Consider the following 115,343-nt stretch of genomic DNA (forward strand, 5'->3'; position numbering starts at 1 on the left):
TAAAATTATTTCTGAAAGGGCGTTTTCGTATAAAGATTTTACTTTTACGGAAGCGTCCTTTTTTATTTTATTGGTTACGTGTATAATTTTTATGATTGTCTTCACATCCTCATGACCAGCAGTTTCCATAATGGTCGCTAAATCGATCCCTGCTTCTGCCATCATACCAATATGAGAGTGTCTAAAATGTGAGGAGTCGCTTTTTTGTGATCTTGGTATATTGGAGCAACCGACTCATTCTATTGAAAATGGTTTTCTGGATAAACGGATAACCTTTCTCCCTACAAAACATGAAAGTCGAATCATGCGCAGTCCTTGATTTTGTGACGGTGTTCATTTTAATTTTGATATGCCCTTAACGATGGGATTTAGGAGTTGTATGATTTCATCTTCCATATTAATCGTATGAATGGATCCTGTCTTATGTAGGCGTCAATTCATAATATTTCGTGATTATTACTTCCTTTTTACTAAATGTAATATCCGACCATTTGAGAGCGCGCGACTCCCTTGACCGCATCCTGGAAAAGGCTAACAAAAAAACGTTCCAGGTTTAAATCTAAGCCATTTTCACGGACTACCTTTAAAAATTCTTCTAATTCTCACCGCTCCAAATACCTTTTCTTTCCTCAATCGGAGTTGTTTCAATCTCTTCAACCTTTTGACGTTTTTTGAGCATCACCACTTTTCCGAAGCTACGTTCCAAATTCAATAAAGGTGATTTAGATTTATAAATAATTGCTTTCAAATGATAATGGTTCCCTTTTGTTATAGGTGGCTCAAAAAATGGCAATATTCACCCTCTAACTCATCTATTATTCTTATTTAATAGTAGATGAATTGAGGTGATTTTGGAGAAAAAGTGTTCAATCTTATCTAGCGGAAACTGTTAACTTAATCTAGCAGTTACAGATAAAGTTTCTGAGGAATCGTTTTATTTTTGTCACTATTTTTTTAATATTAACACTTATAATAACTTTATTAAAATTCTATTTACAACTAAATATTTTTTGCTAGAATGGCAAATACTAGAAATCAATTTTAGTAATTCTTACAATAGGGGAGGAACTAAAATGAAAAAAACTTTAACAATTTTAGGAGCTTTAGTAATGGTGATGTCATTATTTACGACTACCAGCTTTGCACAAACCTCGTCTGGAATTAAACCATTTGCTTATGAAGATCCAGGCTTTGGTACCGGGTTTGATTGGAAGCATTTGGAAACTACTAAAAGGGATAATGTTGCAGTAAATAACATAACGAAAGTTGCCACAGATACAGCAATTATTTACGCTGGGGGAAAAGTAGGAAAATTAATCAAGAAAGGATTACTTGGACAGGCTGCTGGATTTGCTATCGGGAAACAAGTTTCAAAACTAGTGCCCAAAGATCAAAACACATGGTGGACAACTGAAAAATATTATGATATTGATAAGACTGATACTGTATACGTAAAATACGAAGTTTATGTTTATTCAGATTCAGGTAGAAACAATTTAATCACTCAATATTCCGTTGTTGAACATACTTAAAATATAGTATAATCTAAATGAAGGGAAATTATGGCAAGTAGCACGTAAATCAGTGTTCTTTTGCTGTTAGGGTGTATTCTCATGAAAGCTGATAAAAAACAATCTATTTATATATTCATTGTAATCTTAATTTCTGTGACTCTTAATCAAATTTTTCCGTCAAGGGCTTGGTACTACCTTATGATGTATTTAATGATTACATCGGAGTTTTTGTTTAAGAATCCTTCTCGAAAAGAATCAGCCCTTTTAATCTTTGGTACGCCTGTTGTTATTGTTATTATTAATTTGCTCTTTTATGGAACATTCTACTAAAGATGAGAAAACCGCCTTGAAAAACTTAATTTTCAAGAGAAATATCTATACTGATATGCTCCCTTCTAAGTAGACAGGTTAAAAATTAAACTGCTACTTAGAGGGAGTTATTTTTATGTAGTATTATAGAATTGAAAAATGAAAATTACGTAAAGAGAAGTGGGCAATACATATATAATTCAGGTGGGTTTGTTTGTGAAAGCTGTATGTCAAGTAGTGATACTAGTCCCGATTGTGGTATAGTATTTGAACGCGAAACATTACACGGAGCCTTTTGTCAAAAGTGTGAATCTAAACACTAAAATTTATCAATGTGTTCTCGAAGAACTTGATCGAGCTTGTTTTAACTAAATGAACTTGCTAAATCTCCCAAAACGCTCTTGACAGGGGAGGGGACGCTATATATTTTTGCTTTATTGCCATATGCCTAAGAACTACTCAATTTGTCAATTCATTTACTTGTTTTAATTTTGATAGCGATGAAATCAAATAAAACTGATAAAAGGAGTTAACAAAATGCTAACATTTTGTTAACGCAATCCCATAAAAAACGGTAAACCAACGTTAAAGATGTTACAGCCAAAAATATCCAAAACGTTGATTCACCGCACATTTTGCACCTCTCGTTAACGATATTACACTCTCAAAGCTTACGGGCGGCATGATGTAATATAACTTATAAAACTTTATTATAACAGGGTTTTTAAAGTTTCAAATTCATGATTGCTCATGTTTTTGCTCATGTATTAAGATGCTTTGTTAAAAAAGGCTTCCAGTACTTTTTGGAAGCCTTTTTCCTTAGCAGATTAAAAAAACATATCATGTTTAATCTATCATTTAATATTCTTATTTATGTTTTTTCGATCAGTTAGTCCTGAATAAGGAATTTTGTTATAACCATATAGGCTTTCTATAGACCCACCCCGAAATAGTTGAGGATCGATGTCATGGTGGTTTCTCAATATTAAATCGATACATGCTCTTATTTTAATTTGGTTTTGTATATTTTCATTGAAAAATTCTTTAAATAAATCAATTGATGGGATTAAGTTATATAAATAACGACATTGGTCAAATACAAATATGTCTGAGTACATCCAGGTTTCCTTTGCTTTAGTTGTATAATATGGTAAATAGTAACTTTTGAATAGATGTATTATTTTTCAATTCTACTGTTTTATAATCACTAATAGGTTCACATAATATTATTCTAAGGAGACTATTATGAGTAATAAAAATCTTAATAACAAAATTTTTAATGTAATCATTGCTGTTTCAAGTATTTTAATAATATGTATGCTTATAACTTCTGTTATTGCATGGAAAAAAACAGCTGATTTGATTTTTATTATATCTGGATTTATTAGTATTCTAGGTATCTTGTTCAATATACACTTATATTCAAAAGAAAAATCAAAAAATAAGGAGCTGTAATTTATGAAGAAAAGTATTGCAAAATCTTTATCTCTTATTATGGTCATTTGTATTTTAGCAACTTCTTTACCAGTCCAAGCTGTACAAGCTGCTACTGAGACTCCCCAAAATCAAATTGAACAATTTAATATTAAGAAGAATGGTGTCTTATATGAAGATGATACTTTTAAAGTAACTCAAACTGATAATTCAAGAACTACACTTAATAAAAAAACTAATAATAAGGTTGAGCTAACATTTACAAATTCTAACCAAACAAAAGGTATTTATACGGATATTAACGGAAATGAAAAAAAATATTCCACAGATGCTGATGGAAATATATATTTAGATGGTGAACGTTTTATAGAAGTAAATCATTCTAAAAAAATATCACCAAATGGTTATACTAATCCAAAGTATTTTAAAGGAAAAGATGGCTTTACATATTACTATGTTAATACAACTTCCTATAATACTAAACTACAAGGTGATGTTGAGAGTATTGCACTTGGTATTTTATCATTTGTTCCATATGTAGGTACAATATTTGCAGTATCTGCTATTATTGCAGATAGTAAAGGGGGAACCTTTGAGAGGTTATGGAATGAACCAACTGAGTAAAGACGGTATCGTGTGTGTTGAATTCCGCAAATGGGCCATTTTTGCGGAATAAATAAAAATTTGAAATATAAGTGAACCTTTTCATCAGTTCAACTGTATAAGTTAGTAAAAGGATGAAAAGGAGTCGATTACTTATGGCTTTGGGATGGTTAATTGGTTTGATTGTAGCAGCAATTCTCGGAACAACTCTTGCAATCCTAATTGGGACAATGAATAAAAAGGTTGTACCTGACAAAAGGGAGACATTGATTTTAGGAAGTCCGATATTTATTTTTACTGGACGAGATGGGATTATGTCATCATTATAGCCTCTCTTTATACATTTTTGTGTATAACAGGTTTAATGTTATTCCTGCTTAGGGGCGAAAATATTGACAGTCCTTGGATACAGTTTTTTATTCATCAAACGTTTGTGTTTTCATTAATCACTTTTATTTGGTTCATCACCAGAATCGCATTTGTGTTTAAAGGGATAAAAGAGCGGTGGTCCGATGAGTTCAAATAATGATGCTGCATCCTACGAAAGTAAAAAGCGAGTTGAGCATACGATTGAGGAATTATTTGTTATTTATAAGGCGCCAATTTATCGGTTTGTTTTCCGATACTGCCAGGATGAACAACTGTGCCTTGATCTTGTTCAGGATACATTTGTCAAATTTCATAAATATCAGGCATACTTCGACGAAAAAAAGTCCAATATCAAAACCTATTTGTTTCGCATAGCCTACCAACTTATGATCAACCGCCTTAAAAAACGCAGTCGAATGAAAAAGATACTGCCTTTTTTATATGTGAATAGTCAGCAACAGAACTTATCATACGAAGATAAATTTACAATTCAAGCAGCAATTCAACAACTCCCCGATAAACAACGAGCAGTTATTCTTTTAACTTACTATCACGATCTTACACAGAAGGATATTTCTGGAATTCTTGAAATTCCGATAGGGACCGTAAAATCACGACTGGATGCTTCGCTAAAAAAATTAAAAGCATTATTGGAGGGTAATAAATGAGTAATAAGGAGATTCCGAATGAGATTCAAAACAAATTAGATGAATTTCACGTGGAAGTACCGGAACTTCCGATGAAAAGCAGTAAGCTGGAACGACTGCCAAACTGGATTTACGGACCAGCCCGGGATCCACTGGAGATATTGGGCATAAGCGGAAATTCCATTGGTCGCCTTGTATTCTATCCATTGGCTTTTGTACTATTATTATTCTTCACACCCATTTTCTTTATTTGAAATGAATTCCGGTAATGGGCAATAGATATAAAGCCATAGTAAATCTAATTAATAAATATTTGGAACGGAAGCAGGCTGAAGCAAAGACGGACCCTCTTTAAGAAATACATATTATGATTAGCAAAAATCTAATGGGAGTAATTTTTAATGAAAAATAGTGGGTTCCTTTTCCATGAGTTTACGAGACTTATGGGAAGCTTCAAGAGTTACGCAGAATTACCGATAACTATGATATTCCAAGTGATGGGCGCGAGACTTATGCTGCGACCTGTCAAATGCTGCAAGAAGCGGATCAGGCTTATTCATTCATAAAAAAAGGAAATAAATCTGTAAAAAGGAAAGATTGGACGTTTCTCAATCCAATCTTTCCTTTTTACATACCTATTCATCTATTATTAAGCAATTCAGGTTTGGCATTTTTGAATATTTGAGTTTTGACTGCTCTGTCCTTTCATGGAATGATGATATAGAACACCGCACATTTTCTCCACTTGTTTAACAACAGCCAAAAAAGAGGGGAATGTAAAAGTTCTTTTTGGCTAATCTAATATTATGCGGTTTAGAAATTTCATGCTCAATGAAGTAAGATGGAGATCAATCATCTTCGGATTAAAGATGACTTTTGCCATCTTTATTTGTTGACATATGACAGTGTGTCATATAAAATAAACGTATCAGAAAATGACACGCTGTCATATTTTTGGAGGAATAACATTGCCAAAAATGACGTTTTTTAATTTGCCGGATCATAAACGAAAGAAATTGATAGATGCAGCCGAAAAGGAGTTTGCAAGGGTCGCTCTATTTGAAGCCTCCATTGCAAATATTGTAAAAACAGCTGGTATTCCGCGGGGAAGCTTTTATCAATATTTTCAGGATAAAGAGGACCTTTATTTTTATTTATTAGATAAGAAATTAGATGAGAGTAAACGGTATTTTGTATCTATACTGGATCATCATAATGGCGATATTTTCGAAGCTATGGTGGATATGTATCACAAATTTCTGGTCATGATGCCTGATGAGGAGGAGCATAACTTTATAAAAAATGCACTGTTATATGCGACGAATAAAGTGGAAAACTCCTTCACCTCAATATTTGATTCGACGTATGACAATAACCATTATTATAAAGTGATTGAATCCATTAACAGAGAAAAATTGAAGGTTAAAGAGGATGAGGATTTGCTCTCCATTCTGCAAGTGATGTCTGCTGTAGCCTTCCATAATATAATTGTAAAATTATCGAATAAATTATCGGATGATGAGGCAACTGAACAATTTAAAGTTCAGATGGAATTATTAAAACATGGTGTCTACCAGGAAACCTAAGCCTTCAAAAAATGAAAGGGGGACTCCCAATGACGGTTACGATTTATGGAATAGGGTGTAAATCAACAAGGAAAGCGAGAAAGTGGCTGGAACAGAATGAAATAGCTTTTGTGGAGAGGAATATTTTACATAAACCTCTAACTGTAAGTGAAATTCATAATATTTTACGCATGTCAGAAGATGGGACCGATGGAATTATGGCCACGCGGTCTAAGGCATATAAAGATTTGAATCTTAACCTTGATGAATTATCACTTCAGGAGCTCATTGAATTGATTCACAGACAACCGAAGTTACTTAAAAGTCCTATTATTGTTGATGAAAAAAGATTGCAGGCAGGCTATAGTGATGAAGGGATCCGACAGTTCCTCCCCAGGAATTCCCGTTTAAACTGGAGGATGAGCCGTTTGAACCTGCTTAACGTTAACCCAACTAATTAACACCTACCGCACCATGGATATGTACCGAAGAAGGCCATGGTTTTTTACTCACCATTTAGAAAAAGCGATGCTTAAAAGAAGCATCGCTTTTTTACTGCTGGAAATTATTTTGAGTTAGAAATTAGGTTACGTCATTTCATTTCAAATTTGGGAGTGTTCATTTGTTTTCGTTATTAGCTGAATCTTCTTCCTCAATCGGTAAAAACTCAAAAATCTCACCGGATTCAATAGATTGGACAAGTCGCTCCAGCCAGTGACAATATTTTCTGTAGTCCTCCAGCTGTTGTATGTCCTGTTCCGCTCGCTCCTTTAAATCTTCTCCTGCTTCCTCATCATCCAGGACTTGCTGCAGCTTCTCTTCTGCGTAGTTAATCGCGTTAAGATTCAATTTCGCTTCTCTTTCCCATTTATCACCAAAAAACAGGGAGAAATATTGAAAGAAATTTTTCTCGGCCAGAAACAAGTCTTTCCGTGATCCTTTTTTCCATACCTTCTGGACAATATTGATATCCTGTAATTTACGTACGGCCGTGCTCATGCTTGGCTTACTCATGCCAAGGTCATCTTTCATATCATCAAGTGTCATCGGTTTATGTTTAAAATACATCGTTGCGTATAATCTGCCAATGGACGGAGTGACCCCGTACAGATCCATGGTCTCGGAAATTGAGTTAATGACTGCACCTTCTGCCTGGTCAACCAATTCTTCAGCTTTCTTCTGCTTACCATCCACTTCTCCCAAGGAAAATCTCACCTTTCTCCATATGTTTTACAGGTTCAATTAATTCAATATAAATTTAATTATCTACCACTATTAAAAACCTAACTGGAGCAAATGTCAAAAAATGAAAAGAGAATAGACGCAGGTTTACAAAAAAATTTTACTATGGTATATTTAAAATATTCAATATGTTAAATAAATATTTAACAAAGTTAATGAAGAAGCAATTCGGGCAGAGGTGGAATTCATATGTCTCACCCTGGGCCGTAAGTGATGCAGGTGGGGATTGGATGAATACAAAGAACCACCTGATCTTTTATTGGCATTTCGAGTCCTGATTCTAATCGGGGTGTAGAAATTTTAGATAAACATCATCGTGTACGAAGAAGTCAATGTATGGAACTAATCTTAATCCTAAAGCAAATTTTAATGAATTATGTTTATTTGGTTTTGACTCTTCGTTTTTTCAACAATTAAGGAGGTCTGGAATATGAACGAAAAATTTGACTATGTCATTATTGGAGCAGGCAGTGCAGGTTCTGTACTTGCCGATCGTTTAAGTGAAGATGGAAAGAGAAGTGTTCTTGTCCTGGAAGCTGGCCGCAGTGATTATCCATGGGACCTGTTAATTCAGATGCCGGCAGCTTTACCGTTCCCGGCAGGAAAAAGCTTCTACGACTGGAAATACGAATCTGATCCTGAACCTTATATGAATGGTCGCCGTATCAAGCACGCTCGAGGAAAGGTGCTTGGGGGTTCGAGTTCCATTAACGGTATGATTTATCAGCGGGGGAACCCACTGGACTATGAGCGCTGGGGTGCCGATCCGGGCATGGAATCGTGGAGCTTTGCCCACTGCCTTCCATATTTTAAACGCCTGGAAAATGCCTTGGGATCAGATCCGGATGATGAGCTTCGTGGCCATAATGGTCCGATTAAATTGGAACGCGGGCCTGCGACAAATCCATTGTTCCAAGCTTTTTTTGATGCAGCAGTCGAAGCTGGCTATTCCCGAACACCTGATGTAAACGGGTATCGTCAGGAAGGCTTTGGCCCATTTGATAAACATGTTTATAAAGGAAGAAGGATGTCAACGTCACGTGCTTACTTACGTCCGGCGATGCGACGCCCGAACCTTACAGTGAAAACACGTGCTTTCGTTACAGGCATCGACATTAAAGGCAAACGTGCCGGTGGTGTGACCTATCAGCGAAACGGAAAGACTCATCATGTCAATGCAGGCGAAGTGATTCTTGCTGGAGGTGCCATCAATACACCACAGCTGCTTCAGCTTTCTGGTGTAGGTGACGCTGAACATTTGCGCTCTGTTGGTATCGAGCCAAAAGTTAACCTGCCGGGTGTAGGGGAAAATCTTCAGGACCACTTGGAAGTTTACATCCAGTATTCCTGTCCATTACCGGTTTCCCAACAGCCTAGCTTAAATAAAGCTCGGATGCCTTGGATCGGCTTACAGTGGTTACTAGGACGTAAAGGCCCTGCGGCAACCAACCATTTCGAAGGTGGAGGATTTGTACGTTCAAACGAGGATGTTGACTATCCAAATCTCATGTTCCACTTCCTCCCGGTTGCTGTACGGTACGATGGACAAAAAGCGGCTACAAAACACGGATTCCAAGTCCACGTTGGACCGATGTACTCTGATGCCCGTGGATCATTAAAGATTCGTTCAAAGGATCCTAAAGAGCATCCAAGCATGGTCTACAACTATCTTTCAACCGAACAGGACCGTCGCGAATGGGTGGAAGCCGTTCGAGTGACAAGGGAAATTATGTCTCAGCCAGCGATGAAACCTTACAACTCAGGTGAAATTTCTCCTGGTCCTTCCGTTCAAACAGATGAGGAGATCCTGGACTGGGTGGCCAAGGATGCGGAAACAGCCCTTCATCCGTCCTGTACAGCAAAGTTGGGACCTGAGTCAGATCCTATGTCTGTCGTGGACCCGCAAACGATGAAAGTCCATGGGCTCGACAATGTGCGTGTGGTTGATGCATCCGCTATGCCATATGTAACAAACGGGAATATCCATGCACCTGTGTTAATGCTTGCGGAAAAAGCGTCAGATATCATCCTTGGACGTAAACCGCTTGAGCCAATTCATGCTGATTACTACCGTCATGGAGTAGATCCGGCTGATGCAGGTACAGTAACAGGTTAAACCCTTAAATATTTTCTTAGAGAAGGCCTCTTTCAAAATGTATTTGCCCATGCAAACATACATTTTTGGAAGAGGCCTTTCTTTGTTTGTTCAGTCATCCACTATCCTGAGAAAACCGAATTATATCGGAATTTCATAAATATTATTCCGGAAGCTGTAATAGGATGGAATAAAACTCAAAAGAAAGAGGGATATTTTTTTGAGTTCAAAAATGCAGGATGACTTAAAGAACATCGATGATTATGTTAATGAGCTTCATAATGCCTTTCATTCAACAAGAAGAAATAAATTAAAGCTCAGTTCCCTGGTTAAAGCAATGCTGGGAAAAATTTTTTCAATAAACCGTATGATGATGACGATTGTAAAGCTGCTCGGAATACTGGGTATTTCTTTGAGTATTACATTATTGCCGGAGCCATATGTTGTTTATCTTTTAGTCGGAACCTCAGTTGTGTTCTTCATATGGATCATTTACTTATATGCAGTGATTGACTTGTCCAGGGTTGAACAGAAAAAGATGAATCTGGAGGCTTATGAAAAGGTGAAGGAAGAGGAATATCGTTTGTTTTTACCTTTTATTGATAAACGGGATTTCTCTTTTAAGGATCTACAGAAGGATACAGAAGAAACACAGAAAAAATTAATGGATTATAGCGAACATATTCAGAGACTGATCGAAAATTTACAGGAGACTCAGGATGGTTTTTACCATTTCAAAGAGCGTTACAACAAAATGAGTCGTTTTCTCCGTCAGCTCAGAAATAATTTATCAACACTTATAAAAGATGAATTAACCTTGAGTCAATTGGACTTTGGCTGTGATTATTCTTTGTATAAAATTGACGGACAGACAATCTCATTTATTGACGGAAAGGGTTTAGAGCCTGAAAAATTAGGGAGCAGTGTCAGCCTGGATAGCTCTCCGTCGCACCTGATAAACGTTTTGAAAAATAGAACAGACAAAATGTTACCCTCAGAAGACCGGACCATCATTTCAAAAAGAATGGACTTAACAAACGGGGAGCAATGGATTGTTAATATTCACCTGGATGAAACCGATGCAGAAGAACGGGAAAAACTGAATTTAGATACAAATAATGGGAGGCTGAACCTGGAGACAAGCTTTCAATTGTTTTGGCTCTGTCTTGAAATCATTCGAAAATTTGGTCGGGGAAACAAGGAGACTGATTCAGATAACCAAAACTCGAGCCATAAATAAAGATTTAAAAAGACAATAGACAAAAAAATGGTTAGGGGATCCTAACCATTTTTAATTCCCGCTCATATCTTTTTTGGCCTCATTAATCGCTTCCTCATTCTTCTTCTTTTGTTCCTCATATATTTTGTTTGCAAGCTCTTCCGCACTGTCATTAAACATTTTTTTCTCATACCTCCTTAGTTGGAACTTACAGGCTGTATTTTGATATCCTATGTAAATGGAAAACTTTACGAAATAGTTTCTCCTCAAAGAAGCAAAATATACGTATATCCATCAAGTTTCGTTTATCATAAGAAATCGAGAGCTCTTGATGAATAGATTCATTGTTCCTTTTACAGGATAGGAGGCTGACAGCTTATCGCTAATGAATTCATGAGATGGGCCGGGCTATGAGGATGGGAAAGGAGCGGCAACAGTATGAATACGGTGGACTTATCACCTTTACATAGACGATTAATAATCGCAACTACATTATCTGCAGCCTTTTTATCGGTGCTTACGCAATTTCTGCTCATTACAGCTTTTCCAAAAATTATGGATGAGTTTGCGATTGATTCCACTGACGTTCAATGGCTGACGACCAGTTATATGATAACAGCTGCCATACTTATTCCGATAACGGCGTATTTCATTGACAGGTTTAAAACCAGAACATTAATGATGAGTGCAATGCTTCTGTTTTTTGCAGGGACATTGCTCGGATTTTTTGCGCCTTCCTTTCCATTCCTGATAGCAGGACGTATTGTGCAGGGCATTGGCTCAGGAATTATGATTCCCTTAATGCAGACCATCATGTTTCTTCTATATCCCAAAGAAAAAAGAGGGGCTGCGATGGGGCTGGCAGGACTCGTGATTAACGTGGCTCCCGCGATAGGTCCTCCCATATCAGGTCTTATGATTAACTATTTTGAATGGCGCGCATTGTTTCTCTTAATCCTTTTCGTTGCAGCCTGTATTCTGGCCTGCGTATTTTTGTTTATGCGTAATATTACAGAACAGCGGAAGACGGAAATCGATGTCTTATCTATATTATGGTCATCCATTGGCTTTGGAGGAATTCTTTACGGGTTTAACAGGGCTGAAGAGGCAGGAATAACAGATGCTGGTGCGCTTGGCAGTGTGATTGCAGGTATGCTGGCAATAGGATTATTTGCGCGCAGACAGTTGCGGTTAAAGAGTCCGATTTTGGAGCTGCGTGTACTTAAAGTACCTGTTTTTGCGCTTGTAGCGTTTATTTCAGTGCTCTCTTTCAGCTTACTCATTTCCACAGAGACCATTTTGCCAATGTATGTCCAGAACGCACAGCAATATTCAGCTTATTATAGTGGGTTGATTGTGATGCCTGGAGCTTTGACCCTTGCATCAATGTCTCTGTTTGCAGGGAAATTGTTTGATCGATACGGTGGGAAAACGATTGCCATCATCGGCTTTGTTTTACTCTGTCTAAGCACACTTGGTTTTCACTTGATTCTTGAACTTGATACACCGTTCGTCATGACCATCGTCTTATTTATGCTTTCTATGGCAGGTGTCGGCATGATTAATATGCCAATTATGACGGCAGGTATTAATGCTTTGCCTGATCACCTGATTTCGCATGGAACAGCGGTTATCAATACGGCCCGGCAATTTGGAGGATCGCTGGGGTTAACCTTTATTATTTCCTTTATCAGTCGAACAGCTGCCGGCTCTGAAGCATTGGATCCTTCCGCTTATCTGAACGGTGTAAAAACAGCCTTTCTGGTTGCTTTTATATTTGCCATTACGGGATTGATACTTTCGTTCTTTTTAAGAGAAAAGAAACGGCATGCGGGGGAATAAAGTCAGGGGAAATAAGAGAGGAGCTGAAGGGCACAGTGCCATTTTCAGCTCCTTAAAACGTTCCTTATAGAATATACGTTTAAATCAGCGAATCGAACCATGTGGATCAATAACAAATTTCCGGGCAACGCCACTATCAAACTGACTGTAGCCTTGCGGGGCTTCATCGAGATTGATAACTGTTGCGTTAACAGCTTTGGCAATTTGCGCCTTACCGGAGAAAATGGATTTCATCAAGTGACGATTATATTGCATGACAGGAGTCTGTCCGGTGACAAATGTATGTGCTTTTGCCCACCCAAGGCCGAGCCGTATTTTTAATGATCCTGTTTGTGCATCTGTGTCAGCTGCTCCGGGATCCTCCGTTACATATAAACCCGGAATGCCGAGCTGTCCACCTGCCTGTGTGATATCCATAATGGCGTTTAAAACGGTTGCCGGCTGTTCTCCTGCGTTGGCTCCATGGCCGGATGCTTCAAAACCAACGGCATCGACAGCACAGTCAACTTCCGGTACACCCAGGATTTGTTCAATCTGCTCACCTAAACGATCATGTTTACTAAGATTAACGGTTTCACATCCAAAACTTCTGGCTTGTTCCAGTCGCTCTTCTTTTAAATCGCCTACGATAACAGTGGAGGCTCCTAATAGTTGAGCCGAATGGGCCGCAGCCAAGCCGACAGGACCAGCTCCAGCTACATAGACGGTTGACCCCACTTTTACCCCGGCTGAATAGGCGCCATGGAAGCCTGTTGGAAAAATGTCGGACAACATGGTTAAGTCCAGTATTTTTTCCATGGCTTTTTCTTTATCAGGAAAGACGAGGAGCTGGAAATCCGCATATGGAACCATGACATACTCGGATTGTCCTCCAACCCATCCTCCCATATCTACATAACCGTAAGCAGCACCAGGGCGCTCGGGATTAACATTTGTACAGATATGTGTTTTTTGTTGACGGCACATATCACAACGTCCGCATGCAATATTAAATGGAACAGAAACAATATCTCCCTTTTTAATAAATTCGACGTCTCTTCCTACTTCTATGACTTCACCAGTAATTTCGTGTCCAAGAACCAGTCCTTCAGGTGCTGTTGTACGTCCGCGCACCATGTGCTGGTCACTGCCGCATATGTTCGTAGTAATAACCTTAAGAATGACACCATGTTCACATTTGCGTCCCACATTAGAAGCAGGAACACCTGGACCATCCTTTAACACTAAATCGGGAAAATCAATGTCTTTAACCGAAACCTTTCCGGGACCTTCATAAACGACACCTCGATTGCCTGCCATGATAACCCTCCTAAAAGTGATAGTACCTCTGTTATACGCTGAGAAGTACTTCATAACGGTTGAACTCCTGCTGATACTGACTGAAATACTCTTTTGATGAAGTTGCATTAAAGAGCTGTATGAATCCCCCCCTTTAATAAAGCAGGATCATTAGTCCAGGCATTGGTTGTGTGCTTGTACGATTATCTTTTTGAAGAATTCTGGAAGCCTTTCTCCATTTCTATTTCTTTCTTAATGGAAACATAGGTATATTTGAGTAGTAATTAGAAGATAACATTTACCAAAACCATTTTTGTGTCAAACTTTGTAAGCGCTTACGAAATTTATAAAAATCCTACTTTGGAACTATACGGGAATGAGCTGGCCTTGGTATGAAATATCGTTTTTACCAGGCTATTAATAATCGATGATTGAACTTATGCAAAAACTGTGATAGTTTAATAGATACAATATATTGCTAAAAAATAAAAATTATCACTATATATAGTGTTCGCGAGCTGTGGTGACAGTTATGTCTTAAAAGGGAATCCGGTGAGAATCCGGAACTGTCCCCGCAACTGTGAGTGTGGACGAACGGGATATCCACTGTATGAATGGCTTTACGGTTTTCATATGGGAAGGCCCCTAGTAGGCTGAAGCACAAGTCAGGAGACCTGCCGCAGCTCGGACGTTTCGTTTCCCCGGGGTAAGAGAGAATGAAACGACAGAACAAGGTTCATATAATCTGTCGTTTCCTTTATAACCGTTCATCCCTGGGGTGAGCGGTTTTAATTTTTTTAGGGAGGAAAAATAATGACGACTGCTTTGACAGATACCCAGACAAAATGGATCGATTGGATTATGCAAGGGTTACATGTGGATAAAGATTCCTTTATAGAAATGGTACATAGGACTGGCACCAGGAAAACGAATGATCTCATTAAACGTGCACTTGAACATATAGATGAAGGCAGCCCGGATTGGACATTTGTCGCCAGTCGAATCTATTTAGATGATCTGTACTACCAGGCTGCATCGAACAGGGATTACGCTCCAAGTGTGTGCTACGGGAATTTTTATGAATTAATTCAAATACTGACAGATAAGGGCATTTACACGGAAAAGCTTTTAAAAATATACCCTAAGGAAGAAATTGACTACTATGCAGGCCTTATTGAGCCCGAACGTGATCTGCTGTTTAATTACCTTGGCCTGTATACGCTGGCAACCCGTTATTTGGCCCGTGATCACGAAAAAAGAACCTATGAATTGCCTCAGGAGCGGTGGATGGTTATTGCTATGCATCTCATGCAGAAGGAGGACCCGGCTGATCGTCGTCGGTATGTTGCTGAGGCGTATTGGGCATTAAGCAATTTATACATGACTGTTGCCACACCTACACTTACGAATGCTGGTAAAACGCATGGTCAGTTATCCAGCTGCTTCATCGATACCGTGGATGATAGTCTTCAGTCGATTTACGACAGCAATACAGACATTGCCAAACTGTCCAAGAATGGTGGCGGGATTGGTGTCTATATGGGAAAGGTCCGTGGTCGTGGGAGCTCAATTAAAGGATTTAAGGATATGTCAAGTGGTGTCGTACCGTGGATTAAGCAGCTTAATAATACAGCGGTCAGTGTCGATCAGCTAGGTACACGTAAAGGCGCGATTGCGATTTATCTCGATGTGTGGCATACAGATATTGAAGCCTTTCTTGATTTAAAGCTGAATAACGGGGATGAACGGCTGCGTGCACATGATATTTTTACAGGTGTCTGTCTGCCGGATTACTTCATGGAGCAGGTGGAGAACCGGGGCGACTGGTACTTGTTTGACCCCCATGAAGTACGCCAGGTAATGGGCTATTCTCTTGAGGAATTCTATGATGAGGAGAGAGGTGCAGGTTCGTGGAGGGAGCGCTATATGGAGTGCGTCGAATCGGATCAGCTTACGAAACGGGTAGTTCCAGCTATCGATATTATGAAACGGATTATGAAATCACAGCTTGAGTCCGGTACCCCGTTCATGTTTTACCGGGACGAGGTGAATCGAAAAAATAATAACCCGCATCAAGGTATGATTTACTGCTCTAATTTGTGTACGGAGATAACACAGAACCAGTCGCCGACGGAGCTTTTGGAAGAGCTGACGGAACCGGATGGGACTATCGTTAAAAAGTACAAACCCGGGGACTTTGTTGTCTGCAATTTGAGCTCGATTAATCTCGGACGGGCGGTACCGGATCAAGTACTGGAGAGACTGATCCCCATCCAGGTTCGCATGCTTGATAATGTGATCGACATCAATACGCTGCCACTACCCCAGACCCAAAGGACGAATCAAAAGTATCGCGCAGTTGGACTTGGTACATTTGGATGGCACCACCTGCTGGCAAAAAAACGGATCTCGTGGGAATCACAGGAAGCTGTTGATTATGCGGACAGACTCTATGAGAAGATTGCCTTCCTGACCATTAAATCAAGCATGGAGCTGAGTCGGGTTAAAGGCACCTATCCGGCGTTTAAAGGGAGTCAGTGGCATACAGGTCAGTACTTTACTGATAAAGGTTATGCAGGAGATAGCTGGGATCAATTGAAGCAGGATGTGGCTACTTATGGTATCCGTAACGGTTACCTGATGGCAGTTGCCCCAAATTCATCCACTTCCATGATTGCAGGCTCTACGGCAAGCATTGATCCAGTATTCAAGCCCTTTTATTTTGAAGAAAAGAAGGACTTCAAAATTGCGGTAACCGCTCCGGAGCTGAATCATCATACGTATGAGACCTATCGCAGGTCAGCCTATATTCTGGATCAGCGCTGGTCAGTCAGACAGAATGCAGTCCGGCAAAAACATATTGATCAGAGCATTTCCTTCAACTTTTACGTGCCGAATACGATTCAGGCATCCTTTCTTCTTGATTTGCATTTGCAGGCTTGGAAGGAAGGACTGAAAACAACGTACTATGTAAGATCAACGGCCAATGATGTTGAAGAGTGTGAGTGGTGCCAAAGTTGAGGACATTAGTGGCTTATTTATCTTACAGTGGAAACACCAAGGAAACAGCCGAAATCATAGCTGATTATCTCGAAAATGCCGGGATTAGTGTTGACATGCACAGGATTGGTGTTGATCTGCCTGTGGATGTCTCTATATACGATCTGATTTTTATCGGGACATTCACCTGGGAAATGGGGGCAACACCTGATGAGGTTAAGGATTTCGTGCTGGAAGTTGGCTATAAGCCTGAACATGTTGCTGTATTTGGTACTGGAGATACGCAATTCGGCGGGGATGATCTGTATTGTCTTGCTGTCGATAAACTGGCAAGGTTCTATCAAAGCCGGTGGGATGGCTTGAAAATTGAACAGTCTCCACGAGGATCACAGGAAAAACGCGTGATAACATGGCTGAAGGGAGTACTTTACGATGTCAGAACTCTTTCTTGAGAAAGCAAAAACGCTGGAACCACTGAATCCCAATAAATCAACATCCCTGTTCAACGGGAAGTCAAGCGGTATTTTAAACTGGAACGATATCGCTTATCCTCATTGGTATAAAATGTATAAGCGACTCTTAGGCAACTACTGGCAGGCGGATGAAATCAATATGGCGGAGGATTTGCGGCAGTTTAAATCGCTGACGTTAGCGGAACAGGACGCATACTTAAAAATTATCGGTCTCTTATCAACGCTTGACGCACCGCAGACCCGGACTGCACTGATTCTATCTCTTTATGCAACCGATCCATCTGTTCAATCAATCATGGCCGTGATTGCTCAGCAGGAAGCCGTGCATAATGAAAGCTACTCCTATGTTTTGTCATCAGTCGTTTCGCTGGATAAACAGAACGAGGCCTTTCAGCTTGGACGCAAGGATCCGGTTCTGCTTAAACGAAATGAGGCGATAGCGGGGCAATACAATGCATTTGTTGAGGAGCCGTCCATGGAAAATATCCTGAAAACCATCGTCTATTCGGCGCTTCTTGAAGGAATGTTTTTTTATTCGGGGTTTGCTTACTTCTATCATCTGGCCCGGCAGAATAAAATGGTCGGTACGTCAACAATGATTAGCTACATTAACCGGGATGAGCTGGAGCACGGCCGCTTTATAACCGAATTGTTCCGCGCAGTATTGAACGAGAACCCGGAATGGAACACTCGGGAATTTTCTGAATGGGTGTACAGCAGCTTTCGTCAATCGGTAGAACACGAAATCGAATGGTCAGCGTATGTCCTTGCCGATATCCATGGGATTGATCTTGACGAATTGGCCGGCTATATTAAATACCGCGCGAATAAAATGCTGCGAATGATGGGGCTGAGTGAGATTTATCCGGATTATACAGAAAATCCGATGAAATGGATCCGTGCTTATGCGGATAACTTTGACGGTACCAAAACAGATTTTTTTGAGCAAAAATCGCGACAGTATACGAAAACAAGTGATTTGAACGGTTTTGATGATTTGTGATGGTGGCTAATCAGTAGCCAAATGATAGGAGAAGTTATGGGCAATGAGAAATGGGGAATACCATTGAAATTAAAAGGGCTAACACCAAAAGTTACGGACCAATAACTTCTGGGTTAGCCCTTTATTGCGGCAAATATTAATTATGTTTCTTGTTAACTAATGGAACCGTGTCGAAACGTAGGATGTAAATGATAGGTGAGGAAGCTAAATTAAAAAGAGTATTGGTATAGTAGATTAAATGTTTGCTATATGATACTGTCTTTTATATGTAAACGATTTATCATTATTTATTTTTCAAAAGAAAGTGGGTAAGGAAATAATCTTCAATCCCATGATAAAGGATGAACAAAAATGCCAAACCAATCCATGGCAGCAAAGCTACGTTTATTTACGATTACATGGCCTATTTTTATAGAAGTACTCTTGCAGACGATGATGAATTTTGCAGATGTATTTATGATTAGCTTTATTTCTGATGGAGCGGTAGCGGCTATTGGTGTGGTCAACCAGATTATGGTATTAACCTTTGTTCTATTTAACTTTACAGCCATGGGCTCCGGAGTAGTGGTCTCACAGTTTGTTGGGGCTAATAAGCCAAAAGATGTCAGCATCACCATTGCCAATGCAATTGTTGTGAATCTATTATTTGGGCTATTTATCAGTATCATAATTGCAAGTTTCCGCTACCCTTTTTTGAGTCTGTTTAATTTAGAATCAGATTTAATGGAATACGGTGCTGTTTATATGGCCATTGTAGGTGGAACTTTATTTACACAAGCGATGGTGATTACTGTATCTTCGGTTTTACAGGCTATGGGACATACAAAAGATGTTATGTTAGTTGTACTGGCGATGAATGTACTCAACATCTTCGGAAACTATCTGTTTATTTTTGGAGCTTTAGGCGTTCCTCAGCTAAATGTAACAGGGGTTGCTATTGCGACAATGATTAGTCGTACACTGGCCATGTTCGTGCTATTTTGGATTGTTAGCCAACGAGTAGAGATTAAGTTGACCTGGTGTGATTTTACTAAACTTAAATCTGAGTACTTGAAAAAAATATTGGGGATTGGTGTTCCGGCAGCAGGAGAGCATCTATCCTACAATACCAGCCAGATCACGATTACCTTCTTCATTATGCTTTTAGGGGCCAGTGCTATGGCAAAGAAAGTCTATACAGAAAATTTAATGGCTCTGATTACCGTATTATCGATGTCGATATCAAAGGGGATGCAAATTTATATCGGTCAGCTAGTTGGTGCTGGTGAAAAAGAAGCAGCCTATCATAATATGTTTCGTGGACTTAAATATGGTTTGATCTTCACAATCATACCGTCCATCATATTTGCCTTCTTTGGGGAGAACTTGATGCAAATTTTCACAAATAAAGAAGGGATTATTGCAGGTGGTGCTATGCTGCTAGTCATTGGAATTATTCTTCAGCCTGGAAAAACGTTTAATCTAGTTATTATTAGTGCCTTGCGGGCGGCGGGGGATGCAAAATTTCCCGTCATGATGGGGATTCTTTCAATGTGGGGAATTAGTGTCCCGTTGGCCTATATATTAGGTGTACACTTAGAATTTGGGCTTATTGGGGTTTGGATTGCGATGTTAGTAGATGAGTGGTTCCGTGGAATTATTATGTTATTCCGCTGGCGCAGTCGTAAGTGGGAGAAAAAGGCATTGGTCGAGGCCAAGTCAACGGCATAGCATCACTACTAGTGGATATATAAAAAACAGGCCGGAACTTACACTGGCCTGTTTACGAAAATTATTCAGGTTTATAAACAAAATAATCAAAGTCAGCTGCTATGTTTTCTCCGGATGTATCCTGGCACTGCATACCGACAAATGCTCCGGTAAAGAAGCCACCACCGCGAATATAGTCATCCGATAATTTATAGGAATAGAACTCTACAGGAATCTCTGTCCAGTTTGTCCCATCAAAGGAATAAGAATACGTATAGACATTGGTCTTTACATTAACGCGAAAGTAAACATATTCCACGTTTTCTGGAACAACAATTTCCTTTCCTTGAAGCGGCTGATCAAATGTAAAATTATCGCATGTGGTAAGATCCAGGATCCTGCCTTTTTCCTCATTCCATGTTATCTGCAGTGCAGTCCAGTTTTCTGTATTATAGTAGTTTACTAGGCCTGCCGCCTGTTGAAAGTTTTCCGGATTAAATTTCACTTTTGTTTCAGCAGTAAAAGTAAAATGCTGCCAGCGCCTTGCTACAAATGCTTGCGTAAATTTTGATGTTAATGATTCTCTTCCATGAATGCGTAAGTGACCTGGATTTTCCTTCAACGAAGCGATTTCCTCACCTAAAGGAATTCGTAATGTCTGGAAATCTATACTTATTGTTTCAGAATCAAAATCATCTTTTTTATTATCATTTTGTTCCCATTTCGCTTCTTCTATATCAGGTCCTTCAACCTCCAGAGAAGGCTGGTTACCTCCAACGACGTATGGCCAGTCGTTTTTCCACTCAAGGCGGGAAATTGCCGTTTCGCGTCCAAGCGGGCAAAATCCGCGTGGGTCAAGCAGAGGCTCTCCTTCTTTTGGAAGTGGACGCCCAACGAGATAAGTGATGAACCATTCTCCAGTATGTGTTTCGACAATTGATCCGTGTCCGGCCTTTTGCAACGGATTTCTAGGATATGGCATAGAGGTTACTAACGGATTTTCCGGATGTACTTCATATGGTCCCCAAAGGTCTTTGGATCGGGCAATGGTTGCCTGGTGATCATATTTCGTTCCGCCTTCCGCAGTCAGTAGATAATAATAGCCATTTATCTTATATAAATGCGGTGCTTCAGTTAATTTTACATCAGTTCCTTTAAAAATAACTTCTTTTTTGCCAACTAACTTTTTCTGTGCCGGATCATATTCCTGAAGTACGATACCGTAAAAGTTATGATTACCGACGCGCGGATCCCATACCATATTTACAAAATATTTTTTGCCATCGTCATCATGGAATAAAGACGGGTCAAAACCAGAACTATTCATATAACTTGGTTCAGACCATTCACCGTCAATTGTGTCGCAGGTAACCAGATAGTTATGGCTATCTTTCCATTGTCCATCCGTTACTTTTACATCAGTATAAATAAGCCAGAACTTGCCATCATGATAAGATAGGTCAGGTGCCCAAATTCCCCCGGAGTCCGGATTTCCCATCATATTTAATTGGCTTAAGCGATTAAGTGGGCGGGAAACGAGACGCCAATTTTTTAAATCCCTAGAATGATAGATTCCAACACCAGGGAACCACTCAAAGGTTGAAACCGCAATATAATAATCTTCTCCAGCTCGGCAAATACTTGGGTCCGGGTTAAAGCCAGTTAAAATCGGATTTTGTATTGTTGTCATATTTATCACCTCTCTAAAATTTTTTAATAACTAATAGAAATTGCGGGAAGGTAATTTGGAGTCAAGGAATTCTCCATCACTCCAGTATGTATTCTTATAGATCGCATTCTTTTTAAATGGTTTAAAAAGAATGCAGTCTTGTACCTTTAGAAAAACTTTATACAATACCGTCCGGAACGAGAGAAAAGTTAAAATGGTTAACTTACTGTAACTTCTTTATGGATATTATTGTATAAAAATTCTTCTGTAGAAAACGCAGCAACTCCTAAAGCAGTAGAATGAGTTAGTAAATGGGAAAAATCAATCCTTAGGTCTTTTTGGCTGAACCATAAGGTCTGATTATGGATCCAGTCGTTTAATGGTTCTTTTAGCCATTTTTCCGCACTAGCCATTCGGTTTCCAATAATGACTTGTTCCGGATTGAAAATATTAATAATATTATTAATTCCTACACCGAGGTATTGACCGATATTTTGAAATCGTTGAATAGCTTCTTTATCTCCGTTCTGGGCAAGATCTAAGATTGTTTCCAGGGTATGGTCTTTATCTGTTTGGAGATTTAAATTACCAGACTGTTCTGTATTTCCCAACAAGGATTGTTCTGAAGCATATAATTCCCAGCATCCTTTATTGCCGCACCTACATTTGGAACCATTCACTTCAACAGTCATATGCCCGAATTCGCCGGAGAAACCATTATGTCCTCGATATAGTTGTCCATTCAAAATGAGTCCAACACCTATCCCTATACCTACACTGACATAGACAATGTTTTGATTGTTTTTCCCAATGCCAAAGTTTTTCTCACCGTAAGCACCAGCATTAGCCTCATTTTCAATGGTTACGGGAACATTGAATTTTTTTTCAAGAGTTGATTTTAATTCTGCATTTCTCCAGCCAAGGTTTGGAGCAAGTAAAATCTTCTCATCTCTGTTCACAATACCTGGTACACCTATTCCAATTCCAACAATCCCATATGGACTTTCAGGGGCAGACTTAATAAGTGTATCAATGACTTGAAATAACTCTTTCAAAATTTCCTCGTAGGTTAAATTGATAAAATTGGATGTTCTTTCAGAAATGATGTTTCCACGTAAATCGGTTAGTATACCTAATATATAATTGACACCTAAATCAATTCCCACAGAGTATCCAGCTACCTGGTTAAAAAAGAGCATTACAGGCCTTCGTCCGCCCTTGGATTCTCCAGGACCTGACTCATCAATCATTTTTTCTTCAAGTAGTTCATTAACCAAAGAAGAAACCGTTCCCTTATTTAATCCAGTTGAACTCGCAATATCGGCTCTGGAAATAGGGGAGTTCTGTTCAATACTTTCCAGAACCAGTCCTTTGTTCTGTTTTTTGACTACATGCTGGTTCCATGTTTTTTTTCCTGTCATCTCGTATCAACTCTTTCTCTTATTATTGCCATAGTATAGCATGTTATAATCTTATTATAAACTTTGTTCATCCACTAGACAAACAATTAGCAGTTCTGGTAATATATAGATAAAGCTTATACCTAAGCATTTTTTTAATAATTTACAGGGGGTATGGTTATGAAAGTTAGGAAAGCGGTTTCGTTTATGTTTGTGTTGATTGTTTCCGTTTTTGTTCTTGCTGCTTGTACAGGTGATGAAGATGCATCAAATGAATCCGACTCTGGTGATACAAAAACAGTAAAATTTATGCATTTATGGCCTGAGGGGAGTTCGGCTCAGCATCACAAAGTTGTTAACGATATCATATCAAATTTTGAAAATGAAAATCCAAATATCACCATTGATCTTGAAGTTTTAAGTAATGAGCAGTATAAAGACAAAATTAAAGTACTATCCACTTCAGATGAATTACCTGATGTTGGTATGACATGGGCTGCAGGATATATGAAGCCATATGTGGAAGGTGATATGTACGCACCATTAGATGATATACTTAATAAAGATGATTTTGTTTCCGGAACGACAGAAGCGTTTTCCGTGGATGGTACAACTTATGGGTTGCCATTAGAGCTAAATACTTCATACGTTTTCTATAACAAGGCAATTTTTGATGAGTATGGATTAGAAGCCCCTCAGACATTGGAAGAGTTAAAAGAGGTTGTTGCGACGTTAAATGAAAACGGTGTCAATCCAATCGCTTTAGGTAATAAGGATGCGTGGACCGGGTCTATGTGGTACATGTATTTAGCTGATCGACTCAGTGGGAATGAAGACGTATTAACCCAAGCAATTAATCGAGAAGGTTCTTTTGAAGACCCAGCACTGGTTCAAGCGGCTGAAGAGGTACAGGGGCTAGTTGAAGAAGATGCCTTTATACAAGGGTTTAATGGTATCGGTGATCAAGAAGCCAAGAGCATGTTTATGGCAGAACAGGCAGCTATGTATTTAATCGCAACATGGGATCTTCCAAACTATACAACAAACGATGATGTTTCACAGGAGTTTCGGGATAATGTAGGTTACTTTAAGTTCCCAACTGCTGATGGAAATGGTAATAAGGACAATTATATAGGTGGAACAGGTGTTGGTTTATTCGTTTCCCAAAACTCTGATGTAAAAGAAGAAGCAAAGAAATTTGCCTCTTACCTTGTTGAACAATGGGGCGAAAGATCGGTAACAGATGTAGGTATTATCCCAGCAACTAAAGTTGATACTGATTCCATGGAACTTCCAGAAATGTATAATAATGTGTTAAATGACTTAAATTCAGCAAACAATATTACATTGTATGCAGATGTGCAAATGAATGCGGAAGATGCACAGGTACACTTAGATGCAATTCAAGCACTTTTTGGTGGTGAAATAACACCAGAGGAATTTGCAAAAAGAAATGAAGAGGCTTTGGCGGATGAAGGATAGAACTGGCTAAAATGTAAATCAGGTTTACTGGAAAAGGACATATCCTACAAACTTGGATTGTCCTTTTCTACTTAAGAGAATGGATTCCTATTAAACACATAAACTATTATAGAGTCCATCCAGCATAAGGTTACACAATAAAAATGGGGTTGAATGCTATGAACAAAATAATGTCCAATAAATGGGTTATTTTTTTATATACATTTCCAGCGCTTTTCTTAATAGGTATTCTCATTGTGGTTCCATTAATTCTCTCCGGATATTTTGGATTAATGGACTGGGATGGAATTGGAGTAATGGAATTTATTGGCCTGGAAAACTATAAGGTTGCATTACAGGATGGTAAGTTCTGGGAAAGTGCACTTCATTCCTTTTTACTTGCTCTTTTTTCTGCATTGAGTTTAATTATTTACCTGGCAGTTGCCTTAATCTTAGCTTCGAAAATTAAAGGCGCAAACCTTTTGAGAAGAATATATTTAATTCCAATGTTACTCTCTTCTGTAGCAATAGCCCAGTTATGGATTAAAATGTACAATCCAACGAACGGGATGGTAAATAGCATTTTGTCGGCAATCGGTGTGGAAAATTTGCCAAACTGGCTGGCTGATACAAGTATTGTGTTATATGCCATCTTTATTCCAGTTATTTGGCAATATGCTGGTTTCTATATATTAATCTATTATGCAGCACTGAAAAATATCCCAGATTCACTGATTGAAGCAGCTAAAATTGATGGTGCTTCACCATTACAAATTGCACTTAAAATTAAAGTTCCATTAATTCGAAATGTGTTTATGGTAACAATTGTGTTAGCTGTTGTAGGTTCACTAAAATATTTTGACTTAATTTATGTTATGACAGGTGGCGGTCCAAATGGAGCTAGTGAAGTTATGGCTTCCTACATGTATAAATTAGCTTTTGAGAGCTATAACTTTGGTTACGGTAGTGCAATAGGGTTCTTAATATTAATTATTACCTTAATTGTGACGTTTATTATCCGTAAGCTAACAGCAACCAAAGAGGAGATTCAGTATTGATAGGGGGGCATACAATGAGAAGAATCGGTTTTATTTTACTATATGTTGTTTTAGCTTTTGTTGCTATATTTCAGATTTTTCCGATTATCTGGTTGGTTTTGTTTTCACTGAAGAGTAATCAGGAAAACTTTGCCGGTAATCCTTTTGCTTTGCCAACTGATCCGAAATGGGAAAATTATTTAAAAGTATTTGAAGGTGGAATTGGAATATACTTCTGGAATAGTGTTTGGATTACGGCTCTTGCAACGGTTTTAACCATCCTGGTTGCAAGTATGGCAACTTATGCAATTACTAGAATGCATTGGAAATATAGTGGTCTTGTATTAGGTATTATCATGATTGGATTAATGATTCCAGTCCACTCTGCTTTAATACCCCTTTACAATATGTTTACAAATGTAAACTTAATTGATAATCCATTGTCGATTGTAATCACATATACAACGTATAACCTGCCGATAACTGTCATGATTTTATTTGGATTTTATACGACAATACCACGAGAAATTGAAGAAGCGGCGATTATTGATGGAAGTTCGATCCATCGTATGTTTTTCAGAATCATTTTACCGATATCGGCACCAATTATGTCAACAACAGTTATTATTAATATGATTTATAACTGGAACGAATTTGTCTTTGTTAACACATTTATCAGTTCAGATAAATTCAAAACGTTGACTGTTGGAATTCAAAACTTTATTGGACAATACATGACTGATTGGGGAGCGATTGGTGCAACGCTGGTCATTAGTGTACTCCCAATTATTATTGCTTTCTTATTTTTCAGTGAGAAGATTATGGAGGGGATTACTGCAAGTGCAGTAAAAGGATAGTAGATAATAGACAGTATCTTAGATTACTTTTAAAAAAGACCACCTTACCTGACTGTTTTTCAAAATAGACAGATAAGGTGGTCTTTTTTAAAGGCTATTTTTTATTAGCAGTTGATACATGCCGACTCCTCATAAAATGTATGCACATTTACTTGTGTGATGTAAATTACTCAAAGCTTTTCCTGTCGTTTAGAACTCAAGCCAAAATCTCTTTTTTTAAATATCTTCTTGTTTTTGTTGTACATTATCAAAAGCCTGAAGACTAAACCAGGTAGTGATAAAGGCGTAAGTAGTTCCGCCGAATATAAATAATAATGCAGGAATTTGCCACATAATGAAAAAGGAAGAAACCAGACAGATTGTCATGAGGATATTTAGAACCGGGTTAATTAACATGATAAGAAAAGCATTTTTTAATAATCCAAAACTGTTTAAATCATAATGGGCAAAGCTTGGAAAGATATAAAATAGGAATATGGCTACAAGAAGCATAAATGCAAATAATGGGATATAGGTCCAGCTCATTTGCTCGTCTATATTAAGCTGAATATAATAGACATCAATCGCAATAAGGATAAATAATAGATTTAGAAAAGTCCCCAGCAGATTACTTTTTAAAAAATCCTGCTTGTAATAGTTCCAATAGGTTTTTAGGACTGGGAAATCCGGGTTATTTCGCAGCCAATCACGGACCATAGCAAACATTGAAGTAGTCGCAGGATAGAAACCGAAAATAATCCCTCCAAGTAATGAGAAGGTAACCCACAGAAGGTTTACATAAGCAAATTTCGTAATCCATTCCATGATATTGTAAAGTGTACTGGTAATTGTATTCAAGACTGTATCCTCCCATATATGTAACGAATTTCGATTTGCGGGTCATCAGAAAACAATTAGTTATGTATAAAGAACTGCAATATGGAAGAAGATTTTTTTTATTATATATTAACTCATTGTTTATATATATCTCCGCTACTGGCTTCAGATTTTCAAAAGAAGGATCAGAGGTGAGTATACGTCCAGTAATTTTCCGTTGTTTTAACTACCAGACAGCAGGGAATAAAAGCTCTCACTAACTGAAGGTTGTGTATCATTTTACCTTTTCATATCGTAACCTCAAAAAGATATTTTGTCCAATATATTTCCCATTACTTAATGCTCAAAGAAGGAAAACTACTTAGTTTATTCAATAGACGAACTAATAAATAAATGTTACAATTAAATTGTGAAAATACTTTCATTCGGGTGGATTATAAATTAAGGAGGTTATCGACGATGGCTTATCTCAAAGAAATGAACAAAATCACTTATGAGGGTCCGAAATCAACGAATCCGTTAGCATTTAAATTTTATAATCCTGATGAAAAAGTTGGCGGGAAAACGATGGAGGAAATTTTACGTTTTGGTGTTGCTTACTGGCACACTTTCACGGAAGACTTGACGGATCCATTTGGCGCAGGTACAGCGATACGACCTTGGGATACATACAAAGGAATGGATTTAGCAAAGGCCCGTGTAGAGGCTGCATTTGAATTCTTTGAGAAATTGAATGTCCCATATTTTTGCTTCCATGATGTAGATATTGCACCAGAAGGAGACACATTAGCAGAATCAAATCGAAACCTGGACACGATTGTCGCAATGATTAAAGAGTACATGAAAGATAGTAAAACCAAATTGTTATGGAATACGGTTAATAATTTTACACATCCTCGTTTTGTTCATGGTGCAGGTTCATCTAATAATGCTGATGTATTCGCCTATGCAGCTGCAAAAGTGAAAAAAGGATTGGAGATTGGAAAGGAGCTCGGTGCAGAAAACTATGTATTCTGGGGTGGCCGAGAAGGGTATGAAACCTTGCTCAATACCGACATGAAACTGGAATTGGATAATTTAGGCCGTTTTTTCCATATGGCTGTTGATTATGCAAAGGAAATTGCCTTTGAAGCACAGTTTCTTATCGAGCCAAAACCAAAAGAGCCAACATCCCATCAATATGATTTTGATGTAGCAAGCGGCTATGCTTTCCTGCAAAACTATGATTTGCAGGATCACTTTAAATTTAACATCGAAGCAAACCATGCAACACTAGCAGGGCACACATTTGAACATGAATTGCATTATGCACGCATTCACAATATGCTCGGGTCAGTTGATGCGAACCAGGGACATCCATTACTAGGATGGGATACGGATGAATTTCCAACAGATCTTTATTCCACAACCTTGGCAATGTATGAAATTCTGAAAAATGGCGGTTTGGGCCGTGGAGGATTGAACTTTGATGCAAAAGTTCGCCGTGGTTCCTTTGTGCCGGAAGACCTGTTCCATGCCCACATTGCTGGAATGGATAGCTTTGCAGTAGGACTAAAAGTAGCACAGCGCCTTATCGATGACAAAGTGCTGGAAAATGTGGTGGAAGATCGTTACAGTTCCTATAAAGAAGGAATCGGCCGTGACATTGTAGAAGGCAAAGCAGACTTCCACAAACTGGAGGAGCATGCGCTAGGATTAAAAGAAATCCGCAATGAATCTGGTAAACTGGAACGCATTAAAGCTATAATTAATCAATATCTACTTACAGCATTTGCTGAATAAGCTATATAAATAGTGTGGACATAACATAAATCATAAAAGGTGAAAGGTGAAGACCAGACCTTTCCTTCAATGTCTTCGCCTTTTATTCAAAATGAATATCCTTTTATATAACTAGTGGATGTGACTGATTTTTAAGGGCGGGAGAGATTAAGAATGAAACATGTAATCGGAGTTGATTTAGGGACAAGTGCAGTTAAACTATTATTAGTAAATCAGCAAGGGGAAGTAACGCAGGAAGTGTCCAAGTCCTACCCATTATTTCAGGAAAAAGTCGGTTACAGTGAACAAAACCCGAATGACTGGGTGGAGCAGACAACTGCCGGAATAACCGAATTATTGGAAGGGTTCGACGGAAATCCGGAAGACATTGAGGGCCTTAGTTTCTCCGGACAAATGCACGGACTGGTGCTTCTCGATGAAAATAATGAAGTTCTGCGTAATGCTATTCTTTGGAATGACACAAGAACAACGGCGGAATGTGAAGAAATTTATGAACGTGTTGGAAAAGAACGTCTGGTTAACATCACGAAGAATATAGCGTTGGAAGGATTTACACTCCCGAAAATCCTGTGGGTGAAAAATCATGAGCCAGAGGTTTTCCGAAAGGCTCATGCGTTCGTATTACCAAAAGATTATGTACGTTTAAAGTTGACGGGTAAACTGCATATGGAATACTCAGATGCAGCAGGAACGTTACTGTTGAATGTATCGGAAAAAATGTGGAGCAAAGAAATATGTGAAATCCTGGATATTAATCCGGAAATTTGTCCTCCACTAGTCGGATCTCATGAGGAAGTGGGGACCATCACAAATCGTGTGGCAGAAGTAACTGGTTTAAGTTTTTCGACCCGTGTTTTTGCTGGTGGAGCAGACAATGCATGTGGTGCAATTGGGGCAGGTATTTTAGCGGATGGCAAAACAATGGTAAGCACTGGTACATCTGGTGTGGTATTATCCTATGAAGCAAGCGGTGACAAGGATATTGGCGGTAAAGCCCATTACTTCAATCATGCTGCTCCCGAGGCCTTTTATACTATGGGGGTAACTCTAGCAGCAGGCTACAGCTTATCCTGGTTTAAAGATACATTTGCTAAAGACATTTCCTTTAATGAGTTACTGGCAGACGTGGATACTGTCCCGGTGGGAGCTAATGGACTCTTGTTTACACCCTATATTGTGGGGGAAAGAACTCCACATGTGGATGCAAATGTTCGTGGAAGCTTCATCGGAATGGATGGATCCCATGAAATGACACACTTTGTTCGGGCTGTAATCGAAGGAATTACCTTCTCCCTTAATGAATCAGTAGAAATCTTTCGGGAAAATGGCAAAACCATTGATACGATTGTTTCCATCGGTGGAGGAGCAAAAAGTGAATCCTGGTTGCAAATGCAAGCCGATATTTTCAATGCAAAAATGGTTAAGATGCAAAGTGAACAGGGACCAGGCATGGGTGCTGCGATGCTTGCAGCGTACGGCTGTAACTGGTTTAATTCCTTGAAGGATTGCGCGGATGTATTCTTGAAAGAGGGCGAAGTTTATGAGCCCATTCCAGAAAATGTAGAAAAGTATAAGGAATTATTTGCGGTTTATCAAGAAGTATATCGTAAAACGAATCAATTGAATCAGCAATTAATGTTATTTCGTTATTAATAAACAATTTCGATACCGTTTTAATAGTTCAATTGATAGATATCAATGTAATAAAAGGGACTATATATTTGGGGCTATTTAACCGTTTTTTGACTCTTCATGAAAAAACTTTATTCATCCAATAGATAAACTATTGGGCTGTTGCTAAAATAATAGCTGCTAGCAGTATACAAAAAGCTTTTTGTCACTGAAAATGGAATCGCTTTCTTTCAGCATTGTTTAATCTGTTAACTGTGTTTCTCTAAAAATTTCTGAAAAGGGGATATTTATGCGAAAAGGGCTGCGTAAGTTAATGTTTACTGGAATGGCTCTAACTCTTCTCATTCCAACCGGAGCCAATGTTGTTTTAGCTGAAAAAAACTCTGGTTCTATTAATGCCTTGGGAGTACCATCACTTGAAGAACGCTATGAAGAATCGTTTGAAATTGGCGCTGCTGTTGAGCCATACCAATTGGAAGGGATTCAGGAAGAAATTTTAAAACATCACTACAATAGTATTGTTGCAGAGAATGTGATGAAGCCGATAAACATTCAGCCGGAAGAAGGGAAATTTGATTTTGAGCAAGCAGATAAAATTATTCAGTTTGCCAAAGAACATGATATGGAAATACGTTTTCACACATTAGTGTGGCATAGCCAAGTACCAAAGTGGTTTTTTCTGGATAAAAAAGGGGAACCGATGGTAGAGGCTACGGACCCAAAACAGAAGAGAAAGAATAAAAAGTTATTGCTAAAGCGCCTGAGAAAACATATTAAAACGATTGTGAAACGTTATAAAGATGATGTTGATTCCTGGGATGTTGTCAATGAAGTCATTGATGAAAATGCATCCAATGACAGAGGTCTTCGCGAATCACCATGGTATCAAATTACAGGAACAGATTATATCAAAGTTGCATTTGAAACCGTCAAAAAGTTTGCAGATGAAGATGCAATGCTCTATATTAATGATTATAATACCGAAGTTGAACCAAAAAAAACATTTCTTTATAACTTAGTAAACGATTTGCTGGAACAAGGTGTTCCAATTGATGGAATCGGTCATCAATCCCATATCCAGATTGGATGGCCATCCTTGAAGGAAATGGAAGATTCCATCAATATGTTTGCTGATCTTGGCTTAGATAACCAAATCACTGAGCTTGATGTAAGCCTTTATGGCTGGCCGCCGACACCTGCCTATAAAACATATAAAGACATTCCTTATAGTGAATTCGAACGGCAGGCAGAGCGTTATAACGATATATTTGAACTTTATGAAAGATTAGATGATAAAATCAGTAGTGTCACATTTTGGGGTATTGCTGACAATCACACATGGCTGGATGACCGTGCAGAACAATATAACGATGGTGTAGGGAAAGATGCACCTTTTGTCTTTGACATGGATTACAATGTGAAACCGGCATACTGGAAAATTATAGATTGAAAGATGCAGAAGGCTGTTCCGAAACAGGAACAGCCTCTTTAGGTGTGCCCGGCATGGGTGGACTCTAACGGGTGAAAGTCCCGAGTGCGACCTGGTAACGGTAAGCACATAGCTGAAGGCAAGGGTGTCCATGGTGACGTGGAATCTGAAGGAAGCCTTAGACAAAACTCTGGTTTGACGAACAGAAACCATATAAGAGGCAACGTATGAGGATAAGCCTGCTAAAGAAGTCAAAGTCCTATAGCTACCCAATATCATACGGTGTAAATATGGCAGATGGATGGAGCGAAAGAGTCCACACCTTAATCGGGGAGGTCTCATCATCTATGCCAAAGGCTTATAGCTATGTAAGCTTGGGTAAAGAGAAGTCAGCCGAAGCCGTAGTGGTGAAGACGTCTATCGAAAGTTAGAAAAAGCGAAGGGCTGAACAATTTTATCGTTATGGAAATCTGTATTGGAAGAGGAAAAAGACCACTGGCATATCGCGTTAAAGTGGATACCGACTTCACAAGAAGGAAAGGAAATAACAAGCATGTATGAAGAGAAACTTCTAGAATCGATTCTGAGAAGGGATAATCTTGAACAGGCACAAAGGCAAGTCATCAAGAACAAAGGTGTCGCAGGTGTAGATGGCATGACAACTAAGGAACTACCGTTGTACATGATAGAAAACACAAAGGATATTATTCACCAAATTAGACATAAGAGGATGGATTCACTACTTTAAAATGGGCTATATGAAGACGCTTCTAGAACGTATTGACTCTCACACGAGAGTTCGTCTAAGAACGTGCATATGGACAGAATGGAAAACACCGAAGAATCGAAGAAAGAACTTAATTAAGCTAGGTATGAACAAATATGATGCCTACAAGAATAGCTACACGAGTAAAGGAGGAGTCCGCATAGCTTACTTTTGGGTCCTTACAAGGACCATAACAAATAAGAGACTAGCCCGGTTTGGGCTAATCTCCTGTGTATAACTATAACATTACAAGAAAGTACATGCTTAATATAAAAATGAACCGCCGTATAAGGAATCGTACGTACGGTGGTGTGTAAGGTCGGAGTCTAATCACCTCCTCCTACTCGATTTACGGCCAGTAAATTCCTGATAAGTTTAACTAACCATAAGTGTGGATGGAGAAAATTCCTACTGATGGAGATTGACATTATGGGCCAAAAACATTAACTGAAGTTTCATTCTATGTAAAAAATATAAAACTTTAAAATTAGTACCTTTTAGCTACTATGTGGAACTTCGACAGGATTCTTAATGCGTTTCGACATGAATAGAATAAATCGTATGGAATACACCCGCCTTTTTTCATATCATTTTTCTATTTTTAACGAAATGACCAGGACTTTAGCCCCTTAGAATGGATAAAAAGACCCAATAATGAGCTGAATTGACTAAATATTACTATAATTTTAAAATTTAGATGTTTATACATTGTTGGCTGCAGTGAGGAGGGGTGGAGACCCTCACAGATAGACATTTCACTTTATATAAGGATTCTATAGGGAGACAATGCATATGATTGAATCAAAGAAAAGAGCCTTCATCTTTCTAGTTCTCGCTTTTATTTTGGCATTAGTCGCAGGTTACTTCGTTTATGAAAAAGTAAAGTCACTGAATGCAGAGCTTGGCGGCATGACCGAGGTTTATGTTGCTAATGACAATATCCCGGCAAGACAGGAAATAAGTGAGAAGGCTGTGACAGTGATGGAAATTCCCAATAAGTTTGTAACAGATTCACATATAACCAGTATGGAGAATTTAAAAAATCGGGTTTCCGTTGTTCAACTTGGCGAGGGGGACCTTATTACAGAAGAAATGATAAAACCAGTATCCCATCTAAGAGATGAGAACAATCGACTCGTTTCCCTGCCGGCATCAGAAACACTCACATTTGATCAATTCATTGAACCACTGGATCGTGTAGATCTTGTTGTTTCAAGAGAAATTGAGGGGGAGAAGAGGACCGAAACCTTTATGAAGGATGTTCTCGTTTACCATGCGCAATCAAAAGACAATAACATGCTGGGAATCGGTGTGGTTATTCCTGCAGAAAGGGTTGAAGAACTGATTCATGTGCAGCATTATGCTGAGCACATCCGGGTTTTAAAGGCGAATGTTGGAAATTCCAATGCCTCTGATGGATCAAATTCAGGCTGATCAGGATGGATGTAATCAGGAATGAGTCATGAAACAGGAAATTCAAGGAGACGTGGACATGGACCGTAATTTGGATATTTTACTCGTGAGTGAGGATGAGACCATTACCAATCAATTGCTGAACTCTTTTGACCGTGACGAGAATACAATCACTGTCGTACGCTTTGAGGACGTATCCCGGGAAGTGAACCGGCAGACCAGAGATATCGTGATCATGGTTCAAAGCAGCAATGACCATATTGTGGAACAAATTCAATACATAAAATCGATTAATCCCTTAACCTTTACCATTTTTTTAGCGACGGAATCCGATATTAACCTGCTTCGAAATATTACAAGAGCAGGTGCGGAAGAGTTTTTCGTTTTGCCCGAGGAATTATCGTTATTTATCAGCCGGTTTCCAACAATTCAAAAAAGCTATCAAATGAGATTGGATTCTGAAAAAGAGCAGCCGATTATGTTTGGCAAAGGAAGAGGTCAGATTTACTCCTTCTACAGTGGAAAAGGGGGCACAGGAAAATCCCTCATCTCTTCCACTTTTGCGCAAACGTTAAAGCTGGAGTCCGCAGCCGAGGTCATTTTAATCGATTTAAATCTTCAATATGGCGGTATTGAAACCTTAATGTCCATCAGCACGAACCGCTCCATTGCTGACCTGAAGCCTGTTATTCAGGAGCTGAATGAAAATCACATTCGGAATGTGTCCCAGACTGAAGAGAATTCCCAGCTCGAGGTGTTAATCAGTCCCTGCGATGCCGAGGTGGGTGAGCAGCTGGATGAAGATTTTATCAGCCGGTTACTCAGGACGTGCAGGCGGTCATTTGATTACTGTGTCATTGATTTGCCTCCTCAAATGAGTGCACTGACGGCTGCTGCGATTGAAGAGTCTGATCAAATTTACTATGTACTGCTTCCGGAAACGACCTCCCTAAAGGTTTTAAAAAATTTTGAAGAGGTCTGTGAACGCTTAGGTATTCACCTTCAATCAAGTCTATCCATGATTGTAAACCAGTTATCAAAGGATAAAGAATTGCAGATTAAGGATTTGAAGAACCTCCTGCGTTTCCCTATCAAAACGACGATTCGATATGACTACAAGGGTCTGCAGTCGTTTGTTAATAAGGGAGAAGTGATTCGTAAAAAGCCCAAAGAAAAGCTCATTCCATTTTCTAAAGACATCCGTAAATTTGTCAAATCTGTGTTAAATCCTAAATAACGAAAGGACGAATGGTTTATAGATTCTCTGTAAGGAGGGTACATCATGCCATCTTTATTTGATAAACGCAAGGAAAGGGTGGTTCAGGGGAAGTCAGCAACGAACGAAATTGAACACTTAGTGGAACACTATAAGGCAAGGCTGTTGCGAGATACAAATCTTGAAGCTTTGACCAGTCTAAGTGAAGGGGAAATGCGGTTAAAAATTGAACAGCTCATTTCTCAATTTATGTCCGAGGAAAAAGTGATTATTCCACGACAGGAAAAAACCATGTTAATTAACCGTATATTGGATGAATCCGTTGGTTATGGACCATTGGAGCCCCTGATTCATGATGATTCCATTACGGAGATTTTAATTAACGGATATGATGAGGTTTATATTGAGCGTTTTGGAAAGCTTGAAAAAAGTCAGGTGACGTTCCGGGATGATGACCATATTCGTCATGTTGTAGATCGAATCGTTGCACCCATTGGCAGAAGAATCGATGAAAGTTCACCAATGGTTGATGCAAGATTGCCGGATGGAAGTCGTGTGAATGCGGTGATTCCTCCAGTTAGCTTAAATGGAACGCTCGTATCGATCCGGAAGTTCAAGAAGGACCCCTTTAAAATGGAGGATTTATTACGTTTTGACTCGCTAAATTATGACATGGCGCTGTTCCTGGAAGCAATTGTTCAAGCTAAATTGAACATCCTCATCTCAGGAGGAACAGGCTCCGGGAAAACAACACTGTTGAATGTACTGGCTGCCTCCATTTCACATGATGAACGGGTTGTGACGATTGAGGATTCCGCAGAGCTGCGGCTGGATCGACCCAATGTTGTTGGCATGGAATCAAGATCTGCAAACGTAGAGGGTAAAGGTGAAATTACCATACGAAAGCTTGTCAAAAACTCCCTCAGAATGCGACCGGACCGTATTATTGTAGGAGAGGTCCGTGGCGGAGAGGCGTTTGATATGCTTCAGGCTATGAATACCGGCCATGAGGGTTCCATTACAACCGTTCATGCCAACTCACCAGATGATGCTCTTCGACGTGTGGAAGCCATGGTTGTTATGGCTGGGCTGGAGCTTCCTTCCAGAATTATTCGAGAGTACATTATTGGAGCAATTGATATTGTCATTCAAGTAAACCGGCTGTCAGATGGAACGAGAAAAATGGTATCTATTTCAGAGCTTAAGAAAAATGAGGATGGCACCCATGAAATGAGGGAAATCTTCACTTTCAAACGAACGGGAATCACCGAAGATGGGAAAGTGAAAGGCTTTTATAAACCGACTGGTTATGTTCCGCAATGTCTGGAAAGGATTCAAGTGTTTGGAAATCAAGTCTCTGATTCTATTTTTCAATTAAATCGAAGGGAGGTCAGGTTTTGACTGCAGCATTAATCGCTACTTTTTCTGCGTTATCGTTTCTGGTGGGAATCCTTTATTACTTGGATTTCCGTAAAGAAAAAAGGGATTGGAGGAAACAGGCAGAGCAATTTTACCATGTAGAGGAAAGAAGAAAGAGCTTTATTGTCTTATTAGGAGACCGGTTTGATCAGACAGATGCAGCCAGGCCCATGTTAAAAAAATTGAGATCTGCAAACATCCCGCTAACACCTTCCGAATTCCTCGGGGCTCAAATTGTAGCATTTATGGGACTGATTTTTGTCTTATCGAGCCTATTTCACTTAAGGTTTCTTCTTAGCTTCATCACCTCTCTGTTATTTATTGAGGCAGCAAAGAAGCTTCTGTTTATGGTAAGAAAAAACAAGATGAAGGAGCGAATGGCCGAACAGCTGCCGGAAATCTGCAGGATTCTTGCCAATGCTACACGCTCCGGTATGACTCTCAATCAAGGGATACAGATGGTTGCTCAGGAAATTAATGACCCTGCGAGAGCCGAGTTTAAGCAGCTGGCACATGAGCTTTCTTTAGGCATTGAGTTCAACAGTGCGATTCAATCGCTGGAAAAACGCATGAATAACCGGGAATTTAAGCTTTTTGTTGCCACTGTACTTATTCAAAAGAAGGCTGGGGGAAATTTATCAGCCATTTTAGAGGAAATGGGTCAGACCTTAGAAGACCGCAAAATTCTCAAACAGGAAATTAAAACGATGACCGCTGAACAACGGTATATTTCCTATTTAGTTCCTGTAATCCCCGTTTTTCTGGTGTTGATGATGAACAATATCATCGACGGTTTCATTGATCCTTTACTGTCAGGGATTGGTATCCTGCTTGCTCTCTTATTCATAGGCGGTACGGTTGCAACCTTTTTATTAGTACGAAAGGTAACAAACATTAGGATGTGATGCTATGGATGGCCTCATTGTCGTGTTTTTAATTTTATCTCTGTTATTTTTGGGACTAAGTTTACGCAGCTTCTATCAATTTATGGTTTATAAACAGGATTTAAAAGAGGATGTAAAACAACAAACCTACCTATTCCAGTTGCTTGAAAAAGGATCATCCAAAAAGGAACGTTTATTAACAAAGCTGTTTCAATATGCGGATGATTTCTCTCATATAGGTCAGCGAATTAATTTCAGCAGTGAAAATCATGATGTCAGGAAGTGGCTCATGCAGGCAGGCTATCCTTATAAATTAAATGTTGAGAGGCTTCAAGGCTTAAAAATATTTATGGCTATTATTGGTTTAATGCTAGGCGGAATCAGCCTCATGCTGCGCCTTCCTTTTTCAGAGCTCACCGTTATCATTTATCCGTTATTAGGCTATGCGGGTGTGATTTACTGGATAAAATCGAAGGCAAAAAACAGGCAGGAGGAATTGTCCTTTCAGCTTCCGGATTTCCTGGACACAATGAGTGTCACCCTGCAGGCAGGGGTCGGACTTGATCAGGCATTAAGAGATATTGTGCCTTATTTTGATGGCCCTGTTAGAGAGGAATTTGGCCGTTTTATTCAGGAGCTTGACGTCGGGGTGCCAAGAAGGGAAGCCTATCAAATGCTGTTAAGTCGTAATGAAAGTAAAGAGTTTCAAATATTAATTAAGTCACTTCTTCAGGGAGAGCGGCTGGGAATACCGATTTCACAAACGTTCAGGCAGCAGGCCGAGGAAATGAGAAAGCTGAAAAAGGAATCGATCAAAGAAAAAGCAGCTAAAGCATCGCCGAAAGTAACCCTGATTACAACGTTTATTGTGCTGCCATCATCCCTGATATTGATTGGCGGGTTGATGGTGATGAATATGTTTAGTCAAAATCAAAATATTTTTCAGTTGCTTCAAAATTAAAAAAAGGGAGAGATGAGGAATGGGAAAATTGACAAAGCTTTATGTGAAATGGACACAGCCGGTTAGAAACGAACGGGGGGCGCAGTCGCTCGAGTGGCTGGGAGTTGCAGCGCTGTTAATTCTGGTCCTTGGGATTATTTCATCCGCGCTTAATGATAACAGTGACGGAATAACCGATATTATCAAAAATATCATTAACAAAATCAGCAATATGGTAGGTTAATTTTTTATACGTATATCATTGATTTACTGAGGAGTGTATAGGTTGCTAAAGAACAAACTCATAATCATTATCTTAATAATGTTCGTTATGGTGGCAGCAGGATGTACAAAAGATGAAAAGGAACCGACTTCAGAAAATAAAGAACAGTCAACTGAAAATACGGCAGAGGATATCAAAAAGGAAAAGAAAACAGAAGAAGATCAACCAGCTTCTTCTACAGAAGGAAACACGGAGGATATCTCCTTTCCGTCTACCTATCAGGAATTAGAAGCATTGCCAGTAGGAGAGGATGCAGGTCCTGTTTACGATTATGATTCAGATAAAAGTACAGAAGAGCAGGATGAAGAACTGGCGGAACACTTTAGTGATTTGCCGTTTCCACAAGATAAGGAAAATCCGACAGATCAGGAATTAGATAAGCTGTATCGGGAAATTTTAAAACGGGTTCAGCTTGATTATCAAGGGCCGGAAAACCTTATAAAGGAATTGAAGTTTCAGTCCCTTGGGAATCCGGACATTGAAGATTCAAGGTATCAATTTAAAGAGCAATTGAATGTTGTCGTTCTTTTAGATGCATCCGGAAGCATGGCTCAGAGGGTTGATGGAAAAACCAAAATGAATGCGGCAAAGGATGCCATATCAAAATTCCTCAGTGAATTACCAGAAGAGACAAATGTGGCTTTGCGAGTCTATGGTCACGAGGGGACAGGATCAGATGCGGATAAAAAAATGTCCTGTAGCAGTACAGAAAAGATTTATGGATTTGATTCCTATGATGCTGGTTCTTTTAAGAATTCGCTCAGTCAAATAAAACCGGCAGGCTGGACACCGACAGGGTTAGCTTTACAGGAAGCGCAGAAGGATTTGTCTTCCCTTGATGGTAGTAAAAACACCAATATTGTCTACCTGGTCAGTGATGGAATTGAAACCTGTGACACCAAACCTGTCCAGACCGCCAAGGAATTATATCAATCAAATATAACACCGATTATTAATGTGCTGGGATTCGATGTAAACGGAGAGGGACAGAACCATTTAAAGAAAATTGCCGATTCTGTTGATGGAATCTATCAGACTGTATCCGATGAAAATGAGCTCACGAAGGAATTAGAAAAGGTTAATAACATTGCCGATGCATGGCAGGATTGGAAAGAACAGGGACAACAGAGCCTGGATTTACAGCACGTTTCAAATGAGCTGGACATTTTTTCCTATATTACAGATGAAGAATCGAAAGTAGTCGATGAGCGAACGAGCATTAATTTTATTGCAAATGCACTCAATGATTATGGATATATCAGTGATGAATCCAGAGTCTATTTAGAAAAGAAAAATTCAGAATATCATGACTGGATCATTTCAGAGATTGATAAGTTTGAACAAGAGCTGGAAGAGATGAATGACAAAGGCTATAAAGAGGCTATGAAAGCTTTGGAGGAAAAGTATGAGTTGAATGTGAAAGAATAGAAGAGTGGTGATTCTTTGAAAAGGTATCGTGTGCAGAGGTCCATGGCGATTATCATCATTGGATTTATCACCTTTTGGAATCTATTTCCCATCGTAAGCTATGCCACCTTTATAACACCTGGTACCCCAATTACCCCTGGAGAAGCTATTACTCCGGGGGAACCGATTGAAGGTGGAGAGTATATTATTCCAGGTGAAGTCCTGCCTTATGGAGACCCTATTCAAGAAGGAGAATTTGAAAACTCAGGCGAACCTATTATAGAAGGCGAACCAATAAATGAAGGACTATTTATGATTCCCAATGTTCCAGAATTCCCTGCATATCAACCGATAGGAGGAGATGCAGCTTCACCTGGAAGTCCTATTCAATCAGGCTCCTCATCACAGTCCGGCAACGGGATGGAAGGTGGAAAGGCTACTAGTCCCGGATCTCCCATAAATGGGGGAAACTCTGGCGCTGGGGGATCAGCAACGGAAGGTGGTAATCCCAATACTGGTGATACCCTGAATGGCGGATCTGCTATTAATGGAGGAAATCAAAGTGGGGATGGTGAAGCTCCAACAAGTGGAAATCCGGTAAATGGCGGGGATGCTTCTCAGGGCGGTAATGCTGTAGATGGCAATGCAATAAATGGAGGCGATGGACCCTCGTCAGGCAGTGGTGGTCATGGGAATGCAGGAAATTCAGGTGAAGGAGAAATAGAAACAAAGTCTTTCCTGAATATTGCACTTCAGTCAACAGACGGCAGTCAGGGTCTTTATGGACATATTACTGGTTTTTTAAAAGATATGAAAAATTATGGGCTTAAATTTGCTGATGATGTAGCTCAAGGCGCAGCTTCTTTATATGCAGGATTTCAATTCAGACAATTAGAGAGTGGAAACTATTCAGTGAAAGGAAAAAATAAACTGAATAACCGTCTGTCAAATTGGTTTTATGATCGGTATCGACAGTACACATTTAACGGAGAAAGCAAAGCGATGGGTCCGCAAGTGAGATATATTCGACAGGATCGCATGAATGCGTTTCTTAGCAGTAAATCTATTCCGAATGCAGGTACAATGGGTGGTTTATTAAAAAATTCTGCTCAGTCTGCCAAAAGTGCTGTCAGCCAATCGTGGAATGTCTTTTCTAAAGGCTTTTGGAAGCCCAGCAGTTCGGTGAAATTGGGAGGTCCTGCCGGTATTATTCTCAACTCTGCAGGATCGATTTATGATCATTCTAATGGATTCTCTGATTTAGGAGGTTTAGCAACCACTGACTTTGCGGCCTCCTTCACGACAGATGCTGCCATTGGGGTTGCATCCACAGCTGCGGGAAGTGCAGCCTCTGCAATGGCTTCAGGTGCAGTTGCAGGGTCTGTTGTACCTGGTGTTGGAACCATAATAGGAGCGGCAGCCGGTTTAGGAGTGGGAATAGCAACCTCTTACTTCTTCAATGGGACCAATGTAGGAGGAAGAATCAAAAAAGGCATTACAAAAGGCATCAAGAAAGGCTATGACGCAATTGCCGGAGGAGTTAAAAAAGGAGTTGGTGCTGCAAAAGAAGCCGCAACATGGGCGAAAGACAAGGTATCATCAGCCTTTTCAAAATTAGGCGGAATATTTGATTAAAAAGGTGCCCCATCCATCTATGGGGTACCATTCTAAATGGAGGTATAAAGCATGAATCAGGAAGTCGAATTTAAACATAGTCGAATTATTCCCACGACCTTTTTACTCATTCTTACGGGGTTTTTAATGAGCTTCATCCCTGAAGTGAATTGGGGATTACTCGGTTTTAATTTAGGATTAGCTGCGGTTTGTATGATCCTTTTTATTGTCTTGTGGCGAGTGCATCGATATCAGAGCAAGAGGTATTTTTCGTTACTATCATATGTGATGCTAAACGTCCTGACGATTCATTTTACCATTCCTGTATTTCGTATTATTTATGGCACCGCAGCTTTCTGGGCAGGAATTGTCATACTTGCTGCTCTGGTTCTTCTTCCGTACTTGTTTTCCGAAAAAATTGCTCAGGGTATCCAGAATCCGGGACAAACAGGTCTGGGTAAAATCTACAAAATCTATGCACCCTTAATTATTGTTTTTGGAACCGTACTGTTTGCCGGTACCATTGGATCTTCAAATCCGGATGCACTGGCCATATCTATTTTTCTATTTTTATGTGGAATGATCTTTTTATCAGTTGCTCCTGTTATGTTGATCACCCCTCAGCGTATGGAGGAACTAGAAAATCAATAGGAGAGTCGTCATATGTTTCAATTTACAGGACTAATTCGGGCAATGGGGGCTTCCATTTTCCTTACCATCGTTATTTCATTTCTTCTGGGCCTAATGAATGTACTGAATGTGCAGGGGACAATTATTGCAGCATTTCTCATTACGTATGTATCCATAGGGATTTTAGCTCCATTATGGAATCGTGAAACCCCTTATTTTGCCACATTTATGGGGAGCTTAACCTTAACCGTTTTAAATTTTATTTTTTCTATTGTCGTCCTTCATATTCCGGTTTTCACGTCCCCTCTTGAGGTAAATGATCAAATAACGGCGAGTATCGTAACTTCTTTCATAACAGCATTCCTTATGATAACAATTCTTAAGCGAATGGAGAGGTGGAATCATGATTAAAGAAAGTCTGGCCCTATATAACCGGCAACTGATGAAAATATTAATGCTAAGCGTTATATTGGTGATTCCACTTACGCTCTTATGCTACTTTGCGACCTTTTACTTTTATCAGCAATTAACCAATCAACAATACCCTAATTTGTATGCTCTATTTTTAATCGTCGTCAACTTTACACTTATCATTCCTGTATTTAACAGGCTGGCGATATCTGATATTGAAGATGAGGAGGACCTATCGGTTTGGAAGTTATTATATGAGTTTATCAGGCACTTCGGGACCATTCTGTTTTTGACCGTTCCACTGTATATCCTGGGGGTCCTGGGCAGCTTCCTGCTATACATTCCGACGATCCTTTGCTTTTCACTGATCCTGTTAATTCCTTTTTATGTCTCGCACAGCAAGGTGAACGATATGATAAGACATGCCGGCAGAACGATGAGAGATGAACATCTTTTACTATTAATGGATTGGCTGGTGATTTTAAGTGTTCAGGTGCTTGTATGGGGGTTGATTATGCTTACCTTTGAAAACTTTGAAAATAACGTTTATGTATATGGGATTGCAAGGGCGATTATAAACTCATTTGTATTTCCCCTTCTGATTTTTTATTTAACGTTTCGATATTCCCATGCTGAAGAGCGTTTGTGATGAGGAGGATACCCATGGATATAGCTGCGAATCAAATACCTTTTAAATATAGCCGCACGCTCGTTGTTGTTCTCCTTTCCTTTCTCACGTTAGGTATGTATATCGCTTACTGGTTTCTAACGAGAAAAGAGGCCATACAGACGATTGCGGGAAAAAATAGAGCTCTGTTTAGATGGTGGATATTTTTTATGATCTTTTTAAGCCTATCCTTTATTCTTTTCTTTGCAGACGCTTATCTTTTTACTCCCTATGGCAGGGTCGTTATGGAATCGGTGAATGTAATATTGGTTTATTATTTTTTAGGTTTACTTTATTATTCTGTTTTCCGCATAACGGAACAACTGGAAGATTATTATGAGGAACTGCGGATTAGCCGGGTACTTCTCTTTTTTTTCCACTTCTGGTATTTACAGTTTAAAATTAACCAATTACATAAAGAAGCTCCTGAAGAAAAAGTCCCGGGAGAGGGTCTCGCATGAAAAAATGGATGAAAAAACTCAGGGAAGAAGAGGGGGCCATCAGTCTGGAGTTTCTGGGGATTTTACCTTTTTTCTTTATGTTCTTTCTTATTTTGTGGCAGGTGGTTGCATCAGGATACGCCGTTTATACAATCCATACAGCCGCAAATGAAGGTGCTAAAACCTATTCCATCACCCGGAATATTGATAAGGCTGAGGATACAATAAAAGACGTGATTGGGACCAGCTCGGTCTTAAATTATGAAAGGATGAACGTGGAATATATAAATTCAGATGGACGGTTTGAGTTATTGGTAGAGGGAAAGCATTCACTTATTTTTGTTCCGGATCAATGGAAATCAGCTACTGCTATTGATTTAGAAGAAACGACGGTAAGTCAGGTGCTGGTCGAATGAATACATGTATGAGTGATGAAAAAGGGAATGCCTCTTTGTTTTTATTATGGGTACTTGGCATAGTGGTGATCTTATTCGCTATTATAATCAATATTACGAAGGTGTTTCTGGTAGGAAGTGAAGCTTCTTATACCGTTCAGCAGGCAGCTTTAGCCGGTTCCTCGGTTTATATAAAGGAATCCAAGGCTGCCATTGAGGAATTTGATAACCATCTGGCTGCTTCCATTGATTTTAAGCTTAACCATGGAGGAAAAAGTCTGGGAGAGCTTGTGCGTGAACAACAGGATGCGCATGAAGGAACAGGATTATCCTCTGACCAGGCCTATATAAAAGCATTAAATGATGTTCTCCCGTCTGAAATAGATGCACATGATCAGCTGAAAAATACATTTAGGAGTCGCTTAAATAGTTCGTCGTTTAGCACTGCTATTTCTAATGCTGTGCAGTCAGTTATACGTGATAGTGAGGAAGCCAATTCTGAGGATACCACGATTGTGTTGTCCAATTCAGAATGGCGGCTGGAGGTGGAATCTTCGGTTACCTTTGAGAGTATTACAGGGGTGAATATTCCTCTTTTCAAAGATAAAATACCGGCGAGGGGAGAGGGGCCGAAGTTCATTTATCTGGAAAATGTATATGATGAATAAAAAGGACGGTACCGAAAGCAGGTATCGTCCTTTTTATAAACTTAAGCAGCTGTTTTATCCTTTTTAAATATACCCATAAGTCCGGCAATTCCAATCAGGACTGCGGAAATAAGGTAAAATGCTGAGATACTGATTAGTCCGCCGATTGCGGATACGATGAGCAGTATACCGCCAGCCTTAGCTTTGGATCGAACCACTACCGATCCTACAATAGCTAATGCAGAGAATAAAAATGCTGCCCATCCCAAACCGGTAATCTCGCTGGAACCGTCGCTGACTGCGGCATCTACACCACCGATAAATAACGCAATAATAGCACCAAAGAATCCAAAAATACCACCAATAAGTCCTAACACAAATTCAACTGTTCTGTTCATGGTCTTTCCCCCCTTAATTACCAATTTATCTACAGCAACTATTTTACTATAAAAACATGTGTAATTGTACCTGATTTTAAATTTCAGGCAAAAAGGAAGTATACAAGGCAATGATGGAACATGCTGTATACCTCCTTTTGATATACCTGTGTGTCAAAGCATCCTGATTTTATTGTGACAGCTGGTCAGAAGGGATTTCCCAGATTGCCTTTCCAGATTTAAATGGATCTGAAAAATGCAGTTCGTATGATTCTGATTTTGGAACATCAAATGGGATCTCTCCTCTTAATGTCCCACCTGGTTCAATGGAGCCGTCAAACTGAGCTTTAATTCCTTCTGTTAATATGGTTGTACTATAACTGTAGCTTTCTGCATCTTTTAATTCTATATTCATAATAGAGGACATGGTGACTTCTTCATCGGTGGTATTTTCAGCCGATAAATTTACAACAACAAACTGATCATTCTGTGGTGTGTCAAATTCTCCTCCTGGTTCAATTCTTGCTTCGTTTAGCGTGATTTTGACACCATCAAAATTGACTGTATCCCCAATGGCAAACTTTTCTGTTGTATTTTCGTTTGTTTCTTCTTCCTTTTGATTGTCTTCCTGTTCTCCGGCATTGTCACCATTTGTGTCTTCTTGTTGATTATCTTCATTCTCTGCTTCCTCAATGTCTGCTTCTCCGCAGGCTGCAAGCCCAATGGTTAAGAATAAAGCGATGAAAAGAAATAACCACTTTTTCATAAGTATGCTTCCCCCTTTGAATTTTGTTTTCATATTTATTTTCCAGTACAAACTATATTTTATTCAAACCTGAATGAAGATTCAACTGAACGATTTTCAATATTAAAATTGAACTTCAACTTCAACCTTAGTCTTCATCAATCCCTTGCATGACTTCTTTGTAGGCATCGGTACCCTCTACATTTTCCCGCACAGCTTTGACCCGTTCGGTCTGCTTGTTTTTGCTGACAGCAATCCCCTGTTCCTGTGCTATGTAATCTTTTGACAGCATGATCATTTGAACATCCTCCTGGTCAATTAGCTGGGTACTTGTTTTATAAAGGTGTAAGGCAGGACTTTCCAAAAATATAAGCTGTAGTATCCTCTGCTGGTGCAGGATCAACAGTTTCTTCTGCAGCATTGGAGCTGCCAAACAATAAATAGCCGCCTGCAAATGCAAGCACAAAACCAATGATAAAAATCATACTATTGGCTTTCACAATTTTCCCTCCCTCAATAAACCAATATTTTTAATGCACTATTATCGTAATCTAGTTTCCAAATCCTCACATGTGATTAAAATCACGGAAATAGTTGACTTTGCTACCGATTGTTGAATACATTTTGAAGGTTTTGTTAACGCCGTCATAACAGTGTTTTTACGATTTTTACCAAGGGAATAGGAGGAATTGGGGAGACTAAATATTACCAGATAGATTATAAGAATTCTGTTTTGTGTCCATACTGGGAATATAGTATAGTTATAGTGTGGCAAATTTTCACAAAATATTTCGATTATTTATTTGGGAGGAAATAAAAGCAATGACCCAGCAGACATTTGTTTATCAAGAAAAAGCCGACCAGCTCTTGCAAAATATTCAAAGAGTAATTATTGGAAAAGATGAAGTGACAAAATTAAGTATTGTAGCCTTATTATCCGGTGGCCATGTCCTATTAGAGGATGTTCCAGGGGTAGGGAAGACGATGCTTGTTCGTGCTCTGGCGAAATCCCTGAATTGTGAGTTTAAGCGAATTCAGTTCACCCCTGATTTATTGCCCTCAGATGTAACAGGTGTTTCCATCTACAATCCAAAGGAAATGGAGTTTGAATTTCGCCCCGGGCCAATTTTGGGTAATATCGTTTTAGCCGATGAGATTAACCGTACATCACCCAAGACACAATCGGCTCTGTTAGAGGGGATGGAGGAAAATAGTATTACCGTTGATGGGATGAGTGTCCCGTTGAAACGCCCATTTTTTGTCATGGCGACTCAAAACCCGATTGAATATGAAGGAACGTATCCTCTTCCGGAAGCACAGCTTGATCGATTTTTAATGAAACTGAATATGGGATATCCAAGTCCACAGGAGGAAATGGACATGTTAAATCGTACATCCCATTCCCATCCTATCGATCAAATTGAGCCAATTATGACTCAGGAAGAGCTGATTCAGCTGCAGAATGAAATTGATAACGTATTTGTCAGCCAGTCTTTACAGCGATACATTGTCGATATTACAAGCGGTACGAGAAATCATCCACAGGTCTATTTAGGAGCCAGTCCACGCGGGTCAATCGCATTGATGAAAGCAGCCAAGGCTTATGCATTTATTCATAATCGTGATTATATTGTGCCGGATGATGTGAAGTACTTAGCTCCTTTTGTCCTGTCTCATCGAATGATTATTACTTCAGAAAGTAAGTTTGAGGATAAAGATGAAAAAATGATTGTGGAAGAAGTTTTGGCACAGACCAATGTTCCAATAGATAGGGGATAGATATGGGTACGATTATAAAATACGGTCTAAAATTGCTCGGTATCCTTTTGCCGGCAGGAGTTTTGTATGCATATGCAATGTTTCAGGGCGGTTTTGTCAGCTGGTTTCTATTTTTTAGTACTCTCCCAATATTTCTATATATGATGCTATTATTCTTTTATCCAATGGCCCGTATTAAATTGGAGCGAAACATTTCCACGGTCATTACAGAAACGGGGAGTACAATCGAGGTGGACATAACCTTTAAACGTCCCCGATTGCTTCCCTTGTATTACTGTATCATTGAAGATATTTTACCTGATTCAGTCCAGTACAGGGATACGAAGAGAAAAAAGTTTGCACATATGGCCAGTCCGGATGTGCTGAAAGAGAACCGAAAAGCCAAAAAGGTCATTTTTCCCTGGTTTAAAGGGACGTTTTCCTTTAAATATCAAATCGATGAAGTGCCAAGAGGAGAGCATCTTTTTCATCAGGTTCGGGTTGTTACCGGTGATTTTATTGGATTCATTAAAAGAGAGAAAACCTTTGAAGTTCAGGATTCTGTTATGGTTTACCCCATGGAACGAAAGCTGCTGCTTCATAAGCATGCCCAAAGCTTTGAGGAAGGAGAATCCAGCTCATACAATCGTATGGTAAAAAATACGATGGCTGTATCAGGGGTTCGTGAATATGTACCAGGTGACCGGATGTCCTGGATTGATTGGAAGGCAACAGCCAAAAACAACGCAATGATGACTAAGGAGTTTGAACAGGAAAAAAGTCAGGATATGTATATTCTATTTGATGCATCTAAGATTGACTCTTATAATTGGCTGAATTTCGAGGGGGCCGTGGAGGTTGCGGTATCTCTGATAGATACGATTAAAGAAGAATCAGCCCAGTTGTTCTTTGCGTCCTTAGGGGCTGACCGAAAAGTCATTCCTGTTCACAAGAACCCGATGAGCAAGGAACAGGTCAAACGCTACCTGACAACCGTGCAGCCTGAAAATAACCTGCCATTTGGTCAGATGATAAAACAGGAGACAGGTAATCTGCCAAAGGGCTATATGTCAATGGTTATTACCACTGATTTATCACTGGAGCTTTATGAGACTTTACTTCATTTAAACAGGAAGAGTTCCCGTATCGTGCTCTTTTTAGTCAAATCAGGCTCACTAGTTTCAGGTGAAGAACATCAGCGGTTGAAGTACTTGAAAAGTAGTGGCGTTGTCATCAATTTGCTGACAGAAGAAATATTAACGAAGGAAAAAATTGAGGTGAACGCGTAATATGCGTTTAGAGACGAACCAACAGCAACGTCAGTTTTGGTTAAATTCGATCATATATATCGGCAGTTTTTTACTGTTTTGGGAATGGCTGAGACCGTTAGATCAAATAACGGATACAGGGAATGTCAGTATTTTTGTTTTGTATACGATGTTCTGCTTTTTCCTGTCTTATATGCAGCTTCAATGGTGGATCACATCTCCTCTTAAATTATTTGGTCTGCTTTTTATACTGGATGGATTGTTCTTTTCGGAAACCTTTCTGAGCTCTGCCTGGTTCCAGCATTTATTTTCTGACATTCAGTGGAATACAGAAGCCATGCTATCACAGCAATGGTGGGAAATGACGGCTTTGTTCCGTTCGCTTCTATTCCTGGTCTTATTGTGGCTGATGAGCTACCTGCTCTACTACTGGTTTGTGATTGCAAAACGAACGTTATTTTTTGTGATTCTAACCTTCATCTTTCTTACAGTTACAGACACGTTCACTGTATATGACGCCAGGTATGCCATCGTTCGGACATTTTTTATTTCGATGATGATATTAGGTGTGACCAATCTTCAGCGTGTGCTTATGAAAGAAAAGCTGTTTAAGCTGCCAAAGGGGAATTATGTTTCCTGGGTATTGCCGCTTATAACCCTTGTCGTTGTTTCGAGTGTGATTGGATATTTGGCCCCTAAGTCCAGTCCTCAATGGCCGGACCCTGTTCCTTTTATTCAAACCACAGCCTCTGATGTGACGGGAAGCGGTGGCGGTTCAGGTTCAGCCATTAAAAAGGTTGGCTACGGGGAGAACGATGAGCGTCTGGGAGGATCCTTTGTACAGGATCATTCCGTCGTTTTTGAAGCTACGGTAGAAGATGCTCAATACTGGAAGATTGAAACGAAAGATGTTTACACAGGAAAAGGATGGGTTCGGTCGGAGCAGGCTGAACAGGAATCCTTTACCTTCAGCCCGGATGGATCTATATTTATTACCGATATATCAGGTTCAGTCGAAACGAAGGAACAGCGGGGAACCATTTCATTTAATGAAGCAGAAGTGCTGCCAAAATTGGTATATCCATATGGAATAACAGAGGTTCAGCCAGAGGGGAATTCATCCTATACCTTTTCTTATAATCAAAGAACAGGAGAAATTTACCCCCGTCAAGGCAGTGAAGAGGTATCTGTCCCTGATTATGCGGTTACCTATGATCAGCCAACATACTCCTTGAAAAATTTACGGGAGAGCAGCGAGGAGGATCCGCAGGCTATTCAGGATCAATATACACAAGTACCGGAGACATTACCCTCCAGAGTTCAGGAACTGGCACAGGAATTAACGGCTGAGGAAACGAATCGTTATGACAGAGCCAAAGCAATAGAGGACCACTTTGATTCCTCGGACTTTCAATATCGTACGACAAATGTACCTGTTCCTGGTGAAGATCAGGATTATGTGGATCAATTCCTGTTTGAATCCCAGGTAGGATACTGTGATAACTTTTCCACATCCATGGTTATGCTATTACGCTCTATTGATATTCCGGCCAGATGGGTAAAAGGATTTGCACCCGGGGAAGTCGTTGACCGGTCAGCTGAAGCTAACACTTATGAGATTACGAACTCAAATGCCCATTCCTGGGTGGAGGTTTATTTTCCGAACATTGGATGGGTCCCTTTTGAACCGACAAAGGGCTTTTATAATCCGATTGATTTGACCTCGGGACAGGATTTAGAGGAATTGATTAACCAAAATGAGGATGTACCAGTCAGTGAGATGGAAGAACAGACTCCTGAAACCAGCACAGAGGAAGAATCCAGTTCCGGTTTTAGTTGGAATATTTCGATGAACCAGATGATCATCACAGGTCTTATTCTTTTAGGAATTCTGGGTATCCTGTACTGGAAAAGGTACACAATCGCATATTGGTTCAAACGGAGGCAGTGGACGAAAAATACAGATATTGAAACGTATATGAAGTCCTATCGTTTTCTGCTCTCTCTTCTTAACCATAAAGGATACAAAAGAGACTCAGATCAGACCCTGCGTGAATATGCCAATATGGTGGATTACCGGCTTCGTACAAACGAAATGGGACGGCTGACAAACGCTTATGAACGAATTTTATATCGGGATGAGCAGGATATCAGCGACTGGACCCGCAAACAGGAACTCTGGGAAAATCTCATCAGGAAAATCATGTCTTGATTCTTGTGAAAGAGATTGATAGAATGAGAAAAACTTAATGAAAGATTCATTCCTTCATATATCCTCGATAATACGGTTCGAGAGTCTCTACCGGGATACCTTAAATATCCCGACTATGAAGGCAGGATGGACGTATAGCATGTACTGGATTTCTGCCTTCTTTTCGTTTGAGGGTGGAAATCCTTTTTTTACAGAATTTTAATGTTAGCCATCAAATTGTTCAGGGGTGAATGCGAATGGAAGGTAAACAGCAAGGAATGATTGTTGTATTGGATTTTGGAAGTCAATATAATCAGTTAATCACCAGAAGAATCCGGGAAATGGGGGTTTACAGTGAGCTTCATTCCCATCGTCTGACAGCAGAAGAGATAAAACAGATGAAACCAGCGGGCATCATTCTTTCGGGGGGACCAAACAGCGTTTATGAAGAGGACAGTTTTCGCTGTGACCCGGAAATTTTCAATATGGGTGTGCCAGTATTAGGCATTTGCTATGGAATGCAACTGATGGTTCACCATTATGGAGGAAATGTGGAACAGGCTGATGACAGGGAATATGGAAAAGCGGAAATCAGCATCAGGCATGAGGAGGGCTTGTTTGATCGTCTGCCTCATGAGCAGATAGTCTGGATGAGTCATAGTGACAAAGTGATAGAGGCGCCAGATGATTTTACGGTTGATGCGGTAAGTGCATCCTGTCCTGTTGCGGCCATCAGCCATTCGCAGCATCCTCTATATGGCGTTCAGTTTCATCCTGAGGTCAATCACACAACCTATGGCAATGATTTGCTGAAAAACTTTATTTTTCATGTTTGTCAGGCTGAAGCGAATTGGTCTATGGAAAACTTTATTGAGATGCAGTCGGAAAAAATTCGTCAGCAAGTGGGCGACAGAAATGTATTATGTGCGTTAAGCGGAGGTGTTGATTCCTCGGTTGTAGCGGCCTTGATTCACCAGGCAATCGGGGACCAGCTGACTTGTGTTTTTGTGGATCATGGATTGCTCCGAAAGCATGAAGCGGATACCGTAATGGATACGTTCCGGGATCAGTTTCACATGAATGTGATTAAAATTGATGCCAAAGACCGATTCCTTCAAAAGCTTGCCGGCGTGTCAGATCCTGAGAAAAAGCGTAAAATCATTGGTAATGAATTTATTTATGTTTTCGATGAGGAAGCATCTAAGCTCGAACACATGGATTTCCTGGCTCAGGGCACCCTTTACACCGATATTATTGAGAGTGGAACTGAAACGGCACAAACCATTAAGTCTCACCATAATGTAGGTGGACTGCCTGAGCATATGAAGTTTGACTTAATTGAGCCTCTTAACACGTTATTTAAGGATGAGGTTCGTGAGCTTGGACTGCAGCTGGGACTGCCTGAGGATATTGTCTGGAGACAGCCATTTCCTGGACCGGGGCTGGCTATAAGGGTTCTTGGAGAGGTCACAGAAGAAAAACTGGCGATCGTTCGGGAATCAGATGCGATTTTGCGTGATGAAATTGCAAAAGCAGGTCTTGAGAAGGAAATCTGGCAGTACTTTACCGTGTTGCCGAATATTAAGAGTGTCGGCGTTATGGGAGACTCCCGGACATACGATCATACCATAGCCATTCGCGCTGTTACGTCTGTGGATGGGATGACATCCGACTGGGCACGGGTTCCTTTAGAAGTTCTGGAAAAAATCTCGAACAGGATGGTCAACGAAGTCAATCAGATTAACCGTGTTGTTTATGATGTGACCAGTAAGCCACCATCCACCATTGAATGGGAATAAAACGAATAATAGTAATTAAGTTTTAGTAAAATATTCGTAATTCAGTTGACAAAAGGCAAAAGACTCCTTTACAATGAAAGTGAACTTAATAATAAGAAGAAATACCATCGTATAATTTTGGGGATATGGCCCATGAGTTTCTACCGGACCGCCGTAAATGGTCTGACTACGAGGGTGATTGCATACATTTTCCTTGCTGATTTTCTGTATTTTCAGGATGGATGAAAACCTGACACGTATGCAGTTTCCTTCCGTACGCAGACACTTCTGGCTATAGCCGGGGGTGTCTTTTTTCTTTCATTAAAACAAACCAGGGAGGAAGGGAAATGAAAAAGTTTTTTAATTTTGATCAGCTCGGAACCGACTATCGTAGAGAAACCATTGCGGGTATGACCACGTTCTTATCTATGGCTTATATTTTATTCTTAAATCCGAGCATTTTATCACTACAGGATGTACCGGATCTGGCAAACCGAATGGATGCAGGGGCCATATTTACTGCTACTGCACTGGCTGCGGCCATTGGGACATTAATCATGGGTCTGCTTGCCAAATATCCGATTGCATTAGCGCCGGGCATGGGATTGAATGCATTTTTTGCCTATACGGTAGTGTTAACATGGGAAATTCCATGGCAGACAGCTCTTGCGGGGGTGCTTGCTTCAGGACTTATTTTTATCGTGCTGACCCTGACAGGAATTCGGGAAACGATTATTAATGCCATTCCTGCCCAAATGAAAATGGCGGTTGGTGCGGGGATCGGTTTGTTTATTGCTTTTCTCGGTTTACAGAATGCAGGAATTGTTGTTGCCGAGCCAAGTACGTTAGTTGCTTTAGGTGACTTAACAAAACCTACCACTCTATTAGCTGTGTTTGGGATATTCATAACAGTCATTTTACTGGTTCTTGGCTTTAAAGGCGGTATTTTCTATGGAATGATTATCACATCCATTGCCGGGATGATCGTCGGTCTGATTGACACCCCCGATCAAATCGTTGGAAGTGTCCCAAGTCTGGCCCCAACCTTTGGCGAAGCGGTTGCCCACTTTGGAGATATCTTCACAATGGAAATGCTTGTTGTGATTCTTACCTTCCTGTTTGTTGATTTCTTTGATACAGCAGGGACGTTAGTGGCAGTCGCTACGCAGGCGGGTTTAATGAAGGATAATAAGCTGCCCCGTGCAGGAAAAGCGCTATTTTCCGACTCGGCTGCTACAGTTGCCGGAGCGGTATTGGGGACATCGACTACAACATCCTATGTAGAATCAACCTCGGGTGTAGGCGCAGGGGGACGTACCGGTTTTGCATCAGTCGTTACAGCTGGTTTATTCCTGCTCGCACTGTTCTTTTCCCCGCTGCTGGGTGTGGTAACTTCCCAGGTTACAGCTGCAGCACTGGTCATCGTCGGTGTCATGATGGCATCCAACCTGAAAAATATAGAATGGGATCAATTTGAGATTGCCGTACCTGCCTTTTTAACCGTTGTGACGATGCCTTTAACCTACAGCATTGCAACCGGAATTGCCATTGGTTTTGTATTTTATCCGCTAACCCTGATTTTAAAAGGGCGTACAAAAGAAATTCATCCGATTATGTATGGATTATTTGTCGTCTTCGTTCTGTATTTTATTTTCTTAAGTTAATCAATTGTTTATGGGAGCCCCAGTCCGGTTTGTCCGGGCTGGGGCTTTTTGGATGGAGGGCTGGTTTCCGGGGTGGGTGACTTTTCCGACCCGCTGCAGCAGGTGAAGCATCAGAAATATCAATTTGAAAGGTGGCTCGAGGACATTAAAGTTTCAGGAATTCCCGTTGAACACCTGGTTGTTATGGCCAACCCCAAGTCAATTTTAAAAACAACCAACCCTAAGTCAGAATATGTCAATAGGGTTCTGCATAGCACTCATCTGTTGGAGAAAATAAATGAAATGCAGGCAGCCTATCCGAAAGACGTGCTGACGCTAAAGCAAATTCGTTCCTTATCCAAACGGCTAATCAAGAGCAACGTACCTGAAGATCCAGATATCCTCAATCTGTTTGAAGTCGCAAAAACAGACCTCATTACAGGTGTGCAGTGCCCCAATTGTGAAAATGCTCCGATGAAAAGAAAATCGGGAAAGTGGATTTGCCCTCATTGTAAAATCTCTTCTAAGGATGCTCATGCTCAGGCCCTTCAGGATTACGCCTTATTAATGGATAAAACGATAAACAATCAGGAGGCACGGAAATTTTTGCAAGTTGAATCTCCATCTGTTGCTTATAACTTGCTTCAATCCACAGGTGCCACCCAATCAGGAAAAAACAGAACGCGTGTATATCACTTAATATCATGAGATCTTTGCTGGATGTAAATGATCACCATATTCATGGATAACCATGGGTATGGTGTTTTTTTATGGACTTGACTATGTTGCGTATGAATTTTTCCGACCGATAATCTGATCGATAAAAGGGGGTTTTTGATTGATAAATGCGGTGCAGCAACGGATAAACCCGCTGTTTTGGTTGATACTTCCTTAATTTTGACCGATTGCCGGGCGCCTGACGGATAAATAGGTAAAACTGATCGATAAATGACGGAAACAGGTGGATAAATCGGTAAAAAAGACTTGATTATCACCCAAATCAACCGATTAAACCCTGACATAGATTGATAAAATTTTCCCTGTAAAAATGAAGAGCGATAAAAATCAGAATTAGATTGATACAGCTTGAATACCCGTTGATAAAGCAGGAAAACCGATTGATTCAACCAGCACATAGATCGATACGTACGCGCCGCGCTCCCGATACCTGCTTACATCAACATAAACAAACCGATAAATAATAGAATCTGATTGATTAAATCCGAAACCCGATTGATAAATGACGGAAATTGATTGATTCCAAAATATTTAGATTGATAATGCATCGCCAAGATTGACATCTAGTCAACCACGCACCCCGATCCAGGATGAATCATCCCCAAACACATTAAAAAATGCCCAAATCCAGGCAAAGTCTCATCCATTAAACCGCACCATCACCTTCAGACCACATCAAAGCAGGTGGAAAATAAAATGCATAACAAAATCCAGAGTGCCTGACCCTGGATTTACGCTTTGGCCTCATCAAATTGAACATCTGGAAACTTTCCTCACTCCTGAGACTGCAGCCCTCAATCCCCAACCCCCAACCCCATTATCCATCCCCATTATAAAGAGAACCAACCGCCTTTAATCTTCATCCATCACCCGCACGGCGACGCGATTTTTATTGGATTCTTTCGTAATCAGTCGGTGAAGCTGAATGGTTAGCAGGCCATTTTTATAGGTGGCTTCTACTTTGTCGCCCCGAACGGGAAAGGGCAGTTCAATCGATCGGTCAAAAGCCCCTTGTGAAATTTCCTCTTGTACTAAATTCCCATGAGCGGGTAAACTAATAACACCCTGAATTTCAAGACTGGCATAGTCTACAAACAGGTCGATGTTTTTGATTTCGTTTGTACCGGGTATATTACACAGGATTGTGATTTCATGATCTGATTGATACATATTAATTTGGGGAATGGGTGGTTTCAGGATGCCTTCAAATTCACTCCAGAACTGCTCCCCGAAAAAGTTATCCATATTTTTTTTCCAGTCCTGCATATTTTTAAACGGATCCATAATTTTACCTCCAAAGTAAGTATATATGGTCAATGCGTTCATCCGACCTCTGAAGCACAATTGAGGATCGCCCCTGTCATGTGCAAACTCAGGAGGGGGGCGACTGCTGAACAGGTCGACGTTCACTAGATAATTTATGCAAAAACTGGGAAGTGGGTGATTATAATAATAAGAGCTTCAAATGATAAGATAGAGGAGGTTTTACGATGTTGGAAAATGCTCTGATTATGGTATCGATTATTTTAGTGATCAATATTGTATACGTATCACTCTCAACCGTTCGTATGATGCTTACTTTAAAGGGCCAGCGATACTTGGCAGCATTAGTCAGTATGTTTGAAACCGTCGTTTATATTGTCGGATTAGGCCTGGTATTAGATAATTTGAATGAGATCCAAAACGTTATTGCTTATGCTTTAGGTTTTGGGATTGGCGTTCTGATTGGTACGAAAATTGAAGAGAAGCTTGCTTTAGGTTATATTACCGTTAATGTGATTTCCACAAATCCTGATATTGAATTCACTAAAACGCTGAGAGATAAAGGCTATGGGGTTACAAGCTGGCATGCGCACGGAATGGATGGGGATCGTCTGGCTATGCAGATTTTGACTCCAAGGAAGTATGAGGTAAACTTGTATCAGACGATTCAGGAAATCGATCCAAAAGCCTTTATGATTGCCTATGAACCGAAGACCATTCATGGCGGTTTCTGGGTAAAGCAGGTACGAAGACTCAGAATCAGACGAAATAAACGGGTAGCTGGTGGTGACAAAAATGGCAAAGAAGAAGAAAAAATTCAAGGTGGAGGAGAATGAAACGATTCATGACTGTTTAACCCGAATGGACAAAGAAGGCTATCGGCCGGTTAAACGCTTTGAAAAGCCTGTGTTTCAGGAAACTGACGATGGGGTTGAACCAGTCAGGCAGGAAATTATATTTGATGCAGTCCCAAAGGAATAAATACATAATGAAAGTTAGAGAGCAGAGAGGGGAATAGCTATGATCGAACGCTATACACGAGAAGAAATGGGAGCCATCTGGACAGAAAAAAACAAGTGGAATGCCTGGCTTGAGGTAGAGCTTTTGGCCTGTGAAGCCTGGAGTGAGCTTGGTGTCATTCCTGCTGAAGATGTAAAAGCTCTTAGAAAAAATGCTTCCTTTGATGTAGAAAGAGTAAAGGAAATTGAACAGGAAACAAGACATGATGTGGTCGCTTTCACCCGAGCGGTTTCGGAAACTTTAGGGGAAGAACGGAAATGGGTGCATTATGGCCTTACTTCCACCGATGTGGTTGATACAGCACAATCGTATTTATTGCTGCAGGCGAATGAAGTCATCGAAAAAGACCTGAATAATTTTATTGATATCCTGGCAAATAAGGCACAGGAGCATAAATACACCGTTATGATGGGACGCACGCATGGGGTTCATGCGGAGCCGACGACTTTTGGTCTGAAAATGGCTCTTTGGTATGAAGAAATGAAGCGTAACTTGACTCGATTTGAGTCTGCAAGAGAACAGATTGAAATGGGCAAACTGTCCGGAGCTGTGGGTACATACGCGAATATTGATCCTTTTGTCGAACGGTATGTATGTGAAAAATTGGGGCTGACCCCTGCACCTGTTTCCACACAGACCCTGCAAAGAGATCGACACGCTCATTATTTATCTGTTTTAGCCCAGATCGCCACATCCATTGAAAAGTTTGCCATTGAAATACGGGGGCTGCAGAAAACGGAAACCCGTGAAGTTGAGGAATTTTTCGCCAAAGGACAAAAGGGTTCATCTGCTATGCCGCACAAACGTAATCCAATCGGTTCGGAAAATATGTCCGGCCTTTCCAGGGTGGTTCGCGGTCACATGCTGACGGCTTACGAAAATGTTCCGCTGTGGCATGAACGGGATATTTCCCATTCTTCAGCTGAACGGATCATTCTGCCTGACAGTACCATTGCTATTAATTACATGCTGAATCGGTTTGGCAGAATCGTAAAAAATTTAACCATCTTTCCGGAAAATATGAGAAAAAATATGGACAAGACATATGGACTGATCTTTTCTCAGCGTGTTCTGCTATCTCTTATTGATAACGGGATGGTTCGTGAACAAGCTTACGATCTTGTACAGCCTAAAGCTATGGAGGCATGGGAAAAAGGCGTTCCTTTCCGTTCACTTCTGGAAAAGGACAAGGAGATTACAGATGTTTTATCGAAAGAAGACTTAGATGAGTGTTTTGATTATGAGTATCATTTAAAAAATGTGGATGGAATTTTTGAAAGAATTGGGCTTCTCTAAAAGGTGTATAAAAGCTTGAGGTTTGTCCCTCAAGCTTTTTCAACTTTAAATATCATATTGACTGGTCTGATTTTGCTGGGGGATTGGCTGGTTTTGCTGCTGGGTCATTTGTGTGGGCTGCTGCTGCATGCCCTGCATAAGATTCTGTCCCATTTGGGTGTTGTCAATCATATCGGTGACAGGGCAATAACGCACGATGCCTTCTGCTACTTTCATTGCGCCCATAAGAATTAATAAACCATCTGTTCCATTTTGAGCCTTTTTGACTAAACGTGCGGTTCCATAGCTTACCGCTGTAAGTCCACATGTAATTCGAATCAATGCATTAATGGTACCTACGTTTTTCTGAACCAAATTTATCCTTCCCTTCACAGCGTTAATGTATTAAAATTTTACATAATAAAAGTTTTTCAGTGATACACATGGAATAGAAAAGCAATCCACTGTTTTGTCAATAAAAGGGGGACCAATTATGACTTTTAATAGCCGCTGGCGGAATCGGCAGCTTCGTGAACATGTAGCTGTCATTGATGATCGCTTAATCCCGACACTCGTTTTAAAAAATGCTACTTACTTGAATGTTTTTTTAAAAAAATGGATGCAGGCTCATATCTGGATTTATGAAGATCGAATTGTTTACGTGGGGGACCGATTGCCTAAACACGAAAATGTACAGATGATTGATTGTGAAAATCAATTTCTGGTTCCAGGATATATCGAGCCGCATGCTCATCCGTTTCAATTATATAATCCCCATACTTTATCACTATATGCATCCCAGCTAGGTACATCTGTTTTCATTAATGATAATCTCTTGTACCTTTATTTATTGGATAACAAGAAAGCGTTTTCTATCCTAGGAGAGCTGGATGACCTGCCAACCTCTCTTTACTGGTGGGCCCGCTTTGATTCTCAGTCCTTTCTGCAGGATGATGAACAATTTATCCGTAAAGCCAATGTTTTATCCTGGTTAAAGCATGATGCGGTCATTCAGGGCGGTGAATTAACCTCATGGACGAGTGTGTTAAAAGACGATGATCGAATGCTGCACTGGATGCAGGAGACGAAACGGTTGCGGAAGCCTGTGGAAGGGCATTTTCCGGGTGCATCACTGGAAACTCTGACAAAAATGAAGCTTCTTGGTGCTGACAGTGATCATGAGTCGATATCAGGGGAGGAAGTGTATCGCCGTCTTTTATTGGGATATCGGGTCGCCCTCCGCCAATCCTCGATTCGTCCTGATTTGCGGAAAATACTAAGAGAACTTAAGGATTATGACATCACTTCCTACGATCAAATTATGCTGACAACTGATGGATCTCCTCCTTCTTATTATGAGGACGGTATTATTAATTCGTGTATTAAAATTGCGATAGAGGAAGGAATACCAGTGGAAGATGCTTATGCCATGGGATCCTACAATGCGGCAAAGCATTTTGGAATTGATCATTTGGTCGGCAGTATTGGTCCGGGACGAATTGCGCATATCAATTTTCTGGAAGATAAAGAGAACCCTACCCCAGTCTCTGTATTGGCCAAAGGAAAATGGATTAAATATGATGGGAATGTCCAATATGAACAGCCATCTTTTGACTGGAAAAAATACGGCATTGAACCGCTGAAACTTGATTGGGAGCTGCGTGACAGTGATTTCAGATTTTTCGTTCCTGTTGGACTTGAAATGGCCAATGACGTCATTATGAATCCTTTTACCATTAATGATAAACTTCAGGGAGATGAGATAGCAGAAGATAACGAGGAGGCCTTTCTCATTTTAATGGACCGGCAGGGAGAATGGCGGATTGCCACCCTTTTACGAGGATTCACAAAATCTTTAGGAGGTCTGGTGAGCTCTTACTCAAGCGCAGGAGATATTACGCTGATTGGAAAAAGAAAATCGGATATTCATTTAGCCTTCAATCGGTTAAAAGAGATTGGGGGCGGTATTGTGTTAGCGGATAAGGGGGAAATTATTTGTGAGCTTCCGTTAAAAATGGAAGGCAGACTTTCCGATGTCAGAATGGAGGAGCTTATAAAAAGCGAAAAAGAACTTTCCAATACCATTAAGGAACATGGCTATTCCTTTAACGATCCCATTTATACACTGTTATTTTTATCGGCTGCTCATTTACCTTATATTCGAATTACACAAAGAGGAATTATAGATGTTAAAAAGAAGGAGGTACTCTTTCCTTCAATAATGCGTTAAAATATAAAAGGAGTAAAGTTTAGCAGAACTAAAGGTGGGGATAGATTGAAAAAAGGATTACAGAAATGCTCCATTCTCCTTTTCATGATTATCGCGTTATTCCTGACAGCGTGCAGCAATGAAGGAGCGGATAATCAGGAAAGTGAAGAAGAAGCAAAAGAAGAACAGCCAGTTGTCGAACCAGAACCCTCTGAGGAACCACCAGAACCCGAATATCAGAATACATATCCATTAACAGGCGTTGGAACAAATGAGCCTGTTAACAATCGGATAGTAGGCGTGATGGTTAATAATCATACAAAGGCCCGGCCTCAGTCAGGACTGTCGAAAGCAGATATCGTTTATGAACTGTTGGCTGAAGGTCCGATTACACGATTTCTTGCCTTCTTTCACAGTGAGAAACCCGAAGTTGCGGGTCCTGTAAGAAGTGCAAGAGAATATTATGCCGACCTTGCTCAAGGGATGGGTGCGATTTATATTTATCATGGAGCGGCTCACCATATTGAAGATATCATCATGAATAAAGATTTAGATTTAATCCGTGGAGCTATCCATGATGATGACCGGTATTTATTTAAACGGGAAAGCTTTCGTGCAGCACCTCATGATTCATACTTAATTTATCCCAATGTGTATGAAGCAGCAGAGCAAAAAGGAATCGACATCAACCAGGATTATGAGCCTTATCCTTTTCTTTCCAAGGATGAAGTGAGCCAAATTTCCGGAGAAGAAGCATCCCGGGTCCATATTGTATATCATGAAGGGCTAGAGGAAGTCACGTATGAATATGATGAGGTCAATGAACAGTACGTCCGTTACAGTGACGGAGAGAAAACCGTCGAATTGGAAACAGAGGAACCTGTCGTTTTAGATAATATATTTGTTGTTGAAACCGGACATCGGGTGATTGACTCTGCCCACCGCCGTGCCATTGATTTAGAATCAGGGGGCAGGGGTTACCTTGTCCAGAAAGGTAAAGTTCAGGAGGTCGAATGGAAAAACGTAGACGGAAGAATTTTACCATTTAAAAATGGGGAAAAGGTAAAGTTTGTTCCAGGTAAGACATGGGTGAATGTAGTTCCAGAGACACCAGGAATCGACCAGTCCGTTCAGTTTAACTAGAGTACGTAAAAGAGGAGGGTACCTTACACATGCAAATTGATAAACTTCGTGGAAAGGAATTGGATCAGTTATTTAAAGCCATCCTGTCCCTGGAAACGATTGAAGAATGCTATGAATTATTTGATGATTTGGCAACGATGAATGAGGTTCAATCCCTGGCTCAGCGATTGGAAGTAGCCCGTATGCTAAGAGAGGGAGACACCTATCATGCCATAGAGGATCAGACCGGTGCATCAACAGCCACTATTTCCCGAGTGAAAAGATGCCTGAACTATGGCAATGATGCTTATCAATTGGTTCTTGACCGTATATATGAAAAAGAAAAAAGTAAATAAAAAGAAGCGCATGGCCAGAATCCATGCGCTTCTTTTTGTTGTCTAGGAAATTATAAAATTTCAGATTTGTGGATAAAAAATCATGAGAGGCCACGTCCGGCTCCAGCACCCAGCGACTAGCGTGACTTCCTTCACCTCCGTCCGATAAGTCAACATCGACTCACAAGGTTCGTCGTGTTTCCTTTTCCGCGTGTTAACTGGCTGTAAGCCCCTGAAAGAAATAAGTGGGGCAACAGCCAGTAAACACCCGATTTGTTCAACTAACAATCAGTGGGGGATGAATCCCCCACTGAATGAAGTTTCACTTTATCTCCTCCGGCTCAGTCCAGTCCGTACGTCGCTAATGGAAAATCGGAGGCGACCGTTTAGGCCCGACGGCATAAGCAGAATATCCGGAGTGGCCGTATTTTGGCCATGTAGGGTATTCTGCTTATGACCGCTTGGGCTTTGGGAGCCGCAGTTGGACAAGCGGGCGCTTCCGCCTTTGTTAATAACCCATCTTACTGCTTAGGAAATCTCTTAATTCACTGATTGGCATACGGCTCTGTTCCATGGTGTCGCGGTCTCGTACCGTTACCTGCTGATCATCACGGGAATCAAAATCAAATGTGATGCAGTAAGGCGTTCCGATTTCGTCATGACGGCGGTAACGTTTCCCGATTGAACCGGATTCATCATAATCAACCATGAAATCTTTCGCCAGTTCCTGATAGACTTCCTGTGTTTCATCTGAAAGCTTTTTGGATAGCGGGAACACAGCTGCTTTAAATGGTGCTACGGCCGGGTGGAAGTGCATAACTGTCCGCTTGGATCCATCTTCCAGCTCCTCCTCATCATAGGCATCAGAAAGGAAGGATAGAACAAGGCGGTCCAGTCCCAATGCCGGTTCGATGACATAAGGAATATAACGTTCATTATTATTCTCCTGATCAATATATTGGAAATCCTCTCCCGAATGTTCCGCATGCTGGTTCAAATCATAATCTGTACGGGAAGCAACGCCCCACAGTTCACCCCATCCAAATGGGAATTTATATTCCAAGTCGGTTGTTGCATTACTGTAATGGGAAAGCTCATCCTCTGTGTGGTCACGACGGCGGACGTTTTCCTCATTCAATCCTAATGACAGCAGCCAGTTATGACAGAAATCGAGCCAATACTGGTACCATTCTTTCTCCGTACCTGGCTTACAGAAGAATTCCATTTCCATTTGTTCGAATTCACGGGTTCTGAAAATAAAGTTCCCCGGTGTAATTTCATTTCTAAAGCTTTTTCCGATCTGTCCAATACCAAATGGGAGCTTTTTGCGCATGGAACGCTGAACATTTTTGAAGTTCACAAAAATTCCCTGTGCTGTTTCAGGGCGTAAGTAAATTTCATCGGTTGAGCCTTCTGTAACCCCCTGATAAGTCTTGAACATTAAATTAAATTGACGGATATCCGTAAAGTTCTTTGCTCCGCATTCCGTACAAACAATATCATTTTCTTCAATCATTTTCTGCATTTCTTCAAATGGAAGTCCATCAACCACAACTTCCTCGCCTTTGCTTTCAAAATAGTTTTCAATGAGCTTATCTGCACGATGGCGGGCTTTGCACTCTTTACAATCCATCATAGGGTCATTAAAGTTCCCGAGGTGTCCGGATGCTTCCCAGGTTTTAGGGTTCATAAGAATGGATGCATCCAGGCCGACATTATAAGGAGACTCCTGAACAAATTTCTTCCACCAGGCATCCTTCAAATTTTTCTTCAGTTCAACGCCTAAAGGACCATAATCCCATGTGTTAGCAAGTCCTCCGTAGATCTCTGAGCCCTGAAATACAAATCCCCGGTGTTTTACGTGATTCACGACTTCTTCCATATTTTTCGCCATACTAATATCCTCCTTGTAGAAAATGTTGTTGACTTATGCGAACGTTTGTTCTATAATGTTTGTATACATTAAAAAACTCTCGTCTCCGGGCTAAATGCCCAGGGACGAGAGTAGTTCTCCCGCGGTTCCACCCTGATTGATGCAGAGGCTCTGCATCCACTTCCATCAAGACGTACTCCGAATTGCCGTTTCTCTAAATCATTCTCCAGGCTCGCACCATCCCTGAATCGCTTGTAGGAAGAGGATTTAGATACTATAAATTCATCATAGTACTTTAATCTATTCACTTGCACTGTCTTCTGATTATCTAATCATAGCATATCCTTCTTTTTGTCACAAGTTCCCTATTTTCCGGACGTTTTAATATTTTTATCACGCAATAACTTGCCGTAATACCCTCTTGAAGTCTTGAGGGAAGGGAGGATAAACGGCCAGTAAATTCCTGATAAGTTCAACTAACCATCAGTGGGGGATGGAGAATCTCCCCTTGATGGAAGTTTCACTTTATTAGATATAAACCTGAATTAATTTTTGCTATAATTATGGGGATGTAATTTATATAATAGAGGACGGTCTGAAATGTATGATATTCAAAAGTGGAATCATGTGTTTAAACTGGATCCAAACAAAGAAATATCTGATGCTGATTTAGAAAAAGTCTGTGAGTCCGGGACAGATGCGATTATCATTGGTGGAACGGATGGAGTAACGCTGGATAATGTTTTACAGCTCCTTTCACGTGTCAGACGTTATACTGTACCGTGCGTATTGGAGATTTCCAATACAGAATCGGTTACCCCTGGATTTGATTATTACTTTATCCCATCTGTATTAAATAGCCGGAATAAAAATTGGTTTATGGATTTACATCATCAGGCAGTGAAAGAATATGGAGAGATCATGAACTGGGATGAAATTTTTATGGAAGGCTATTGTATGTTAAATCCGGACTCAAAAGCTTTTCAATATACAGATTCCATACCTTTAGAGGATGAGGACGTCATGGCTTATGCCCAAATGACGGAGAAAATGTTCCGGTTTCCCTTCTTTTATTTAGAATACAGTGGTACATATGGAAACCCGGAGCTGGTGAAACGTGTGAAACAAAAGCTGGATCAGACTTTGTTAATTTATGGCGGAGGGATTCATCACGCAGAGCAGGCAGAGGAAATAGCTCCATTTGCTGATATCGTAGTCGTGGGGAATGCCCTTTATGATGACTTGAACAATGCACTTAAAACTGTAAAAGCTGTAAAAAATATAAAAACAATTAGATAGGTGGGGATACCGTGAGTATAGCAGATCAAATCGTACAAGGAATGAACAGTGAGCAGGCCAAGGCCGTTCAGCATACGGAAGGTCCCCTATTAATTATGGCGGGTGCAGGAAGTGGGAAAACCCGTGTATTAACCCATCGAATTGCCTACCTCCTTCATGAAAAAGGTGTGCCTCCGTACAACATTATTGCTATTACGTTTACGAATAAAGCGGCTCGTGAGATGAAAGAAAGGGTTCGCCGGCTTACAGGTGCAGATTCAGATGCCATATGGGTATCCACGTTCCACTCCTTATGTGTACGAATTTTACGCCGGGATATCGACCGGATTGGCTATAACCGGAATTTTTCGATTCTCGATGCAGCCGATCAATTGTCCGTAATCAAACAGGTTATTAAAGATCTGGATCTTGATCCGAAGAAGTGGGATCCCCGTTCCATGCTGAATGGAATTAGTTCGGCGAAAAACCAATTGATGAAACCTGAGCGATTTAAAAAAGAAGCGAATAATTTTTATGAAGAGACCAATGCCCGCATTTATGAGGAATATCAGAAAACATTAGGGAAAAACGATGCGCTGGATTTTGATGATCTTATCATGAAGACCATTCAATTATTTGAACAGGTTCCGGAAACCTTGCAATATTATCAGCGCCGTTTTCAATACATTCATGTGGACGAGTATCAGGATACCAACCATGCTCAATATCAGCTGGTCAAAATGCTGGCTGAACGCCATCAGAACTTATGTGTAGTAGGGGATTCGGATCAGTCGATTTATCGCTGGCGTGGAGCTGACATTGAGAATATTCTATCCTTTGAAAACGACTATCCAAATGCCAGAACAATTATGCTGGAGCAAAACTATCGTTCAACGAAAAAAATCCTGGCGGCAGCGAACCATGTCATTGAGAATAATGTTTCACGGAAGCCAAAAGAGTTATGGACGGAAAACACAGAGGGGGAGTCCATTCAGTTTCATCAGGCTTCAAGTGAGCGGGATGAAGCTCTTTATGTTGTAGAACAAATGGAAGCCTTAATGAATGAGGAAAACCTGGAATACCAGGATATGGCTGTTTTATATCGGACCAATGCCCAATCCCGTGCGATTGAGGATGCTTTTATGAAGTCGAATATTCCTTATCAGATTGTGGGAGGGACAAAATTCTACGATCGTAAGGAAATTAAAGATTTGCTCGCCTATTTACGTCTGATTGCCAACCCTAATGATGATATTAGTTTTCAGCGGGTCGTCAATGTACCGAAGCGGGGAATCGGAAATACATCTGTAGATAAAATGCTGGCCTATGCTCAGTCACAGGACCTTTCCCTTTATCAGGCTGCAGAAGAAGCAGACTTTATCGGCTTAAGCAAAAGGGCAACAAACGCTCTGATTAATTTCCAGCAGCAGATTAAAAACTGGGTTCAGATGCAGGAGTTTCTGTCCGTAACGGAAATTGTAGAAGAGGTACTTGAAAAAACAGGCTATGAAGAAATGCTGAAAAATGATAAAACCCTGGAAGCACAAAGCAGACTGGAAAACATTAATGAATTTAAAACGGTTACCAATCAGTTTGAAGCTGTCAATGAGGACAAGTCATTAATCGCGTTTTTAACCGATTTGGCCCTGGTATCTGATATTGATAAAGTGGATGATGAGGACGATGATAATAAAGTTGTGCTTATGACGCTGCATTCAGCTAAAGGATTAGAGTTTCCGGTGGTATTTTTAATCGGAATGGAAGAAAGTGTGTTTCCGCACAGTCGTTCACTTATGGATGAAGAAGAAATGGAAGAGGAAAGAAGATTAGCGTATGTAGGGATTACGAGGGCAGAAAAGAAATTGTTTTTAACCCAGGCAAAAATGCGAACCCTGTATGGGCGGACCAATATGAATCCAATCAGCCGTTTTATTAATGAAATACCAGAGGAATATATAGATAAAGGTGTAGAGGACAGCCAATTTTCATCAGGCTTTCAGATGCAGCGTACATCCATTCAGGACTCTTTTCAGCAGCGGTCACCGGAAAGACCTAAGCGTAAACCTCAGAAAATCAGAAAGCCATCTACCGGCGGGGAATCCGTCGATTGGTCTTCAGGTGATAAGGTGGAACATAAGAAATGGGGAACAGGAACCGTTGTGAAGGTACAGGGCAGTGGTGATGATATGGAATTGGATGTTGCCTTTCCTGCCCCCGTTGGAATTAAACGTTTATTAGCTAGATTTGCCCCAATTTCAAAAGGGTAAATGGAGGTGCGTGACCTTGGAAAAAGAAACCGCAAAGCAAAGAGTGGAAGCTTTAAAAAAAGAACTGAACCAATACAATTATGAGTATCATGTATTAGACAGCCCTTCTGTGCCTGACTATGAATATGATGTTAAAATGAAAGAACTAAAAGACCTGGAAGAAGAATATCCGGAATTCGTCACACCGGATTCTCCTTCCCAGCGAGTGGGCGGTGAACCTTTAGATGCCTTTCAAAAAGTTCAGCATAATATTCCCATGCTCAGCTTAGGTAATGCCTTTAATGAGCAGGATTTGCGGGACTTTGATCGCAGGGTAAGAGAAGGGGCAGATGCGAAGGAAATCAGCTATGTCTGTGAATTAAAAATTGACGGATTGGCTATCTCCCTGCGTTATATAGATGGTATTTTTGAAAGAGGTGCTACACGTGGGGATGGCCGCACAGGCGAGGATATTACCCGGAATCTGAAAACCGTCCGCAGTATTCCATTAAAAATCAGTGAAGAACAAACGATTGAGGTTCGTGGAGAAGCCTTTATGCCTGTTAAGTCCTTCAGAGCCCTTAATGAAGCAAAAGAAGCGGAAGGCAAGGACGTGTTTGCCAATCCTCGAAATGCCGCTGCAGGTTCTTTAAGACAATTAGATCCTAAAATTGCAGCCCAGCGGAACCTGGATATCTTTGTTTATAGTGTGGGGGAATGGGAAGCAGGCGCAATTGCCTCCCATAGTGAGCGGTTAGCCTATTTGAAGCAATTAGGGTTTAAAGTGAATCCGGAAACAAAAACCTGTGAAAACATTGATGAAGTCATTGAATATATTCAATACTGGACGGAGCACCGTCCTGAATTAAGCTATGAAATCGATGGAATTGTGATTAAGGTAGACCAGATTGCTGTTCAGGAGAAGCTTGGTTTTACGGCAAAAAGTCCCCGCTGGGCGATTGCCTATAAGTTTCCAGCTGAAGAAGCAACCACAACTTTAAGAGAGATTGAATTAAGTGTAGGAAGAACGGGAGCTGTCACACCTACAGCCATTCTTGATCCGGTTCAATTAGCCGGAACCACGGTACAACGGGCCTCTTTACATAATGAGGATTTAATCCGTGAAAAGGATATCCGCATTGGTGATACGGTTGTCATTAAAAAAGCAGGCGACATTATTCCGGAGGTTGTCCGTGTGGATGTGGAGCGACGTTCAGGTAGTGAAGAGCCCTTTCATATGACAACCCATTGTCCGGAATGCGGCAGTGAGCTTGTCAGACTGGAAGAGGAGGTTGCCTTACGGTGTATTAACCCTAATTGTCCAGCCCACTTAAGAGAAGGCCTGATCCATTTTGTTTCACGAAATGCAATGAACATTGACGGCCTTGGTGAAAAAGTCATTAAGCAACTCTTTGAACATGACCTCGTTCAAACCATTGCTGATTTGTATAAGCTTGAAAAAGAAGAATTGTTAAAATTAGAACGAATGGGTGAAAAGTCCGTAAGCAATTTACTGGATGCCATTGAAACGTCCAGGGAAAATTCACTGGAACGATTACTTTTTGGTTTAGGCATTCGGTATGTGGGAAGCAAGGCAGCTCAAACGTTAGCTGAACAGTTTAAACATATGGATCACTTGCTGGAGGCTGATCTGGAAGACTTAATAGCCATTCAGGACATTGGAGAGAAAGTAGCAGATTCCATTGTACGCTATTTCGAAAAACCTCAGGTGAAAAGTCTTATTCAGGAGCTGAAGGATTTAGGATTAAACATGGAGTATAAGGGCTTAACTGCGGAAGATATTGATACGGAATCACCTTTCTCAGGCAAAACTGTTGTTTTAACAGGTAAACTGGAGCAATACTCCCGTTCAGATGCTAAAAAACAGATTACAGCCTTAGGCGGAAAAGTAACGACCAGTGTAAGTAAAAACACGGATATTCTCGTGGCTGGTGAGGATGCTGGTTCGAAGTATGATAAAGCGCAGGAACTTGGTGTTACGATTTGGAATGAGCAGCAAATGATAGACGCCTTGAGCGAATAGGAGTGGAGAGGTAATGATGAAAAAATATTTTGTAATTCCTGTCTTGTTCGTTCTCCTGATTGCCGGTTGTACGCCGAACTATGATCAAGAGGAAGAGATTGTTCAGGATACAAAGGAAGAGGAATCAGAAACGGCGATTGTACCCAGCTATAACATTTCTGATGAAGAGTACAAAATGCCTGTAGAATATAAACCAGCTGCTGCAAGAGGTGTGATCGTCAATCAGGTATTCAACCGGTTTGATATCACAGAGCTTGAAGAGGGATTACGAAGACATTCAAAGGACGTGTTTAACCCGGATGATTATCTGTTTCAGGAAGGTCAGTATCTAACAGAAGATACGGTATACAGCTGGCTGGAACGGAACAGTGAAGAACATGAGAAAGGCCTTAACCCAAGTATCAATATTAAGGATGAAGATAACCCCGATCCCCAGGCGTTTCGTAATGCCCCACGTTATCTGTCTCACATTTTAGAGCAAAATTACCTTCAAAAGACGAAGGGAAATCAAGTGGGGGTAAAAGGAGTCTCGATTGGTCTGGCCTTAAAATCCGTCTATCAATTTGAAACAGAACCCGGCAGGACCTATTACGAGGATATTCCTAAAGATGAAATGCTGTCCAAGGGAAAAGATTATGCACAAACCATTTTACAGCGTGTACGGAAAATAGAGGAATTAAAAGATGTTCCAATCATGATTGCCTTATTTAGAGAAGAAGAGCAATCTTCGCTGGTGCCGGGGAATTTTGTAGCAAAAACCTTCGTTGAGGAAGGCAGCTCTTCAATCGGAGAATGGGAGAGCGTTAATGAGGACTATATCCTGTTCCCTTCTGATGAAGCTGACAGCGATTATCAGGCAGAGGCGACGGTCATGAAGGACTTTACGAATGAAGTACGCGAGTTTTTCCCTAATTTTGTAGGCGTTATTGGTAAAGGGTTTTACGTGAACGATGAATTGCAGGAATTAAAAATTAATATCCCGATTGAATTTCATGGAAAGTCAGAAGTGACAGCTTTTAGCCAGTTTGCCTATGGTTTGGTTATGGAAAACTTCAGAAATAATTACGATATTGAAATCAATGTTAAATCTCCGGATAAACAGGAAGCTCTCATCTGGAGAGAAGCTGGTGAAGAAAAGCCGGAAGTGTATATTTATCAGTAGCTAAGTTTGAGGCTGACCATCTTAAAGGTTAGCCTCATATTTTTGTTCTGCTTTATCACGCATTAACTAGCCGTAATACCCCCATTTATGGAAGTTTCACTTTATAAGCCTCCTTAACAAATTTCAGAAAAATGGTAATAGTGGGATTTGAACGCCTTGTCTGAATAGGTTAAAATAGGGATAGGCACCTTACAGAGATAAAAAGGGTGATCCACATAACGAAAGGGAGGAATGAACATGGTAGTACCGTACACTCACACACCTTTTATGGATTTTTCAGATGAGGTGAATCGTAAGCAGCAGGAAGAGGCTATTAAACAAGTAGAAGCAGAATTGGGTAAGGAATATCCGTTAATTATTGGTGGAGAACGCTATTATACAGATGATAAACTGGTTTCCCGAAATCCGGCGAATAAGGAAGAAGTAGTAGGTAAGGTTTCCAAGGCTAATCAGGAGCTGGCTGAAAAAGCGATGCAAACTGCAGATGAAACCTTTAAAACCTGGAGAAAAACGAAGCCGGAGATGCGTGCAGACATTTTGTTCCGGGCGGCAGCCATCATCCGTCGTCGCAGATTGGAATTTAATGCTTGGGTGATTAAGGAAGGAGCAAAGCCCTGGAAAGAGGCGGATGCAGGTATTGCAGAAGGGATTGACTTCTTAGAATACTATGGACGCCAAATGCTTGAATTAAAGGATGGCAAACCAGTGAACAGTCGTCCGATAGAAAATAATCGTTTTCACTATATTCCGCTTGGTGTTGGCGTAGTCATTTCCCCATGGAATTTCCTGTTTGCTATTATGACAGGTACTACAGTTTCTTCAATGGTTACAGGGAATACGGTTCTGTTAAAGCCTGCTAGTTCAACCCCTGTTATTGCCTACAAGTTTATGGAGGTTATGGAAGAGGCAGGTATGCCGGCCGGAGTTATTAACTACATTCCTGGAAGCGGTTCCGAAGTTGGGGATTACCTGGTTGATCATCCTCGTACACGTTTTGTAAGCTTTACTGGCTCCAGAGAGGTTGGAACACGTATTTATGAACGCGCTTCCAAAGTTCAGGAAGGGCAAATTTGGCTGAAGCGTGTGGTCGCAGAAATGGGCGGTAAGGACACGATCGTGGTAGATAACGAGTCAGATCTTGAACTGGCTGCAGAATCTATTGTGAACAGTGCATTCGGTTTCTCCGGTCAGAAATGTTCCGCTTGTTCACGGGTAGTCGCCCATGAACAAGTCTATGATGACCTCGTGACACGTGTGAAAGAATTAACTGAACAAAACTGCACACTGGATGATCCTGTCAAGAACACTACCTACATGGGACCGGTCATTGATCAGGCAGCATATGATAAGATTATGGGCTATATTGATATTGGAAAAGAAGAAGGTGAATTAGTAACTGGCGGAGAGGGGGATGACTCCAAAGGGTACTTTATTAAGCCGACAGTCTTTAAAGATTTATCTCCAACCGCCCGCATTATGCAGGAGGAAATTTTCGGTCCTGTTGTTGCTTTCACAAAAGCTAAAGATTTTGATGAGGCCATTGATATTGCTAACAATACGGAATATGGCTTAACAGGTGCAGTTATTTCCAACAATCGTGATCATATTGAAAAGGCGAGAGAGGATTTCCATGTCGGGAACCTTTACTTTAACCGCGGTTGTACAGCAGCCATTGTTGGTTACCATCCATTTGGCGGATTTAACATGTCCGGTACAGACTCCAAAGCTGGCGGACCTGGGTATCTAACTAACTTTATGCAAGGTAAGTCCACATCCGAAATGCTATAAAAAATAGACGGAGACGTCCTGGACGAAACAGTTCAGGACGTCTTTCTTTTTGCCCAGGATATCATTACTCTTATGTGAACAGAAAGTTGTCCTCTACCCACATCTATACCTTCGTTAGAATAAAAAGAGAATCTGGTGTCATTTCGTAGTATCTTTTTCCTAATTATTAAAAACGCACGAACAATATTTTTACTCACCTCAATATTTAATAGCCTCAACCGATATATAAAATGAAAAGGTTTTTAATTACTGGGAGGGAAAAAGTTGGATATTCAGGCACTAAACAAACAATACATTGCTGGAACATGGCGTGATGGAAAGAGCGCTCGTAAATTGACGGATATAAATCCATATAATGGTGAAGTAATTACAGAGTTTCAAATGGCAACACCTGATGATATAGATGAGGCTTATCAGGCGGCACGTAAAGCGATGGACGAATGGAATCAGATTAATCCTTATAAACAAAGGGACATTCTGGAAAGGGCAGTATCCTACATAGAAGAAAATGAAGAGGATATCACAAGTATCATTATTGATGAACTTGGAGGTACACACTTAAAGGCAGCATTTGAAATTGGCTTGGTAAAAAATATGATCAAGGAAGCAGCAACCTTCCCACTTAAAAAAGAAGGCAAAATTCTTCCATCTGTTGAAGATGGAAAGGAAAACCGTTTGTACCGTATGCCGGCGGGGGTTGTTGGAGTGATCAGTCCATTCAATTTCCCTTTCTTTTTATCTGTTAAATCAATCGCACCTGCTATTGGTGCTGGTAATGGGGTCGTTCTTAAAGCACATGAAGAAACGCCTATAGTCGGAGGAACTTTAATTGCGAAAATTTTTGAAGAGGCGGGTGTTCCTAAGGGACTATTCAACGTTGTAGCTACCGATATTCGTGAAATTGGTGATTCTTTTGTTGAGCATCCTGTTCCAAGAATCATCTCCTTTACAGGATCAACAACGGTAGGTAGACATATTGCAGAAGTAGCAGTAAGGAACTTTAAAAAGCCATTGCTCGAATTAGGCGGGAATAGTGCATTCATCGTTCTGGATGATGCTGATATCGATTATGCCGTTAACGCAGCTGCTTTTAGCCGATTTACTCATCAAGGTCAAATTTGCATGTCGGCGAACCGAATTCTCGTTCATCAGTCCGTCTATGACGAGTTTATAGAGAAATACAAGAATAAAATTGCTTCACTGAAGACCGGTGATCCACGTGATCCTGAAACGGTTATCGGTCCTGTTGTAAACGAAGGGGCTGCTAACAACCTTAACGATTTAATTGAAAAAGGAATTAAGGAGGGAGCCACACCATTACTCAGAGGGAACATCACTGGCAACATGGTCGAACCAACCATTTTGACAGATGTTACTCCGGATATGGCTGTTGCACGGGAAGAAATGTTTGGACCAGTCGTAAGTGTGATGAAATTTGAGTCAGATGAAGAAGCCATTCAATTAGCTAACGATACGAATTTTGGTCTCAGTGGCGCTGTTCATACGTCTGACGGAGAACGTGGGGTTCAACTGGCTAAACGAGTGCATACTGGTATGATTCACGTTAACGATATTTCCATTAACGATGAACCGATTGTTGCGTTTGGTGGAGAGAAGCAGTCCGGTCTGGGTCGCCTGAATGGAGAATGGAGCCTTGAAGAGTTCACAACTTTAAAATGGATATCCATTAACTATGGGCAGCGACAACTTCCATACTAATAGGAGTGAAAACAAAAATGACAGATGTTACTGAACAAATTGAAACAAATTCTGACATTCTAAATGCTTTTATTAAAGTGGCACCATATCTGAATAAATTGATACAGGATGATGTCACAGTTGGAATCTATGATACAGAAAAACTAATTATAAACATTCCTGGAGAAACCTTTGCTCTTAATGTTACTCCGGGTGATCCTCTTGCTGAGGGTGACATCATTACGAATGCCATTAAGGAAAACCAGTCAAAAGCTGAAATTGTGCCCAAGGAATTATTTGGTTTCCCTCTTATTGCACGTGCGATTCCGTTGCATGATGAGAGAGGAGCGGTTATTGGTGGCGTAGGTATGGGAACCAGTCTGGAGAAGGCTAACAAATTGTACGAAGTCGCTGAAAGCTTATCTGCAGTAGTTGAACAATCTGCTGCATCCATCCAGGAAGTAACCAGCTCCATTAATGAACTGGCCCAGCATGTAACAGATGTTTCCTCACAAGTGGAAAAAGTAAGTGAGAGTACAGAAGAAATTGGTGAGGTTTCAACCGTTGTCAGAGGAATTTCTGACCAAAGTAACCTGCTAGGGCTAAATGCATCGATTGAAGCAGCACGCGCAGGTGAGAGTGGAAGAGGATTCGGTGTTGTTGCCGAGGAAATCCGTAAACTGGCCAATAATTCAAAGGACAATGTTAAAAAAATTGACGAAGCAACACAAAAGATACAAAATTTAATTGCAGAATTCGACGAAGCATTTGCAGGAATCCACAAAATGACGGATGCTCAGGCTGCTGCCATACAGGAAATATCATCTACAGTTCAGGAAATTAGTACGAACGCCCAGGATTTAGCTAAAATGGCAGAAAACCAATTGCAGGCAGATGAATAGAAGGATTCTCAATAAAAAATAACCCGGTAAACTCCATAACAAGGAGTTAATCGGGTTATTTTTCTTTACCGTAATTTTAAAAAACTTGCATTTGATATATTCTATCTTAAACAGCAAATTGATTGCATGTCAGAGCAAAATGTCGAATAATGTCGTAATAAGCTATGCAAACCATTTATATGGTTCTTGGATATATTCATGGAAATTAAGGGAACTTATTCAGACTGAGACCGTTTTGTCAAACTTCTGTCAAAATGTGATAATAAACTCATTGTGTTTTTAGAGGAGGGGAATCATGCAGGATTATGTTTTATCCGGAGCAACATTATTTTGGCTGTTTGTTCCTATGCCAATATTGATTATTTTATCAGCAATTACACTATTCAACAGGAGTGACAAAGATTCATGAGTACGTTAATTACCTTTATTGTTTATCTGGCCGGGATGCTTTTACTCGGTATTGTCGGTTATCGGCTGACAAGTAATCTGTCAGACTATTTCTTAGGCGGAAGAAGTTTAAGTCCGGGTGTTGCCGCCCTTAGTGCCGGTGCATCGGACATGAGCGGATGGCTGCTGTTGGGGCTGCCTGGGGCTATTTATCTATCAGGTTTAGGAGAAGCATGGCTGGCTATTGGTCTGTCCGTGGGTGCTTATCTTAATTGGCAATTTGTTGCGAAGCGTCTACGCATTTATACAGAGGTTTCCAACAATTCCATTACCATTCCGGATTTTTTTGAAAACCGCTTTAAAGACCACTCTCATATCCTTCGTTTTGTATCTGCACTGGTTATTCTATTTTTCTTTACGATCTATACAGCATCAGGAATGACGGCAGGAGCGAAATTGTTCAGTTCGTCTTTTGATTTAACGTATACGCAGGGTCTCTGGATTGGTGCCATTGTCATTATTGCTTACACATTTTTAGGTGGTTTTTTAGCTGTAAGCTGGACCGACTTTATTCAGGGAATCTTAATGTTTGCTGCATTAATTATTCTGCCTATCGTGGCCATTAATGAACTTGGTGGATGGCAGGAGACTCTTAATAAGGTAGGAGAGCTTAGTACACAGATGGGCACCAATCATTTAGAGATGGTGTCAGGTGTAGCAATGATTGGAATTATTTCATCACTGGCATGGGGACTGGGCTATTTTGGACAGCCTCATATCCTTGTACGGTTTATGGGATTAAAATCTCATCGGGACGTACCTAAAGCGAGGTTTATCGGAATTTCATGGATGGTTCTTGGCCTCTTTGGTGCAATCTTTGCGGGACTGGCTGGCTTTGCTTATATAGGCTCCATGGATGCGAGTGTCCTGGCAGAGGAAAATGTAAAACTGGCATCTGTATTAGAAGACGGAACTGCCGTTGATTTTTCCCTGTTAGATGATGAGGAATCCATCTTCATTTTACTTTCACAAATGCTAACCAACCCCATCATTGCAGGAATCCTGCTGGCGGCTATTTTGTCTGCTATTATGAGTACAATCGATTCTCAGTTACTAGTGTCGTCATCTGCATTGGCAGAGGATTTCTACAAGGGAATTTTCCGTAAAAACGCAACAGACAAAGAGCTGGTTACCATAGCCCGTCTGTCCATTATCATCATTGCCATTATTGCTATAATGATTGCAAGTAATCCTGAAAGTTCAGTACTGGGACTTGTAAGCTATGCATGGGCCGGATTTGGTGCTGCGTTTGGACCTATCATTCTGTTATCACTGTTCTGGAAACGGGTTACAGCTCCCGGGACAATCGTCGGGATGATAACAGGTGCTGTTACAGTCGTTGTATGGGCTAATTTAACAGGTGGTATATTCGAATTATACGAAATTGTCCCAGGTTTCTTGTTGAATATGATTTTAACAATTGGAATCAGTCTCTTTACAAAGACCAAACCGGAGATGGACAAAGAATTTGATGAAGCACGTTCGATAGCCAGGAACTAAATCAGAAGAAAAGGATGCTCCACTATGATGTGGGGCATCCTTTTTTATTTAGGATATTGGAAATCGGTCGGGTTCGGATAAATGATGGGGTAGCTGATTAGAAATGGGGAGTTGTGGATGAATTAGAGTTTAATCGGCTTTAATAGTATTTTGTTGCGTAACCATCCCTCCAAAATCAATAAGATGAGTTATCTCCATGTTGATAACAACCTGTCGAAATCTTTTGTTAATTTTTTCTGAAAAAGGGGTTACATTTTCGAAATTACTGTTATATAATACAAAACATAATTAATAAACTGTAATATAACAAAAAGGATGGTGAGGATTTGACAGCTAAGGTTGCAGGTATTCCGAGGCCAAGGGAAGAGAGGCGCGACGAGACGGAGATCCTGACAGCTGGGGCACTTGTCTTTTTGCAGCAGCTGGAAAGGAAATTCGGTAAGCGCAGAAAAGAACTGTTACAGTACAGAGAAGAACGACAGAAGGAATTAGATGCTGGAAAGAAACCTGACTTTTTACCTGAAACAAAACATATTCGGGAGGGTGACTGGACCATTGCCCCAATCCCCGAGGAAATCCAGGATAGGAGAGTGGAAATTACAGGGCCGGTGGATCGGAAAATGGTCATCAACGCTCTCAGTTCAGATGCAAACGTCTATATGGCCTGTTTTGAAGATGCCACTTCTCCTACATGGGAAAATGTGTTTCAGGGTCAGATTAATCTGAAGGATGCTGTACGAAGATCGCTTGACATGATCACAGATAACGGGCAGACGTATGAGCTGAATGATCAAACAGCTGTCTTATTTGTCAGACCCAGGGGATGGCATTTAGACGAGAAACATTTAGTGGTTGATGGAAAACCGATGAGTGCGAGCTTGTTTGATTTTGGGCTGTATTTCTACCACAATGCTGAAAAGTTAGTAGAAGCGGGCACGAGGCCATACTTCTATCTGCCGAAAATGGAGAGTCACTTGGAAGCCCGCCTGTGGAATGATGTATTTACATTCGCCCAAAACTATTTCGGCCTATCACAGGGTACAATCAAAGCAACGGTATTAATTGAAACGATATTGGCCGCTTTTGAAATGGATGAAATTTTATACGAATTAAGAGAACACTCTGCAGGACTAAACTGTGGAAGGTGGGATTACATCTTCAGCTATTTAAAAAAGCTTAGAGGCCATGAAGAGGTTATACTGCCGGACCGTTCGCTGGTAACGATGACCGCTCCGTTTATGAGAGCCTATTCCCGGCTGACCATTCAAACGTGTCATAAACGGGGAGCGCAGGCGATTGGAGGAATGGCCGCACAAATTCCGGTCAAGGATGATGAAGCCGCAAATGAAGATGCTTTTGCCAAAGTGAAAGCCGATAAAGAACGAGAAGCCAAAGATGGTCATGATGGAACATGGGTTGCTCATCCTGGATTGGTTCCTGTAGCAAAGGAAGTGTTTGATAAGGAGATGCCAGGTGCCAGCCAGGTTGATATAAAGAAATTGGAGGACTTGGAGGTGACTGATGGGGATTTACTTGAAATTCCAACCGGTGATATTACAGAGCTTGGACTAAGACAAAATATTCGCGTTGGTCTTCTCTACATCGCGAACTGGTTACAAGGCAGAGGGGCTGTCCCTATCAATCAGTTAATGGAGGATGCGGCAACTGCTGAAATCTCACGAGCACAAATCTGGCAGTGGATCCGTCATCCTAAAGGTGTCCTTTCAGATGGAAGGAAGATAACCGTCAATCTCTATCAACAGTTCAAGCAGGAAGAGGTTGACAAAATTATGTCAGAGATAGGAGAAGAGGTGTTTGAACAGGGAAGATTTCATGAGGCTGTTGAGCTGTTTGACGAGTTAATTGAGAAAGATGAATTGGAAGAATTTTTAACATTACCAGGCTATGAAATTTTATAATATGAATTTTTCAGGGGAGGAATTTATAATGGATAATCGAGTAAAAGAATTGGAAAAAAGCTGGGAGCAGGACAATCGTTGGAAGGGTGTAGAACGTCCGTATTCAGCTGAAGAAGTGATTAACCTTAGAGGCTCTATTGATATTGAGCACACATTGGCGAAAAAGGGTGCCGAGAAGCTTTGGAATTATTTAAATACTGAGGATTATATTAATGCTCTTGGTGCTTTGACAGGAAACCAGGCTGTTCAGCAGGTAAAAGCAGGATTGAAGGCCATTTATTTGAGTGGATGGCAGGTTGCAGCAGACGCCAATCTATCCGGTCATATGTATCCCGACCAAAGCCTTTATCCGGCAAATAGTGTTCCGCACGTTGTAAAAAGGATTAACCAGGCACTACAGCGGGCTGACCAGGTTCACTATATTGAAAATGACCATTCCATCGATTGGTTTCAGCCAATTGTAGCAGATGCTGAAGCAGGATTCGGGGGTCAACTGAATGTGTTCGAATTAATGAAAGGCATGATTGAATCCGGAGCATCAGGGGTTCACTTTGAAGATCAGCTATCCTCTGAGAAAAAATGTGGTCACCTGGGTGGAAAGGTGCTGCTTCCTACACAAACGGCGGTAAGAAACCTGATTTCTGCTCGACTTGCAGCAGATGTAATGGGCACACCAACGATTGTTATTGCCCGTACCGATGCAAATGCAGCGGATATGGTAACAAGTGATGTAGACCCGTATGATCATGAATTTATTACTGGTGAACGTACTTCAGAAGGCTTTTACCGTACGAAAGCTGGTATTGATCAGGCGATTGCAAGAGGGCTGGCTTATGCTCCATATGCAGATCTGATCTGGTGTGAAACGTCTGAGCCAAACTTGGAAGAAGCACAAAAGTTTGCGGACGCTATTCATGAAAAATATCCAAATAAACTGCTTGCTTATAACTGCTCTCCATCCTTTAATTGGAAGAAAAAGCTTGATGAGGAAACCATAGCAAGCTTCCAGAAAGAGCTGGCAAAGATGGGCTATAAGTTCCAGTTCGTAACATTGGCTGGTTTCCATGCCTTGAACCACAGCATGTTTGAGCTGGCTAAAGGCTATAAAGAGCGTGGAATGGAAGCTTACTCTGAGCTGCAACAGGCCGAATTTGCCAGTGAAAAAGATGGCTACACAGCAACAAGGCACCAGAGGGAAGTTGGAACTGGTTACTTTGATCAGGTATCTACCATTGTTTCTGGAGGCGAATCTTCCACAACCGCCCTTAAAGGTTCCACAGAAGAAGAGCAGTTTACCGTTAAATCCTAAACGAATACCCATGAATGCCTGTTCTGTTGCCGCAGAGCAGGCATTCTTTTGTTTGCCCCCAGCTTTTATTGGTCGAAAACTCCCTCTGGCTTATTCAAAACATATCAATAGAATGGAAAAGAAGCAATAGGTTTCCGGGAAATCAGCTTGTTTGAATTGGGGAGCAGGGGTGTTAAACAAACGTTTGATTGAATTGGTGGAGTGCGCTCATATCAGGGGGGGTGGGAGGAATCGGTCGGAGTGAGTGGTTTATCGGTTAGTTTTGTGGAAGTATCGGTCAATTTGGAGGGAGAATCCATTAAATTGAGGGGTTTATCGATTAAAATACATCAGGTATCGATCCGGGCTGTGTGAATCGGTCTCCCCCGCGGGTTTATCAGTCAGTTACGCGGAAGTATCAGTCAATTTGGGGGAAGTATCCACCAAATTGAGCAGTTTATCAATCAATATGCCCCAGGAATCAGTCCCGGCTGTGCGTATCCGTTTCCCTCGAGGTTTTATCCACTATCCCCGCAGAAGTATCAATCAATTCAGAGGAAGAATCCACCAACATGAGCAGTTTATCAACCAAAACACAAAAGTCATCAATCCCGCCCGCGCATATCCATCTCCTACGAGTCTCCCCCATGGGTTATCCCCTAACCACATTACTCATCCTAAATTGTTCCTCTCCCCCCTCTAAAATGTTAGAATATAGATTGGTACAAGTTGCTACTTCATAGGTAATTTTGCTATTATAAATAAATATTGTAAGTGTTCGAGAAAATTTGGAGGTGAATGAGATGGATGATATTTCTAAAGATCAGGTAAAACACGTTGCAAACCTTGCTCGTCTTGCGATTACGGAAGAAGAAGCGGAAAAATTAACGGATGAGCTTGGTTCGATTATTAAATTTGCTGAGCAATTGAATGAGCTGGATACGGAAAATGTAGAGCCAACCACACACGTATTGGATTTAAAAAATGTGATGCGTAAAGATGAACCGAAGCAGTGGCTCACTCAGGAAGAAGCACTGAAGAACGCGCCAGACAAGAAAGATGGGCAATTCCGCGTTCCATCTATTTTAGAGTAAGGAGGCAGGAGACATGTCACTATTTGATTTTTCTATTAAAGAACTGCAGGAAAAAATACATAATAACGAAATCAAGGTTCAGGATTTAGTGGATGAGACTTATCAACGAATTTCCGATGTGGATGACGAGGTGAAAGCCTTTTTAACCCTGAATGAGGAAGAGGCACGTCAACAGGCAAAAGAGCTAGATGAAAGTGATGCGACAGCCGAAAAAAAGCTGTTCGGACTTCCGGCCGGGATCAAGGATAATATTGTAACGAAAGGGCTGCGCACTACATGCGGAAGTCAGTTTTTAGATAACTTTAATGATCCTTTATATAATGCCACCGTGGTGGACAAGCTGAATCAGGCAAAGTCGGTTACGATTGGAAAGCTGAATATGGACGAATTTGCGATGGGATCGTCCAATGAGAACTCCAGCTATTTTACGACACGTAATCCATGGAATACCGATTATGTCCCAGGTGGATCCAGCGGGGGTTCTGCAGCTGCTGTGGCATCCGGCGAGGTCCTTTATGCATTGGGATCTGACACTGGCGGATCGATTCGCCAACCGGCAGCTTTCTGCGGTGTTGTTGGGTTAAAACCTACATATGGAAGAGTTTCCCGTTTTGGTCTGGTTGCTTTTGCATCCTCCCTTGATCAAATTGGTCCTGTAACAAGAACGGTGGAGGACAATGCAAAAGTGCTTGAAGTGATTTCCGGACACGACAAAATGGATTCCACAAGTGCGAATGTTGAAGTCCCAAACTACAGCGAAGCCTTAACAGGTGATGTGAAGGGCTTAAAGATTGCCGTGCCTAAAGAATATTTAGGAGAAGGGGTTAATAAAGAGGTTCGCGATTCCATTCTTGAAGCACTGAAAAAATATGAAGAATTAGGTGCAGAATGGGAGGAGGTTTCCCTGCCTCATTCAAAGTATGCTGTGGCTACCTATTACCTGCTCGCATCCTCTGAAGCATCAGCGAACCTGGCACGATTTGACGGGGTTCGTTATGGAGTTCGTGCCGAAAATGCGAAGTCGATGATGGATATGTTCAAAGAGTCTCGCAGCCAGGGCTTTGGTGAAGAGGTTAAACGCCGGATTATGCTGGGAACCTTTGCCTTAAGCTCAGGCTACTATGATGCTTATTACAAAAAAGCACAGCAGGTTCGTACATTAATTAAACAGGATTTTGATAAAGTTCTTGAAGAGTATGATGTCATCATGGGACCAACAACGCCTACACCTGCTTTCAAAATCGGGGAACAAATTGAAGACCCATTGACGATGTATGCGAATGATATTTTGACCATTCCTGTTAACCTTGCTGGCGTACCGGGGATTTCCATTCCTTGTGGCTTCTCACCAGAGGGACTGCCAATCGGTCTGCAAATTATCGGTAAGCACTTTGATGAAAGTACAGTTTATCGTGCAGCCCATGCATTTGAGCAGGCGACCGATTATCATAAGCAAAAGCCAGCATTGGGAGGTGTTCAGTCATGAATTTCGAAACCATTATAGGGTTAGAGGTTCACGTGGAGCTTAAAACAGAGTCGAAAATTTTCAGTCCAAGTCCAAACGCATTTGGGGATGATACCAATACGAACGTAAACCCAATCGACTTAGGGTATCCAGGTGTATTGCCTGTTTTAAATGAAGAAGCCGTAAACTTCGGCATGCGGGCAGCACTGGCCTTGAACTGCGATATTGCTACAAATACAAAATTTGATCGTAAAAACTACTTTTATCCGGACAACCCTAAGGCATATCAGATCTCGCAATTTGATCAGCCAATCGGGGAAAATGGCTGGATTGAAATTGAAGTAGATGGTGAAACGAAAAGAATCGGGATTACCCGTCTTCACTTGGAGGAAGACGCCGGAAAGCTGACACACAGTGATGATGGCTATTCTCTGGTTGACTTTAATCGTCAGGGTACACCGCTGATTGAGATTGTTTCAGAGCCTGACATTCGCACACCAAAGGAGGCTTATGCTTACCTGGAAAAACTGAAGTCGATTATTCAGTATACCGGAGTTTCCGACTGTAAAATGGAGGAGGGCTCGCTTCGATGTGACGCCAACATCTCCCTTCGTCCTATTGGTCAGGAGGAATTCGGTGTTAAAACGGAGCTGAAAAACTTAAACTCCTTTAACTATGTGCAAAAAGGGCTGGAGTTTGAAGAAAAGCGTCAGGAAAAAGTGCTTCTGTCCGGTGGTGAGATTCTTCAGGAGACCCGTCGTTATGATGAGCAAACGAAGGAAACGATTCTCATGCGTGTAAAGGAAGGGTCCGATGATTATCGCTACTTCCCAGAGCCTGACTTAGTTCCACTTTATATTGATGAAGAATGGAAAGAGCGGGTTCGGGCAGAAATTCCTGAACTTCCTGATGCCAGAAAAGCCCGTTACATGAATGAACTGGGGCTTCCTGCCTATGATGCCATGGTTCTAACTCTTACAAAGGAAATGTCCGATTTCTTTGAAGAGACGATTAAAGCAGGTGCCGATCCAAAACTAGCCTCCAACTGGTTAATGGTGGAAGTTTCAGGTTATCTGAATAAAAATGATAAGGAACTGGAAGATATTGCTTTAACTCCTGAATCCCTTGCGAAAATGGTGAAGCTTATTGCAGATGAGACCATTTCTTCCAAGATTGCGAAAAAAGTCTTTAGCGAGCTGGTTGAAAAAGGTGGAGATCCTGAAAAAATCGTTAAAGATAAAGGGCTTGTTCAAATTTCGGATGAAGGTCAGCTTACCGAAATTATTACAGGTATTCTTGATAAAAACCAACAGTCCATTGATGACTATAAGAACGGAAAAGATCGTGCGCTCGGCTTCTTAGTCGGTCAAGTGATGAAGGCAACTAAAGGACAGGCAAATCCGAAAATGGTCAACAAAATTCTTTTAGGCGAAATGGAAAAGAGATAAAGAAAACAGGAAAAAATAAAGGTTGTCCGCATAAATATAGTGAAGAGAGCAGATACAGCTGAATCTGCTCTTTTCATTTCAAATAAAAAGGGATATGATGAGATTGGTATAGATATCCAAAATGAAGGTGAAGAAAATGAAGCGTGCCAGAATTATTTATAATCCGACATCGGGACGTGAAGCATTTCAGAAAGAGCTGCCCAGAGCTTTACGAAAGCTGGAAGAAGCAGGGTATGAAGCCTCTACACATGCCACAACCGGTGAGGGAGATGCAACAGAAGCAGCAAGAACAGCTGTCACAAGGGAATATGATGTTGTTATCGCAGCTGGTGGCGATGGAACGATTAATGAAGTCGTCAATGGATTGGCAGAGCAACCCTTTCGACCCAAGCTTGGTGTGATTCCTGTGGGGACAACCAATGATTTTGCACGATCTCTGAGAATTCCGAGAAACATTCAAAAGGCTATTGATGTCGTTATCGCCGGGAATACGAAAAAAATCGATATTGGCAAAATTGATGAGGATAGGTATTTTATTTATATAGCTGGTGGTGGAAAAATAACCGAGCTCACCTATGAGGTTCCGAGCAAATTAAAGACGATGCTAGGCCAGCTTGCTTATTATATTAAAGGAATCGAAATGCTTCCGTTTATGAAGCCAATCAATGTCCGAATTGAATATGATGATCATATTCTGGAAGAGCCCATCATGATGTTTCTGATTTCGAATTCCAATTCAATCGGCGGGTTTGAAAGAGCAAACCCTTTAGGTGAAATGGACGATGGTTATTTTGATTTATTGATCGTTCGTAAAACACATTTTGGCGATATCCCTAAAATAGCGACAAGCCTTCTTAAGGGGAACCATATTCACCACGACAAGATCATTTATACAAAGACAAAATCACTGACGGTTGATGTAGAAGAAAACGTATCGTTAAATATTGACGGGGAATATGGCGGATTATTGCCCGGGAAATTTGTCAATTTGTATCAGCATATTGAATTCTTCGTACCTGAGAATACGGATTAGACATGAGGTTGTCTGATTTCGTATTCTTTGTTTGTAAAGGTGATGCAAATGGACAAACTTTGAATCAGATGATTGTTTTAACGTTTTAATGGAAAAATAGAACTAAAGTTAAACATAAAGGAAGATTCATAATGGCAAAAGTGAAACCACCTGTGGCAAAAAATGAAACCATCGAGCTTGAATTTGTCGATTTGACCCACGAAGGCTCAGGTGTAGGAAAGATAAATGGATACCCTCTGTTCGTTCCCTATGGATTACCAGGGGAAAAAGCCAAGGTTAAAGTTGTTAAGGTCAAGAAAAATTTCGGATTCGGAAAATTACTGAAGGTCCTCGATCAAAGCCCGGAGCGTATTGAACCTCCGTGTGATGTGTTTTACCAATGTGGTGGATGTCAGATTCAGCACATGAGCTATAAGATGCAATTGGACGTGAAGCAAAAGCAGGTACAGGATGCCATGCGAAAAATTGGCCATTTAGAAGAGGTTCCTGTACATCCGACGATTGGTATGGAGGACCCATGGCGTTATCGAAATAAGGTTCAAATTCCTGTTAAGGGAGTAGAAGGCCGCCTTGAAACAGGTTTTTATAAAAAGCGGAGCCACGACATTATTAATATGGATACTTGCCCGATTACTGATGAACAGAATGATCGAATGGTTGAAGCCGTGCGCCGAATTGCCGAGGATGCAGGGATTACTCCGTATGATGAGGATAAACATCGCGGGATTCTAAGGCATATCATGGTCCGTAATGGCAAGGAAACCAACGAGATTATGGTTGTGCTTGTAACCAGGACGGACAAGCTTCCGCAACAGGAGAAGATTGTCGAGGAAATTCGTAAGGCCTATCCGAATGTAAAATCCATTATGCAGAACGTAAATCCTGAACGGACAAATGTTATTCTAGGGAAAAAGACAAAACTCCTATGGGGAGAAGAGTACATCCATGATTCCATTGGGGATACACAATTTGCGATTTCAGCCAAGTCCTTTTATCAGGTAAATCCTGAGCAGACGAAAACCCTGTATGACAAAGCATTGGAATACGCTGATTTAAGCGGTAATGAAACCGTAGTTGATGCGTACTGCGGGATTGGAACCATTTCTCTTTTCCTGGCTCAGAAAGCCAAAAAGGTGTATGGAGTAGAAATCGTTCCTGAGGCTGTTGATGATGCAAAGAAAAACGCAAAACTGAATCATATTGATAATGCAGAATTCTATGTCGGAGCCGCTGAAAAGGTGATGGACTGGTGGAAAGCGCAAGGATTAAGACCGGATGTTATCGTTGTGGATCCTCCCAGAAAAGGCTGTGATGAAACACTGCTAAAGGCCATGCTGGACATGCAGCCGAAGCGAATTGTCTATGTTTCCTGTAATCCATCCACTTTAGCAAGAGATTTGAATATCTTAGCTGAGGGTGGGTATGAAACTAAACAGGTGCAGCCAGTGGATATGTTTCCGCAGACGAGCCATGTGGAATGCGTGGCGCAAATAGAGTTGAATTTGTAATGCAAAAATAACCTTTTACTTTTTGGCATAGAGTTCTGCCAAAACCCCAATTTTATAAAGAAAAAGGCTTAAAGCGTTTGAGGGAAACGGAGAAAGTGAGAAATCTCTTTCTTTGTCTTTCAAACGCTTTTTTGCTTTCATCAAGGCTGCATACTATTTTGTTAATCCATTTAATTTTTCCCATTCACTTAAATACAGTTTTTCAGTCAAATGGTTAGGATTATTAATCTTGCAAATGAACTCTAAACTATTTCCATCCGGGTCATTAAAATGTATCTTTGCATGGCCAAACCGTTCATTTGGATTAGGCATCACAAATGGTTCAACAGGCTCAAAGCCAAAAGTTTTTCTCGGTTTATCCTCTATTTGTTAGCCAGTTAACCGAGTTTTTCAAACCATCCAAAGATACCTCAAAAGCTATATGTCTAATGGAAGGATGATACTCTGCCTCAACTTTATCGGTTTTCCATAAACCAAGCCAGCTTTGGTCTTTTATAATCCATAAAAAAGCTAATCGATCTTCCACTTTATGATCAAACTTCAGCCAAGCCCTTCAAAAATTTCAATCGACTTATTTAAATCACTTACTGGTAAATGTGCTTCGTATAGACCTTTGATCAATGAATATACCTCCAATAATTTAAGTGTGTTTTTTCAAAATGTTATAGATTGTAGTGAATAAAAATAACTACGGTTTCATTTCCACTCTGTTACTTCGTTTATTGAATTTATCAAAAATAATATCAAGGATCACTGCAGTAGTTATAAAGCTTATAAATTCCAACCAGCCATCAAATAAATAAAAGCATAGACCAGTAGCTGAAAAAAATATAACTAATTCCAATAATTTAAGTTTTAATGACATGATTCAACACTACTCCCCCTTACAGCTCTTTCATTAAAACATTCGGTTTTCATTACTCTACAAACTCTATTATCATTTTAACATAAAATTACAAATTTCATTCGATTGTAGTAGTAACTGCTAATTCTGAGTTGTATTATGTACGTCACAACGGAAGTACTTATTTATTATATGGGATTTTTTGTATTAACTGAATGGAATATTATGTTAAAATTGTGTGAGAGAAATTTTGTCTAAAACAAGCCAGAAATAAATCATTTAATTTAATCCTTAAGAAATTAGACGAAGGAGTTGAAGTGATTGTTGCATAGAAGGACATCACTTATCGTGTCGGTCATTGCCTTATTCATATTTATCGTATGTGTAAGTTTTGTAACTGAAGAGGAAGTGAAACCTGAAGAAAGTTCAGAGGATCTAACTCTTGAGGAAATCAATGCTAAGTATGAGAAAAAGGAGGAACGCTTTAGGAAGCTTTATGACCAAAAGGTAATTAAGACTTTAAATAAAGAAGTGCTAAAAGAATTTAAGAGCAACTTTGGAATGAATTTGGAAGGTTATGTTTTTAAAGAAATCGATACTTTTTCCAAAGATTTTTTAACGAAGTACTTCTCTGAAAGAGTATATCACCCAAGATATACATTTGCATATATAAGTAAACAAAAGAACGATGGTTATATTCTTGACAAAAGACCAGAAACGGGGATAAATACTCTATTTCATATTAGTCGAAGTAGTAATCAGTGGGAAGTGACAAAAATGGAGGAAAAGAATGGAAGGATTTATACATATGATTTTATTCGAACAATTGAGCAAAAGATTGAAAGTAAAATTAAGAATGAAAAATAAACTTTGTTCTGTGTAATATATGAATGTCATTTGCCCGATACAAAGTTTATTAAAGTTTATAATTAAGTCCCTTTTTTCCTCTTGGAACAGGAATTTCATCACCTTTTATGACGCATTAACTGGCCGTAATACCCCCCACTTTAAGTTTTGAGGGTAATCCAACAAGACTAAGTGGGGAGAGAAAATCCTCACTTATGGAAGTTTCGCTTTATACGAACAATTCCATCGTAAATCATTTCTCCATTAGGCCGCTTGCTAAATGTTCCATCAAACTGAATGCTTACATGTTCTTCGATATCAGGGTATCATTTACTAATTTTACTCAAACGACCTATAACTTGTCCGCTACGTCGAATATAAAAAAAATATTATTAGTCTTCTCGACTTTGTTCAAGAACCATACTTTACTGATGAAGCGATAGAAAAGGAAAAAGGGATCATCGAAAAGAAATCAGAATGTATGACGATAACCCGAACTGGCAAGCTCGATTTGGAATCTTAGAAAATATGTATAAGCATCATCCTGTAAAAAATGATATCGCGGGAACCCTATCTTCAATAAATAAAATTACTAAAGAGGACTTATACACTTGTTATAATACATTTTATCACCCTAAGAACATGTTACTATTTGTATTTGGTCCTGTGGATCCTTACGAAGTCATTGAGTTCATTAAACAAAATCAAGAGCAAAAAACGTTTCAAAAATTTGGAGAGATAGAACGCATTTTCCCTGAAGAAGATGTAAAGGTGAACCGAAAGTCAAGCGTTATGAAGTTTCCAGTACAAATACCAAAAGTTATTATAGGGTATTAAGAATCAAACCCAATGAGAAAGGGGAAAGAGCTGCTTAAATATGAGTTATCTCTTAATGTTTTGTTGAAGTTAATGTTCGGTAGTAGTTCTGAAGCGAATGAAAAAATGTTTAATAATGGTTATATCGATGAGTCACTTACTTATGACTATACAAATGAAAAAATTTGGTTTTTGTAATTGGGGGAAATAGTAATGAGCCCGAAGAAGTTATAAATATTGTCAACAAGACAGTTTCTAAATTTAAGAAAATGTCAATAAAGAAAGATGATGTACTTACGTGCTATTAAGAAAGAGATTGGCAGTTTTTTAAGGTCGATTAATTCGCCTCAATTCATTGCAAATCAATTTTCACGGTATCAGTTTAACGAGATGAACTTATTTGAAGTGTTACATACACTTGAAACAATAACCGAACACGACCTGGAAGGAGTATTACACGCACACTTTTCCGAGGAGTCACGTACAACACTAATCATAAAACAATAAATAGAATCCTATAATTTTGATTAACAAATCTAGTTTGAAATCAAGAAGGAATGGATAATTGACACGTTTGCTATGAGGACAAAATGCATATGGGGCAAATTACTTTAAGAAAATATTCATATGAAGAATGTCATAAATGTTAGATAAAAGGCAGGAAGAAATGATTCGAAAGACACTTTTTATATCGAGTAATCTAACTTATGATTTATTATGGCAAAAAAATACATTTATTTAAAGTTTTTACCATTCATCTAATGTAAGTATGACCATGAAGAAAATTATTAGATTGTATGAATATGGAGTGAAAAAATGGTAGATTTATTAGAAATTCGTAATATAAGAAAATCATTTGGCAATAATGTTGTCTTAAAAGATATGACATTCAATGTACCACCTGGTGCAATAGTAGGGTTTATTGGTGATAATGGAGCAGGTAAATCTACAACAATTAAAACAGTTCTAGGATTAGTTTCCCATGATACCGGCACAGTTAAAATTTTTGATGAGGAAAATATAAATATCCACCCTGAGAAGAAGGAGATGATTGGTGTCGTATTCGATGCAATGAACTTACCAGCTCATCTGACAATCAAACAATTAAATAATGTGTTAAAAAAATTATATAACACATGGGACCAAAATCATTTTTATCAACTAATTCATTCATTCCATTTGCCTATGGATAAGAAGGTAAATGAATTCTCCCGTGGAATGTCCATGAAGCTTTCGATAGCTGTTGCGTTATCTCATCATGCAAAATTATTACTACTAGATGAAGCGACTGGAGGACTTGATCCTTCTTCTAGAGAAGAAGTGTTAGAGGAGATAATAAATTTTGTGAAGTATGGAGATAAAGGTGTATTACTTTCCTCTCATATTATGAGTGACATTGAGAAAGTAGCTAGCCATCTAGTATTTATAAAAGAGGGTGAGGTTTTACTAAGTGAAGAGAAAGATAAGGTTATTGAAAATTATGCGATTGTAGATGTTCATGAGAATCAACTGCCTGTACTCAACAAAAATATTGTTGTGGCGAAAAGGAACCATGGTTCTCATTTTAGTGTACTTGTATCGGACAGAAAAGAGTTGCCGGAGGGAATTGACTCCAAAAACTTCTCGATGGATGAACTTAGTGTATTTCTAACTAGGAGTGAAAAATAAATGAGAGGCCTATTATTGACAAACTTTTACCTAGTCTATCGAAGTATTCTCGCATACACAGGGCTAGCAATATTAATAGCTGGAATCCTTTTGTATTTTGGTGGTTCCTCTATGCAGGGGATTGCCACTTTATTAATTATCTTATTAATGGCCATGCCTTCACTGGAAGTCATAAAAACCGAAAGTAAGTCTGATTATGACAAATTCGTCCTTACTTTGCCGATTACTAGAAGTAATGTTGTGCAAAGTCATTATACGTTTTATTTTTGTATAGTTATTATCGGAGCCGTACTGTCGTATTGTATCTTCTATGTCTATAACAACATGACTGAAACACCAACCGATAGCCTATTTAATATTGTAGCGATGGGGCTTTTCGTTGTTCTTGTTGCTGGTTCGATCGTTTATCCCCTCCTTTATATCTTTGGTGCAAATAAGTCGGATGCTATTGTACTTGGAGGAGGAATTGCTGGCTTTTTTGCTAGATTTGGATTTGGCTATATAGTGGCCGATTTACCACTCTCATCACTAAAGTTAGATTTATCGATAACCATACCGATATTATTTATTACGGTAGGTATCATCCTTTATATTTTTTCTTATTTCATTGCTTTAGTTATTTATCAAAAGAAAGAATTTTAAATCACATACAATTTCTTACTTCAGAAAAATCATTGATGGAGCTATGTAAAGATGAATTCAAAAAATGCTAATCGTTCTTCATCGGGTAAGTTTATTACTATCTATCTTATTAATGATCAAAACTTTCTCGAACTGCTAGATTTACTTGTTTCAGAAACTAAGGAATTTGAAAAAGGACCATATATTCTTAATGATAAGAGGTGGAAAAACAGCAATATATTCTATCGATATGGAGCATTTGAAAGAATTCTAAACGAACATGGTGAACATTGTATTAGAGACGAGAAGGGGAAATTAATTGAAGATCAAAGGACCCCTTTTTATCAGGTACCTGACTTTGTTAAGAATTTCGATGATTATCTAGATAGTATGAATACTTCTGAAACTGCAGAGAAGAAAGAGAAAAGTAAGTTACAGAAATATAAGATTGAAACAGCTCTGAATTATAGTAATTCTGGTGGGTTATACCTCGCTAGCAAGAAGAAGGATAATCAGAAAGTTATCGTCAAGGAAGCCAGACCAAATGCTGGATTAGATGGGAGAGGGAATGATGCATTAAGAAGGCACCAGATAGAACGTAATGCTTTACAAAAGCTTAGTGATGTAGACGGAGTTGTTAATCTAGTGGAAGTATTTAAAGAGTGGGAACACCGCTTTTTAGTAGAGGAATTCATTGAAGGACAAGACTTAAGGCATATATAAGTGAAGAAAAGAACGATGGTTTTATTCTTGATAAAAGACCAGAAACGGGGGTAAATACTTTATTTCATATCAGTCGAAGTAGTAATCAGTGGGAAGTGACAAAAACGGAGGAAAAGAATGGGGAGATTTATACATATGATTTTATTCGATCAATTGAGCAAAAGATTGAAAATAAAGTTAAGAATGAGAGGACTGAGACAAAGGTTCATTATTCCAATAAAGAAGACCGGACGCTAAATTTATTTCTCCCTCTGCTGTAAATGATAATCAACGAATGGATCTGCAATTTTTAATGCTTCTTTTCTTGTCGTTGCAGGTGCCGATATTATATCGCCGTCATTTTTTGTCCAACTTCCATGAGAACCGTTATTTCTATATCTTAATATAGTCAATTTAGTAAGGTCCTCGTTAAGAGTAATGGTTCCATATACATAATGCTTTGGCTCACCATTTTCTGTGTAATACATATATGTCATTAGCCCCATACCATTTTTATCAAAGTTTATAATTAAATCTCTTTTTCCCTTTGGAACGGGGAATTTATCACCCTTTATACGAACAATTCCATCATAAGTCATTTCTCCATTTAGGCGTTTTCGAATTGTTCCATCAAAATAAATGCTCACATTTTCTTCCACATCAGGGTCATCCAGATTAAAGAGTATCCCATTAAAAGTTGAATTAAAGTTCTTAGGGAATGCATACCAAACTAGATATAAGATTGTAATTATTATTATAACTATAGAAAATAAAGTGATATATTTTTTCATTTTCAAAAAGCCAGCCTTTTCTTAGGAACGCGGCTGGCATAATGTTTTAAGTGAAAAATGTTAGTTAAAATAATAAATCACTGTTGTTCACAACTTCAGAAATGACCTGGTTAAACTCTTCAACTGTAAGATCAGGATTCTCTTGCCCGGTTTCCGGAATACAACCTTTTCCGTATGGTCTCAAGTTCATTCTTAAAATTTCTTAGGAATGTTGCTTCACTGGCATCAAGTTGCTTATCTTCCCCAATTCCAGTTATTCCTCGATTAATAAAGAATATGGGTTCGTACGTGATGGTATCACTTACAAAAAAGTCACCAGCCTTTAACATAAGCCCCGTACGTTCTAAATGTTTTTCAATGGAATAGAGGGAACGGATAAAGTTCTCCTGATTCTCTTGTTTATCAAGGTCCAGGCTTAAAGTGTAGTCCATTGCTGAAATCGTTCGGTCTAATTCATGATAAAAATGATTTAACAATAATTCCAAATCTCTCTTATCTTCCGCTTTTTCCTGGTATAATATGGGTTCACCTATCAATACCAGGAGCGCTAATACAATCAGTGTACAAGTTTTGATTTTATCAATCGGTAATTGTTTCAACATACCCCACCTCTGCGATAGAAAACTCACTACAACCATAATAAATCACAAAGGGTAAAATATGGAAGTGTTTGAATGATTTTTCACCTTGCTTCCCACTTTTAACATCATAAAAATGAGTATATAATGATTTAGGGTATTTTATCGATAGCAGATATAATAAACGAATGATGAAAGAGCGAAATATAAAAAGCTGCGGACGTAAGTGGGACAATGAACCTGTCCCCGTGTCCCGATACTATAAACGAGGAGATATGAAGGATGAATAGAAAAGATAATTTTTGGCATCAATTACCTAAACCGTTTTTTGTTCTGGCGCCAATGGAAGATGTGACGGATGTTGTGTTTCGTCATGTGGTAAGTGAAGCGGGCAGGCCTGATGTGTTTTTTACAGAGTTTACAAACACGGAAAGTTACTGTCATCCAGAGGGAATCTACAGTGTACGTGGGCGATTAACGTTTACAGAGGATGAACAGCCGATTGTCGCTCATATTTGGGGAGATAAGCCTGAATACTTTCGTCAAATGAGCATCGGGATGGCCGAAAAAGGATTTAAGGGAATTGATATTAATATGGGCTGTCCCGCACCTAATGTCGCACCAAAAGGAAAGGGGTGCGGTCTGATCCGTCGTCCGGATGTTGCGGCTGATTTAATACAGGCAGCAAAAGCTGGAGGATTGCCCGTAAGTGTAAAGACAAGGCTTGGTTACACACATGTAGAGGAATGGCGCGACTGGCTCACCCATTTATTGAAACAGGATATTGTGAATCTATCCATTCACCTGCGTACTAAAAAGGAAATGAGTAAAGTCGATGCTCATTGGGAACTGATCCCGGAGATTAAGAAACTTCGTGATGAAGTGGCTCCTGATACACTCCTGACAATAAATGGGGATATTCCTGACCGTCAGACGGGCCTTGAGCTCGTTGAGAAATATGGCGTGGATGGGGTGATGATTGGGCGTGGCGTTTTCAAAAATCCATTTGCCTTTGAAAAGGAGCCAAAGGAGCATAGCAGTAAGGAATTGCTTGATCTCTTAAGATTTCACCTTGATCTCCATGATAAATATTCAAAGGAATTTGAGCCACGTCCATTTAAACCTCTTCTTCGCTTTTTTAAGATCTATGTCCGTGAGTTTCGAGGGGCGAGTGAATTAAGAAATCAGTTAATGGATACAGAGTCAACTGATGAAGTACGTGAATTGCTTGATCAATTTGAAAAGGCCGCATTATAGGTATACAAAAGGACTGACATATAAGTCAGTCCTTTTGCTTATCTTTATCATGATGTTTCAATGCCAGCTTGGTGGCGTAATAAACGACAATGCCAATAACGAGCAGGTTGATGATCCATCCAAGAAACCCATAACCCATCATTCCAAAACCGTGGCCGCCATATCCACCCATCATATAAAAATCACCTCTGTAGCTTAAAAATTGTTCATCATGCCGCGGTATTCTGTTTGATTTCTCATGTAGCCATCTTCTCCATGGCAATCATTGAACATTTGTTCCTGCTGTTCCCTTGAAAAATCAGGGTGCATCTCTTCCATAAATGGCTGCATTTCTTCAAAACTGAAGGGGCCATAACCATTTGTTTCGGCTGCAACAAAGGAAGCACCTCCTAATAAAAGTCCGCCTGCTAATAGTCCTGTTAATAATTTTTTCATTTATAACCTCTCCTTTCTTACTTAAATCATAACTCTCACAGATGGATATTTTGTGATGAACTTGTGTGGAAGTTGTGAAGATGATGATTTTCGTTTTCATAAGGTGGTAAGATAGGCAAAAGAGGTGATGGAATATGACAAAAATCCTTATTGTCGATGATGAAACGGCCATTCTTGAAGTGCTGGAGGCCTATTTTGAAAAAGAGGGATGGGACATTACATTAGCCTCAAATGGAATTGAAGCCTTAAAAAAAGTAAAAGATACTCAACCGGACATTATAATTTTAGATCTGATGCTGCCGGATATATCGGGGGAAGAGGTATGCAGATTAACGCGAAAAGAAAGTGATGTTCCGATTATTATGCTGACCGCAAAATCAGCAGAAGACGATTTAATTAACGGCATCATCATCGGTGCGGATGATTATGTAACGAAACCATTCAGTCCTAGAGAAGTCGTGATCCGAGCAAAGGCCATTTTGCGGAGGGTAAAGAAAGCAGATAAAGGACAACAGCTCTCCTTTAATGATAAAAATTTGATGATAGATCTTGTTAAAAAAGAGGTGGAATCCAATGGTGAGATTCTATCCCTTACCCCCATTGAATATAAGCTATTGGTCGCCATGGCAAGCTACCCGGGGCGGGTTTACAGTCGACTGGATTTACTGGAGAAGATTCAGGAGGATGGAAGTTATTTTGAAGGGTATGAACGAAGTATTGATACACATGTGAAAAACCTGCGTAAAAAGATTGAAGCGGATTCTCGTCACCCTGAATATATCATAACTGTATTTGGAATGGGCTATAAGTTTGGAGGAACTCTTGATGCGTCTGACGCTGCGTTCTAAGATTTTCATTTACTTGTTAATTGTGTCACTATCCGGTATTTTACTGACCAGTTTTTCAGTATTGTGGGGATTTGAAAATCAATTTAATCAGTACTTACAAACGAACCGAACGGAAAGCAGTTCATTAATCAAGCAGGAAATCGTTCAATCCTATGAAGAATCAGGGAAGCTGATGAATAATCGGCTTAACAATTTGCTCCATCAGCAGGCTATGACAGAGGACTTATTTTATAAAATTTATAATGAAGACGGAAAATTAATTGCTGATACAACAATGATGCTTGGCATGATGGGAAACATGGGGATGAATTCTGATGTAAACAAGGCTACCGAATATGAAAAAGCATCTTATAACCTGGCAACGGATACGACCGATATTGGCCGAATGGAGGTTTATTTTCCTAAGGAATTGATCGGTGAAGAGGTTGCCTTTTTAGAAACGATAAAATCGAATATTTATCTCGCTGTAATTGTGACGGTCCTATTAGCTCTGCTGTTCAGTCTTTTATTTTCGAAACATCTGACAAGCGGATTACAAAAACTTTCAAAAGCGATTCAGAAACTGCAAGCGCATAAATGGCGGACGCGTGTGGATGTGAATGAACTAACCACGGAAATGCAGCCACTTGGCGAATCGTTTAACGAACTTGCTGAATCATTATCTAAGGAAGAGAAGCTCCGGAAACAGTTTACCGCAGACTTTGCCCATGAGATACGGACGCCGATTGCTACATTGAGAAGTCAGATGGAGGCGTACCTCGATGGTATATTTGAACCAACTGAGAAAAGGCTGCAGCAAAGCCACGATGAGTTGATGCGTCTTGTCCGTCTTGTAAATGAATTGGAAGATTTACTTGCTGCTGAAAACCCGCAAATGAAACTGAATAAAACAGACATAGAAGTACATAAGCTTCTGCATTCACTGGAAGAGCAATTTACACCGGCATTTCAGGATAAAGGCGTTCAATTAACCATTCAAAAGCCTGATCGAGAATATTGGTTTAAAGCAGACCGTGACCGTGTCGTACAAATTTTAACCAATATCGTAAATAATGCTCTTCAATATACCCCTGCCGGAAAAAGGGTCCTTGTGAAGACAGAGGCTACGAATGATGATGTGGGATTTCTGGTGAAAGACGAGGGGATTGGAATTGCCAGTGAAGACATTCCTTATCTTTTTGAACGATTTTATCGCGGGGATAAATCCAGAGACCGAAAGACAGGGGGAATAGGGATTGGCCTTTCGATTGTAAAAGCTTTAGTAGAAGCACACCAGGGAAAAATTGAGATTGACAGTGAATCGAATGCAGGGACAGAGGTAAAGGTCTTTTTCCCTAAAAGTTAGGAACGTAAAACAATAGAACAATCAGGAAGGGATTGTTCTATTGTTTACCAAATCATTTTACCCTAAAGATACTTTGTACAAAATAAATATCATAACTATTGCCTGGTTTAAAAGGAGTGATTCAATTGGATAAAAAAGGTCACGAGAGCCATGAACACAATTATAATCATGATCATCACCACCATGAACATCATTCTCATGATTATAATGGCAAGCATACTCATGAAAGTCATCATGAACATCATGGACACAAAGACCATCATCAACATGAAAATCATGACCATCATAATCATGGCAGTCACAGCGGAGGACATGATCATCATGACCACGGGGATATGGTAGATGATTTTAAAAAGCGCTTTTACATTTCACTTATTATTACCCTTCCTATTCTCGCCCTATCACCGATGATCCAAAGTTTTATTGGGGTGGATTGGCGCTTTACAGGGGATCTGTATATTTTATTTACGCTGTCATCCATTGTATTTTTCTACGGTGGCTGGTCGTTTATTTCCGGGGGTATAAGTGAGCTGAAAGAAAAGAATCCAGGTATGATGACACTTATTGCCTTGGCGATCACCATTGCCTATGGGTATAGCACCATGGTTGTCTTTGGGTGGGAAGGCAGTCAGTTCTTCTGGGAATTAGCTACATTGGTCGATATTATGTTATTAGGTCATTGGATTGAAATGAAATCTGTGATGGGAGCATCGAACGCTCTTGACCAGCTGGTAAAACTTATGCCTAATGAAGCCCATCGCTTGGATGAGAATAATGAAGTGGAGGATGTTCCTTTATCAGCGCTACAGAATCATGACCGGGTCTTGGTAAAGCCGGGTGAAAAGATTCCGGTTGATGGTACCATCATTGAGGGAAAATCAGCTATCGATGAGTCAATGCTTACAGGTGAATCCGTGCCAGTCGAAAAAACAGACGGTGACGAGGTAATCGGTGGCTCAGTGAATAAGGAAGGATCGCTTAAACTACAAGTAGAAAAAACAGGGGAAGAATCGTATTTATCCCAAGTGATTACGTTGGTTAAAGAGGCGCAAGAGTCAAAATCGAGAACACAGGATTTAACCAACCGTGCAGCAAAGTGGTTGTTTTACCTGGCTTTAACAGCAGGTTTCGCTACCCTGTTTATATGGTTATTCCTTGGATATTCCTTTGATGTAGCTGTTGAACGCATGGTAACAGTAATGGTCATCACCTGTCCTCATGCGTTAGGGTTAGCTGCGCCTCTAGTGGTAGCTGTCTCCACATCGATTTCAGCTAAAAATGGACTGTTAATCCGCAACCGTGCAAATTTTGAAGGTGCACGCAATTTAAATGCGATTGTGTTTGATAAGACAGGAACGCTAACAAGAGGAGAATTTGGCGTAACAGATATTATACCTGCTCAGGGGTATAAGGAAGAAGAAATCTTAAAGTTGGCAGCCAGTATCGAGCAAAATTCGGAGCATCCGATAGCAGCTGGAATCGTAACAGAGACGAACGAAAAAGATATTGAGCTGGGCAACGTTACAGACTTCGAATCCATAACAGGTAAAGGCATTCAAGGGTACGTAGATAGAAAAAAAGTGAATGTCGTGAGTCCCGGTTATGTGAATAACAATAACCTGTCTTATGATCAGCAGGTCTTTGATAAAATGTCAGAGGAAGGAAAAACCGTTGTCTTTGCTCTGCTTGAAGATAAACTGATTGGTATGATTGCACTTGCAGACATTGTTCGTGATACAGCAAAAGAAGCCATTGGAACGCTAAAAGATAAAGGCGTTCATTCGATTATGCTGACAGGTGACAATCAGAATGTAGCCAATTGGGTAGCGGGTCAGTTAGGAATAGATGAAGTTTATGCAGAAGTTTTACCAGACGATAAAGCAAATCAAGTGAAACGGATTAAAGAAAAAGGATGGAAGGTTGCTATGACAGGTGATGGTGTGAATGATGCTCCTGCGCTGGCCACGGCCGACCTAGGGATTGCGATCGGTGCAGGGACGGATGTAGCCATGGAAACAGCTGATGTTGTGCTTGTGAAAAGCAATCCAAATGATGTGGTCGCCTTAATGAATTTATCCCGAAAAACCTACCGGAAAATGGTACAGAATCTTTGGTGGGCAACTGGATATAACATTTTTGCCATTCCACTTGCAGCAGGTGTGCTTGCTCCGATTGGGATTGTACTTAGTCCTGCGGTAGGTGCTGTACTGATGAGTTTAAGTACGATTATCGTAGCGATTAATGCAAGATTATTGAAGGCATAGTTATAAGCGGCTTTATATGAATGGAAGCTTTAAATCGTAATGTAAAAATAGAAACGAGCGTTGGGACTTGTAAACCTAACGCTCGTTTCTATATGTGTGTTAAGAGGCCATTTGTCTACATGTATTTGCGCATGAACGGCAAATCTCAGCACATTCTTTACAATGTTCATCCTGAAATTTGTCACATTCCGTTGCACAGCCCTCACACATTGTTGCACAAAAGTTGCAGAAATCCTTGGCACTTTGACTGTTTCTTGCCATCAGTCCAGCTGCCTGGAAACAGATTTCAGCACAGTCATTTAAATGCTGCATACATTGAATGCGTGCCTGGACGTCCGGCTCCTGCAGACATGCTGTATGGCACTCTTCGCAGGCACGGGCACATCTTAAACATTCTTCAATACATTGATCCATGGTGGTTGGTGAACTGGATAATACGCCCATTATCCTCACTCCTTTCATCGTTTTAACAATTGTAGTTTTATCCAGGACGAAGGGTAGTATGCTTTTATTGGAAGGAAAATAGTATCATAAATAGGTTAAGTTCGGTTTTGGAGTACTGTACCATTGAACTGCTTTTTTAATGTTACTGCTTAAGTCGTATAATATAAGAACGAAAAATCCATCCTCAAGTTTAAGTGAGAATGGATAATCGTTTTATGGTATGACCTTTTATTGCTGACACAACTTCATTAAATGAGTGTTTATCATTCACTGCAAAGCAAATCGGATAAAATCTATAGCCATTTTGATTTGAATTTGCGGAATGCAAAACTGAATGACTTGGAATTTTCTATGTTAATTTCATGGTCGTTATGCAGGTGCCATCATTTTCAAAAGTGGAAACCTCTGATTCTACTTGTTTTCCTTCATAATTAATTTTTACACGATAAGTCTTCTCTCTTGGCAGCCATAAATCTACAAATCCATTTGAGCCTGAGTTCTTCGTTTCATCAAAAATGACGTTCCCATCCATATCCTCAATGTAAATCTCGAAATCTTTATTGACCAGTTCTCCCTGGCAGCCCGTTAAGCTATGATTCGTACAGGGATGGGTTTCATTGATGAATGGGGCAATCGAAACAAAAAACTCATCCTCAGGTAATGAATAGGTCGATTCATCACCGTTGTTGTCTGTAACGATCAGCTGTTCTGATGTGATGGAAGCAGACTGGGCTGTGATTTCGTCTGTACTATAATCCTGAACGATTTTTTTAATATCTACTTCTTGATTATTTTTTGTTTCCTCATTGCTATTGCTACTGCAGGCAGCTAGTACAATTGCAACGAGTAAAGTAACGATAATGGTTTTTAATCTCATTTCCACTCACTCCACTTTATCATGATTAAATTTTGTCACGCATGAACTGGCTGTAATAACCCTGCTTTAAGTCTTGAGAGTAACCCAACAAGACTAAGTAGGGGGTAAACGGCCAGTAAATTCCTGATAAGTTCAACTAGCCATCAGTGGGGGATGGAGAAAACCACCTCTGATGGAAGTTTCACTTTATTATACTATGTCCACCATCTGTTTCCGTAATGATTTCTTCTATTTCTTTAACTATTTTGTGACATATGGTGGAAAGCCTCTCCAAACCCGAGATACGTTTATAACTAAACTAAAATTCATGATTCACCTTCCATATATGCAACATTTACAGTCATCTTGTAGTATGATATATATAAGAAATCATTTTAAATGAACAAATTATAGTCAGGTAGGTAAAAGGATGATGAAATTGGGTAATGACCATCATGTTTATGAACAGTTATGTACCATTACAGCTGAAGAGAATGTGATGATGGGCGAATATTTGAAAAAACATATGTACACACGTTTGGGAGGAAAAGCAGACTTTTTTGTCACTCCTGCAAGCATAGATGAAGTGCAGCAAATCGTCAGGCTCGCCAATAAAGAAGAGGTTCCTTTTACTTTATTGGGGAACGGATCCAATTTAATTATTCATGACGGCGGGATTCGTGGCATTGTGATGAGTCTCAAACGGTTTGATTCAATAAGCAGGGAAGGCAACAGTATTATTGCCGAAAGTGGAGCAAGGATTATTGATGCATCAAGGAAAGCGTTGGATGAGGAACTGACAGGTCTTGAATTTGCCTGTGGAATACCGGGAACGGTAGGCGGTGCCTTATTTATGAACGCCGGTGCATATGGAGGAGAAGTAAAAGATTGCTTACGCCACGCTGTTGTGGTAAATCGCGAAGGTGAACTGCTCACCTTATCTGCTGATGAACTGGACTTAGGTTATCGAACCAGTAACATCCCTGACAAAGGTTATATCGTCCTGGAAGCAACATTTGATTTAAAACCGGGAGATTTTGATGAAATAAAAGCGGTGATGGATGATCTTACCTATAAAAGGGAATCCAAACAGCCCCTGGAATACCCTTCATGCGGCAGTGTATTTAAACGGCCACCGGGATATTTCGCCGGAAAATTAATTCAGGATAGCGGCCTGCAGGGAAAAGGTTTTGGCGGTGCGGAGGTATCCACCAAGCACGCCGGTTTTATTGTGAACAAGGATAATGCTACTACATCGGATTACATCAAAGTGATCAAAATGGTTCAGGATACCGTTAAAGAAAAATTTGGTGTAGAGCTTGAGAGAGAAGTTAAGATCCTTGGGGATGAGCCGGAAGAGGAATAATTGTGAAAGTGGCTCGAGGGATGTGAAAATAGGTTGAACTTATTAACGCGTTCTTTTGTGACGTGCAAAACTTTACGGAATTCGCACTAAATTCACAATAAAATTCATATCAAAAAGGACTTGGAATTTTTCTTAAGTAGTTCAGTTTTGGGGTACAAAAATGTAATTTGTACCCCTGATTGAACTACTTTTTTCATATTGAATTGTAGGCTAAATTGTAAGGCTCATTACAATTCAAATTGTATAATTAATTGATTGAATTTCAGGGTAATTAACTCATATATGGTAAAATAAGTTAAATGATGTTATTCAACTCCCTCAGATAGATTTAATTTACTCGTAAATGCTAACGAAGCAGGTTTGTTTAATAAGAAATAGATAATTAGGAGTTGAGAAAATGGAACACAATATGGGACTTTATGAAACACCTTTTGATTCAATTAAGTCAGGAAAAAAGAAAGTAGAAGTAAGATTGAATGATGAGAAAAGGAGAAAAATAAGTGTAGGAGATACTATAAATTTCACAAAAATTCCATATAGAAATGAAACATTAACAGTTGAGGTTATTGAATTAAGGGAGTTTTCAACATTCAAAGAAATGTATGAAAGCATTCCTGCAAGTGATTTTGATGCTGTAGGTCGTTCAATTGAAGATATGGTAGAACGGACTTATAGAATATATACTCCAGAGAAAGAAAAGGAATGGGGTACATTAGCGATTACAATTCAATTATTAGATTAAGGCTTATTAAAGTAACGGGTACGATAGTTTAAGAAGCGTTATCTAAAGGAGGTGGAGATACATTGACAAAGAGAAAGCTTTATTGGATACTAATGCCTTTATTTTTAATATTAGCAATTTTGCTATTTAACTTTTTGCCAAGTGAATATAGGTACTATTCATTTCTAGTTGTCATTGCTTTTTGGGTTATCTATTATAGCTGTACTTTTTGGTTAGGAAGAAGAAAAAATTACTAAAATACATTTTGTGACTTTAAGCTAACGGGGGGCGTTAGTGGAAAAAGGTTGTCTCCACCATTCCTTATGGACTAACGCAATAGAATAAAAAGCAGGGAGGAGTTTTCATTGTCAAAAGGGTTGCTTCATCATATTGAATTATATGTCTCAGATATAAAAAGGACATTAGATTTTTGGGGCTGGTTTCTTGAAGAATTAGGATACACTTCTTTTCAAAAATGGGAAAGTGGACAAAGTTGGAAAATAGATGATACATATATTGTTTTTGTGCAAACAGAGGATAGGTTTTTAGACATTCGATACCACAGATGCCGAGTAGGTCTTAATCATCTGGCGTTTCACGCAAGTTCACGTCAAAATGTAGATGAAATAACAGACAAATTAAAAGACAAAGGAATAAACATTCTTTATCCAAAAAGACATCCCTTTGCTGGGGGGGATAATCATTATGCTGTGTATTTTGAAGACCCAGATAGAATAAAAGTAGAACTTGTGGCTTCTGAATAATTGTTGAAGTAACAGGGGCGTTTGTATAATAAGAGCAATAGCTTATTGTGGCAAAGGGCAGTTTTTTTAGTAAGAAGTTTTATAAAAAGGTGGGAAAGATCGATTTCACATATGCCCTTTGGTTTGGGCTATTTATTTTAGGAATTATTTCTGGTATCTATCTAATAGTCAAAGATAAAAGGCATGGAAAAGCAACAAAAGCCAAAAGAGAATTACAATCATCAGTTTACTTCACCATAGTAATTTTTTGGTCTTCAGTGGTTACTTTCTTAGAAATTGGTATTTCATTTATTTAATAGGGGTGTTGATGGTCATTTCTAATATCAAAAGAAAACATAAGTTACAAGTTTGTCTTCTTCCATTGCTAAGATTGAATAACGATTAGAATCTTCGTCAGATAATTTTATATAATCTTTGGGATGTCACTATAGCGAAGTTGTTCCTCAGTCAATTCATAATTTTCGATTGCATTTTTAAGTCTGTCATCGTATAAATAAAGTTGCATTTCAGTCCCCCCCCTAAAAGAACGTTCGTTCCTGTATTTTAACAGTTATATCAACTTAACTGCCCTTTAACACAATAGGAGCTGCCGCATCGGCACCCCCTTATTCAATATTCGCACCCTTTAGTGTAATAAGCATTGTATCATTTTTCTTCTTTTGATTTTTGTTGTAAGTAATACCTTAAAAAGCCAATGAGTACACCACCTATTGCAAATCCTAATAAATTGGGCAAGTAGGATATCACCTCAATGGATAAACCTCTGAAGTAATCAATCACTATTGAAAGAGTTGTAGTTAATATTGGAAATATTATAATCCATACCAACATTGTTTTTACGAATTCAGACATTAACTCTTCCTCCCCTATTTTACCAATCTGTTTTAATAGTTTAAGAACCGACAGCCCTGTTCAATTATCGCCCCCTTTAGTTCCACAATGGACTATTCATTATCACTTTCTTATACACTAAAATTAAAACCGTTTCTTTCCATATTTCTTGCAGAAGTATTATTCAGTCTTGTGGTAACAGTCAAATGAGGACCCTCATGCTATTTAATATGTTATACCTACAAAATTATAAACAAACCTTATTAAGGACGAAGCTCCCAAGGTTCAATAGCCCCAACAACATGATTTGATTTGTCATTCTTGATAGCTTCAATAACTCCTTCAGAAATCTCATTGTTAGTTAGCCATCTTGAGTGGTTATTCTCAAGAATGAAACCAAGTTGAACAGTGTGATAAATACAATTTCCGTGAATCGTTACTGACTTTTTTAGGTTTTCAAGATCAGCGCTACTCCCTAACACATGAAATAAATCCCATTGATTGACCGTTTTGGTTACTTCTTCAGCAATTATTTCAAGTGCATTTTCGGCATTGGAGTGAATCCAAGCTACAACAAAATCAATTTCGCCGTTTGTTTGGATAACCTCCTTCAGTTTGTATCTTAGTTCTTTATCTTTTCTGTAATCAACCAATACTGGTGTGATATTGCGCTTACCAGCTCTTTTAATTAAATTTTCCATTTTCCTGTTATCCCTTGCAATCACAGATACATGATAACCATTCTTTAGCAACCAAACCGATAAATTTGATAACATTCCAGTACCACCAACTACCAACGCATGTTTCAATTGTATCACTCCTTATTAATTGAAAGACTAGATGAATAGGCAAAGATGTTACCCATAATTTAGGATAAGCTTTTACGAAAGAATATTCTTGCGGGAAATTGTCCTCTTTTGTAACAATAATCAAGCAGATTCTAACTAGCTTTATCCTTATAGTTGTCTCTGAGGTGATTTAATTGTTTACGAGGATATGGAAAGATAAAAATATACGGTACTACTTACTTGGAGGAGGAGCTTCTAAGCTCGGGGATGTTCTATCGGGAATGGCTTTTCTATTTTTGGCTTACGACTTAACAGGATCCAAAGTTCTTACAACTGGAATGGCTATTGCAGAGACCCTACCCTATTTACTATTTGGGTTGATTGGTGGAGTTATAGCAGACTGGCTACCTAAGAAAAAATTATTAATTGTCTTAGATATGATTCGGATCCCATTAATATTATCCATTGTATGCCTATTTTACTTAGAATTACTCTCCTACTTTTACTTGTTAGTCGTTAGTTTTCTTATTCAGAGTATTGGTTGTTTCTTTAATCCGACGCACAGAACTGTCCTGCCTATCATAACAGTGGAAGAAGAAAGAACTGAAGTAAACAGTTTAAATGATACCCTAACTAGAGGAGTGACTGTTTTAAGTCCATTTCTATCTGTTTGGCTATTGAACAGTTATGGAGTCATCCATTTCTTTACTTTTGATGCCTTAACATACGCAGTTAGTGCATACTGTATTTCAAAAGTAAATATACAGGAAAGAAAACAGGTAGTTAACAAATCAGTTAAGAAGGTTTTTAGTTCTATCGCAGAATTTGCTTCTTGGGCTAAAGCACACACTAGTGTAAGACAACTCTTTCTTTTCACTTTTATAACAGTTTTCTTTAACACATGGGTCTGGGAGGTGGGGCTTTTACTTGCTCTAAGTGAAATGAGTTCCGAAAGTGAAGAATTGTACAGTATTATCCAAGGAGTTTTTGGAGGCGTAGTTATTTTAACCAATATCATCCTACCACTTTTCTTAAAGAAAATGACTCTTCAGATTCATCTTGTTGGGGCAATGATTTGGGGAATTGGGATAGCTTACTATGGTCTCTTCTATGGGATAAACCATTTTTTTATTGGCAGCGCAATAGTAGCTATTGGATTACCAATAGCTGGACTATCACGCATTTACCTTATTCAGTCACTTGTTCCTGAAGAAAAAATGGGGAGAGCCTTTAGCTCAAATGCAGTTTTATTATATTTTTCAAATACTGTTTCATTAGGAATCTACGGTTTTTTGGTATCATTCATTTCGATACAAAAGTTAATGCTATTTAGTGGCATTCTTATAATTACAACAAGTATTATAGGTTTATTAATTACCATGAATAAAACGAAATTGCGTTGGCGTTTTACTATAAATTTTTTTAAATAAATGGTTATAAGATGACACGCTACTGAAACCATGTTCAAGGGCAATGGTTAAAATTGTTTGATCTGTTGAAATAAGTGGTTGTTGACTTTTAAATAGACGATATAACTGAAGCCATGAATATGGAGAAATCCCAATTTTTTCCTTGAAAAAGTGAGCGAACTGGTATTTGCTCATTCTTGCGACTACAGACATCTGATCCAACGTCCAATCTTCCTGATAGCTATCCTTTAGTGCATCTAATACATTATTAATATTCTTCTCGCTAATTATCTTTGGAAACTGATTTTGGTGTGAACCAGAACCATATTGAAGCATTAAAATAGAAATTTGCGCTAAACTATTTTCGAGAAAAAGTTGATTGGACATTGGATTTGAATCCTCGTTAACTTTTAAAAAGTCTCTTATAAATGATGTCCATTGATGAATCTGGGCATGTCGATAGGAAAGCAAAGAAAATTCAGGTTCTATCATTTTGAATCCTAATTGCTGTGCGGTCTCTTGTAGTAATGATGGTTGTATTTCAACTAGGAACTTTTCCTCTGTTGCTTTTAATTGTTTATGATCAATATTAGGGTTGAAAATAAAAAATTCATTTTGACCGATAGAAATATCGCCTTGATTTAACTGATATTCAGCTTGCCCATATGGAGAAAAAATAAGTTTGTAGCAATCATCGTTTCTCCAGTCTCGTTCATGTAAGTGATCATGGCGCATGAGAAGAAGACCATTATTGTTATTTAATATCATTTGTTTGTCTCCCCATTCCAAAATTATTTATGGTTTATTCTATCACAATCCCCAATCTTAGTGATGTGAGATGGTTACATGTTATAAAACATACAAAAAAGGATTGGTTATAATTGTTATTAAAATTAAAAAAATCTCAGTTCAGTGAACTGAGATTTTTCTTCTATTTATTTTTAATTGCTTCTTGAACTATTGCTCCCGTTACTTTAAGTGCATCTTTTCACAAAGTGGCTAATATTGTTTTATTACTATTTTTAAATCTATTTAACGTATTGAAACAACAATTTATAAAACTTTACTCATATATTCCCCAGGTAAGCCATCTATGTCACATATCTTTTCCGATATAAATCCTTTTTTAATTAATATTTTCCTTGAAGGTAAATTATTAGGGTCAATAATAGCAGTTACACGATTTAAACTTAATTTATTAGCATTCTCTAATAAAATCTCAGCAATCTCACTACCATACCCTTTCCCCCAATACTCTGGTAATACCATATAACCTAACTCAGCTTCTTTATTTTCATTGCTTTTAATTAGCTTTCCAAGTCCTATAAACTCATCGTTTTTACTGTTAAAAACTTTGTATGTACCAAATCCCTCAAAATCATTATTTGTATCTAATAACTTCTGAAAATTCTCTTGTGCTTCTTTCATTGGAATTGAACGTTCAGTAATCATTGCCATAACCGATTCGTTAGAAACAAGACTAAAATAAAAATCAAAATCATTTTTTTTAAACTTCTCTAAACTAATGCGATACACTATAATAATACCCCTTTCTAAAGCAACCAATTTTTACTTTGAAATTCTCATAATACTTTAACTTTGTAGAATTAAACTACCTCTTTGACACAATAAGAACTGCCACATTCGACAGCCTCTTGTTCGACTATTGCACCCGTTAATGCAATAGCACTAATTATTCAAGTGGTAACTCGAGTTCGACGTTGTACATTATATCTTCACTAAAATCTATATATCGACCTTCTACATCTAAATTCATAACTTTTTTATAATATCCCATTGTAAATAATGTTTCTCCATCATTATTATTAAAATGTAAGTCATAATCTGGTAATGCAAGGTCCATAGATGCTGTTGAAGCTGTTTTTGCACTATCTAACTCTTTTACAAGTTCCTCAATAAATTCTTTTTCATCAATAGTAGTGACCATTTCTTCACTGCCCCATTCATACACCTCTATACTTGTAACATCGTCACTCAGGTTTAGGTTACTTTTTTGGCACCCTATTAAGACCAAAGAAAATAATAAGAGTATGGAAATCAATTTAATTTTTCTCATTACAGTATCCCTCTTTTGCTTAATCCGACGTTATGGTTTGTTGTAAAGTTTCATATTCTTATTAAACAATCCTGCCCTATAACGAAAGAAGCGAATACCTTGTTAAGCATTCGCACCCGTTAATCAAATAACTCTTCATCTTTATATGCTTTAGACCAATGATATTAATTTTCTATTTAATCTGAATTTAAAGTACCTCTCAATGGATAATCACATCATTCTCGCTTTCATTACACTATATATCAGACACCCTGTTGTTAAGAATATGAGTTCTTGAGTGTGTAAAATCAATGCGAATTCACGTGAAAAATGGTATATGTTTCTGGCTGTATAAAATTATCAGGTTGATAGTGTGTAAATATTCAGAGTATTATTGACTATATAGCGTTAACTTATGGGGGAGATCATGATGCCGCTAAAAGTGGGAGATATCATTACGTTTGAACGTACCTTTACAGTCAGGGATGTGGAATTATTTACGGAAGTGTCCCGTGATGAAGGAAGTCATCATTTAACGCCCGATGAACAAGGAAGGCTTGTCGTTCAGGGGTTATTGACTGCAACTTTGCCGACAAAAGTGGGTGGGGATTATAACGTACTCGCCCGCAATATGAACTTCGAATTTTTACGTCCTGTATTTACTGAGGATCGAATCATTTGCGAGGTTAAAATTGAAAAATATGAATGGCAGGAGGATAAGAACAGAACAGCGATTGTTGCTTCTTTTATATGCAGAAACCAGCAGGAAAAGAAGGTGCTAAAAGGAGATTTCTCCGGTGTGATTCTGGACTCCTGATCGTTTCTGCGACTGAGAGGCACCTTCCTAAATAGGGAAGTGAAACAAGAGATTGGAAAAGAAGTGAGAACAGGGGGGAAGAATAAGTGCAATTTGAGAAAATAGATTTGCAAGAGCATAGTGAAAAAATGTTTAACTTCCGAAAAGACACATTCAAAGTCAGCTTTGGAGATGCTTCCAATTTTGACAAAGAAGCATACCTGCGTTGGGTAGAAGAAAAACAAAAGGATTTTCCAGAAGGTTTTGTTTTAGTGAAGGAAGATGGAAGATATATAGGACAGATAGAATTATCCATTCGCGAATATGATGGGCGAACCATTGGATACGTGCACTTATTTTACCTGGTACCTGACTTGAGAGGAAAAGGGAAAGGAGAACACTTACATAACTATGCAAAACAGTTTTTCCGCAATCATAAGGTCCACGAATATCATCTGAGAGTCTCTCCCTCCAATACCTCTGCGATAAAGTTTTATTATAAAAACGGGATGGTGGAAATCGGTCCTGAAGTTGACGGTAAAGTAATCAGGATGAAAGGGTATTTGTAAGTTTATGTGTAATCAATGGATGTGGGCTTGTTTTTAAAGGGAACAAGGGGAGGGATCATTTGAGAAAAAAAGTTTACCTTGCTATTGCGGTAATTGTGATTATAGGCTTTGCTTTTTATTTCTATTTTTCTATCTATCCTGAGCAGCTGGAAGATGATATTTATCAGCAAAACGGGTATGCCGTAAATGAGGTTGAAGAGGATACGCTGAAATTTCGGTTAGATAAGAAGTGAATGGACGTTCCTGAGGGGGACACGAAGTCCTTTAATGAAGAAGTCGATAAAAGGTTTCAATCAACAGTTTATCTTGAGAAGGTTTGGAATGAATCGGGGAGCTATCACTTTCAATTTAATATTCAGCATAATCTTAAAGCAGGAAGTGGCAAATTTCTCAGCCAATATCATATAACAAACCGAGGCGGGCAAGTCAGCCTTGTTTCCAAGGGAGATATCATTCAACTCTATGATCGCCATAATCAGATTATTAAGCCGACGACGGGCAGCCGTGGCTCAGGACCAGGAGAAATATTCAGCAGCAGCTTTGACAGGAAGGTATTACAATCAGTGAAAGAAATCGGACTGCGGTTACGTGTGTATGAATATGAACAACAATGAACAATGGATAAAAAAGCCTTGGCCAAATAAATGGGGGCTATTAAAAATGGAAAGTAATATGGTTTTATTTAAAATTTAAGTTATATAAAAACTACTCATTCGCACATCTTTTAGCGAGTGGGTAGTTTTTTGCTGAGGACAAGCGGGTTATGATAAAAAAAACAAAACTTTTTACTCATCCCACAGTCTAATAGGGTAGAGATACCGTACATAAGGGGGATACACCTTGCCAAATGACATTCAAACAGTCCAGGAAGCCATCCGGGGCAGTGATGAAGCGTTCCTGGAACTAATGAAGCGATACAAAACAGAATTATATAAAACGGCGCTCGCTTATTTTAAAAATGAAAATGATGCCATTGAAGCGGTGCAGGAGGTCACATTCCGGGCGTACAGAAAAATAAAAACATTAAAAGAGCCGGCATATTTCAAAACCTGGATCATCAGAATCATGATTAATTATTGTAATGATCAGCTCCGGAAGAAAAAACGATTTACCTCTAAACCGGTAGAAATGGAGACGATTCAAACCAATGACAGCCATATAAAAATGGAGCTTGAGGATGCCATGCAGCTACTGGATGACCGTTCCCGGGAATTATTAATGCTGAAGTATTTTCATGAGTTAAAGATTAAGGAAATCGCACAAGTTCTGAAAAGGCCAGAGGGTACCATTAAGACCTGGCTGAACAAAGCCTTGCAGTCATTAAAACAAGTGCTGGATGAGAAGGAGGGAAATGCAGATGTTTGAAAAGGAAGAAGCAAAACTGAACACATTCAAAGAAAAATATAGCCAGGAAGACATTCCTTCTGAGGCTCTCGATGACGCTATTTTTACGGGCTTTCAAAAAGCAAAGGCATCAGGTCGGCCGTCTAAAAATATGAAGAGATGGGTAATCAGTGCGGCTGCAGTGGCTGTATTGTTGATTTCCTTCATTGGTTCTATTCGGATTTCACCGGCATTTGCCCAATACATGACATCGATTCCGGGAATGGAGAAAATTGTGGAATTAATCAGGGATGATAAAGGCATGATGTCAGCGATTAAAAATGATCACTATAACGAAATTGGCACGTCCATTCATCATAATGGAGTGAAGATTACACTGGATGGAATCATTGCGGATCAAAAGGGATTTGTCCTATTCTATACTCTTGAGGATCAGGATGGAGGACGTCCGGCAGCCCTTCAAAATGTTCGGCTTAAAACCCCGGATGGAAAACAAGTAGATTATCGCTCCTTATCCATGAGCAGTGACAACCTGACCGATCAGGATGAATATGGTTCGAGTGGTACCATTGAAGTTTTCTTCGATGAAACTTATGAAGTCAAAGAATTTGTACTTCAGACCCGATTAAGAAGCTCTGCTGAAGAAATGGAAATTCCTTTTACAATACCGGAAGAATTACCGAGCGAGAAGACATATGAGATTAACAAAGAAATCGTTTTGGATGGTCAAAGGATTAACGTTTTAGATGTAACGGTCAATCCGATTCGAACGGCTATCCGGATAAAAGCAGATTCAGACAATACAAAGGAAATCTTAAATTATGAAGGTTTACAGCTGGTTGATGAGCAAGGAGAAATGTGGGGAAAAATTAATAATGGCGTGACAGCAACAGGCCTATCAGATGATGAACAGATGATCTATATGCAGAGTAATTATTTTCATGAACCTAAGGAACTGTACCTGATTGTTAACAGGTTGCAGGCTGTTGATCGGGACGAAAGTGAAGTTGTCATTGATATGGACAAAGAGAAAATCCTGAAACAGCCGGATGGAAATAAATTGAGAAACCTGCAAATCGATAAGGGCTCTCTGAAGATGGAATTGCATACAAAAGAGGAATTTTATTATTCGATTTTCAGTACGATAACCGGAGCAAATGGGAGGAAAATTACAGCGAATTCAAGCATGCAGTATGGATATGAGGAGAGAGGTTTTTCACAAATCGAAGTGATTTCAAATGAATTAAGTGAGCTGAAGTCACCTGTGTCGCTTGAACTGGCCTTCTTTCCGGAATGGATTGAAGGGAAGGAGAAAATACAGATAAAATAGCTGAACATGAAGACTCTCTATAATCTTTGCAGGTTATAGAGGGTTTTCATTTGATAAGAAAGTACTTAAAGTTGTTAAAAAATTGTCGTGAAATAGACGATAAAAGAACTGATTGTTCCAAGTAGAGCACCAATAATACAATCAGTGGGATAATGTAAACCCAGATACATTCGTGAAAATCCTACTAACATCGCTATCGGTAAGAGGATAATCGCTAAGATAATGGAGTGTAATGCAATGATAACAGCTATGGAGAAAATTGCCGTGGTATGACCAGAAGGGAAGGAATAATCTTTAAGTGGCTGTACTCCTAATTGAATATCAGGTAGTTTTACGTAGGGACGCTCACGGGAATATATTTTCTTTATGATATGAACAAAAAAGTGACTTAATGCCAGCGAAATAAGCGCTTTTATTGCTACTGCCCGGAATATTGACTCAGAAATAAGAATGATGAATAGCAAAGATGAAATCGTACATGTTGCTCCACCTAAATGTGTTAATTTTGGCAAGATCAAATCCAGCCATTTACTTTTTAGTTTATGATTAATGATTTGAAATGCATACCTATCATTTGTTGATATCCACGTGACAATACGGTTCAACACTACCTACCCCCATATAATTGATTAATAATTTTGACACAAGTAGATAAGTTAATTCTATTTTAATGCTCAAATGTTAAGACAATATAAAAGAAGTGTTGAGTTTTTTTGTAAAATAAATAGCTGGCTGTATCTAAAAGACTGTTGTTTATTTATAGAAAAATATTTACCACGTATTAACGAATTTATCTGGACTCTTTTGATCGTTTATTTTTCCTGCCAATTTTAACGGTAAAGCAAATAACAACAGGGTATTTAAAAAGGTTACTGGGCAAGGCTTGGTTTGTCCAAAAAAAGAGCAAAAAATTCTCATTGCTAAAACTATTGGATGTTCTCGATTTGTCTTCAATCACTTTTTAGCAAAATGGAAGGACATATATAAAGAGACTGGCAAAGGCTTGACTTATAAGGCCTCCTTTAAACAATTAACTCAACTTAAGAAAGAATTAGTCTGGTTAAAGGAAGTCGACAGCATTGCCCTTCAATCCTCACTTAAGAACCTTTCAGATGCATACACTCGATTTTTTAAAAAACAGA

Annotated in this window: 115 protein-coding genes, 1 pseudogene and 3 riboswitches (1 of these 119 running past the window's edge); of the genes and pseudogenes, 87 read left to right on the top strand and 29 right to left on the bottom strand. The window is 39.6% G+C overall.

Annotation, left to right across the window (positions count from 1 at the left end; translation table 11 throughout):
* Positions 1–595: 595 nt before the first annotated feature.
* Entirely contained in the window at positions 596–793 is a 198-nt protein-coding gene (locus ACZ5OK_RS01665) for a hypothetical protein (protein WP_464758297.1), read from the bottom strand.
* Positions 794–1,073: 280 nt separating this feature from the next.
* On the opposite strand from ACZ5OK_RS01665, the gene ACZ5OK_RS01670 reads away from it, so the two are divergent.
* The 8 genes from ACZ5OK_RS01670 (at position 1,074) to ACZ5OK_RS01705 (ending at position 6,902) form a co-directional block, all read left to right on the top strand.
* A complete protein-coding gene (locus ACZ5OK_RS01670; protein WP_343841616.1) occupies positions 1,074–1,532 on the top strand; it encodes a hypothetical protein in 459 nt (152 codons plus the stop codon).
* A 1,536-nt stretch (positions 1,533–3,068) separates the two neighbouring features.
* Positions 3,069–3,278 carry a hypothetical protein gene (locus ACZ5OK_RS01675; RefSeq protein ID WP_343841618.1) on the top strand — a complete coding sequence of 70 codons (210 nt, stop codon included), beginning with the start codon at positions 3,069–3,071 and terminating at the stop codon, positions 3,276–3,278.
* Between the two features lie 3 nt (positions 3,279–3,281).
* Positions 3,282–3,881, top strand: a complete 600-nt coding sequence (locus tag ACZ5OK_RS01680; protein ID WP_343841620.1) for a hypothetical protein — start codon at positions 3,282–3,284, stop codon at positions 3,879–3,881.
* A gap of 134 nt (positions 3,882–4,015) precedes the next feature.
* Positions 4,016–4,189 (top strand): hypothetical protein, encoded by a 174-nt coding sequence (locus ACZ5OK_RS01685; RefSeq protein WP_343841623.1) that lies wholly within the window; start codon positions 4,016–4,018, stop codon positions 4,187–4,189.
* A 183-nt stretch (positions 4,190–4,372) separates the two neighbouring features.
* Positions 4,373–4,897 (top strand): RNA polymerase sigma factor, encoded by a 525-nt coding sequence (locus tag ACZ5OK_RS01690; protein WP_343841626.1) that lies wholly within the window; start codon positions 4,373–4,375, stop codon positions 4,895–4,897.
* A complete protein-coding gene (locus ACZ5OK_RS01695; protein WP_343841629.1) occupies positions 4,894–5,130 on the top strand; it encodes a hypothetical protein in 237 nt (78 codons plus the stop codon). Before ACZ5OK_RS01690 ends, ACZ5OK_RS01695 begins: the two co-directional genes overlap by 4 nt.
* A 723-nt stretch (positions 5,131–5,853) precedes the next feature.
* Positions 5,854–6,462, top strand: a complete 609-nt coding sequence (locus ACZ5OK_RS01700; RefSeq protein WP_343842193.1) for a TetR/AcrR family transcriptional regulator — start codon at positions 5,854–5,856, stop codon at positions 6,460–6,462.
* A 29-nt stretch (positions 6,463–6,491) separates the two neighbouring features.
* Entirely contained in the window at positions 6,492–6,902 is a 411-nt protein-coding gene (locus ACZ5OK_RS01705; protein ID WP_343841632.1) for a Spx/MgsR family RNA polymerase-binding regulatory protein, read from the top strand.
* Between the two features lie 157 nt (positions 6,903–7,059).
* On the opposite strand, the gene cudC is transcribed toward ACZ5OK_RS01705, so the two are convergent.
* A complete protein-coding gene (cudC, locus tag ACZ5OK_RS01710; protein WP_343842195.1) occupies positions 7,060–7,635 on the bottom strand; it encodes a choline uptake/conversion transcriptional regulator CudC in 576 nt (191 codons plus the stop codon).
* Positions 7,636–8,113: 478 nt separating this feature from the next.
* On the opposite strand from cudC, the gene betA reads away from it, so the two are divergent.
* The 3 genes from betA to ACZ5OK_RS01725 all read left to right on the top strand — a co-directional run bounded on the left by betA (position 8,114) and on the right by ACZ5OK_RS01725 (position 12,839).
* Positions 8,114–9,799, top strand: coding sequence for a choline dehydrogenase (gene betA, locus ACZ5OK_RS01715; protein WP_343841634.1), 1,686 nt, complete (start codon positions 8,114–8,116; stop codon positions 9,797–9,799).
* Between the two features lie 199 nt (positions 9,800–9,998).
* Positions 9,999–11,018 (top strand): hypothetical protein, encoded by a 1,020-nt coding sequence (locus tag ACZ5OK_RS01720; protein WP_343841636.1) that lies wholly within the window; start codon positions 9,999–10,001, stop codon positions 11,016–11,018.
* 417 nt (positions 11,019–11,435) lie between these two features.
* Positions 11,436–12,839, top strand: coding sequence for an MDR family MFS transporter (locus tag ACZ5OK_RS01725; RefSeq protein WP_343841639.1), 1,404 nt, complete (start codon positions 11,436–11,438; stop codon positions 12,837–12,839).
* A gap of 84 nt (positions 12,840–12,923) precedes the next feature.
* On the opposite strand, the gene fdhA is transcribed toward ACZ5OK_RS01725, so the two are convergent.
* Positions 12,924–14,138, bottom strand: coding sequence for a formaldehyde dehydrogenase, glutathione-independent (fdhA, locus tag ACZ5OK_RS01730; protein WP_343841642.1), 1,215 nt, complete (start codon positions 14,136–14,138; stop codon positions 12,924–12,926).
* A 483-nt stretch (positions 14,139–14,621) separates the two neighbouring features.
* Positions 14,622–14,813, top strand: a riboswitch (cobalamin riboswitch).
* Between the two features lie 117 nt (positions 14,814–14,930).
* On the opposite strand from fdhA, the gene ACZ5OK_RS01735 reads away from it, so the two are divergent.
* From ACZ5OK_RS01735 to ACZ5OK_RS01750, 4 genes are all read left to right on the top strand, one after another.
* Positions 14,931–17,138, top strand: a complete 2,208-nt coding sequence (locus ACZ5OK_RS01735; protein WP_343841645.1) for a ribonucleoside-diphosphate reductase subunit alpha — start codon at positions 14,931–14,933, stop codon at positions 17,136–17,138.
* Entirely contained in the window at positions 17,123–17,569 is a 447-nt protein-coding gene (locus ACZ5OK_RS01740; protein WP_343841647.1) for a flavodoxin, read from the top strand. Before ACZ5OK_RS01735 ends, ACZ5OK_RS01740 begins: the two co-directional genes overlap by 16 nt.
* Positions 17,550–18,593, top strand: a complete 1,044-nt coding sequence (locus ACZ5OK_RS01745; RefSeq protein ID WP_343841649.1) for a ribonucleotide-diphosphate reductase subunit beta — start codon at positions 17,550–17,552, stop codon at positions 18,591–18,593. Before ACZ5OK_RS01740 ends, ACZ5OK_RS01745 begins: the two co-directional genes overlap by 20 nt.
* Positions 18,594–18,944: 351 nt before the next feature.
* Positions 18,945–20,303 carry an MATE family efflux transporter gene (locus ACZ5OK_RS01750; RefSeq protein ID WP_343841651.1) on the top strand — a complete coding sequence of 453 codons (1,359 nt, stop codon included), beginning with the start codon at positions 18,945–18,947 and terminating at the stop codon, positions 20,301–20,303.
* 61 nt (positions 20,304–20,364) lie between these two features.
* Here ACZ5OK_RS01750 and ACZ5OK_RS01755 read toward each other — a convergent pair whose 3' ends face one another.
* Positions 20,365–21,972, bottom strand: a complete 1,608-nt coding sequence (locus ACZ5OK_RS01755; RefSeq protein WP_343841653.1) for a glycoside hydrolase family 43 protein — start codon at positions 21,970–21,972, stop codon at positions 20,365–20,367.
* A gap of 197 nt (positions 21,973–22,169) precedes the next feature.
* Positions 22,170–23,372 carry an ROK family protein gene (locus ACZ5OK_RS01760; RefSeq protein WP_464758304.1) on the bottom strand — a complete coding sequence of 401 codons (1,203 nt, stop codon included), beginning with the start codon at positions 23,370–23,372 and terminating at the stop codon, positions 22,170–22,172.
* 159 nt (positions 23,373–23,531) lie between these two features.
* On the opposite strand from ACZ5OK_RS01760, the gene ACZ5OK_RS01765 reads away from it, so the two are divergent.
* From ACZ5OK_RS01765 to ACZ5OK_RS01775, 3 genes are all read left to right on the top strand, one after another.
* Positions 23,532–24,833 carry an extracellular solute-binding protein gene (locus ACZ5OK_RS01765; protein WP_343841657.1) on the top strand — a complete coding sequence of 434 codons (1,302 nt, stop codon included), beginning with the start codon at positions 23,532–23,534 and terminating at the stop codon, positions 24,831–24,833.
* A 158-nt stretch (positions 24,834–24,991) separates the two neighbouring features.
* Positions 24,992–25,870, top strand: a complete 879-nt coding sequence (locus tag ACZ5OK_RS01770; RefSeq protein ID WP_343841659.1) for a carbohydrate ABC transporter permease — start codon at positions 24,992–24,994, stop codon at positions 25,868–25,870.
* Between the two features lie 14 nt (positions 25,871–25,884).
* A complete protein-coding gene (locus ACZ5OK_RS01775) occupies positions 25,885–26,706 on the top strand; it encodes a carbohydrate ABC transporter permease (protein WP_343841660.1) in 822 nt (273 codons plus the stop codon).
* 216 nt (positions 26,707–26,922) lie between these two features.
* On the opposite strand, the gene ACZ5OK_RS01780 is transcribed toward ACZ5OK_RS01775, so the two are convergent.
* The gene (locus ACZ5OK_RS01780; RefSeq protein ID WP_464758307.1) at positions 26,923–27,543 is read right to left on the bottom strand and encodes a YesL family protein; all 621 of its coding nucleotides are present in this window, start codon (positions 27,541–27,543) and stop codon (positions 26,923–26,925) included.
* A gap of 438 nt (positions 27,544–27,981) precedes the next feature.
* On the opposite strand from ACZ5OK_RS01780, the gene xylA reads away from it, so the two are divergent.
* From xylA to ACZ5OK_RS01875, 19 genes are all read left to right on the top strand, one after another.
* On the top strand, positions 27,982–29,304 hold the full coding sequence (gene xylA / locus ACZ5OK_RS01785) for a xylose isomerase (RefSeq protein ID WP_343841662.1): 1,323 nt from the start codon (positions 27,982–27,984) through the stop codon (positions 29,302–29,304).
* 153 nt (positions 29,305–29,457) lie between these two features.
* Entirely contained in the window at positions 29,458–30,957 is a 1,500-nt protein-coding gene (xylB, locus tag ACZ5OK_RS01790) for a xylulokinase (RefSeq protein ID WP_343841664.1), read from the top strand.
* A 268-nt stretch (positions 30,958–31,225) separates the two neighbouring features.
* Positions 31,226–32,386, top strand: coding sequence for an endo-1,4-beta-xylanase (locus tag ACZ5OK_RS01795; protein ID WP_343841666.1), 1,161 nt, complete (start codon positions 31,226–31,228; stop codon positions 32,384–32,386).
* 454 nt (positions 32,387–32,840) lie between these two features.
* Positions 32,841–33,113, top strand: coding sequence for a hypothetical protein (locus ACZ5OK_RS01800; protein ID WP_343841669.1), 273 nt, complete (start codon positions 32,841–32,843; stop codon positions 33,111–33,113).
* A gap of 10 nt (positions 33,114–33,123) precedes the next feature.
* Entirely contained in the window at positions 33,124–33,369 is a 246-nt protein-coding gene (locus tag ACZ5OK_RS01805) for a hypothetical protein (protein ID WP_343842198.1), read from the top strand.
* 554 nt (positions 33,370–33,923) lie between these two features.
* Positions 33,924–34,565: a Flp pilus assembly protein CpaB gene (gene cpaB, locus ACZ5OK_RS01810; RefSeq protein WP_343841670.1), complete on the top strand. Its 642-nt coding sequence runs from the start codon at positions 33,924–33,926 to the stop codon at positions 34,563–34,565.
* A 28-nt stretch (positions 34,566–34,593) separates the two neighbouring features.
* Positions 34,594–35,781: an AAA family ATPase gene (locus tag ACZ5OK_RS01815; protein WP_343841672.1), complete on the top strand. Its 1,188-nt coding sequence runs from the start codon at positions 34,594–34,596 to the stop codon at positions 35,779–35,781.
* Positions 35,782–35,826: 45 nt separating this feature from the next.
* Positions 35,827–37,161 (top strand): CpaF family protein, encoded by a 1,335-nt coding sequence (locus ACZ5OK_RS01820; protein WP_343841674.1) that lies wholly within the window; start codon positions 35,827–35,829, stop codon positions 37,159–37,161.
* The gene (locus ACZ5OK_RS01825; RefSeq protein ID WP_343841675.1) at positions 37,158–38,084 is read left to right on the top strand and encodes a type II secretion system F family protein; all 927 of its coding nucleotides are present in this window, start codon (positions 37,158–37,160) and stop codon (positions 38,082–38,084) included. The genes ACZ5OK_RS01820 and ACZ5OK_RS01825 overlap by 4 nt, the downstream gene beginning before the upstream one ends.
* Positions 38,085–38,088: 4 nt before the next feature.
* A complete protein-coding gene (locus ACZ5OK_RS01830) occupies positions 38,089–39,024 on the top strand; it encodes a type II secretion system F family protein (protein ID WP_343841677.1) in 936 nt (311 codons plus the stop codon).
* Between the two features lie 19 nt (positions 39,025–39,043).
* Positions 39,044–39,247 carry a hypothetical protein gene (locus ACZ5OK_RS01835; protein ID WP_343841678.1) on the top strand — a complete coding sequence of 68 codons (204 nt, stop codon included), beginning with the start codon at positions 39,044–39,046 and terminating at the stop codon, positions 39,245–39,247.
* Positions 39,248–39,289: 42 nt separating this feature from the next.
* Entirely contained in the window at positions 39,290–40,714 is a 1,425-nt protein-coding gene (locus tag ACZ5OK_RS01840) for a VWA domain-containing protein (RefSeq protein ID WP_425542223.1), read from the top strand.
* Positions 40,715–40,729: 15 nt separating this feature from the next.
* A complete protein-coding gene (locus ACZ5OK_RS01845) occupies positions 40,730–42,328 on the top strand; it encodes a hypothetical protein (protein WP_464758315.1) in 1,599 nt (532 codons plus the stop codon).
* 51 nt (positions 42,329–42,379) lie between these two features.
* Entirely contained in the window at positions 42,380–42,958 is a 579-nt protein-coding gene (locus ACZ5OK_RS01850) for a hypothetical protein (protein WP_343841685.1), read from the top strand.
* A gap of 12 nt (positions 42,959–42,970) precedes the next feature.
* Positions 42,971–43,348: a hypothetical protein gene (locus tag ACZ5OK_RS01855; protein WP_343841687.1), complete on the top strand. Its 378-nt coding sequence runs from the start codon at positions 42,971–42,973 to the stop codon at positions 43,346–43,348.
* Positions 43,341–43,997, top strand: coding sequence for a hypothetical protein (locus tag ACZ5OK_RS01860; RefSeq protein ID WP_343841689.1), 657 nt, complete (start codon positions 43,341–43,343; stop codon positions 43,995–43,997). Before ACZ5OK_RS01855 ends, ACZ5OK_RS01860 begins: the two co-directional genes overlap by 8 nt.
* Before the next feature lie 14 nt (positions 43,998–44,011).
* Positions 44,012–44,476, top strand: a complete 465-nt coding sequence (locus ACZ5OK_RS01865; RefSeq protein ID WP_343841691.1) for a hypothetical protein — start codon at positions 44,012–44,014, stop codon at positions 44,474–44,476.
* On the top strand, positions 44,473–44,871 hold the full coding sequence (locus ACZ5OK_RS01870; protein ID WP_343841692.1) for a TadE family protein: 399 nt from the start codon (positions 44,473–44,475) through the stop codon (positions 44,869–44,871). Before ACZ5OK_RS01865 ends, ACZ5OK_RS01870 begins: the two co-directional genes overlap by 4 nt.
* On the top strand, positions 44,868–45,518 hold the full coding sequence (locus tag ACZ5OK_RS01875) for a Tad domain-containing protein (RefSeq protein WP_343841693.1): 651 nt from the start codon (positions 44,868–44,870) through the stop codon (positions 45,516–45,518). Before ACZ5OK_RS01870 ends, ACZ5OK_RS01875 begins: the two co-directional genes overlap by 4 nt.
* A 41-nt stretch (positions 45,519–45,559) precedes the next feature.
* On the opposite strand, the gene ACZ5OK_RS01880 is transcribed toward ACZ5OK_RS01875, so the two are convergent.
* From ACZ5OK_RS01880 to ACZ5OK_RS01895, 4 genes are all read right to left on the bottom strand, one after another.
* Positions 45,560–45,895, bottom strand: coding sequence for a DUF4064 domain-containing protein (locus ACZ5OK_RS01880; protein WP_343841694.1), 336 nt, complete (start codon positions 45,893–45,895; stop codon positions 45,560–45,562).
* A gap of 169 nt (positions 45,896–46,064) precedes the next feature.
* A complete protein-coding gene (locus ACZ5OK_RS01885) occupies positions 46,065–46,640 on the bottom strand; it encodes a DUF4352 domain-containing protein (protein WP_343841696.1) in 576 nt (191 codons plus the stop codon).
* Positions 46,641–46,767: 127 nt separating this feature from the next.
* Positions 46,768–46,917 (bottom strand): hypothetical protein, encoded by a 150-nt coding sequence (locus tag ACZ5OK_RS01890; protein WP_343841698.1) that lies wholly within the window; start codon positions 46,915–46,917, stop codon positions 46,768–46,770.
* A 37-nt stretch (positions 46,918–46,954) separates the two neighbouring features.
* Positions 46,955–47,119: a hypothetical protein gene (locus ACZ5OK_RS01895; protein ID WP_343841701.1), complete on the bottom strand. Its 165-nt coding sequence runs from the start codon at positions 47,117–47,119 to the stop codon at positions 46,955–46,957.
* Between the two features lie 322 nt (positions 47,120–47,441).
* Between ACZ5OK_RS01895 and ACZ5OK_RS01900 the strand changes: the two genes are divergently transcribed.
* The 6 genes from ACZ5OK_RS01900 (at position 47,442) to ACZ5OK_RS01925 (ending at position 55,965) form a co-directional block, all read left to right on the top strand.
* Complete coding sequence (locus ACZ5OK_RS01900; RefSeq protein WP_343841704.1) at positions 47,442–48,398, top strand: AAA family ATPase; 957 nt, start codon at positions 47,442–47,444, stop codon at positions 48,396–48,398.
* 2 nt (positions 48,399–48,400) lie between these two features.
* Positions 48,401–49,666 (top strand): DUF58 domain-containing protein, encoded by a 1,266-nt coding sequence (locus ACZ5OK_RS01905; RefSeq protein ID WP_343841707.1) that lies wholly within the window; start codon positions 48,401–48,403, stop codon positions 49,664–49,666.
* A 1-nt stretch (position 49,667) separates the two neighbouring features.
* The gene (locus ACZ5OK_RS01910) at positions 49,668–51,857 is read left to right on the top strand and encodes a DUF4129 domain-containing transglutaminase family protein (protein WP_343841709.1); all 2,190 of its coding nucleotides are present in this window, start codon (positions 49,668–49,670) and stop codon (positions 51,855–51,857) included.
* Positions 51,858–51,891: 34 nt separating this feature from the next.
* A riboswitch (purine riboswitch) is annotated at positions 51,892–51,993 on the top strand.
* A gap of 94 nt (positions 51,994–52,087) precedes the next feature.
* Positions 52,088–53,635 (top strand): glutamine-hydrolyzing GMP synthase, encoded by a 1,548-nt coding sequence (gene guaA, locus ACZ5OK_RS01915; RefSeq protein ID WP_425542224.1) that lies wholly within the window; start codon positions 52,088–52,090, stop codon positions 53,633–53,635.
* A gap of 87 nt (positions 53,636–53,722) precedes the next feature.
* A riboswitch (purine riboswitch) is annotated at positions 53,723–53,824 on the top strand.
* Positions 53,825–53,961: 137 nt separating this feature from the next.
* Positions 53,962–55,278, top strand: a complete 1,317-nt coding sequence (locus ACZ5OK_RS01920; RefSeq protein WP_343841713.1) for an NCS2 family permease — start codon at positions 53,962–53,964, stop codon at positions 55,276–55,278.
* Positions 55,279–55,350: 72 nt separating this feature from the next.
* A complete protein-coding gene (locus tag ACZ5OK_RS01925; protein ID WP_343841715.1) occupies positions 55,351–55,965 on the top strand; it encodes a hypothetical protein in 615 nt (204 codons plus the stop codon).
* Between the two features lie 464 nt (positions 55,966–56,429).
* Here ACZ5OK_RS01925 and ACZ5OK_RS01930 read toward each other — a convergent pair whose 3' ends face one another.
* Positions 56,430–56,558, bottom strand: coding sequence for a hypothetical protein (locus ACZ5OK_RS01930; RefSeq protein ID WP_343841717.1), 129 nt, complete (start codon positions 56,556–56,558; stop codon positions 56,430–56,432).
* A 289-nt stretch (positions 56,559–56,847) separates the two neighbouring features.
* Entirely contained in the window at positions 56,848–57,279 is a 432-nt protein-coding gene (locus tag ACZ5OK_RS01935; protein ID WP_343841720.1) for an Hsp20/alpha crystallin family protein, read from the bottom strand.
* 206 nt (positions 57,280–57,485) lie between these two features.
* Here ACZ5OK_RS01935 and ACZ5OK_RS01940 point away from each other — a divergent pair, with 206 nt between their 5' ends.
* Genes ACZ5OK_RS01940 through purB form a run of 3 tightly spaced genes read left to right on the top strand, consistent with a single transcriptional unit; the run spans position 57,486 to position 59,574 of the window.
* Positions 57,486–58,094, top strand: a complete 609-nt coding sequence (locus ACZ5OK_RS01940; RefSeq protein WP_343841722.1) for a DUF2179 domain-containing protein — start codon at positions 57,486–57,488, stop codon at positions 58,092–58,094.
* The gene (locus ACZ5OK_RS01945) at positions 58,054–58,239 is read left to right on the top strand and encodes an NETI motif-containing protein (protein ID WP_343841725.1); all 186 of its coding nucleotides are present in this window, start codon (positions 58,054–58,056) and stop codon (positions 58,237–58,239) included. Before ACZ5OK_RS01940 ends, ACZ5OK_RS01945 begins: the two co-directional genes overlap by 41 nt.
* A 39-nt stretch (positions 58,240–58,278) precedes the next feature.
* Positions 58,279–59,574 carry an adenylosuccinate lyase gene (gene purB, locus ACZ5OK_RS01950; protein WP_343841727.1) on the top strand — a complete coding sequence of 432 codons (1,296 nt, stop codon included), beginning with the start codon at positions 58,279–58,281 and terminating at the stop codon, positions 59,572–59,574.
* Positions 59,575–59,619: 45 nt separating this feature from the next.
* Here the strand turns inward: purB and ACZ5OK_RS01955 are convergent, their stop codons facing one another.
* Entirely contained in the window at positions 59,620–59,928 is a 309-nt protein-coding gene (locus tag ACZ5OK_RS01955; protein WP_343841729.1) for a YgaP family membrane protein, read from the bottom strand.
* A gap of 118 nt (positions 59,929–60,046) precedes the next feature.
* On the opposite strand from ACZ5OK_RS01955, the gene ACZ5OK_RS01960 reads away from it, so the two are divergent.
* The 3 genes from ACZ5OK_RS01960 to ACZ5OK_RS01970 are packed head-to-tail and all read left to right on the top strand — an operon-like array spanning position 60,047 to position 63,240.
* Positions 60,047–61,783 carry an adenine deaminase C-terminal domain-containing protein gene (locus tag ACZ5OK_RS01960; protein ID WP_343841730.1) on the top strand — a complete coding sequence of 579 codons (1,737 nt, stop codon included), beginning with the start codon at positions 60,047–60,049 and terminating at the stop codon, positions 61,781–61,783.
* 45 nt (positions 61,784–61,828) lie between these two features.
* Complete coding sequence (locus ACZ5OK_RS01965) at positions 61,829–62,905, top strand: DUF3048 domain-containing protein (protein WP_343841732.1); 1,077 nt, start codon at positions 61,829–61,831, stop codon at positions 62,903–62,905.
* 29 nt (positions 62,906–62,934) lie between these two features.
* Positions 62,935–63,240 carry a YerC/YecD family TrpR-related protein gene (locus ACZ5OK_RS01970; protein WP_343841735.1) on the top strand — a complete coding sequence of 102 codons (306 nt, stop codon included), beginning with the start codon at positions 62,935–62,937 and terminating at the stop codon, positions 63,238–63,240.
* Between the two features lie 487 nt (positions 63,241–63,727).
* Here the strand turns inward: ACZ5OK_RS01970 and ACZ5OK_RS01975 are convergent, their stop codons facing one another.
* Complete coding sequence (locus ACZ5OK_RS01975) at positions 63,728–65,113, bottom strand: glycine--tRNA ligase (protein ID WP_343841737.1); 1,386 nt, start codon at positions 65,111–65,113, stop codon at positions 63,728–63,730.
* A gap of 68 nt (positions 65,114–65,181) precedes the next feature.
* Positions 65,182–65,400: a hypothetical protein gene (locus ACZ5OK_RS01980; protein WP_343841739.1), complete on the bottom strand. Its 219-nt coding sequence runs from the start codon at positions 65,398–65,400 to the stop codon at positions 65,182–65,184.
* Between the two features lie 292 nt (positions 65,401–65,692).
* On the opposite strand from ACZ5OK_RS01980, the gene pcrB reads away from it, so the two are divergent.
* The 16 genes from pcrB to rlmD all read left to right on the top strand — a co-directional run bounded on the left by pcrB (position 65,693) and on the right by rlmD (position 87,912).
* On the top strand, positions 65,693–66,391 hold the full coding sequence (gene pcrB / locus ACZ5OK_RS01985; RefSeq protein ID WP_343841741.1) for a heptaprenylglyceryl phosphate synthase: 699 nt from the start codon (positions 65,693–65,695) through the stop codon (positions 66,389–66,391).
* A gap of 41 nt (positions 66,392–66,432) precedes the next feature.
* Positions 66,433–68,637 (top strand): DNA helicase PcrA, encoded by a 2,205-nt coding sequence (gene pcrA / locus ACZ5OK_RS01990; RefSeq protein ID WP_343842201.1) that lies wholly within the window; start codon positions 66,433–66,435, stop codon positions 68,635–68,637.
* Positions 68,638–68,653: 16 nt separating this feature from the next.
* Complete coding sequence (gene ligA, locus ACZ5OK_RS01995) at positions 68,654–70,660, top strand: NAD-dependent DNA ligase LigA (protein ID WP_343841743.1); 2,007 nt, start codon at positions 68,654–68,656, stop codon at positions 70,658–70,660.
* A 13-nt stretch (positions 70,661–70,673) separates the two neighbouring features.
* The gene (locus tag ACZ5OK_RS02000; protein WP_343841746.1) at positions 70,674–71,822 is read left to right on the top strand and encodes a CamS family sex pheromone protein; all 1,149 of its coding nucleotides are present in this window, start codon (positions 70,674–70,676) and stop codon (positions 71,820–71,822) included.
* Between the two features lie 237 nt (positions 71,823–72,059).
* Entirely contained in the window at positions 72,060–73,610 is a 1,551-nt protein-coding gene (gene pruA, locus ACZ5OK_RS02005) for an L-glutamate gamma-semialdehyde dehydrogenase (RefSeq protein WP_343841748.1), read from the top strand.
* 264 nt (positions 73,611–73,874) lie between these two features.
* Positions 73,875–75,329, top strand: a complete 1,455-nt coding sequence (locus ACZ5OK_RS02010; protein ID WP_343841750.1) for an aldehyde dehydrogenase family protein — start codon at positions 73,875–73,877, stop codon at positions 75,327–75,329.
* A gap of 17 nt (positions 75,330–75,346) precedes the next feature.
* Entirely contained in the window at positions 75,347–76,210 is an 864-nt protein-coding gene (locus tag ACZ5OK_RS02015; RefSeq protein WP_343841753.1) for a methyl-accepting chemotaxis protein, read from the top strand.
* A gap of 405 nt (positions 76,211–76,615) precedes the next feature.
* Positions 76,616–78,157: a sodium/proline symporter PutP gene (putP, locus tag ACZ5OK_RS02020; protein WP_343841756.1), complete on the top strand. Its 1,542-nt coding sequence runs from the start codon at positions 76,616–76,618 to the stop codon at positions 78,155–78,157.
* A gap of 326 nt (positions 78,158–78,483) precedes the next feature.
* Complete coding sequence (gene aceB / locus ACZ5OK_RS02025; RefSeq protein WP_343841759.1) at positions 78,484–80,076, top strand: malate synthase A; 1,593 nt, start codon at positions 78,484–78,486, stop codon at positions 80,074–80,076.
* Positions 80,077–80,104: 28 nt separating this feature from the next.
* Entirely contained in the window at positions 80,105–81,385 is a 1,281-nt protein-coding gene (gene aceA, locus ACZ5OK_RS02030; protein ID WP_343841762.1) for an isocitrate lyase, read from the top strand.
* A 782-nt stretch (positions 81,386–82,167) separates the two neighbouring features.
* Positions 82,168–82,458 (top strand): Asp-tRNA(Asn)/Glu-tRNA(Gln) amidotransferase subunit GatC, encoded by a 291-nt coding sequence (gene gatC, locus ACZ5OK_RS02035; RefSeq protein WP_343841764.1) that lies wholly within the window; start codon positions 82,168–82,170, stop codon positions 82,456–82,458.
* Between the two features lie 13 nt (positions 82,459–82,471).
* Complete coding sequence (gene gatA, locus ACZ5OK_RS02040; protein WP_343841766.1) at positions 82,472–83,944, top strand: Asp-tRNA(Asn)/Glu-tRNA(Gln) amidotransferase subunit GatA; 1,473 nt, start codon at positions 82,472–82,474, stop codon at positions 83,942–83,944.
* On the top strand, positions 83,941–85,371 hold the full coding sequence (gatB, locus tag ACZ5OK_RS02045; protein ID WP_343841767.1) for an Asp-tRNA(Asn)/Glu-tRNA(Gln) amidotransferase subunit GatB: 1,431 nt from the start codon (positions 83,941–83,943) through the stop codon (positions 85,369–85,371). The genes gatA and gatB overlap by 4 nt, the downstream gene beginning before the upstream one ends.
* 39 nt (positions 85,372–85,410) lie before the next feature.
* On the top strand, positions 85,411–85,533 hold the full coding sequence (locus tag ACZ5OK_RS02050) for a hypothetical protein (RefSeq protein ID WP_343841769.1): 123 nt from the start codon (positions 85,411–85,413) through the stop codon (positions 85,531–85,533).
* Positions 85,508–86,404, top strand: coding sequence for a diacylglycerol kinase (locus ACZ5OK_RS02055; protein WP_343842204.1), 897 nt, complete (start codon positions 85,508–85,510; stop codon positions 86,402–86,404). Before ACZ5OK_RS02050 ends, ACZ5OK_RS02055 begins: the two co-directional genes overlap by 26 nt.
* Before the next feature lie 131 nt (positions 86,405–86,535).
* The gene (gene rlmD / locus ACZ5OK_RS02060; RefSeq protein WP_343841771.1) at positions 86,536–87,912 is read left to right on the top strand and encodes a 23S rRNA (uracil(1939)-C(5))-methyltransferase RlmD; all 1,377 of its coding nucleotides are present in this window, start codon (positions 86,536–86,538) and stop codon (positions 87,910–87,912) included.
* Between the two features lie 15 nt (positions 87,913–87,927).
* Here the strand turns inward: rlmD and ACZ5OK_RS02065 are convergent, their stop codons facing one another.
* Both ACZ5OK_RS02065 and ACZ5OK_RS02070 read right to left on the bottom strand, forming a co-directional pair.
* Positions 87,928–88,053, bottom strand: a complete 126-nt coding sequence (locus tag ACZ5OK_RS02065; protein ID WP_343841773.1) for a hypothetical protein — start codon at positions 88,051–88,053, stop codon at positions 87,928–87,930.
* A 12-nt stretch (positions 88,054–88,065) separates the two neighbouring features.
* Positions 88,066–88,533: pseudogene (locus tag ACZ5OK_RS02070) on the bottom strand (VOC family protein).
* Between the two features lie 571 nt (positions 88,534–89,104).
* On the opposite strand from ACZ5OK_RS02070, the gene ACZ5OK_RS02075 reads away from it, so the two are divergent.
* From ACZ5OK_RS02075 to ACZ5OK_RS02100, 6 genes are all read left to right on the top strand, one after another.
* The gene (locus ACZ5OK_RS02075) at positions 89,105–89,623 is read left to right on the top strand and encodes a hypothetical protein (protein ID WP_343841775.1); all 519 of its coding nucleotides are present in this window, start codon (positions 89,105–89,107) and stop codon (positions 89,621–89,623) included.
* Between the two features lie 456 nt (positions 89,624–90,079).
* Positions 90,080–90,439 (top strand): M16 family metallopeptidase, encoded by a 360-nt coding sequence (locus tag ACZ5OK_RS02080; RefSeq protein WP_343841776.1) that lies wholly within the window; start codon positions 90,080–90,082, stop codon positions 90,437–90,439.
* Positions 90,440–90,703: 264 nt separating this feature from the next.
* Entirely contained in the window at positions 90,704–90,925 is a 222-nt protein-coding gene (locus ACZ5OK_RS02085; RefSeq protein ID WP_343841777.1) for a hypothetical protein, read from the top strand.
* A gap of 309 nt (positions 90,926–91,234) precedes the next feature.
* Positions 91,235–92,086: an ABC transporter ATP-binding protein gene (locus ACZ5OK_RS02090; RefSeq protein WP_343841780.1), complete on the top strand. Its 852-nt coding sequence runs from the start codon at positions 91,235–91,237 to the stop codon at positions 92,084–92,086.
* Complete coding sequence (locus ACZ5OK_RS02095; RefSeq protein WP_343841782.1) at positions 92,087–92,728, top strand: ABC-2 transporter permease; 642 nt, start codon at positions 92,087–92,089, stop codon at positions 92,726–92,728.
* Positions 92,729–92,779: 51 nt separating this feature from the next.
* The gene (locus ACZ5OK_RS02100; RefSeq protein ID WP_343841785.1) at positions 92,780–93,430 is read left to right on the top strand and encodes a class III lanthionine synthetase LanKC N-terminal domain-containing protein; all 651 of its coding nucleotides are present in this window, start codon (positions 92,780–92,782) and stop codon (positions 93,428–93,430) included.
* 239 nt (positions 93,431–93,669) lie between these two features.
* On the opposite strand, the gene ACZ5OK_RS02105 is transcribed toward ACZ5OK_RS02100, so the two are convergent.
* Positions 93,670–94,206, bottom strand: coding sequence for a hypothetical protein (locus tag ACZ5OK_RS02105; RefSeq protein WP_464758334.1), 537 nt, complete (start codon positions 94,204–94,206; stop codon positions 93,670–93,672).
* Between the two features lie 125 nt (positions 94,207–94,331).
* Positions 94,332–94,802 carry a hypothetical protein gene (locus ACZ5OK_RS02110; RefSeq protein ID WP_464758336.1) on the bottom strand — a complete coding sequence of 157 codons (471 nt, stop codon included), beginning with the start codon at positions 94,800–94,802 and terminating at the stop codon, positions 94,332–94,334.
* A 258-nt stretch (positions 94,803–95,060) separates the two neighbouring features.
* Between ACZ5OK_RS02110 and ACZ5OK_RS02115 the strand changes: the two genes are divergently transcribed.
* Positions 95,061–96,035 (top strand): tRNA dihydrouridine synthase, encoded by a 975-nt coding sequence (locus ACZ5OK_RS02115; RefSeq protein ID WP_343841794.1) that lies wholly within the window; start codon positions 95,061–95,063, stop codon positions 96,033–96,035.
* A gap of 25 nt (positions 96,036–96,060) precedes the next feature.
* Here the strand turns inward: ACZ5OK_RS02115 and ACZ5OK_RS02120 are convergent, their stop codons facing one another.
* Together ACZ5OK_RS02120 and ACZ5OK_RS02125 are read right to left on the bottom strand one after the other, a co-directional pair.
* Positions 96,061–96,210 carry a hypothetical protein gene (locus ACZ5OK_RS02120; RefSeq protein WP_343841797.1) on the bottom strand — a complete coding sequence of 50 codons (150 nt, stop codon included), beginning with the start codon at positions 96,208–96,210 and terminating at the stop codon, positions 96,061–96,063.
* 20 nt (positions 96,211–96,230) lie between these two features.
* Entirely contained in the window at positions 96,231–96,470 is a 240-nt protein-coding gene (locus ACZ5OK_RS02125; protein WP_044163982.1) for a hypothetical protein, read from the bottom strand.
* A 134-nt stretch (positions 96,471–96,604) separates the two neighbouring features.
* On the opposite strand from ACZ5OK_RS02125, the gene ACZ5OK_RS02130 reads away from it, so the two are divergent.
* The 3 genes from ACZ5OK_RS02130 (at position 96,605) to ACZ5OK_RS02140 (ending at position 100,927) form a co-directional block, all read left to right on the top strand.
* A complete protein-coding gene (locus ACZ5OK_RS02130) occupies positions 96,605–97,318 on the top strand; it encodes a response regulator transcription factor (RefSeq protein ID WP_343841801.1) in 714 nt (237 codons plus the stop codon).
* On the top strand, positions 97,296–98,663 hold the full coding sequence (locus tag ACZ5OK_RS02135; RefSeq protein WP_343841804.1) for a sensor histidine kinase: 1,368 nt from the start codon (positions 97,296–97,298) through the stop codon (positions 98,661–98,663). The genes ACZ5OK_RS02130 and ACZ5OK_RS02135 overlap by 23 nt, the downstream gene beginning before the upstream one ends.
* 125 nt (positions 98,664–98,788) lie before the next feature.
* Positions 98,789–100,927 carry a heavy metal translocating P-type ATPase gene (locus ACZ5OK_RS02140; RefSeq protein WP_425542226.1) on the top strand — a complete coding sequence of 713 codons (2,139 nt, stop codon included), beginning with the start codon at positions 98,789–98,791 and terminating at the stop codon, positions 100,925–100,927.
* Between the two features lie 99 nt (positions 100,928–101,026).
* Here ACZ5OK_RS02140 and ACZ5OK_RS02145 read toward each other — a convergent pair whose 3' ends face one another.
* On the bottom strand, positions 101,027–101,371 hold the full coding sequence (locus ACZ5OK_RS02145; protein ID WP_343841806.1) for a four-helix bundle copper-binding protein: 345 nt from the start codon (positions 101,369–101,371) through the stop codon (positions 101,027–101,029).
* Between the two features lie 349 nt (positions 101,372–101,720).
* Complete coding sequence (locus ACZ5OK_RS02150) at positions 101,721–102,248, bottom strand: CueP family metal-binding protein (protein WP_343841808.1); 528 nt, start codon at positions 102,246–102,248, stop codon at positions 101,721–101,723.
* Between the two features lie 409 nt (positions 102,249–102,657).
* On the opposite strand from ACZ5OK_RS02150, the gene murB reads away from it, so the two are divergent.
* The 4 genes from murB (at position 102,658) to ACZ5OK_RS02170 (ending at position 105,374) form a co-directional block, all read left to right on the top strand.
* Entirely contained in the window at positions 102,658–103,593 is a 936-nt protein-coding gene (gene murB / locus ACZ5OK_RS02155; RefSeq protein ID WP_425542227.1) for a UDP-N-acetylmuramate dehydrogenase, read from the top strand.
* Between the two features lie 397 nt (positions 103,594–103,990).
* Positions 103,991–104,335, top strand: a complete 345-nt coding sequence (locus tag ACZ5OK_RS02160) for an ASCH domain-containing protein (RefSeq protein WP_343841810.1) — start codon at positions 103,991–103,993, stop codon at positions 104,333–104,335.
* 344 nt (positions 104,336–104,679) lie between these two features.
* The gene (locus ACZ5OK_RS02165) at positions 104,680–105,078 is read left to right on the top strand and encodes a VOC family protein (RefSeq protein WP_343841813.1); all 399 of its coding nucleotides are present in this window, start codon (positions 104,680–104,682) and stop codon (positions 105,076–105,078) included.
* A gap of 89 nt (positions 105,079–105,167) precedes the next feature.
* Complete coding sequence (locus ACZ5OK_RS02170) at positions 105,168–105,374, top strand: hypothetical protein (RefSeq protein WP_343841816.1); 207 nt, start codon at positions 105,168–105,170, stop codon at positions 105,372–105,374.
* 349 nt (positions 105,375–105,723) lie between these two features.
* On the opposite strand, the gene ACZ5OK_RS02175 is transcribed toward ACZ5OK_RS02170, so the two are convergent.
* Positions 105,724–105,930 carry a hypothetical protein gene (locus ACZ5OK_RS02175; protein ID WP_343841818.1) on the bottom strand — a complete coding sequence of 69 codons (207 nt, stop codon included), beginning with the start codon at positions 105,928–105,930 and terminating at the stop codon, positions 105,724–105,726.
* Positions 105,931–106,172: 242 nt separating this feature from the next.
* Positions 106,173–106,727 carry a short-chain dehydrogenase gene (locus ACZ5OK_RS02180; RefSeq protein ID WP_343841820.1) on the bottom strand — a complete coding sequence of 185 codons (555 nt, stop codon included), beginning with the start codon at positions 106,725–106,727 and terminating at the stop codon, positions 106,173–106,175.
* A gap of 164 nt (positions 106,728–106,891) precedes the next feature.
* On the opposite strand from ACZ5OK_RS02180, the gene ACZ5OK_RS02185 reads away from it, so the two are divergent.
* Positions 106,892–108,127 (top strand): MFS transporter, encoded by a 1,236-nt coding sequence (locus ACZ5OK_RS02185; protein ID WP_343841823.1) that lies wholly within the window; start codon positions 106,892–106,894, stop codon positions 108,125–108,127.
* Here the strand turns inward: ACZ5OK_RS02185 and ACZ5OK_RS02190 are convergent.
* From ACZ5OK_RS02190 to ACZ5OK_RS02200, 3 genes are all read right to left on the bottom strand, one after another.
* Positions 108,068–108,874 (bottom strand): helix-turn-helix transcriptional regulator, encoded by an 807-nt coding sequence (locus ACZ5OK_RS02190; protein WP_343841826.1) that lies wholly within the window; start codon positions 108,872–108,874, stop codon positions 108,068–108,070. The genes ACZ5OK_RS02185 and ACZ5OK_RS02190 overlap by 60 nt on opposite strands.
* Positions 108,875–109,159: 285 nt before the next feature.
* A complete protein-coding gene (locus ACZ5OK_RS02195) occupies positions 109,160–109,642 on the bottom strand; it encodes a GNAT family N-acetyltransferase (protein WP_343841828.1) in 483 nt (160 codons plus the stop codon).
* Positions 109,643–109,799: 157 nt separating this feature from the next.
* Complete coding sequence (locus tag ACZ5OK_RS02200) at positions 109,800–110,183, bottom strand: hypothetical protein (RefSeq protein ID WP_343841830.1); 384 nt, start codon at positions 110,181–110,183, stop codon at positions 109,800–109,802.
* A gap of 409 nt (positions 110,184–110,592) precedes the next feature.
* Between ACZ5OK_RS02200 and ACZ5OK_RS02205 the strand changes: the two genes are divergently transcribed.
* The 6 genes from ACZ5OK_RS02205 (at position 110,593) to ACZ5OK_RS02230 (ending at position 114,201) form a co-directional block, all read left to right on the top strand.
* Positions 110,593–110,979: a hotdog family protein gene (locus ACZ5OK_RS02205; protein ID WP_343841832.1), complete on the top strand. Its 387-nt coding sequence runs from the start codon at positions 110,593–110,595 to the stop codon at positions 110,977–110,979.
* Between the two features lie 86 nt (positions 110,980–111,065).
* The gene (locus ACZ5OK_RS02210) at positions 111,066–111,527 is read left to right on the top strand and encodes a GNAT family N-acetyltransferase (RefSeq protein ID WP_343841834.1); all 462 of its coding nucleotides are present in this window, start codon (positions 111,066–111,068) and stop codon (positions 111,525–111,527) included.
* A gap of 59 nt (positions 111,528–111,586) precedes the next feature.
* Positions 111,587–111,760, top strand: coding sequence for a hypothetical protein (locus tag ACZ5OK_RS02215; RefSeq protein ID WP_343841837.1), 174 nt, complete (start codon positions 111,587–111,589; stop codon positions 111,758–111,760).
* On the top strand, positions 111,761–112,141 hold the full coding sequence (locus tag ACZ5OK_RS02220; RefSeq protein ID WP_343841840.1) for a hypothetical protein: 381 nt from the start codon (positions 111,761–111,763) through the stop codon (positions 112,139–112,141).
* A gap of 226 nt (positions 112,142–112,367) precedes the next feature.
* Positions 112,368–112,892: a sigma-70 family RNA polymerase sigma factor gene (locus ACZ5OK_RS02225; RefSeq protein WP_343841843.1), complete on the top strand. Its 525-nt coding sequence runs from the start codon at positions 112,368–112,370 to the stop codon at positions 112,890–112,892.
* Complete coding sequence (locus ACZ5OK_RS02230) at positions 112,885–114,201, top strand: DUF4179 domain-containing protein (RefSeq protein ID WP_343841846.1); 1,317 nt, start codon at positions 112,885–112,887, stop codon at positions 114,199–114,201. Before ACZ5OK_RS02225 ends, ACZ5OK_RS02230 begins: the two co-directional genes overlap by 8 nt.
* A gap of 74 nt (positions 114,202–114,275) precedes the next feature.
* Here ACZ5OK_RS02230 and ACZ5OK_RS02235 read toward each other — a convergent pair whose 3' ends face one another.
* Positions 114,276–114,809 carry a phosphatase PAP2 family protein gene (locus ACZ5OK_RS02235; RefSeq protein ID WP_343841849.1) on the bottom strand — a complete coding sequence of 178 codons (534 nt, stop codon included), beginning with the start codon at positions 114,807–114,809 and terminating at the stop codon, positions 114,276–114,278.
* 275 nt (positions 114,810–115,084) lie between these two features.
* On the opposite strand from ACZ5OK_RS02235, the gene tnpB reads away from it, so the two are divergent.
* Positions 115,085–115,343, top strand: the beginning of a protein-coding gene (tnpB, locus tag ACZ5OK_RS02240; protein WP_343841851.1) for an IS200/IS605 family element RNA-guided endonuclease TnpB. The gene runs 833 nt beyond the window's last position; 259 of the gene's 1,092 nt are visible here — the first part of the coding sequence; it begins with the start codon at positions 115,085–115,087; its stop codon lies off the right edge, out of view.

It is taken from the genome of Salinibacillus aidingensis, from assembly GCF_055393355.1.

What these genes read in the sequence shown, in the direction of transcription:
- ACZ5OK_RS01725 (WP_343841639.1), top strand. Translation starts at nt 11,436, where the DNA reads ATGAATACGGTGGACTTATCACCTTTACATAGACGATTAATAATCGCA.
- ACZ5OK_RS01885 (WP_343841696.1), bottom strand. Translation starts at nt 46,640, where the DNA reads ATGAAAAAGTGGTTATTTCTTTTCATCGCTTTATTCTTAACCATTGGG.
- ACZ5OK_RS02125 (WP_044163982.1), bottom strand. Translation starts at nt 96,470, where the DNA reads ATGAAAAAATTATTAACAGGACTATTAGCAGGCGGACTTTTATTAGGA.
- ACZ5OK_RS02175 (WP_343841818.1), bottom strand. Translation starts at nt 105,930, where the DNA reads ATGTCTGAATTCGTAAAAACAATGTTGGTATGGATTATAATATTTCCA.
- ACZ5OK_RS01685 (WP_343841623.1), top strand. Translation starts at nt 4,016, where the DNA reads ATGGCTTTGGGATGGTTAATTGGTTTGATTGTAGCAGCAATTCTCGGA.
- gatA (WP_343841766.1), top strand. Translation starts at nt 82,472, where the DNA reads ATGTCACTATTTGATTTTTCTATTAAAGAACTGCAGGAAAAAATACAT.
- ACZ5OK_RS02145 (WP_343841806.1), bottom strand. Translation starts at nt 101,371, where the DNA reads ATGGGCGTATTATCCAGTTCACCAACCACCATGGATCAATGTATTGAA.
- ACZ5OK_RS01970 (WP_343841735.1), top strand. Translation starts at nt 62,935, where the DNA reads ATGCAAATTGATAAACTTCGTGGAAAGGAATTGGATCAGTTATTTAAA.
- ACZ5OK_RS02090 (WP_343841780.1), top strand. Translation starts at nt 91,235, where the DNA reads ATGGTAGATTTATTAGAAATTCGTAATATAAGAAAATCATTTGGCAAT.
- ACZ5OK_RS02015 (WP_343841753.1), top strand. Translation starts at nt 75,347, where the DNA reads ATGACAGATGTTACTGAACAAATTGAAACAAATTCTGACATTCTAAAT.
- ACZ5OK_RS01935 (WP_343841720.1), bottom strand. Translation starts at nt 57,279, where the DNA reads ATGGATCCGTTTAAAAATATGCAGGACTGGAAAAAAAATATGGATAAC.
- ACZ5OK_RS02080 (WP_343841776.1), top strand. Translation starts at nt 90,080, where the DNA reads ATGTATGACGATAACCCGAACTGGCAAGCTCGATTTGGAATCTTAGAA.
- ACZ5OK_RS01770 (WP_343841659.1), top strand. Translation starts at nt 24,992, where the DNA reads ATGAACAAAATAATGTCCAATAAATGGGTTATTTTTTTATATACATTT.
- ACZ5OK_RS01675 (WP_343841618.1), top strand. Translation starts at nt 3,069, where the DNA reads ATGAGTAATAAAAATCTTAATAACAAAATTTTTAATGTAATCATTGCT.
- ACZ5OK_RS01670 (WP_343841616.1), top strand. Translation starts at nt 1,074, where the DNA reads ATGAAAAAAACTTTAACAATTTTAGGAGCTTTAGTAATGGTGATGTCA.
- ACZ5OK_RS02160 (WP_343841810.1), top strand. Translation starts at nt 103,991, where the DNA reads ATGGAACACAATATGGGACTTTATGAAACACCTTTTGATTCAATTAAG.
- ACZ5OK_RS02110 (WP_464758336.1), bottom strand. Translation starts at nt 94,802, where the DNA reads ATGTTGAAACAATTACCGATTGATAAAATCAAAACTTGTACACTGATT.
- ACZ5OK_RS01855 (WP_343841687.1), top strand. Translation starts at nt 42,971, where the DNA reads ATGTTTCAATTTACAGGACTAATTCGGGCAATGGGGGCTTCCATTTTC.
- ACZ5OK_RS02120 (WP_343841797.1), bottom strand. Translation starts at nt 96,210, where the DNA reads ATGATGGGTGGATATGGCGGCCACGGTTTTGGAATGATGGGTTATGGG.
- ACZ5OK_RS02220 (WP_343841840.1), top strand. Translation starts at nt 111,761, where the DNA reads ATGGACGTTCCTGAGGGGGACACGAAGTCCTTTAATGAAGAAGTCGAT.
- ACZ5OK_RS01930 (WP_343841717.1), bottom strand. Translation starts at nt 56,558, where the DNA reads ATGTCAATCTTGGCGATGCATTATCAATCTAAATATTTTGGAATCAAT.
- murB (WP_425542227.1), top strand. Translation starts at nt 102,658, where the DNA reads ATGATGAAATTGGGTAATGACCATCATGTTTATGAACAGTTATGTACC.
- pcrB (WP_343841741.1), top strand. Translation starts at nt 65,693, where the DNA reads ATGTATGATATTCAAAAGTGGAATCATGTGTTTAAACTGGATCCAAAC.
- ACZ5OK_RS02095 (WP_343841782.1), top strand. Translation starts at nt 92,087, where the DNA reads ATGAGAGGCCTATTATTGACAAACTTTTACCTAGTCTATCGAAGTATT.
- ACZ5OK_RS02230 (WP_343841846.1), top strand. Translation starts at nt 112,885, where the DNA reads ATGTTTGAAAAGGAAGAAGCAAAACTGAACACATTCAAAGAAAAATAT.
- xylB (WP_343841664.1), top strand. Translation starts at nt 29,458, where the DNA reads ATGAAACATGTAATCGGAGTTGATTTAGGGACAAGTGCAGTTAAACTA.
- ACZ5OK_RS02130 (WP_343841801.1), top strand. Translation starts at nt 96,605, where the DNA reads ATGACAAAAATCCTTATTGTCGATGATGAAACGGCCATTCTTGAAGTG.
- ACZ5OK_RS01745 (WP_343841649.1), top strand. Translation starts at nt 17,550, where the DNA reads ATGTCAGAACTCTTTCTTGAGAAAGCAAAAACGCTGGAACCACTGAAT.
- fdhA (WP_343841642.1), bottom strand. Translation starts at nt 14,138, where the DNA reads ATGGCAGGCAATCGAGGTGTCGTTTATGAAGGTCCCGGAAAGGTTTCG.
- ACZ5OK_RS02100 (WP_343841785.1), top strand. Translation starts at nt 92,780, where the DNA reads ATGAATTCAAAAAATGCTAATCGTTCTTCATCGGGTAAGTTTATTACT.
- ACZ5OK_RS01835 (WP_343841678.1), top strand. Translation starts at nt 39,044, where the DNA reads ATGGGAAAATTGACAAAGCTTTATGTGAAATGGACACAGCCGGTTAGA.
- ACZ5OK_RS02115 (WP_343841794.1), top strand. Translation starts at nt 95,061, where the DNA reads ATGAATAGAAAAGATAATTTTTGGCATCAATTACCTAAACCGTTTTTT.
- ACZ5OK_RS01680 (WP_343841620.1), top strand. Translation starts at nt 3,282, where the DNA reads ATGAAGAAAAGTATTGCAAAATCTTTATCTCTTATTATGGTCATTTGT.
- ACZ5OK_RS02200 (WP_343841830.1), bottom strand. Translation starts at nt 110,183, where the DNA reads ATGAGAAAAATTAAATTGATTTCCATACTCTTATTATTTTCTTTGGTC.
- ACZ5OK_RS01765 (WP_343841657.1), top strand. Translation starts at nt 23,532, where the DNA reads ATGAAAGTTAGGAAAGCGGTTTCGTTTATGTTTGTGTTGATTGTTTCC.
- pcrA (WP_343842201.1), top strand. Translation starts at nt 66,433, where the DNA reads ATGAACAGTGAGCAGGCCAAGGCCGTTCAGCATACGGAAGGTCCCCTA.
- ACZ5OK_RS01905 (WP_343841707.1), top strand. Translation starts at nt 48,401, where the DNA reads ATGGGTACGATTATAAAATACGGTCTAAAATTGCTCGGTATCCTTTTG.
- betA (WP_343841634.1), top strand. Translation starts at nt 8,114, where the DNA reads ATGAACGAAAAATTTGACTATGTCATTATTGGAGCAGGCAGTGCAGGT.
- purB (WP_343841727.1), top strand. Translation starts at nt 58,279, where the DNA reads ATGATCGAACGCTATACACGAGAAGAAATGGGAGCCATCTGGACAGAA.
- ACZ5OK_RS01735 (WP_343841645.1), top strand. Translation starts at nt 14,931, where the DNA reads ATGACGACTGCTTTGACAGATACCCAGACAAAATGGATCGATTGGATT.
- ACZ5OK_RS02190 (WP_343841826.1), bottom strand. Translation starts at nt 108,874, where the DNA reads ATGATATTAAATAACAATAATGGTCTTCTTCTCATGCGCCATGATCAC.
- guaA (WP_425542224.1), top strand. Translation starts at nt 52,088, where the DNA reads ATGCGAATGGAAGGTAAACAGCAAGGAATGATTGTTGTATTGGATTTT.
- ACZ5OK_RS01875 (WP_343841693.1), top strand. Translation starts at nt 44,868, where the DNA reads ATGAATACATGTATGAGTGATGAAAAAGGGAATGCCTCTTTGTTTTTA.
- aceA (WP_343841762.1), top strand. Translation starts at nt 80,105, where the DNA reads ATGGATAATCGAGTAAAAGAATTGGAAAAAAGCTGGGAGCAGGACAAT.
- ACZ5OK_RS02135 (WP_343841804.1), top strand. Translation starts at nt 97,296, where the DNA reads ATGCGTCTGACGCTGCGTTCTAAGATTTTCATTTACTTGTTAATTGTG.
- rlmD (WP_343841771.1), top strand. Translation starts at nt 86,536, where the DNA reads ATGGCAAAAGTGAAACCACCTGTGGCAAAAAATGAAACCATCGAGCTT.
- ACZ5OK_RS01945 (WP_343841725.1), top strand. Translation starts at nt 58,054, where the DNA reads ATGGCAAAGAAGAAGAAAAAATTCAAGGTGGAGGAGAATGAAACGATT.
- ACZ5OK_RS01695 (WP_343841629.1), top strand. Translation starts at nt 4,894, where the DNA reads ATGAGTAATAAGGAGATTCCGAATGAGATTCAAAACAAATTAGATGAA.
- ACZ5OK_RS01850 (WP_343841685.1), top strand. Translation starts at nt 42,380, where the DNA reads ATGAATCAGGAAGTCGAATTTAAACATAGTCGAATTATTCCCACGACC.
- ACZ5OK_RS01920 (WP_343841713.1), top strand. Translation starts at nt 53,962, where the DNA reads ATGAAAAAGTTTTTTAATTTTGATCAGCTCGGAACCGACTATCGTAGA.
- ACZ5OK_RS01940 (WP_343841722.1), top strand. Translation starts at nt 57,486, where the DNA reads ATGTTGGAAAATGCTCTGATTATGGTATCGATTATTTTAGTGATCAAT.
- ACZ5OK_RS01860 (WP_343841689.1), top strand. Translation starts at nt 43,341, where the DNA reads ATGATTAAAGAAAGTCTGGCCCTATATAACCGGCAACTGATGAAAATA.
- putP (WP_343841756.1), top strand. Translation starts at nt 76,616, where the DNA reads ATGAGTACGTTAATTACCTTTATTGTTTATCTGGCCGGGATGCTTTTA.
- ACZ5OK_RS01775 (WP_343841660.1), top strand. Translation starts at nt 25,885, where the DNA reads ATGAGAAGAATCGGTTTTATTTTACTATATGTTGTTTTAGCTTTTGTT.
- xylA (WP_343841662.1), top strand. Translation starts at nt 27,982, where the DNA reads ATGGCTTATCTCAAAGAAATGAACAAAATCACTTATGAGGGTCCGAAA.
- ACZ5OK_RS01830 (WP_343841677.1), top strand. Translation starts at nt 38,089, where the DNA reads ATGGATGGCCTCATTGTCGTGTTTTTAATTTTATCTCTGTTATTTTTG.
- ACZ5OK_RS02205 (WP_343841832.1), top strand. Translation starts at nt 110,593, where the DNA reads ATGCCGCTAAAAGTGGGAGATATCATTACGTTTGAACGTACCTTTACA.
- ACZ5OK_RS01880 (WP_343841694.1), bottom strand. Translation starts at nt 45,895, where the DNA reads ATGAACAGAACAGTTGAATTTGTGTTAGGACTTATTGGTGGTATTTTT.
- ACZ5OK_RS01805 (WP_343842198.1), top strand. Translation starts at nt 33,124, where the DNA reads ATGAAGACGCTTCTAGAACGTATTGACTCTCACACGAGAGTTCGTCTA.
- ACZ5OK_RS01870 (WP_343841692.1), top strand. Translation starts at nt 44,473, where the DNA reads ATGAAAAAATGGATGAAAAAACTCAGGGAAGAAGAGGGGGCCATCAGT.
- gatC (WP_343841764.1), top strand. Translation starts at nt 82,168, where the DNA reads ATGGATGATATTTCTAAAGATCAGGTAAAACACGTTGCAAACCTTGCT.
- ACZ5OK_RS02085 (WP_343841777.1), top strand. Translation starts at nt 90,704, where the DNA reads ATGATGTACTTACGTGCTATTAAGAAAGAGATTGGCAGTTTTTTAAGG.
- ACZ5OK_RS01700 (WP_343842193.1), top strand. Translation starts at nt 5,854, where the DNA reads ATGACGTTTTTTAATTTGCCGGATCATAAACGAAAGAAATTGATAGAT.
- ACZ5OK_RS02065 (WP_343841773.1), bottom strand. Translation starts at nt 88,053, where the DNA reads ATGAAAGCAAAAAAGCGTTTGAAAGACAAAGAAAGAGATTTCTCACTT.
- ACZ5OK_RS01795 (WP_343841666.1), top strand. Translation starts at nt 31,226, where the DNA reads ATGCGAAAAGGGCTGCGTAAGTTAATGTTTACTGGAATGGCTCTAACT.
- ACZ5OK_RS01910 (WP_343841709.1), top strand. Translation starts at nt 49,668, where the DNA reads ATGCGTTTAGAGACGAACCAACAGCAACGTCAGTTTTGGTTAAATTCG.
- gatB (WP_343841767.1), top strand. Translation starts at nt 83,941, where the DNA reads ATGAATTTCGAAACCATTATAGGGTTAGAGGTTCACGTGGAGCTTAAA.
- ACZ5OK_RS01750 (WP_343841651.1), top strand. Translation starts at nt 18,945, where the DNA reads ATGCCAAACCAATCCATGGCAGCAAAGCTACGTTTATTTACGATTACA.
- ACZ5OK_RS02000 (WP_343841746.1), top strand. Translation starts at nt 70,674, where the DNA reads ATGATGAAAAAATATTTTGTAATTCCTGTCTTGTTCGTTCTCCTGATT.
- ACZ5OK_RS01815 (WP_343841672.1), top strand. Translation starts at nt 34,594, where the DNA reads ATGAAACAGGAAATTCAAGGAGACGTGGACATGGACCGTAATTTGGAT.
- ACZ5OK_RS01865 (WP_343841691.1), top strand. Translation starts at nt 44,012, where the DNA reads ATGGATATAGCTGCGAATCAAATACCTTTTAAATATAGCCGCACGCTC.
- ACZ5OK_RS02150 (WP_343841808.1), bottom strand. Translation starts at nt 102,248, where the DNA reads ATGAGATTAAAAACCATTATCGTTACTTTACTCGTTGCAATTGTACTA.
- ACZ5OK_RS01900 (WP_343841704.1), top strand. Translation starts at nt 47,442, where the DNA reads ATGACCCAGCAGACATTTGTTTATCAAGAAAAAGCCGACCAGCTCTTG.
- ACZ5OK_RS01975 (WP_343841737.1), bottom strand. Translation starts at nt 65,113, where the DNA reads ATGGCGAAAAATATGGAAGAAGTCGTGAATCACGTAAAACACCGGGGA.
- ACZ5OK_RS01820 (WP_343841674.1), top strand. Translation starts at nt 35,827, where the DNA reads ATGCCATCTTTATTTGATAAACGCAAGGAAAGGGTGGTTCAGGGGAAG.
- ACZ5OK_RS01705 (WP_343841632.1), top strand. Translation starts at nt 6,492, where the DNA reads ATGACGGTTACGATTTATGGAATAGGGTGTAAATCAACAAGGAAAGCG.
- ACZ5OK_RS01960 (WP_343841730.1), top strand. Translation starts at nt 60,047, where the DNA reads ATGACTTTTAATAGCCGCTGGCGGAATCGGCAGCTTCGTGAACATGTA.
- ACZ5OK_RS01760 (WP_464758304.1), bottom strand. Translation starts at nt 23,372, where the DNA reads ATGACAGGAAAAAAAACATGGAACCAGCATGTAGTCAAAAAACAGAAC.
- ACZ5OK_RS02055 (WP_343842204.1), top strand. Translation starts at nt 85,508, where the DNA reads ATGAAGCGTGCCAGAATTATTTATAATCCGACATCGGGACGTGAAGCA.
- ACZ5OK_RS01690 (WP_343841626.1), top strand. Translation starts at nt 4,373, where the DNA reads ATGAGTTCAAATAATGATGCTGCATCCTACGAAAGTAAAAAGCGAGTT.
- ACZ5OK_RS01890 (WP_343841698.1), bottom strand. Translation starts at nt 46,917, where the DNA reads ATGATCATGCTGTCAAAAGATTACATAGCACAGGAACAGGGGATTGCT.
- cpaB (WP_343841670.1), top strand. Translation starts at nt 33,924, where the DNA reads ATGATTGAATCAAAGAAAAGAGCCTTCATCTTTCTAGTTCTCGCTTTT.
- pruA (WP_343841748.1), top strand. Translation starts at nt 72,060, where the DNA reads ATGGTAGTACCGTACACTCACACACCTTTTATGGATTTTTCAGATGAG.
- ACZ5OK_RS01755 (WP_343841653.1), bottom strand. Translation starts at nt 21,972, where the DNA reads ATGACAACAATACAAAATCCGATTTTAACTGGCTTTAACCCGGACCCA.